Raw genomic sequence first — 112,081 nt, forward strand, 5'->3', positions numbered from 1 at the left:
GGTGGAATACTCCGGCATGACCTTCGCCCTGTTCTTCCTGGGCGAATACGCCAACATGATCCTGCTGTCGGCGCTGGCCTCGATCATGTTCCTGGGAGGCTGGCTGCCTCCGGTCGACGTGGCCCCGCTGACCTGGGTGCCGGGCTGGATCTGGCTGGCGCTCAAGACTTTCTTCGTGGTCTCGTTGTTCATCTGGTTCCGTGCGTCTTTCCCGCGCTACCGCTACGACCAGATCATGCGCCTGGGCTGGAAGGTCTTCATCCCGCTGACGCTGGTCTGGCTGCTCGTGGTGGCGGTCTGGATGCAGACGCCCTGGAACATCTGGAAGTAACGCCCGCCCTGTGCGAGCCCAAGAATAGGCAGGACTGAATCATGCAAGCGATCAAGGAATTCTTCGGCAGCCTGATGCTGACCGAACTCCTCAAGGGATTGCGCCTGACGGGGCGGTACATGTTCGCCCGCAAGATCACGGTGCAGTACCCCGAGGAAAAAACCCCGATGTCCCCGCGCTTCCGCGGCCTGCATGCCTTGCGCCGTTACCCCAACGGGGAAGAGCGGTGCATCGCTTGCAAGCTGTGCGAGGCGGTCTGTCCGGCGGTGGCGATCACGATCGAATCCGAGGTGCGCGAGGACGGCACGCGCCGCACCAACCGCTACGACATCGACCTGACCAAGTGCATCTTCTGCGGCTTCTGCGAGGAGAGCTGCCCGGTTGACTCCATCGTCGAGACGCACATCCACGAATATCACGGCGAACAGCGGGGCGACCTGTATTTCACCAAGGAAATGCTGCTGGCGGTCGGCGACCGCTATGAAGCCGAGATCGCGCAGAACCGTGCGCAGGACGCGAAATACCGGTAAACGAAACCCACACCATGACCGCCATACTGTTCTATATATTCGCCGCGATCCTTGTCGTGGCCGCCTGCCGGGTCATCGTCGCGCGCAGCCCCGTCACCGCCGTCATGCACCTGGTGCTGTCGTTCTTCACGGCCTCCATGATCTGGATGCTGCTGAAGGCGGAGTTCCTCGCCATCCTGCTGGTGCTCGTGTACGTGGGTGCGGTGATGGTGCTGTTCCTGTTCGTCGTGATGATGCTGGACATCGACAGCGCCAAGCTGCGCCAGGGCTTCAAGACCTACCTGCCGCTGGGCATCGTGGTGGGAGCCATCATGGTCGGGGAAATGGCCTTCGTGCTGGCCAACGCCTACTGGGACCCCAGCGTGCCGCAGGCGCCGGCCGACTTCAACAACACGCGCGCCATCGGCGTGGCGATGTATACGGAATACATCTACGCCGTCGAGATCGCCGCCGTGATCCTGCTGGTGGGCATGATCGCCGCCATCGCGCTCACGCTGCGCCGCCGCTCCGACGTCAAGGTGAACCGGCCGTCCGAGCAGATCCGCGTGCGGCGCCAGGACCGCGTCCGCCTGGTATCGATTCCGTCGCAAACCGAAAATTCCCGGGAAGGCGAGGGCGCCCAGGCGCCTGCCGCCACCGAACCCAAGGGAAGCCAACCATGACCCTGACCCTAGGCCACTTCCTCGTGCTGGGCGCGATCCTGTTCGCGATCAGCATCGTCGGCATCTTCCTCAACCGCAAGAACATCATCGTGCTGCTGATGGCGATCGAACTGATGCTGCTGGCGGTGAACATGAATTTCGTCGCCTTCTCCAGCTGGATGGGCGATCTGAGCGGGCAGGTGTTCGTGTTCTTCATCCTGACCGTGGCGGCCGCCGAGTCCGCCATCGGGCTGGCGATCCTGGTTGTATTGTTCCGCAACCTGAACACGATCAATGTTGATGAACTTGACCGGCTGAAGGGCTGACGGTCCGGGCTACGAGAAAATCAAGACATGTCGGTACCTAAGCTCTATCTCCTCATCGCTTTCGCCCCGCTGGTCGGGTCCGCCATCGCCGGCCTGTTCGGCACCGGCTTCCTGGGACGCTGGGTCGGCCGCGCCGGCGCGCACTGGGTCACGATCCTGGGCGTGCTGGTCTCGGCCATCGGCTCGGCATTCGTGCTGCAGGATGTCCTGGCGGGCAACACCTTCAACGGCACGCTCTACACCTGGAGCGCGATCGGCGGCATCAAGCTGGAAATCGGCTTCATGATCGACACGCTGTCGGCCATGATGATGGTGGTGGTCACCTCGGTGTCGCTGATGGTGCACATCTACACCATCGGCTACATGAAGGACGATCCCGGCTACCAGCGGTTCTTCGCCTACATCTCGCTGTTTACCTTCTCGATGCTGATGCTGGTCATGTCCAACAACATGCTCCAGCTCTTCTTCGGCTGGGAGGCCGTGGGCCTGGTGTCCTACCTGCTGATCGGCTTCTGGTACACCCGTCCCACCGCGATCTTCGCCAACATGAAGGCCTTCCTGGTCAACCGGGTCGGGGACTTCGGCTTCGTGCTGGGCATCGGCCTGCTGTTCGCCTACGCCGGTTCGATGAACTACACCGAGGTGTTCTCGCAGTCGGACAAGCTGGCCGGCCTGACCTTCCCGGGCACCGACTGGATGCTGCTGAGCGTGGCCTGCATCGCGCTGTTCGTGGGCGCCATGGGCAAGTCGGCGCAGTTCCCGCTGCACGTCTGGCTGCCCGACTCGATGGAAGGCCCGACCCCGATCTCCGCGCTGATCCACGCCGCCACCATGGTGACGGCGGGCATCTTCATGGTGGCGCGTTTCTCGCCGCTGTTCGAGCTGTCGCCCACCGCGCTGTCGTTCATCATCGTCATCGGCGCGATCACCGCGCTGTTCATGGGTTTCCTGGGCATCATCCAGAACGACATCAAGCGCGTGGTGGCCTATTCCACGCTGTCGCAGCTGGGCTACATGACCGTGGCGCTGGGCGCCTCGGCCTACTCGGTGGCGATCTTCCACCTGATGACCCACGCCTTCTTCAAGGCGCTGCTGTTCCTGGCGGCGGGTTCGGTCATCATCGGCATGCACCATGACCAGGACATCCGCAACATGGGCGGCCTGCGCAAGTACATGCCCATTACCTGGATCACCTTCCTGCTGGGTTCGCTGGCGCTGATCGGCACGCCGTTCTTCGCCGGCTTCTACTCGAAGGAAAACATCATCGAGGCAGCCAAGCTGTCCCACGTCTGGGGCTCGGGCTTCGCCTACTTCGCGGTGCTGGCCGGCGTGTTCGTGACGGCGTTCTACTCGTTCCGCCTGTACTTCCTGGTCTTCCACGGCAAGGAGCGCTTCGACACCTCGGGCGCGCACGGGCATGGACACGACGACCACGCCCACGACAGCCACGGCCATGACGACCACGGCCACGACGACCACCACCATGGCGGCGTGCCGCACGAGTCGCCCGCGGTAGTGACGGTGCCGCTGGTGCTGCTGGCGATCCCGTCCGTGATCATCGGCGCGATCGCGGTCGGCCCCATGCTGTTCGGCGATTTCTTCAAGGGCGTGATCTTCAATTCGCCCGACCGTCCGGTCATGGAGCACCTGGCCGAGGACTTCCACGGCTGGGTGGCCTACGGGCTGCATGCCTTCAGCACCGTGCCGTTCTGGCTGATGCTGGCCGGCGTGGTCCTGGCGTGGTTCTTCTACATGGTCAAGCCGTCCATTCCCGCCGCCATCAAGGCTCGCGCAGGCTGGCTGTACAACCTGCTCGACAACAAGTACTACATGGACAAGATCAACGAAGCCGTGTTCGCGCGCGGTGCCCGCGCACTGGGCGGCGGCTTCTGGAGGGTGGGCGACAAGTCCCTGATCGACGGCCTCCTGGTCAACGGCAGCGCCCGTCTGGTCGGCTGGTTCGCCGGGGTGGTCCGCCACCTGCAGTCGGGCTACATCTATCACTACGCCTTCGCCATGATCATCGGCATCATGGCCCTGGTGACCTTCTTCGTCCTGCTGAACAATTGATGGCAAGCGATATGGCTCAAACTTCTTTTCCGTGGCTCTCGCTTGCGATCTTCACCCCGATCGTGTTCGGCATCCTGGTGCTGGCGGTGGGGCGTGACAGCAATCCCACCGTCGCCCGCGTGCTGGCGCTGATCGGCGCGATCGCCGGCCTCCTGGTCACGCTGCCCCTGTACACCGGCTTCGACGCCTCGACGGCGCAGATGCAGTTCGTCGAGAAAGCCACCTGGATCGCCGAGTACGGCGTCTCCTATTCCCTGGGCGTGGATGGCATCTCGCTGTGGTTCGTCCTGCTGACGGCCTTCATCACCATCATCGTGGTGCTGGCCGGCTGGGAAGTCATCACCAGCCGCGTCGCCCAGTACATGGGCGCCTTCCTGATCCTGTCGGGCCTGATGATAGGTGTGTTCGCGGCGCTGGACGGCCTTTTGTTCTATGTGTTCTTCGAGGCCACGCTGATCCCGATGTACATCATCATCGGCGTGTGGGGTGGCCCCAACCGGGTCTACGCGGCGTTCAAGTTCTTCCTGTATACGCTGCTGGGCTCGCTGCTGACGCTGGTCGCCTTCATCTACCTGTGGCATTCGGCCGGCGGCACGTTCGACATCCTGACCTGGCACAAGCTGCCGCTGGGCCAGACCGAGCAGATCCTGATCTTCCTGGCCTTCCTGATGGCTTTCGCCGTGAAGGTGCCGATGTGGCCGGTCCACACCTGGCTGCCCGACGCCCACGTCGAGGCGCCCACGGGTGGTTCGGTGGTGCTGGCCGCCATCATGCTGAAGCTGGGCGCCTACGGCTTCCTGCGGCTGTCGCTGCCCATCGTGCCCGATGCCGCGCATAGCCTGTCGGGCCTGATGATCGCGCTGTCGCTGATCGCCGTCATCTACATCGGCCTGGTGGCGCTGGTGCAGGACGACATGAAGAAGCTGGTCGCGTATTCGTCCGTGGCGCACATGGGCTTCGTGACCCTGGGCTTCTTCATCTTCAACACCGCCGGCGTCGAAGGCGCCATCGTGCAGATGATCTCGCACGGCTTCGTGTCGGGCGCGATGTTCTTCTGCATAGGCGTGCTGTACGACCGCGTGCATTCGCGCCGCATCGCCGACTACGGCGGCGTGGTCAACACCATGCCCAAGTTCGCCACGTTCTTCGTGCTGTTCTCGATGGCCAACAGCGGCCTGCCGGCCACCAGCGGCTTCGTGGGCGAGTTCTTCGTCATCATGGGCTCGGTCGAGTACAACTTCTGGATCGGCCTCCTGGCCGCCACCGCCCTGATCCTGGGCGCCGCGTACTCGCTGTGGATGGTCAAGCGCGTCGTGTTCGGCGACATCACCCACCAGCACGTGCGCGAGCTGACCGACGTCAATGCCCGCGAGTTCTTCATCCTGGGCGTGATGGCCATCGCCGTGCTGTACATGGGCGTCCATCCCGCGCCCTTCACCGACGTGATGCACGTCTCGGTCGACGCGCTGCTCAAGCATGTCGCCATTTCGAAACTGTAAGACGCCGGACGTTACGCAATGGAATTCGCCAATCTGAACCTGTCTCTCGTCGCGCCGGAGATCACGCTGCTGGTGTTGACGTCCGTCATCCTGCTGATCGACCTGTTCGTCAAGGATGAAGGCCGCGCGGTGACGCACATCCTGTCCCTGGCCACGCTGGTGGTGCTGACCTGGATGAGCCTGTCGGACCTGGCCTCGGGCGTGCAGGGCGCGGCCTTCGACGGCATGTACGTGACCGACAGCCTGGCCCACGTGCTCAAGGTGTTCTCGTACATCGCGGTGGGCGTGACGCTGATCTACGGCAAGGGTTACGCCAAGGACCGCGGCATGCTGCGCGGCGGCGAGCTGTATGTGCTGTCGCTGCTGGCGCTGCTGGGCCAGATGGTCATGATCTCGGCCGGCAACATGCTGACGATCTACCTCGGCCTGGAGCTGATGTCGCTGTCGTTCTACGCGCTGGTCGCGCTGCGCCGCGAGCACACCGTGTCCACCGAGGCGGCCATGAAGTATTTCGTGCTGGGCGCGCTGGCCTCGGGCCTGCTGCTGTACGGCATGTCCATGATCTACGGCGCCACCGGCACGCTGAACCTGGCCGGCATCGCCCGCGCCACCTCCGGCGCCACCGACAACCACATGATCCTGGTCTTCGGGCTGGTGTTCCTGGTAGCGGGCCTGGCCTTCAAGCTCGGCGTCGTGCCGTTCCACATGTGGGTGCCCGACGTCTACCAGGGCGCGCCCACGGCCGTGACGCTGCTGCTGGGCGGCGCGCCCAAGCTGGCCGCCTTCGCCATCGTGCTGCGCCTGCTGGTCGACGGCCTGTTCGGCCTGGCGGCCGACTGGCAGCCCATGCTGGCCATCATGGCCGTGCTGTCGCTGGCCATCGGCAACCTGGCCGCCATCATGCAGTCCAACATCAAGCGCATGCTGGCTTATTCGACCATCTCGCACATGGGCTTCGTGCTGCTGGGCCTGATGTCCGGCGTGGTCGAGGGCAGCGCCTTCAACGCCCAGAACGCCTACACGTCGGCCATGTTCTACGTGGTCGTCTACGTGCTGACCACGCTCAGCTCGTTCGGCGTGCTGATGCTGCTGTCGCGCTCGGGCTTCGAGTGCGAGAACGTCGACGACCTGAAGGGCCTGAACCGCCGCAACCCGTGGTTCGCCGGCGTGATGCTGGTGCAGATGTTCTCGCTCACGGGCATTCCGCCCACGGTCGGTTTCTACGCCAAGCTGGCGGTGCTGCAGTCGCTGATCCAGACCAACCACGTCGTGCTGGCCGTGGTCGCCGTGCTGTTCTCGCTGATCGGCGCCTTCTACTACCTGCGGGTGGTGAAGGTCGTGTACTTCGACGATCCGGTCGACCAGGCCCCGCTGCAGGGTTCGGCGGGCTTCCGTACCGTGCTGTCGGTCAACGGCGTGCTGCTGCTGGTCCTGGGCGTGTTCCCCGCGCCGCTGGTCGCCCTGTGTGCCCAGGCCATCTCCAGCTCGCTCGCGCTCTGAGCCTCTCTTCCGGCAGCGGCGTGATCGCGCCGCTGCCGTTCCGACCGGGTTTGTCGTGACAGGAACCCCGCCTTGAAACAGACCCTCGCCATCTACGTCCTGATCCTGCTGGCCCTGGTGACCGCCAACCTGCCGTTCCTGTCGGAACGCGTGTTCGGCGCCGTGACCTTCCGCCGGGACGGCGCGCCCGCCCGCAAGCCGTTCTGGCTGCGGCTGGCCGAGGTGCTGGTGCTGTATCTGGTGGTCGGCGCCATCGGCCTGGGATTCGAGGCGAGCCTGGGCAACGTGTTTCCCCAGGGCTGGCAGTTCTACGCCATTACCCTGACGCTGTACCTCGTGTTGGCCTACCCGGGTTTCGTGTACCGTTATCTTTTCAAACGGACTGCCCGATGAGCGACGATCGAGCCCTGGAAGAACTGGCGCGCAGCTCGGACCGGCTGCGCGAGGAACCGCTGACCAGCGAGCCGGTGTTCCGCGGCAAGCTGCTGGACGTGCGCCGCGATACCGTCCGGCTGCCGGGCGGGGCCACGGCCACGCGCGAATACATCATGCATCCGGGCGCGTCCATGATCGTGCCCCTGCTGCCGGACGGGCAGGTGGTGCTGGTGCGGCAGTATCGCTATCCCATGCACCGGGCCTTCATCGAGTTTCCCGCCGGCAAGATCGACCCCGGCGAGGCGCCGCTGGCCACCGCCCAGCGGGAGCTGCTGGAGGAAACGGGCTACCGGGCCAGCAAGTGGACCGAGCTCACCACCATCCACAACGCCATTGCCTACGCCAACGAGCGCATCGTGCTGTTCCTGGCCGAGGGCCTGGAGCGGGGCGAGCAGAAGCTGGACGAGCACGAATTCCTGGAAGTATTCACCGCCCCGCTGGAGGACCTGATGACCTGGATCCGCCAGGGCGAGGTCACCGACGTCAAGACGGTGATCGGCGCGTTCTTCGTCTCTTCTTCTACGCGCTGACGTCCGGATAGAGGCCGTGCGCCCGGCCGTACAGGCGGGCCAGGCCGAACAGGGCATCGATGCTGGGCGTGGGAACGCCTACTTTCTGCCCCAGTTCGCGCACCACGGCCACGATGGCGTCCAACTCCAGCGGACGGCCGGCTTGCGCATCCTGCAGCATGGAACTCTTGAAGGCGCCCAGCTTGCGCGTGACGGCGTGGCGGTCCTCGGCGCTCTGGTCGATGGCGCAGCCCAGCTCGCGGCCGATGCGCGCCGCTTCGTCCATGGCATCGGAGCAGAACCGGCGCACCAGCGGGTCGTCCAGGATGCGGTCGACCGTGGCGCCGGTGATGGCCGAGACCGGGTTCATGGTCATGTTGCCCCACAGCTTGTACCAGATGTCATGGCGGATGGTCCGCGAGGCCGTGGCGTCGAAGCCCGCCTGCGCGAGCAGGGCGACGATGCGCTCGACCCGATCCGAGGCCGAGCCGTCCGGTTCGCCGATGATCAGCCCGCCGCCCATGTGATGCTGGACGACTCCCGGTTCCGGCGTCGAGGTGCTGGCGTGGACCACGCACCCGATCACGCGCGCCAGGGGAATGCCGCGCGCGATCCGGCCATCGGGGTCGATGGTCGACAGGCGGGCCTGTTCCGGCGGCAGGAGGCCTTGCGCGAACCACCAGGGCACGCCGTTCATGGCCGGCAGCACGGCGGTGTCCGGGCCCAGCAGCGGCGCGAGGCAGTCCGCCACGGCGGCCAGGGCGGGGCCCTTGACCGCGACGACGACCAGGTCCTGCGGACCGAGGGCCTCGGTGCGGTCGCTGGCCGTGGCCGGGACCTGGACGAGTCCGCCTTTCTGCCGCAGCCGCCAGCCGTGCGATTGCAGCGCCTCGAGCGTGGCGCCGCGGGCCAGGGCGCTGACCGAGCAGGCGCCGGTGGCCGCCAGACGGGCGCCGATGAAGCCGCCGATGGCGCCGGCGCCCACGATGCAGACCTTCATGCTCGTTCCCCGGGTCATTCCAGCGTGACGTTGGCCTTCTGGATCAGCCCCTGGTAGGTCTTGGACTTGGCCGCGACCTGGCGGTGGATTTCGTCGGGCGACCAACTGATGGTCTGGAAGGCGAAGGTATCCAGGCGCTTCTTGATCTCGGGGTCGGCCACGACCTTGGCGACGTCGGCGTTGATCTTGTCGCGGATGGTCGCCGGCAGGCCCTTGGGCGCCAGCAGCACGACGAAGGAATTGACGTCCAGGCTGGCGGGGCCACCGCTTTCGGCCACCGTGGGCACGTCGGGCATCTGCGGGATGCGCTTGGGGGCCGCGACGGCGATGTAGCGCAGCTTGCCGGCCTGGTAGGGGCCCTGGCTGGAGGCAATGGTGGCCATGCTCCAGTTCACTTCCTGGGTGCTGACGGCCGCGTACAGTTGCCCGACTTCCTTGTAGGGCACGTGCTGCATACTGACGTTCGCTTCGTTTTCCAGGGCGATGCCGCCCAGGTGGCCGGGGCTGCCTATGCCCCAGGATCCATAGGTGACCTGGCCGGGCTTGGCCTTGGCGGCCGCGACGAGGTCGGAGACCGATTTCCAGGGCGATTGGGCCGAGACGGAAACCAGGAAGGGCGTGATGAACAGCGTGGCGACCGGGTCGAAGACCTTGTCGGGATCGTACTGGCGGCTTTTGTACAGATGGGGCAGGGCGGCGAGCTGTTCGCTGTCGAGCTGCAGCAGCGAGTAGCCGTCGGGCGCCGAGCGCTTGAAGGAATCGATGGCGATGAAGCCCGCGCCGCCCGGCCGGTTCTCGACCACGACGCGCTGGCCCCAGGCCTTGCCCAGGCGGTCGGCCACCAGGCGCAGCACGGTGTCGGGGCCGCTGCCTACCGAGAAGGAGGTGACCAGGGTGACCGGTTTGGAGGGGTAGGCGTCGGCGGCGTGGGCCATGGGCTGGAGCGCGACGCCGGCGAGCGTTGCGGCGGCCGCACATTGTGCGAGGAAGGCGCGGCGCGCGCAGGGGGCGCGGAGGCGGTGGGGCATGGTGGGTCTCCTCATGGGTTTCTTGTTGCCCGCTAAGAATAGTGCCCGTCCCGCAGCGCGTCAAAACAGCGTGGGCACGGCACTTGCCGCGCGCCATCCTGGCTTGATAGGAGGTGCATCATGACGGTGAAGCTCGAAGCGGGGCAGGTGCTGCCCGACTATGTCCTGCCCGACCATACGAAGACGGCCCGCGCGCTGTCGGCGCTGCAGGGCGACGACCCCATGCTGCTGGTGCTGATCCGCGGGTTCTTCTGCCCCAAGGACCGCGAGCAGTTGAAGGCCTTGACCCGGTTCCATCCGCAACTGGTGGTGGGCAACTGCCGGTTGGTGGTGGTGACCACGGACGACTGGCACACGACCAACAATCTGCGCCAGCAACTGGGGGCGCACTATCCCTTTCTGTACGACGAGCAGAAGCGGGTGCGGGATGAGCTGGACATCCTGGAGTACACGGACACGCAGCATGAACCGATGATTCCGCACACCTTGCTGCTGGCGCCCGGACTGGAGATACGCAAGGTCTGGAACGGCTATTACTACTGGGGCCGCCCGTCGGTGGCCGAGCTGCATGGCGAGTTGCGGGCGCTGACGCGGGAGATACGGCCGGATTGGGACTTGCGGGACCCGCAGGTGCGGGAGCGGTGGAAGCGGGGCGAGAAGAAGGCTTTCTATCCCTACGGGGTGAAGTCCATGGAGCAGGTGCTTAGGGAGATGGCGGGGGCCGTGGACCAGTATGCGGGAGATGCCTCCAGGATGGGGGCTTGAGGCGGGCGCATCCGGCTCCGGGCGGCTGCCCCCGCGCGGGCCGGACATGAGCCGCGCGGGGTGGGCATGATGAGCGGCTAGCGGGCCTGCGCCTTCTTCTTCGCGCGGTAGGCGTGCAGCAGCGGTTCGGTGTAGCCGTTGGGCTGGCTGCGGCCTTCGAAGACCAGGGCGGAGGCGGCCTGGAAGGCCAGGGAGGTTTCTTCGTTGCCGGACATGGGTTCGTACAGCGGATCGCCGGCGTTCTGCTGGTCGACCACCTTGGCCATGCGCTTGAGCACATCGCGGACCTGGGCTTCGTTGGTGATGCCGTGGCGCAGCCAGTTGGCGATGTGCTGGCTGGAGATGCGCAGGGTGGCGCGGTCTTCCATCAGGCCGACGTTGTGGATGTCGGGCACCTTGGAGCAGCCCACGCCCTGGTCGATCCAGCGGACCACGTAGCCCAGGATGCCTTGCGCGTTGTTCTCGAGTTCCTGCTGGATGTCGGCGGGCGACCAGGCGGCGGGGTCGCCGACGGGGACGGTCAGGAGGCCTTGCAGGAGTTCCTGGCTGACCGTTCCGAGCCGGGTCTTTTCCAGTTCCTGCTGGACGGCCTGCACGTCCACCTGGTGGTAGTGCATGGCGTGCAGGGTGGCGGCGGTGGGCGAAGGGACCCAGGCGGTGTTGGCGCCCGCCTTGGGATGGGCGATCTTCTGTTCCAGCATGGCGGCCATCAGGTCCGGCATGGCCCACATGCCCTTGCCGATCTGGGCGCGGCCGCGCAGGCCGGCGTCCAGGCCGATCAGCACATTGCTGCGCTCGTAGGCGGCGATCCAGGCCGAGGCCTTCATGTCGCCCTTGCGCAGCATGGGACCGGCTTCCATGGCGGTGTGGATTTCGTCGCCGGTGCGGTCCAGGAAGCCGGTGTTGATGAAGGCCACGCGGGGGCTGGCGGCCGCGATGCAGGCCTTGAGGTTGACGCTGGTGCGGCGTTCCTCGTCCATGATGCCCATCTTCATCGCGTGGCGCGGCAGGCCCAGCAGGTCCTCGACGCGGTCGAACAGTTCGCTGGCGAAGGCGACTTCGGCGGGGCCGTGCATCTTGGGCTTGACCACGTAGAACGAGCCCTTGCGCGAGTTGCGGCGGATCTTCAGGTCGGGCAGCGAGGCCAGCGTGGCCACGACGGCGTCCAGGATGCCTTCCGGGATCTCGTTGCCGTCCTTGTCGAGCACGGCGGGGTTGGTCATCAGGTGGCCGACGTGGCGCACGAACATCAGCGAGCGCCCGTGCAGGGTCAGCGTCGAGCCGTCGGCGGCGGTGTATTGGCGGTCGGGGTTCAGGCGGCGGGTGAAGGTCTTGCCGTTCTTGGTGACTTCCTCGGTCAGGTCGCCCCTGTTCAGGCCCAGCCAGTTGCGGTAGATCTTGACCTTGTCCTCGGTGTCGACCGCGGCGACGGAGTCTTCGCAGTCCATGATGGTGGTGATGGCCGCTTCCAGCACGACGTCCTTGACGCCGGCGGCGTCGGTGGCGCCGATCTGGCTGGTGCGGTCGACCTGGATCTCGAAGTGCAGGCCGTTGTTCTTGAGCAGGACGGCCGAGGGGGCCTGGGCCTGGCCCTGGTGGCCGATGAATTGTTCCGGCCGGCGCAGGCCGGTCTCGCCCTGCTTGAGCGCGACCACGAGCCTGCCGTCGCGCACCGAGTAGTCGGTGGCGTCTGCATGTGAGCCCTGGGCCAGCGGCGCGGCCTGGTCGAGGAAGGCACGGGCGCGGGCGATGACGGCCTGGCCGCGCGCCGGGTTGTAGCCGGAGCCGCGTTCGGCGCCGCCGGTCTCGGGCAGGGCGTCGGTGCCGTAGAGGGCATCGTACAGGCTGCCCCAGCGCGCGTTGGCCGCGTTCAGGGCATAGCGCTGGTTGGAGACCGGCACCACGAGTTGCGGGCCGGCCTGTTCGGCGATCTCGGTATCGACGTTGTCGGTGGTGACGCGTACCTGCTCGGGCTGGGGCTGCAGGTAGCCGATGCGTTCCAGGAAGGCGCGATAGGCAGCCTGGTCGGTGACGGGGCCGGGGTGGGCGCGGTGCCAGTTGTCGATCTCGGCCTGCAGGCGGTCGCGCTCGGCCAGCAGCGCGCGGTTCCGGGGCGCGAGATCGTGCACGATCTGCGAGAAGCCTTGCCAGAAGCGATCGCCGTCGAGGCCCGTGCCGGGCAGGGCTTCCTGTTCGATGAAGCGATCGAGTTCGTTCGCCACTTGCAGGCCGTGGCGATGGGTGCGTTCCGTCATGGAGATTCTCCTGGCTATGCCTGATGGTGCTGGCGGCCCCGCGGGCCGCGCCAATGGATGTATCGATGATAAACGTAGGAGCCGGGCGCAGGGCCCCGAATACCGTGTGCCGGAGTCACAATTGCTTTGCGTGGGAAGAGGGAATGCGGGGGAAGGGGACGCGCGGGACGAGACAGACGCCGGCCGAGCAGGCATAATTCGATGTAATTGAGATCGATTCTCCTTTGCATTTCCGTCCGAGGTATCCATCCATGTCGCTCCAAAGCGCCTCTCCGTCGTCGCTGGCCCTTCGCCTGAAAACCGAAACCGCTCCCTTGCACGAGAAACTCGACAAGCTCGTGATGTCGCTCAAGCCATTCGACAACCGGGAGAACTACGGCCGCTTCGTCGCCGCCCAGTATCTTTTCCAGCGCGACATCGAGCCGCTGTACGACGACAGCGCCTACGCGGCGCTGATCCCGGACCTGGCGACGCGGCCGCGGCTCGCGGCGGCCCAGGCCGATCTGCGGGACCTGGGCCAGGCCGTGCCCGAGGCCGCCGAGGCGCCGCAAGGCCAGGGCATGGCATTGCCCGAGGGCCTGGGCTGGCTGTACGTGTCCGAGGGCTCCAAGCTGGGCGCGGCCTTCCTGCTCAAGGAGGCGGGCCAGCGGCTGGGGCTGGACGAGAACTTCGGCGCCCGCAACCTCGCGGCGCCGTCCGACGGACGCGGGGCGGCGTGGAAGCGCTTCGTCCAGGCGCTGGACGGCAGCGGCCTGTCCGCGGGCGAGCAGGACCGGGTGGTGGCCGGGGCCGGCGCGGCCTTCGAGCGCTTCGCGGTGCTGCTGGCGCGCAGCTATGATCTGAAGGGCGAGCCGTCGCTCGCGTGAGGGAATGATGTCGATGTCCACAATGACGCAGCGCCGCCGGTCTTTGCTGGCGGCGCTGCCGGCCGGTCTCCTGCTGGGAGCCCTGGCTCCGGCGCGCGCCGCCCAGCCGCGGGCCCAGGGGCCGCGCGTGGTGTCGGTGGGAGCCGGCGTGACCGAGATCGTCTACGCGCTGGGTGGCCAACCCCAATTGTTGGCGGTCGATACCAGCAGCCTCTATCCGCCCCAGGCCCTGGCGCTGCCCAAGGTCGGCTACCAGCGCACGCTGTCGGCCGAGGGCGTGCTGTCACTGGGGCCGCAGGTGCTGCTGGCAGGGCAGGAAGCGGGGCCGCCTGCCGTGCTCAGGCAGATCGAGTCGGCGGGGGTCAGGGTGGTGCACGTCGACGGCGACTACACCTTCGAAGGCGTGCTGGGACGCATCGGTACCGTGGCGGCCGCGCTGGGCCGGCAGGCCGAGGGCAAGGCGCTGGCCGACAGGCTGGCGCTGCGCTGGCAGGCATTGCAGGCGCGCATCGCGGCCGCCCCGCTGCGCGGGCCGGGCGGCCGGCCGCTGCGCGTGGCGTGCCTGATGCGGCATGGCGCCAATACCATGGCGGCCGGCCGGGACACGGGCGCCGACGCGATGCTCAGGCTGGTGGGCGCGGTCAACGTGTTCGGCGGCGACTTCGCCAACTACAAGCCGCTGTCGGCCGAGTCGCTGGCCGGCGCGGCGCCCGATGCCATCGTCGGCACCTTCGACGGCACCCAGGAGCCGGATGCCCGGGCGCGGCTGCTGGCCACGCCGGGCCTGGCGATGACGCCCGCCGGCAGGAACCAGCGCGCGGTCCTGATCGATATCGTGCTGCTGCTGGGATTCGGTCCGCGCCTGCCGCAGGCGGTCGAGGACCTGTATGGCGCGCTGCGCGCATGAGGGCGGTGCGGCAATGACTGTTTCCCGCGTGGAGACCGCCGCGCCGCCGTCGGGCTGGGCCCGCGCGCGTGCGGGCCGCATGCCGGCCGCCTGGCTGTTCCCGGTCCTGGCCGCGCTGCTGGTGGCGCTGGTGGTGGTGGCCGCCGGCCGTGGCGCCTATCCCATCTCGGCGTCCAACGTGCTGGCCATCCTGCTGCACAAGGCGGGCCTGGCCCAGGGCGGGTTCGAGCCCCAGCAGATGGGCGTGCTGTGGACCATACGCCTGCCGCGCGTGATGCTGGGCGTGGCGGTGGGCGCGCTGTTGGGCATGGCGGGGGCGACGCTGCAAGGCCTGTTCCGCAATCCGCTGGCCGACCCGGGCCTGATCGGGGTATCCAGCGGCGCGGCGCTGGCGGTCGCGCTGGCCATCGTGTTCGGCAACCTGTGGTGGCCCGCGCTGGCCCAGGCGATGGGACTGGCGCTGTTGCCGGTCGCCGCCTTCGCCGGGGGCGTGCTGACCACCTTGCTGGTCTACCGGATCGGCCGCACGTCGCTGGGCGTATCCGTGGCCGCCATGCTGCTGGCGGGGATCGCCATGAACGCCATTGCCATGGCGCTCATCGGGCTGGCCAGCTACATGGCGACCGACGAGCAACTGCGCAACCTGACCTTCTGGAACCTCGGCAGCCTGGCGCCCGCCACCTGGCCCATCGTGGGCGTGGTGTCGCTGGTCGGCGCCGTGGCGCTGGCGGGCATGTGGCGGCTGCGCCTCGGACTCAACGCGATGGCGCTGGGCGAGGCCGAGGCCCGCCACCTGGGCGTGGCCGTGGAAAGCCTGAAGGCGCTGGCGGTGGTGTTCAGCGCGCTGGCGGTGGGCATGGCGGTGGCCTTCTGCGGCATCATCGGCTTCCTGGGCCTGGTCGCGCCCCACTGCATACGCCTGATGGCGGGCCCGGACGCGCGCGTCGTGCTGCCCGGCGCCGCGCTGCTGGGCGCCGCGTTGACGGTGGCCGCCGACCTGGTCGCCCGCCTGATCATCGCGCCGGCCGAACTGCCCATAGGCGTGCTGACCGCGCTGATCGGGGCGCCGTTCTTCCTGTTCCTGCTGCTGCGGGCCAAGGGCAGGATGTTCGAAGGATGACGAACATGCTGGAAGTGCGTTCATTGACGGTCGCGCGTCGCCAGGCCGGCCAGCCGCATCCGCGCGTGGTGCTCGACGGCATCGATTGCGCCGTGGGCGAAGGCGAGATCGTGATGCTGATCGGCCCGAACGGGGCAGGGAAGTCCACGCTGCTGTCGACCATGGCGGGCGACCTGGGGCCGGCAGCGGGCGAGGTGTTGTTCAAGGGACGGCCGCTGCGGCAGTGGGCGGCCGGCGAGCTGGCCCGGCAGCGGGCGGTGCTGCCCCAGCGGGCCGGGCTGAGCCTGCCGTTTACGGTCGACGAGGTCGTGCACCTGGGATGCCTGGCGCGCACCGAGCCGCGCAGGCGGCTCGAAAGCATCGTCCGCGCGGCGCTGGAGGCGGCCGGGGTGACGCACCTGGCCCAGCGGCCCATGCCGGCGCTGTCGGGCGGAGAGCAGGCGCGCGTGCACCTGGCCCGGGTCCTGGCGCAGATCTGGCCCGGCGAAACCGGCTCGGGCACCGGAAGGCTATTGCTGCTGGACGAGCCGTGCGCCAGCCTGGATCCGCATCACCAGCACTCGGTGTGCACGGCGATCCGCGATTTCGCGCATCGCACCGGCGCGGCGGTGATCGTGACCATGCACGACATGAACCTGGCGGCGCAGTATGCCGACCGCATCGTGGCGCTGTGGGAAGGGCGGGTGCTGGCCGACGGCGAGCCGCGCGCGGTGCTGACGCGCGACTTCGTGCGCCGGTGCTTCGCCGTCGACGCGGCGCACTGGCTGGCGGACGAGGACTTCCTGGTGGCGACCCGGCCGCTGCACGGCCCGGCCTGAGGCCGCCGCCATCACATCTCGTTGTAGACCGGCCCTTCGCCCCCCTGCGGCGTCACCCACACGATGTTCTGCGTGGGGTCCTTGATGTCGCAGGTCTTGCAGTGGACGCAGTTCTGGGCGTTGATCTGCAGGCGTTCGATGCCGGCGTCGTCCTTCACGAATTCGTAGACGCCGGCCGGGCAGTAGCGGCTTTCCGGGCCGGCATAGCGCGCGAGGTTGACGTCGACCGGAACCGAGGGGTCCTTGAGCGTCAGGTGGATGGGCTCGTTTTCCTCATGGTTGGTGTTCGAGATGAACACCGAACCCAGCCGGTCGAAGGTCAGCTTGCCATCGGGCTTGGGATATTCGATGCGCGGGCATTCCGCGGCGGGCTTCAGGTAGACGTGGTCGGGCTTGTCGCGATGCAGCGTCCAGGGAAAGTTGCCGCGCAGCAGCCATTGTTCGATGCCGGTCATCAGCGTGCCGACCGTGCGGCCCTTCTTGAACCACTGCTTGAAGTTGCGCGACTTGTTCAGTTCCTCGTGCAGCCAGGAGGCCTCGAAGGCGGCCGGATAGCTGGCCAGCTCGTCGTGGCTGCGGCCCGCCTCGATGGCCTCGAACGCGGCCTCGGCCGCCAGCATGCCGCTCTTGATGGCCGCGTGGCTGCCCTTGATGCGCGAGGCGTTCAGGAAACCGGCCTCGCAGCCGACCAGCGCGCCGCCCGGGAAGGCCAGGCGGGGCAGGGACAGCAGGCCGCCGGCGGTGATGGAGCGCGCGCCGTAGGCGATGCGCTTGCCGCCTTCCAGGAAGCCGCGGATGGCGGGATGGGTCTTGAAGCGCTGGAACTCCTCGAAGGGCGACAGCCACGGGTTGCTGTAGTCCAGGCCCACGATCAGGCCGATGGCGACCTTGTTGTCCTCGAGGTGGTACAGGAACGAGCCGCCGTAGGTATCGGCGTCCAGCGGCCAGCCGGCGGTATGGATGACCAGCCCGGGCTGGTGCCTGGCGGGGTCGATCTCCCAGAGTTCCTTGATGCCGATGCCGTAGCTTTGCGGGTCCTTGCCGGCATCGAGCTTGAGCTTCTCGTTCAGCTGGCGGCCCAGGTGGCCGCGCGAGCCTTCGGCGAAGACCGTGTAGCGGGCATGCAGCTCCATGCCCGGCTGGTACTGGTCGGTGGGCTGGCCGTCCCGACCCACGCCCATGTCGCCCGTGGCCACGCCCTTGACCGAGCCGTCCTCGTTGTAGAGGATCTCGGCGGCGGCAAAGCCGGGGAAGAGGTCCACGCCCAGGGCCTCGGCCTGCTCGCCCAGCCAGCGGGCCACCTTGCCCAGGCTGACCACGTAGTTGCCTTCGTTGTGGAAACAGGCAGGCAGCAGCCAGCCCGGCGTGGCGCGGGCGCCGGTCTCGGACAGGAACAGGAAGCGGTCTTCGCTGACCGGGGTGTTCAGCGGCGCGCCCTTGGCCTTCCAGTCGGGGATCAGCTCGGTCAGCGCGCGCGGGTCCATGACGGCCCCGGACAGGATGTGGGCGCCGATCTCGCTGCCTTTCTCCAGTATGCAGACTCCGATTTCGCGGCCTTTCTCGGCAGCAAGCTGCTTGAGGCGGATCGCGGTGGCCAGGCCGGCCGGCCCGCCCCCGACGATGACCACGTCGTATTCCATCGACTCGCGTTCGTTGCCTTGCATGTACAGGGTTCCTCCGGGTGGGGTGGGGGTGCGGAACCGGCGGTGTCGCCGCTAAGCTAAGATAGTTGGAAGTATCATCCCCGATTGTATTTCAAGCGATCACGGCCGTTGGCCACCACGTTAGCGAGGAAGACGATGAACAAGGTCTATGCCAGCGCCCGGGAAGCGCTAGCGGACATCGTGCGGGACGGGCAGACCCTGGCGGTCGGCGGTTTCGGCCTGTGCGGCATACCCGAAGCCCTGATCGCGGCGCTGCGCGACACCGGTGTCAAGAACCTGACCTGCATCAGCAACAACGCGGGCATCGATGGCGCCGGACTCGGCCTGCTGCTGGAAACGCGGCAGATCCGCAAGATGATTTCCTCGTACGTCGGCGAAAACAAGGAGTTCGAGCGCCAGTACCTGGCGGGCGAACTGGAAGTGGAGTTCACGCCGCAGGGCACGCTGGCCGAGAAGCTGCGCACCGGCGGCGCCGGCATCCCGGCCTTCTTCACCGCCACGGGCGTGGGCACCCAGGTGGCCGAAGGCAAGGAAATCCGCGAGTTCGACGGCAAGAAATACGTCATGGAACGCTCGCTGGTGCCCGACGTGGCGCTGGTCAAGGCCCTGGTGGCCGACAAGAGCGGCAACCTGATCTTCAACAAGACCGCCCGCAACTTCAACCCCAACGCCGCGATGGCCGGCAAGGTCACGGTGGCCGAGGTCGAGCGCATCGTCGAGAACGGCGAACTGGATCCGGACCACATCCACCTGCCCGGTATCTATGTGCACCGCCTGGTCCTGAACGCGACCCCGGAAAAGCGCATAGAACAACGGACGGTAAGGTAGCCGGATCCACGGCGCTCTGGGTCGACGGATATCAAGGAGAGATGACATGGCATGGACTCGCGATGAGATGGCCGCGCGGGCGGCGCGTGAGTTGCAGGATGGTTTCTACGTGAACCTGGGCATCGGACTGCCGACGCTGGTGGCCAATCACGTGCCCGAGGGGCTGGAGGTCTGGCTGCAGTCCGAGAACGGGCTGCTGGGCATCGGGCCGTTTCCCACCGAGGACGAGGTCGATCCCGACCTGATCAACGCCGGCAAGCAGACGGTGACCACATTGCCGGGTTCGTCCATCTTCTCGTCGTCGGACTCGTTCGGCATGATCCGCGGCGGCAAGATCAACCTGGCCATCCTGGGGGCGATGCAGGTGTCCGAGCAGGGCGACCTGGCCAACTGGATGATCCCGGGCAAGATGATCAAGGGCATGGGCGGCGCCATGGACCTCGTGGCCGGCGTCGGGCGGGTGGTGATCCTGATGGAGCACGTGGCCCGCAAGAAGGACGGCACGGTGGACCTGAAGATCCTGCCGGCGTGCACGCTGCCGCTGACCGGCGTGGGCGTGGTGGACCGCATCATCACCGACCTGGCGGTGCTGGACGTCACGCCGCAGGGGCTCAGGCTGGTCGAACTGGCGCCCGGCGTCACGGTGCAGGAAGTGGTCGAGAAGACCGCGGCCAAGCTGGATACCTCCGCCGTTGCCGCGTCGGTCTGAGTGGGGCGGGACGGCCCGGCGGGCCGTCCTGAGCGTGGTGTTGTCGGCCCTGGCCGCTTCCGCGCACGCCGAGGCTGGCGGGCCTTACATCCCGGCGGCGCTGGCCATTCCCGCCGTCGCCTCGCGGCCCGAGGCCTTCGTTCCGGACGGATTCACGCTCGAGCGCGAAGTGCAAGGGGACCTCGGCCTGGACGGGCAGGGCGTCGCGCAGGTCTACCGCAACGCCGAAGGGCGGCGGGCGCTGCTGATCGGGGCTAGAAGCCCCCAGGGTTTCCAGGCCACGGGCTGGGGCTTCGTCCTGCCGTGCGCCACCTGCGGCGTGGACCTGCCCGCCGACCGCAATCTGGAGCTGGCCATACGCCAGCAGCGCGTCGTCGTCACGGACCGCAGCGTCTCCAAGGCGGAAGAGATATCCACCTCGGCCGAACTGACCCTGTCCTACGACCGCGCCGCGCGCCGCTGGTGGCTGCAATCGCTGCGCCAACTGACCCTGTTCGCCCGCACCGGCCGCGCCGAAGAGTCGCGCGTGGACTACGAAACCGGCACCACCCGCGACGCCGTCGGCCGCTACGACGGCCAGGTCTTCTTCGCCGAAACCTCCCAGACCGGCACCCTCGAAGGCGACCGCCCCGCCCTGGATACGCTCGTGTTGTATTAGGGGTAGACCCAGGGCGCCGCGGATCCGGCTCCGCCGGTCCGCCAGCGCCGCCCCCTGGGGGGCGCGCGTAAGCGCGTAGGGGGGGCTCTATGTCTTTTTGTCGCCAAAGGTTACCCGTGTCCGGATCGCGGGCTTTCGCAACTCCCGCTATAATTCCAATTTCCCGCAAGCGCTCGGCAAAAACCGGGCGCCATTGGCAATGACCAAGTACGTATTCGTTACCGGTGGCGTGGTGTCTTCCCTGGGGAAAGGCATTGCCGCCGCGTCTCTGGCCGCTATCCTCGAATCGCGCGGCCTCAAAGTCACCCTCCTCAAGCTCGATCCCTACATCAACGTTGATCCCGGCACGATGAGCCCGTTCCAGCACGGCGAGGTCTTCGTCACGGAAGACGGCGCCGAGACCGACCTGGACCTGGGCCACTACGAGCGCTTCATCTCGGCGCGCATGCGCAAGGTGAACAACTTCACCACCGGCCAGATCTACGAATCGGTGCTGCGCAAGGAACGCCGGGGCGACTACCTGGGCAAGACCGTGCAGGTCATCCCCCACATCACCAACGAGATCCAGGATTTCATCGCGCGCGGCGCGTCGGCGGCCTGGGATGGCGAGACCGACGTCGCCATCGTCGAGATCGGCGGCACGGTGGGCGACATCGAGTCGCTGCCCTTCCTGGAAGCCGCCCGCCAGATGAGCCTGCGCCTGGGGCGCGGCGGCGCGGCCTTCGTGCACCTGACGCTGGTGCCCTTCATCGCCTCGGCCGGCGAACTCAAGACCAAGCCCACGCAGCATTCGGTGCAGAAGCTGCGCGAGATCGGCATCTACCCGCATGCGCTGCTGTGCCGTGCCGACCGCCCCATCCCGGACGACGAGCGCGCCAAGATCTCGATGTTCTCGAACGTGCCGCTGGACGCGGTCATCTCGGTCTGGGACGTCGACTCCATCTACAAGATCCCCGCCATGCTGCACAAGCAGGGGCTGGATGAGTTGGTCTGCGAAACGCTGGGGTTGCAGCCCGAGCCGGCCGACCTGTCCATGTGGGATCAACTGGTCCATGCCCGCGAGAACCCCGAGGGCGAGGTCCACATCGCGATGGTCGGCAAGTACGTCGACCTGACCGAGTCGTACAAGTCGTTGACCGAAGCGCTGGTGCACGCCGGCATCCATACCCGCTGCAAGGTGGTGGTCGACTACATCGACTCCGAGGAGATAGAGAGCGAAGGCGTGGGCAAGCTGAGCAAGTTCGATGCGATCCTGGTGCCCGGCGGCTTCGGCAAGCGCGGGACCGAGGGCAAGATCCAGGCGATCCGCTATGCCCGCGAGAACGGCGTGCCCTACCTGGGCATCTGCCTGGGCATGCAGCTTGCGGTCATCGAGTTCGCCCGCCACGTGGCCGGCCTGGTCGGCGCCAACAGCACGGAATTCGATCCGGACACCCTGCATCCCGTGGTCGCGCTGATCACCGAGTGGATGGACCGCGAGGGCCGCGTCGAGCGCCGTTCCAACACGTCCGACCTGGGCGGCACCATGCGCAAGGGTGCGCAGCGCTGCCCGGTCAAGGCCGGCACCATGGCGCACGACATCTACGGCGACGAGGTGAACGAGCGCCACCGCCACCGCTACGAGGTGAACAACGTGTACGTGCCCAAGCTGGAAGAGGCCGGCATGGTCATCAGCGCGCGCACGCCCACCGAGAGCCTGCCGGAAATGATGGAATTGCCCAATCATCCGTGGTTCATGGGCGTGCAGTTCCACCCCGAATTCACGTCCACGCCGCGCGACGGCCATCCGTTGTTCTCGGCCTACATCCGCGCGGCGCGCAAGCACAAGCTGCAGCGCGTGGCGGCGGAGCAGGGCTGAGCGCCTGGAGGTCACCATGAGCCAAGACCCGCACGCCTCGACCCGCAGCTACCCGATCTGCGGCTTCGAGATCGGCCTCGCCAGGCCGTTCTTCCTGATCGCCGGACCCTGCGTGATCGAATCGCAGCAAATGGCGATCGACACGGCCGGCGTCCTGAAGGAGCTGACCGGCAAGCTCGGCATCCCCTTCATCTACAAGAGTTCGTTCGACAAGGCCAACCGCAGCTCGAGCAAGTCGTTCCGCGGCATGGGCATGGATTTCGGGCTGAAGGTGCTGTCCGAGGTGAAGGCCCAGGTGGGCGTGCCGGTGCTGACCGACGTGCATGAAACCGAACAGGCCCGTCCCGTGGCCGACGTGGTGGACATGCTGCAGACGCCGGCTTTCCTGTGCCGGCAGACCGATTTCATCCGCGCCTGCGCCGCCACGCTCAAGCCCGTCAACATCAAGAAGGGCCAGTTCCTGGCGCCGCACGACATGGTCAATGTCGTGGCCAAGGCCCGCGAAGCCGCCATCGAGGCCGGCGGCGACGGCGGCAACATCCTGGTCTGCGAACGCGGTGCATCGTTTGGCTACAACAATCTCGTGTCGGACATGCGCTCGCTCGCTATCATGCGCGAGACGGATTGCCCCGTCGTGTTCGACGCCACGCATTCGGTGCAACTGCCCGGCGGGCAGGGCACGACGTCCGGCGGGCAGCGCGAATTCGTGCCGGTGCTGGCGCGGGCGGCGGTGGCCGTGGGCGTGTCGGGCCTGTTCATGGAAACGCACCCGGATCCGGCGCATGCCAAGTCCGACGGGCCCAACGCCGTGCCGCTGGCGCGCATGGGCGACCTGCTGGCATCGCTGATAGAACTCGACCGCGTGACCAAGCGTCACGGGTTCCTCGAAAACGATTTCCAATAACTTTTCTAGAGACTGGACTCCTATGAGCGCAATCGTAGACATCATCGGGCGCGAGATCATCGACTCCCGCGGCAATCCCACCGTGGAGTGCGACGTGCTGCTGGAATCGGGCGCGATGGGCCGCGCCGCCGTGCCGTCGGGCGCGTCCACCGGCGCGCGCGAAGCCATCGAGCTGCGCGACGGCGACAAGTCGCGCTACCTGGGCAAGGGCGTGCTCAAGGCCGTCGAGAACGTCAACACCGAGATCGCCGAAGCGCTGATGGGCCTGGATGCGCAGGAGCAGGCGTTCCTGGACCGCACGCTGATCGAACTGGACGGCACCGAGAACAAGGAGCGCCTGGGCGCCAACGCCATGCTGGCCGTCAGCATGGCCGTGGCCAAGGCCGCCGCCGAGGAATGCAGCCTGCCCCTGTACCGCTACTTCGGCGGCAGCGGCGCGATGAGCATGCCCGTCCCGATGATGAACGTCATCAACGGGGGCGCGCACGCCAACAACAACCTCGACATGCAGGAATTCATGATCCTGCCGGTGGGCGCCAGCAGCTTCCGCGAATCGCTGCGCATGGGCGCCGAGGTGTTCCACGCGCTGAAGAAACTCATCCATGACAAGGGCATGTCCACCGCGGTGGGCGACGAGGGCGGCTTCGCTCCCAACGTCGAGAACCACGAGGCGGCCATCCAGCTCGTGCTGCAGGCCATCGAGAAGGCCGGCTACGAGCCCGGCAGCCAGATCGCCCTGGGCCTGGACTGCGCCAGCTCGGAATTCTTCCGCGACGGCAAGTACCACCTGGAAGGCGAGGGCGTGACCCTGAGCGCCCAGGAACTGACCCACATGCTGGCCACCTGGTGCGACAAGTACCCCATCGTCTCGATCGAGGACGGCATGGCCGAGAACGACTGGGACGGCTGGAAGTACCTGACCGAGCAACTGGGCAAGAAGGTGCAACTGGTGGGCGACGACCTGTTCGTCACCAACACCAGCATCCTCAAGCGCGGCATCGAGCAGCGCATCGCCAACTCGATCCTGATCAAGATCAACCAGATCGGCACGTTGACGGAGACTTTCGCGGCGATCGAGATGGCCAAGCGTGCCGGCTACACGGCCGTGGTGTCGCATCGCTCGGGCGAGACCGAGGATACGACCATCGCCGACATCGCCGTCGCCACCAACGCGCTGCAGATCAAGACCGGCTCGATGTCGCGCTCGGACCGCATGGCCAAGTACAACCAGCTGCTGCGGATCGAGGAAGACCTGGGCGACGTCGCCCACTACCCCGGCCGCGAGGCTTTCTACAACCTGCGCTGATGCGCGCGGCCGCGCCGCCTTGTGCGGCGCGGTCCACGGAAGAGCCTCCATGCGCCTGCTCACGCTGATAATCGCCCTGTTGCTGGTGCTGATCCAGTATCCGCTCTGGCTGGGCAAGGGCGGTTGGTTGCGCACCTGGGAACTCGAGCGCCAGCTCGACGCCCAGCGCCATACCAATGACGAGCTGCGCACGCGCAACGTCGCGCTCGACGCCGAAGTGCGCGACCTGAAGAGCGGGACCGACGCCATCGAGGAGCGGGCCCGCTACGAGCTCGGCATGCTGCGCCAGAACGAGGCCTTCGTGCAGATCGTCGACACCCCGCCGGCCGGCACCGTGCCGGCCAGCGCCGCCCAGCCGGCCGCCCGGCCGGCGGCTTCCACACCCGACCGGCGCTGACGCCAGGGACCATTCACAGGGCCCATTCCCGGCCTGTGCGAGCGGCCTTTAGCGGGAACAGACCCTACGGCGCCAGGATGTCCCGGTTCCTGCCGTGCTCGCGTGCCGCCGACTGCATGGGCATGGCGATCTCGCGGCGTATCACCAGCAGCCCCGCGGCGCGGGCCCGCCTGACGTAATCATCGGTTTCCGAAGCGTTCGCCAGCGACCGCAGCAGCGCGCGCATGCCCGGCAGGTAGGGGGCGTGCAGGTAGGTCAGCCGGAGCACGAGCGTATTCGCGTCGAACAGCGTCTGGCCCGAGCGTGGGCCGATGCCGCCGCGGTAGCGCGAAAAGTAGACGGTGTCGTGGTGCAGGCGCTGATAGTCGTAGTCGAGTTCGCGCGGTCCCGCCGCGCGTCCGGCCGGGAAGTCCTGGAAGCTGGCGGCAGTCGGGCTGAGTTGTTCGATCCGCGCCATCGGCAGGCCATGATGGCGGGCCCAGCCCGCCATGCGTGCCCTTGCCGCGGCCGACTGGTCGCCCGGACTGGCCAGGGCGGGGGTGCCCAAGGCGGGGGACAGGGCGCGTTCGAAAGCCTGGGCCATGGCGGCCGGATCGGCATGCGCCGCCGTTCCGGCCCGGGCGGCCTCGAACAGGGCATAGCCGACGGCCTGGCGTGTCAGCAGCCAGCGGCCCGTTTCGAAGGCCCCCAGGCCCGTCAATAGCAGGGGGATGGCGACGACCGTGAATTCGGCCATGGCGGCGCCGCGCTGGGAAAGCAGGGAAGGCATGGGCGGAGGGTCATTGCGGGCCCTCCAGCGTGCCTGCGCGCGGCCGGCACGTCGATTGTGGGAACCACGGCGGACCGCCGCCGCCTGGTTCCGGCTCTAGTGCCGGGCCTCGCTCTGGTGCCGCACCTTGGCCGACGCGTTGGCGAACAGTTCCGCGCAGTCGACCGGATCGAACTCGAAGCTCTTCACGCAGTAGTCGCAGTTGATCTGGACGCGGCCCTGCTCGGCCAGGATGTCGTCGATTTCCTCCTTGCCCAGGCGCAGCAGCACGTCGGCCACTTTTTCGCGCGAGCAGGTGCAGCGGTACGACACGCCCGCCGGCTCGAAGGTGCGCAGGGTCTCCTGCCAGTACAGGCGCCGGATCAGCGCGTCGGGCGTCAGCGTCAGCAATTCCTCGGACTTGATCGTCTCGGCCAGGATCTGCGCGCGTTCCCAGGTGTCTTCCGCGACCGAGGCCGGCGCGGGGTCGGTCGTCGTCTTGCCGCCCTGGCGGGGCAACTGTTGCAGCAGCACGCCGGCGGCGCAGCCGGTGTCGGCGGCGAGCCAGATGCGCGTCTGCAACTGCTCGGAGGCCAGCATGTAGTGTTCCAGCGCCTGGGCCACCGATTCGCCCTGCAGGGCGACGATGCCCTGGTAGGGTTGTTGGCCGGGCAGGCGGTCCTGCGGATCCAGCACCACCGAGAAGCGGCCGCCGCCGTGGGGGTTCAGCAGGCTCTGGAACGTGCCGTCGTCAGGTACCGCGTGGCCTTCGCGCAGCTTGACGGTCGCCCGCATGCCCAGGTCGGCGTGGCATTCCACGACGACCAGGCCGATGGGGCCGTCGCCCTGCAATTGCAGCACCACGGTGCCGTTGAACTTGATGTTGGCGGCCAGCAGCGCGCTGGCCGCGACGAGTTCGCCGAGCAGCTTCTGGATGGCGGGCGGATAGTCGTGCCGTGCCTGGATTTCCCTCCAGGTATCGCGTATGGACACGACTTCGGCCCGGACCGTCTGGTCCTCGAACAGGTATTTCTTGAGTTGGTCGGACAAGACGGCTTCCTCGGAAAAAAATGGGGCAGCAGCGGGCGCCTGGACCGGCCATTCTACAATGCACCCCATGACTGCTGAATTGGAACTGCGGCAGGCCGCCTGCGCGCTGCTGGTCCTGGATGATCCCGCCGGGAAGGCCGCCGGCACCCGCGAATTGGCAGCCACGCCTGTATATGTGGACGCCGGCCGCGTCTTGCAAGAGCCCGTGGGAGTGCCCGGCCGGCCGGCGCGGCCGCCGCTGGTGTCGCCGCGCGACGTGCCGGGACGGGGAGTGGCCTCGGTCGAGGCGCGGGCGGCGCTGCTGCACGCACTGGCCCACATCGAGTTCAACGCGATCAACCTCGCGCTGGATGCGGTCTGGCGTTTCGCCGGCATGCCGGACGAGTACTACCTGGACTGGCTCAAGGTCGCCGGCGAGGAAGCCCTGCATTTCTCGCTGCTGGCCGACCACCTGCGCATCCTGGGCCACGCCTACGGCGATTTTCCGGCCCACGACGGGCTATGGCAGATGGCCGAGCGGACCCGGCTCGATCCGCTGGCCCGGATGGCGCTGGTGCCGCGCACGCTGGAAGCCCGGGGCCTGGACGTGAGCCCGGCGATACGGGCCAAGCTGGCGGGGGCCGGGGACGAGGCGGCGGCCGGCATCCTGGACATCATCCTGCGCGACGAGATCGGCCACGTGGCCATCGGCAATCGCTGGTACCGGTATCTGTGCGAGCGCGAGGGCGTCGATCCCGTGGACCATTACGCGGTGCTGGCCCGGCGCCATGACGCGCCGGGGCAGTTCGGGCCGTTCAATCTTCCCGCCCGCCGGGCGGCCGGCTTCACGGAAGCGGAGCTGCGCTCGCTGGAGCAGTCGGCCATTTCCGGCCGCGATCGTCCTCGATCTGCCTGAGCGCCTGGCGCCGGATCTTGCCGGACGGCGTCAGCGGCAGGGCTTCGACGAATTCGATGTCCTTGGGCGCGCCGTCCGTGCCCAACTGGCCGCAGGCATGCGCCAGCAGGGCCTCCCGCAGGGCTGCCTCGCGGGCGGCCTTGTCCTGTTCCGGCACAGCCTGGGCGACGACATAGGCCTTGATGCCGCTGCCATCCGGCGTCGGCACGACCACCGCCTCGGCCACGTCGGGGTGCCGGGTCAGACAGTCCTCGATCGGTCCCGGCGCGACCAGGCGGTTGCCCAGCTGGAACATCTCGTCCAGGCGTCCCACGTACCACAGGTAGCCGTCGGCATCCTGCCGGGCAAGGTCGCCCGTGCGGTGCCAGGTGCCGCTGACCGGGCGCCCGGTTTCCTCGCCCCGCCAGTAGCCGGCGAAGAAGGAAGGATCGGGATGGCCGTGGATGTCGTAGCGATTGACGGCGATCTCGCCGTGTTCTCCGGTGGCGACCGGCCGGCCCAGCGCGTCGACGATGGCGATCTGGTGGCCGGGGTAGGGCTTGCCCAGGCTGCCCGCCCGGGCGGGCCATTTCTGGCTGCTTTGGCCGATGATCGTGCCGATCTCGACCTGGCTGAAGGTTTCGTTGGGTTCGATCCCCAGCGCGGCCCTGCATTGTTCGAACAGCGCCGCGCCGAGCGAGGTATCGGTGGCCGTGATGGCGCGCAGGGCCAGCCGATGGCGTTCCGCGGGGCGCGGCACGGCCTTGAGCAGCCGCCGCAGGTCGCGGGTGGTAAGGGCGACGTTGGTGACGCGGTAGCGTTCCAGCAGGGCGAACGTGGCTTCGGGATCCGGCGGCCGGCGCATACCCACCATCGGCTGGCCGAAATACAGGCCCGGCAGGACCGCGCCGAACAGGCCGTGGGGGCTGCCCCATTCGGATGCCGTCCACAGGACGTCGGCAGGCTGGGGAAACCAGTTCTGGGCGGCCACGAAGCCGGGCAGGTTGCCTATCAGGGTGGCATGGGGCAGGACCACGCCCTTGGGCACGCTGCCCGCGCCCGCCGTATAAAGCAGCAGCGCGGGGTCCGAGGCCGAGGTGGGATGCATGTCGAAGGCGCTTTCCTGGCGAGCGAGCAGCGTGCGCCAGGAAAGGACCCGCTCGTCGTCCAGGTCGATGCCGACCGTCTGGCGCAGCAGGGGGCAATGCTCGGTGGCCGGCAGCAGTGCCGCGGCCGCGGCGCCGTCGACGATGGCGATCCGGGCTTCGCTGTCGCGCAGCCGCTGTTCGTAGGTCTGGGCGTTCAGCGCGACCGACAGCGGAACGGTGATGGCGCCCATCTGGTAGACGGCGATATGGGCGACGATGGCTTCGGGGCGCTGGGGCAGGGCGATGGCCACGCGGTCGCCGCGTTGCACGCCCATGCGGCGCAGGCCATTGGAGAAACGGTTGGCGTATTCGTGCAGGCGGCCGTAGGTCCAGACTTCGCGCCGTCCTTCGGCATCTTCCGCGTAGATCGCGATGCGGCGGGCATCGGCGCTGGTGACGGTCCAGCGGCGGCAGCAGACATCGGCGATGTTCAGGCGTTGCGGGACCCACCAACGGAACGTGGTGTAGAGTGCCTGGTACTGGTCTTCCATAACCCTCCGCTGGATTCAGGATCTGGTCCGGCCAGGTCGGCGGACGGGGTTTGCTGCGTTATATGGCAATCATTACTGACCTGACCGATAACCGCAATGGCTTTGGTGCTGCCGGCGCAGGAGCAGGGCACCACTCCGGCCCGCGTTTTTCGCGGGTTTTCCCTCAATTTCCCCTAATTGTCGATAAATGATCATGTACGAGCCGCTAGTCGCCCCGCGATCGGAGTATCTGGAAGTTCGGGGTTTGCGTCACCATTTTCGTCATTGGGGCGACAATGGCGCCCCGTTGCTGCTGGCCCTTCACGGCTGGATGGACTCGTCGGCTTCGTTCCAGTTCGTGGCCGACCGGCTGGCTCGCAGGTTCCATATCGTGGCGCCAGACTGGCGCGGCTTCGGCAGGACGCAATGGGGTGGGGGAGATTCCTACGAGGTGGGCGAATACCTGGGCGATCTCGACGCTTTTTGCCGTCATCTTTCGCCTTCCGGCCCGCTTTTGCTGCTGGGACACAGCATGGGCGGCAACATGGCGATGCTGTATGCCGGCGTGCGCCCCGACCGGGTGGCGGCAGTGGTCAACCTGGAAGGGCTGGGCCTGGCGGCGCAGCCGGCCGAGGCGGCGCCGGGCAGGCTGCGCCAGTGGTTGGACCAGATCGCGGCCGGCGCGCGGCTGGCGGACTACGACAGTCCGCAAACCTACGCCCAGCGCCTGATGCGGGACAATCCCGGGCTGGACGCCGGTAAAGCGCTTTTCCTGGCCCGCGAGAACGGCTGCCCCGACGGGGAACGGTGGCGGCTGCGCGCCGATCCCGCCCACAAGATCGTCAATCGCGTTCTTTATCGGCTGGAGGAGGTGCTGGCCTGCTGGCGCGGGATCGCGGCGCCGGTGCTGTGGGTCGAGGCGGCAGACAGCGCCGTCCGCGCCAGGGCTTGGGCCGAACCGGGCTACGAGGACAGGCTGGCCTGCGTTGCTTCGCTGCAACGGGCGCTGGTGGAGGATGCCGGCCACATGCTGCATCAGGAGCGTCCGGACGAGGTGGCGCAACTCGTAGCAGATTTCCTGGCGCGGGCGGCGACGGTGCCGGACGGCCGTCCTACAATGTGAACATGGAACCCGCCCTGAACGTCGATCTGCACTGCCACTCCCAGGTGTCGGACGGCATGCTGCCGCCGGCCGGCCTGGCGGCGCGTGCACGCCGCAACGGCGTCGACGTGCTGGCGCTGACAGACCACGACGAGGTCGGCGGACTGCACGAGGCCGCGGCGGCCTCGCGGGAACTGGGGATGCGCTTCGTCCCGGGGGTGGAAATCTCGGTCACCTGGGCCGGCGAAACGGTCCACATCGTGGGCCTGGGCGTCGATCCCGATGACGCGGTCCTGGTCGAGGGGCTGCGCGACACCCGTTCCGGCCGCGAGCGCCGCGCCCGCGAAATGGCGGCGCAACTGGCAGCGGTCGGCATCCCGGGCGCCTTCGAGGGGGCGCTGGTCCATGTCGGCAACCCGCAACTCATCAGCCGCACCCATTTCGCGCGTTTCCTGGTCGAGCGCGGCGTGTGCAAGGACGTGGGCGAGGTCTTCCAGAACTACCTGGTGGAAGGCAAGCCCGGCTACGTGCCCATGCGCTGGGCCACGCTGCCCGATGCCGTGGGGTGGATACGAGGCGCCGGCGGCGTGGCTGCCATCGCCCACCCGGGCCGCTATCCCTACACGCCGCTGCAGTTCCATGCGCTGTACGACGAATTCCTGCAACTGGGCGGAGTCGGCATCGAGGTCGTCACCGGCAGCCATACGCCCGACCAATACCGCGAGTACGCCGAGGTCGCCGTGCGCTACGGCTTCCTGGCTTCGCGCGGCTCGGATTTCCACGGTCCCGAGGAAAGCCGGGTAGACCTGGGCTGCCTGCCGCCCCTGCCCGCGCACCTGACGCCCATCTGGCACGACTGGTTTTGAGCTCCATGAACAAGGCTTTTGTCAAAGAATCCGAGGGCCAGGAGGACGACGACCTGCCCGAGCACCTGGCCCTGCCGGCCGGGGTACGCAATTACATGACGCCCGACGGCTACGCGCGCCTGCGCGGGGAACTGGTCCACCTGATGAACGTGGAGCGGCCGTCCGTGGTCCAGATCGTGTCGTGGGCCGCGTCCAATGGCGACCGATCCGAGAATGGGGACTATCTGTACGGCAAGAAGCGCCTGCGCGAGATCGATCGCCGCATGCGCTTCCTGACCCGCCGCCTGGACATCGCCGAAGTGGTGGACACCTCCGCGCAGCCCAATCGTGACCAGGTGTTCTTCGGCGCCACGGTCACCTACATGGACCGCGCCGGCGAGGAGCACACCGTGACCATCGTGGGCGTGGACGAGGCCGAACCGCTGCAAGGGCGGATCAGCTGGATCTCGCCCGTGGCGCGCGCCCTGATCAAGGCGCGCGAAGGCGACACGGTCGTGCTGCGCACGCCGTCGGGTGTGGATGAACTGGAAATCCTGGAAGTGCGCTATCCCGATCCGGCGCCGCAGTAGCGGGCCGGTCAGCCCTTGACGCGGATGATGCGCTGGACCTGCGGCACGCGCCGAAGGTGGCGGATGACCTGGGCCAGGTGCTGCCGGCTTTCCACCTGGATGGTGAAGTGCACCGCCACGGTGGACGACGCCTCGTCCTGCATGGAGACGTGGGTGATGTTGGCGTCCGAGGCCGAGATCTCGGCCGCCACGCGGCCCAGCACTCCGCGCTCCTGGCGCAGCACGACATCGATGCGGACGTTGAAGTGGCGCGAGGTCTGGTCGTCCCAGGCGACGTCCAGCCACCGTTCCGGTTCGCGGGCGCGCTGGCGCCGGGCATTGGGGCAGTCTTCGGTGTGGACCACCAGGCCGTGGCCCAGGCGCACGTAGGCGACGATGGCATCCCCGGGGATGGGCGTGCAGCAGGGCGCCAGCTGCACGGCCAGGCCTTCGTTGCCCTGGATGCGTATGGGCGAGGCGGTGCCCTGTTCCGTGTAGCGTTCCACCTGCTCGGCGGTGGTCGAGATGGGATCGCCCTCGGGCATGAAGCGGCGCGCAACCACCGCAGCGAGCCGTTTGCCCAGCCCGATGTCGGCCAGGATCTCGTCGCGCGAGCGCGCGCCGCTGCCGCGCGCCAGCTTGTCCCAGATCGGGTCGGTGCTGTCCGGCATCGGCATGTTCATGGATTTCAGCGCCTGGCCCAGCAGACGTTCGCCGAAGCTGACGGATTCCTCGTACTTGACCGTGCGCAGGTAGTGGCGGATTTCCGAGCGCGCCTTGCCGGTGCGCACGAAGTTCAGCCACTGGGCGTTGGGGCGGGAATGCTCGGCGGTGACGATCTCGACCGCATCGCCGCTCTTGAGCTCGGTGCGCAGCGGCACGAACTCGCCGTTGACCTTGGCGGCCACCGTCTGGTTGCCCACGTCGGTGTGGATGCTGTAGGCGAAATCGATGGGCGTGGCGCCGCGCGGCAGCGAAATGATCTTGCCGCGGGGCGTGAAGACGTAGACCGCATCGGGGAAGAGGTCCACCTTGACGTGTTCGAGGAACTCGCTGCTGTCCCCGGTCTGGCGCTGGATGTCCAGCAGCGATTGCAGCCACTGGTGAGTGCGCTTTTGCAGGTCGTTCAGGTCGACGTCGGAGGTCTTGTACAGCCAGTGCGCCGCCACGCCGCTCTCGGCCACCTGGTTCATGTCGCGCGTGCGGATCTGGAACTCGACCGGCGTCCCGTAGGGGCCCACCAGCGTCGTGTGCAGCGACTGGTAGCCGTTGACCTTGGGAATGGCGATGTAGTCCTTGAACTTGCCCGGCACCGGCCGGAACAGCTGGTGCAGCGTGCCCAGCGCCAGATAGCACTCGGGCTGCGAATTGACCACGATGCGAAAGCCGTAGATGTCCAGCACTTCCGAGAACGATTTCTTCTGCTCCAGCATCTTGGTGTAGATGCCGTACAGGTTCTTCTCGCGGCCGTTGACCTCGGCCTCGATACCGGCGGCGGGCAGCGCCGCGCGCACGGCTTCCTGGATCTTGCCCACCAGTTCGCGGCGGTTGCCGCGCGCGGCCAGCACCGCCTTGCGCAGCACCATGTAGCGGTGGTGATACATCGCCTCGAAGCAGAGTTCCTGCAGTTCGCGGTAGATGATGTTCAGCCCCAGGCGGTGGGCGATGGGCGAATAGATCTCCAGCGTTTCGCGCGCCACGCGGCGGCGTTTCTCGTGGCTGACGGCGCCCAGCGTGCGCATGTTGTGCAGCCGGTCGGCCAGCTTGATCAGGATGACGCGTACGTCGCGCGCCATGGCCAGCAGCATCTTGCGGAAGCTCTCGGCCTGCTGCTCGGCCTTGCTGGCGAACTCCAGCCGGTCCAGCTTGGACAGTCCGTCGACCAGGTCGGCGACCTCGGTGCCGAAGCGTTCGATCAGCTCCTGCTTGGTGACCCCCTGGTCTTCCATGACGTCGTGGAGCAGGGCGGCCATCAGCGCCGCCGCATCCAGCTTCCAGGCGGCGCAGATTTCGGTGACGGCGATGGGGTGCGAGATGTAGGGCTCGCCACTGGCGCGGAACTGGCCCAGGTGCGCTTCGTCGGAGAAACGGTAGGCTTCGCGCACCCGGCGGACGTCTTCCGGGCTCAGGTACTGCGAAATGGTTTCGGCCAGCGGGGCGAACGACACGCCGGCGGGGGCCGGCGCCGGACCGGCTGAGGCAAGCGCCTGTGCGCCGGCGGCGGCAGCAACTGCTGTCGGTGTCCCGGAATTGCTTCCGGGACGCGAGGAAGAGACTGGAAATCCCATGGTCGCCTCAGGAGGAGCGTCCCCGGGAGGACCGGGCCGCTCCGGGCATCGCCGGCATACGTGCCGGCGGCAAGACCATCATGGTCTTGTCAATCAGGTGGGGACCTTTTTCAGCATTTCCACTCCGGTCACCCCGGAAGCGACCTCTCGCAGCGCGGTCACGGTCGGCTTGTCCTTGCTATCGAGCTTGGGGGCGTGGCCCTGGGCCAATTGCCGGGCGCGATAGGTCGCCACGAGGGTCAGTTTGAACCGGTTCGGAATTTGCTTCAAGCAGTCTTCTACGGTGATACGTGCCATGAGGGTCCCTGAAAGCTGTGCGTACTGGACGCGAATCAAAGCGGTGCGGAAGTTTGCGGAATGCCCAGTTGCGAAAACAGGCTGGCATGCCGGGCTGCCTGAGAACGAAAACGCAGCCTGGCGGCGGTAACGATCGTCGTCATGTCGGCCAAGGCTGCGCTAAAGTCTTGATTAATAATAACATATTCGAATTCGGGGGCATGCGCGAACTCGCCCCCCGCCGCCAGCAGCCGCCGCGCGATCACGTGGGGCTCGTCCTGGCCGCGTTCGTGCAGCCGCGTTTCCAGGGCTTCGATGGACGGTGGAAGAATGAAGATGCCTATGGCTTCGGGGAACTTGGCGCGCACCTGGCGGGCTCCCTGCCAGTCGATTTCCAGCAGGACGTCGTTGCCCGCCTCGGTCTGGCGCTCGATCCAGCTGCGCGGCGTGCCGTAGAAATTCCCGTGTACCTCGGCCCATTCGAGCAGGTCGTCGTCGCGCTGCATCTTCTCGAAGGCGGGCACGTTGACGAAGTGGTATTCCTTGCCGTCGGTCTCGCCCGGCCGGGGCGGGCGGGTAGTGCAGGAAATGGACAAGCGGATTTCGGGTCTGGCCTTGAGCAGGGCGTTGACCAGGCTGGACTTGCCGGCGCCGCTGGGCGCGACGACCATGAAGACGTTACCGGCGCGTGGAGGCATGAATCGCTGCGGAATACAAAGGGACATTATACCCCCTACGCCCCTACGGGCGCCCCCCAGGGGGCGATGCGGGTGGACCGGCGGAGCCGGATCCACCGCATCCTGGGTCTTCAGGGTGTCTCGGTTGTTTTGATCCAGGGCACAGCGGATCCGGCTCCGCCGGTCCGCCAGTGCCGCCCCCCTGGGGGGGCGCGCGTTAGCGCGTAGGGGGGGTACTCATCTTCTGGTTGTTGGTCTGCAGCGCCTTGATGATGGCGTCCACGCCGCCCTGCGAGCCGATGGAGGCGAACTGGTCGCGATAGTTCTGGATGAACCAGACGCCCATGACGTTCAGGTCGTAGATCTTCCAGCCCTGGGCGCTTTTCTCCAGCCGGTAGTCGACCGGGATGGGGTCGCGCTGTCCGTCGGTGACCGTGGTGCGCACGACGACGTCGGTGGCGTTGGGCTCGGCGCGGAAGGGGCGCATGTCGACGCGGGCCTGCGGGGTGATGGCGGAGACCGACCCGCCGTAGGTGCGCACCAGCATGTTGCGGAATTCCTTCACGAGCGAGCTGCGCTGCTCGGGCGTGGCCTGGCGCCAATAGCGGCCCACCGCCAGCCGGGTGGTCTTCTCGAAGTCCACGTAGGGCAGGATCAGTTCGTCGATCGCCTGGTTGATCTTCTCGGGCGAGCCGGATTTCAGCTCCTGGTCCTTGCGGATGCGGTCCAGCACGTTGTTGGCAGCCTTCTGGATGATCACGTTGGGCGGGTCCTGCGGGTCGGGCGCCTGCGCGCGGGCCTGGCCGGCGGCGAAGAAGGCGAGGGCCAGCGCGGTGGCCCAGCAGGCGAGCCAGGCCAGGCGGTGGCGGATCGGGGCGAGGGCTTGGGGGGCGGGGCGCGAGTCGAGCATGGAATCTCCCTGGACGGACGGCGGCCGGAGGCCGTCGGTATGTATTGGAGGGTATATCACGTCCGGTGTTCCGGACGACTGAAACAGAATGCTGCGAAGGCCGGGGGCGGCGGATGGCGCCGTGTCGCTGTGCTATGTTTTCCGATCCTTTCCTTCCTTTCCCCGCGGACCGCGCCATGACCTCGACCTCCACTTCCGCCATACGGCTCGTCAAGCGCTACGACGTGCGCGATTTCTTCCGCAAACCGGAACGTTCCAGCTATCGCATCTCGCCCGACGGCCGGCACTTGGCCTTCCTGGCGCCTGCCCAGGGCCGCCAGAACGTCCACGTGCAGGCGCTGGACGAGCAGGGCGTCCCCACCGGCCCGGCGCGGGCGCTGACCGGGGAAGCCGAGCGGGACGTGGGCGGGTTCCTCTGGAAGGGGCCGGCCCATATCCTGTACGTCAAGGATTTCGGCGGCGACGAGAACTTCCACCTGTTGTCGGTGCCGCTGGACGGCGCGTCCGAACCGACCGACCTCACCCCCTACGACGGCGTGCGGGCCGACGTGGTGGACGACCTGATCGACGACGACGCGCACGTGCTGCTGTCGCACAACCGGCGGGACCCCCAGGTGTTCGACGTGTTCCGCGTCGAGGTGGCCACCGGGAAGGAAGAGCTGATCGCGCAGAACCCCGGCAACATCACCGGCTGGGCCACGGACCACGATGGCCGGCTGAGGCTGGCGGTGGCCACGGACGGGGTCAACAATACCTTGCTCTATCGCGATACCGAGGCCGAGGAGTTCCGCCCCATCCTGACCACGGATTTCAAGGAAAGCGTCGCGCCGCTATTCTTCACGTTCGACAACAAGCGCATCTACGTCAGCTCCAACCGCGGCCGGGACAAGGCCGCGCTGTTCGAATTCGATCCGCACACCGCGCGCGAAGGCGCGCTGATATTCGAGCATCCCGAGGTCGACGTCTCGGGGCTGGCCTACTCGCACCGGCGCAAGGTCCTGACCGAGATCGGCTATGTGACCTGGAAGGCCCAGCGCCAGGTGCTTGATCCGGCCACCGCCGAGATCTACGCCGACCTGGAAAGCCAACTGCGCGGCTACGAGGTCGCGCTGCAGAGCGAGACGCGCGACGAGACACGTTTCGTCGTGGCGGCCTACAACGACCGCACCCAGGGAGCGCGCTACCTGTACGACGCCGCCTCGCGCAAGCTGACCAAGCTGGGCGAGATCCAGCCGTGGCTGCTGGAACGCGACATGGCGCCGATGAAGCCCGTGCGCTATACCGCCCGCGATGGCTTGAAGATCGACGGCTATCTGACGCTGCCGGTGGGCGTGACGCCGCGCAACCTGCCGGTCGTCATCCATCCCCATGGCGGGCCGTGGGCGCGCGATACCTGGGGCTACAACCCCGAAGTCCAGTTCCTGGCCAACCGCGGCTATGCCGTACTGCAGATGAATTTCCGGGGCTCGACCGGCTACGGGCGCAAGTTCTGGGAGGCCTCGTTCAGGCAGTGGGGCCGGGCCATGCAGGACGACATCACCGACGGCGTCGAATGGCTCAAGCGCGAAGGCATCGCCGACCCCGGGCGCATCGCCATCTACGGCGGCAGCTACGGCGGCTACGCGACGCTGGCGGGCATCGCCTTCACGCCGGACCTGTACGCGGCGGCCGTGGACTACGTGGGAGTCTCGAACCTCTTCACGTTCATGAATACCATTCCGCCGTACTGGAAGCCTTTCCTGGATTCCATGCACGAGATGGTGGGCGATCCCGAGCGGGACAAGGACATGCTGCACGCGGCGTCGCCGGTGTTCTTCGTCGACCGCATCAAGGCGCCGCTGTTCGTGGCGCAGGGGGCGAAGGACCCGCGCGTCAACAAGGACGAGAGCGACCAGATCGTGGCCGCGTTGCGCGCGCGTGGCGTGGAAGTCGAATACATGGTCAAGGACAACGAAGGGCACGGCTTCCACAACGAGGAGAACCAGTTCGAGTTCTACGCCGCGATGGAAGCGTTCCTGGCCAAATACCTGTAGGCCCTAGTCGATCAGCCCGGCCAGCGCCGCGCGCCATTCGTCGACGCGGCCAAGGTAGCGGCCGGTATCCAGCAGCCGGTAGCGGCCATTGCGTTCCAGCGCGAAGGTCGGGAAGCCCTGGCCGCCGGCGTGGGCAAGCAGGGCGCGGCTTTCGGCGATGTGGTCGCGTGTCGGCTGGCCTTTGCGCGCCGCATAGGCGGCTTCGAAGGCCGGCCGATCCAGGCCGATGTCGGCCGCCATCTCGGTCAGCACCCCGGCGTCGGCGATGCGCCGGCCTTCCACGTAATGGGCGCGTTGCAGCCGGGCCAGCAGGTCCAGGTCGCGTCCTTCGCCGCCCGCGTCGAGTGCAGCCAGGATGGCGGTGATGGGCGGTTCGGAATCGAACACCGCATCGTGGTCGCGCAGCAGGCCATCGAAATAGGCCTGGCCGAAAGGCTGGCCGGTCATGGCCGCGATGCGCCGGTCGTGCGGCATGACGTAGTTGCGCAGGCGGTCGGTCACGGGCTGTCGGTTGCTGCCGGCCATCATGCCGCCGCCGTGCGCGGTCACGGGCAGCAGGTGGCGGGCCGCGGCCATCAAGGGGGCCGAGGCATAGCACCAGCCGCAGAAGGGATCGTAGATGTAGTGAAGCCTGGTCGTTTCCATGATGGGCTTGGGGGACGCATGCGTCCGGATTTTCGCCAGGTGCCAGGATAATTACAAAAAACGATAGTAAAAACCGTAGAATCAAGAATTATTTGTTGCCGGAACCGGTCAGGTATGGACAGACTCAGCGCGATGCGCGTATTCGTCGAAGTAGTCGACCGGGGCAGCCAGTCCGCGGCGGCCGAGGCGCTGGAATTGTCCCGGCCGGCCGTCTCGCGCTATCTGGCCGAACTGGAGGAATGGGTGGGGGCCCGGCTGCTGCACCGGACCACGCGCAGGCTGAGCCTGACGCCGCCCGGCGCCGAGGTGCTGGCCCGCTGCCGCCAGATGCTGGAACTGGAAGGGGACATGCGCGCCGCCGTGTCCAGCCCGGACAGCGCGCCGCGCGGCGTGCTGCGCGTGACGGCGAGCACGTCCTTCGGGCAGGCCCACCTGGCGCCGGCCATCGTCGACTACACCCGCCAATACCCCGACGTGGCCGTGGACATGGTCATGGCGGACCGCACCGTCAACCTGGTCGACGAACGCATCGACCTCGCGCTGCGCGTCACCAACGACCTCGATCCCAACCTGATCGCGCGCCGGCTGACGGCATGCCGCTCGGTGCTGTGCGCCTCGCCCGACTACCTGAGCCACCACGGCACGCCGGGCAGGCTGGAGGAACTCGGCCTGCACAATTGCCTGACCCATTCGTACACCGGCAAGAGCCTGTGGCACTTCGTTCGCGCCGGCGCGCCGGTGTCCGTCGCGGTGGGCGGGAACATCAGCTCCAACGAAGCGACCACGCTGGTCGAGGCGGCCGTGTGCGGGGCCGGCATCGCGATGCTGCCGACCTATGCGGTGGGCGGGCTGGTGCGCGCGGAACGCCTGCGGGTGCTGCTGCCCGATGCGCCGCCGCGCGACATGACCCTGTACGGCGTCTACACCTCGCGCAAGCACATGCCGCCCACGTTGCGCACGCTGCTCGATTTCCTGGCGCAGCGCTTTTCGGATCCGCCGGCCTGGGACGCCGAACTGCAGGACATCCTGGCCGCGCAGGCCGCGCGCGGCCGGCGCGGCGCAAGCCGTCACCAGTAGCCGGTCGTGACCGCGGGCGTGTCCGCGTCCTCCCGCCCCGGGCGGGCGGGACGGGCGCCGCGTCCTATGCCGTAGTAGGCCAGCCCGCAGCTTTCCACGTATTCGGGGTCGTACAGGTTGCGGCCGTCGAAGATCGCGCGGGACTTGAGCCGGCCCGCCAGCCCGCGGAAATCGGGCGACTTGAACTCGCGCCATTCGGTCACCACGGTCAGCACGTCGGCGCCTTCGCAGGCCGCCAGCGCGTTGGGGACGATGACCAGGCCGGGGTGGTCGATCGCGCGGCGCGCGTTGTCGGCGGCGACCGGATCGTACGCGCGCACGGTCGCGCCGTCGGCCAGCAGCTCGCGCACCAGCGCGAGGCTGGGCGCCTCGCGTATGTCATCGGTATTGGGCTTGAAGGCCAGGCCCCACAGCGCGACGCAGCGGCCGTGCAGCGACGGGCCCAGGTGCCGGCGTATCTTCGCCGCCATGACGCGCTTCTGTTCCTCGTTCACCCGCTGCACGCTGTCCAGCAACGGCGTCGATTCGCCATGGTCGGCCGCCAGCCGGGCCAGCGCCTGGATGTCTTTCGGAAAGCACGATCCGCCGTAGCCCACGCCTGCGTACAGGAAGTGGTGGCCGATGCGGGGATCGGCGCCGGCGCCGTGGCGCACCGCCTCGATGTCCGCGCCGACTTTCTCGGCGATCCTGGCCAACTCGTTCATCAGCGAGATGCGCGTGGCCAGCATGACGTTGGACGCGTATTTCGTGAATTCGGCCGAGCGCACGTCGGTGTGGATCAGCCGGTCGCGATTGCGGTTGTAGGGGGCGTACAGAGCCGCCATCAGCCGCAGCGCGCGGGCGTCCTCGGTGCCGATCACGATCCGGTCGGGACGTTGGAAGTCGTCGACCGCGCTGCCTTCCTTCAGGAACTCCGGGTTCGAGGCGACCGAGACGCGCCACGGGGCGCCGCGCTCGCGCAGGGTTTCCTCGATCAGTGCCTGCACGCGGTGGCAGGTGCCGACGGGCACGGTCGATTTCACGACGACGACCATGTCGCGCGGGATCGCCCGGCCCAGGGCCGCGCTGGCCTCGAGCACGTGGCCCAGGTCCGCCGAGCCGTCCTCGTCCGCCGGCGTGCCGACCGCGATGAAGACGATCTCGGCATCGCTCAGTGCCGAGGGCAGGTCATCGGTGAAGGCCAGGCGTCCTGCCTGCGCGTTGTGCGCGGCCATCTCGGCCAGCCCGGGTTCGAAGAAGGGGATGCCCCCGCCGCGCAGCACGCGCAGGCGCTCGGTATTGCGTTCGACGCAGACGACGCGGTTGCCCACGTCGGCCAGGCACGCACCGGTAACCAGGCCGACGTAGCCGGCCCCTATGATCGCGAGATTCATGTCCCGATTTATATCGGGCGCGCATTGCAATCTGCTGACAAAGGCCTGTCACGGCGGCGCAACGGAACGGTGCGCTAGCGGCTGCGCTGGAACCAGAGCATGGACAGCACGCAGGCCAGGGTCAGCAGGACGACCGCCGCCGCGCTCAGCAGGGCGCTGAGTTCGGTTTCCTTGCGTTCCATCGAGAACTTGGCGTTGAGATTGCGGTATACCGAACTCAGGTCGGCCTCGGAGCTGGCCAGGAAATACTCGCCTCCCGTCATCTGCGCGACCGTGCGCAGCGTGGGTTCGTCCAGTCTTGCGAAGAACGACCAGCCCTCGTCGCCGATGGGCGCGCCCTGCTGGGTGCCGAAACCCACGGTGTAGACGCGCACCCCCCGTTCGGCGGCCATGCGCGCGGCGTCCAGCGGGTCGGGGCCGGTGGTGCGCCGGCCGTCGCTGAGCAGGATGATGGTGCCCGAGGTGTACGAGCCCGGCAGCACCGGTTGCAAGGTCTTCTGTTTTTTCTTGGCCGCCTCGGCGGCGGCCGCCTGGTCGAGCGGTACGGCGCGGCGCCCGGCGCGGACGGACGGGGTTTCGAAGATGACCGATTCCAGGTCGATGCCGTCGTCGGGGAACAGCATGGACAGGGCCAGGATCAGCCCGCTTCCGGTGGCGGTGGCGCGCTGCAGCTGGAAACGATCGATGGCTTCGATCATGTCCTGCCGGTTGTCCGTGGGCGTCTGCACGACCGCGGCGGTACCGGCGAACGAGACGATGCCCAGCCGCACGTTGGACGGCAGCTCGGAGATGAAGCGCTTGGCCGCCATCTGCGCCGCCACCAGACGGTTGGGGGCGATGTCGGCGGCCTGCATGCTGCGCGAGACATCCACCGCCAGGACGACGGTGAGGGTGTCCGAGGGCAGGGTGACGGTCGCGGTGGGACGCGCGCACGCCAGCAGCGCCGCCGACATCGCCAGCAGGAACAGCAGCGGCGGGATGTGGCGCCGCAGCCGCTGGCCGGGACCGATGGCGGCCTTGGCCAGGCTCAGGCTGGCATACCGGATGGCCGCCTTCTTGCGGCGGGCCAGCGCGTACAGGTAGAGGGCTACGAGCAGGGGAACGAGGAGCTGCAGCCAGAGAAGATCGGGCCAGAGAAACCGCATGAGTGCTCCTTGGCGCGCGGGAGTGTGCAACGTTGTCTTTAGTATGCCCATGAACCCTTGCGGCGGTAAAGGTATCCGCCCATGGCCGTCGTTTAAGTGTTACCTTATTTTGGCCGGGCCCTCGTTCGATTGAACCGGGGGCGGTCCGGGCTGTCAGCCTTGAATACCCCAAGGGAATTCGGGCGCGCCCGGACGCGGGACCGCATTCCGTGAAGAACGCCAAGCTGGACGGTAGTGATGAAACGGGTTGCCCTATACAGCAGGACCGCCAGGCCCCCTTCGGTCGATGCCGCGCCGAAGGCCGAGGCCGATCAGGCGCGCCGGCCGGGATGGCCGGGCCGGCTCCGGAACTGGACGGCCAGGCACCGCACCGCTTTCTTCGGCCTGGCCTTGCTCGTCGTTGCGGGCGGCCTGGTTTTCGTTTTGTTGCAACCTAAACAAAGGCAGCTGACCCAGGACGACATCGATTCCGCGGTCCTGCACACCCTGCAGAACAAGACCCTGCCCTCGCGTCCGGCCAAGGCGGCCGAGGCCGTGCGCCAGTCGGTGGTGCAGATACGCGGTTACGGCGACGAGGAAGAAGCGCAGGACGGCGGCGCGAAGAAGGCCAAGCCGGCCGCGCCTCCGGGCGCCAAGCCCAAGGCGGGCGGCAAGTCCAGGGGCAAGGACAGGCAGACGGCCAGGAACGAGGAAGGCAACGCACCCAGGCATGAAGGCAGCATCGGTTCGGGCGTGGTCATCGTCGACAGCGGCGTGATCCTGACCAACTTCCACGTCATCTCGGGTTCCAGGCGCCTGAAGGTCACCTTCTTCGACGGCTACGAGGCCGATGCCGACGTGGTCGCCATCCAGCCGGACAAGGACCTGGCCGTCATCCGCGCCAAGTCCGTGCCCGACGACCTGCCCGCCGCCACGCTGGGGTCCAGCCTGGATCTCGCGCCGGGAGACGAGGTCGTGGCGGTGGGCTTTCCGTTCGGCATCGGGCCGTCGGTGTCGTCCGGCGTGGTCTCGGGCCTGAACCGCGAATTCGTCTCGGCCGAGGGGCGGCACGTCCTGACGCGGCTGATCCAGTTCGATGCGGCGGCCAACCCGGGCAACTCCGGCGGACCGCTGGTCAACATGAACGGCGAGGTGGTCGGCATCGTCACCGCCATCCTCAACCCGACCAACGCCGGGACCTTCGTCGGCATCGGCTTCGCCACCACGATAGAAAGCGCCGGCAGCGCGGTCGGCATGCCCCCCTTCTGACTCTCCACGACAGGACGCCTATGAACGACAAGCCCATGAGTGCCGTAGACAGCGCCAACCTGATGGAACGGCTGCTGTACGAGGTCAAGCGCGTGGTGGTGGGGCAGGACCACTTCCTGGAGCGGGTGCTGGTGGCCATCCTGGCCCAGGGGCATTTGCTGGTGGAAGGCGTGCCGGGCCTGGCCAAGACGCTGACCGTCAACACGCTGGCCAAGACCATACGAGGCTCGTTCAAGCGCATCCAGTTCACCCCGGACCTGCTGCCGGCGGACCTGGTGGGTACGCGCATGTACAACCAGCGCACCGGGGATTTCTCCACGGTGCTGGGTCCGGTCTTCGCCAACCTGCTGCTGGCCGACGAGATCAACCGCGCGCCGGCCAAGGTGCAGAGCGCGCTGCTGGAGGTCATGCAGGAGCGGCAGGTCACCATCGCGGGCGAAACCCACAAGGTGCCGTCGCCGTTCCTCGTGATGGCCACCCAGAACCCGATCGAGACCGAGGGCACGTATCCCTTGCCCGAGGCGCAGGTCGACCGCTTCATGATGAAGGTCATCGTCGGCTATCCGAGCGAGGAAGAGGAGTTCGTGATCGTCGACCGGGTCACGGGGCCGCCGGTGCAGGTGCAGCCGGTCGCGGTCACCGAGCAGCTCACGCAATTGCAGGCGGAGTGCCGCAAGGTGTACGTCGATCCCGGCCTCGTGCAGTACGCGGTGAAGGTAGTGGCCGCCACGCGCCGGCCCGAGGCCTACGGGCTGTCCGACCTGTCGCGCTACCTGACCTTCGGCGCGAGCCCGCGGGCCACCATCAACCTGGTCGAAGGGGCGCGCGCGCTCGCTTTCCTGCGCGGACGGCACTATGCGCTGCCCGAGGACCTGGTCGACCTGATTCCCGACGTGCTGCGGCACCGGCTGGTGCTGTCATACGAGGCGCTGTCCGACGGGCTCGGGTCCGACCAGATCATCACGCGCATCCTCCAGACCTTGCCGGCCCCGGAGCGGCCATTGGATTCGCATGTTCGGGTTGCGGCGGTTCAGTAAGCGGCCGGCCGAGCCGGCCAACGACGCGGCGGTCGCGTCGGTTCCTGCCAAGGGCGAGGCCGAGGAGCTGCTGCGCCGCCTGGAGTGGACGGTCATCCGCCGCCTGGACGGCGCACTGCAGGGCGACTATCGCACCTTGTTCCGGGGCTTCGGCCTGGACCTGGCTGACCTGCGCGAATACCAGGCGGGCGACGACGTGCGCCACATCGACTGGAACGTCACGGCGCGGCTGCAATCGCCGCACGTGCGCGAATTCCAGGAGGACCGCGAGGTATCGGCATGGTTCCTGCTGGATCTGTCGGGCTCGGTCGATTTCGGCTCGGCCGGCGTGCGCAAGCGGGCGGTGCTGACCAGCTTCGTGGCCGTGCTGGCGCGGCTGCTGACGCGTTATGGCAACCGCGTCGGCGCGGTCCTGTACGGTGGCCAGGGCGAGGGCTCGATTCCCGCACGCACCGGCCGGCGCCACGTGCTGCACGTGCTGGACCGCATCGGCGCGCTGCGGGCCGACGGCAAGTCGGGCGAGACACGGCTGGGCGACCTGCTGGAGCGTTCGCTGTCGGCCATAGGCAGGCGCTCGGTGGTGTTCGTGGTCTCGGACTTCATCAGCGCGCCGGGCTGGGAGCAGACGCTGGGCGTGCTGGCCCAGCGCCACGAGGTCGTCGCGGTGCGTCTGTACGACCCGCTGGAGCAGGCCTTGCCCGATCTGGGCCTGGTGGTGCTGCAGGATGCCGAGACCGGCGAACAGCTTTTCGTCGATACCCACGATCCCGGCTTCCGACGGCGCTTCGCCGCCGCTGCCACGGAGCGCGAGACGGCGCTGCGCAAGGCCCTGGCCGAGGCGGGCGTGGATTGCCTGGAACTGGCCACCGACGAGCGGCTGGACCGGGCACTGCTGCATTTCATGCGGCTGCGCCGCCGGCGCAGCCAGCTCGTGGGTGGACTGAACGGGCCCTGGGCCCGAGACATCTGAACCGGGAAGCATCTGCATGGAGAACCTGCCCGCCCTGACTTTCCTGTGGCCCAAGATGCTGTGGCTGCTGGTGCTGGTCCCGCCGCTGGCGTTCTGCTATTGGCGGCTGGACCGCCTGCGCCGCGGCATGGCCCTGCGCTATCCCGCACTGGACGTCGTGGGCGCCAGCGTCCGGCCGTCCCGGCTGCGGCGCGTCCTGCCGCCGCTGTTGCTGCTGCTCGGGCTGTGCTCGCTCATCGTCGCGATGGCCCGGCCGCAGGCACTGATGATGCTGCCCTCGCGGCTGGAGACCGTGGTGCTGGCCATGGACATGTCGGGCAGCATGCGGGCCGACGACATCAAGCCCACCCGCATCTTCGCGGCCCAGCGGGCGGCCAAGGAGTTCGTCGACGGCCAGCCGGCCAACGTCAGCGTGTCGGTGGTCGCGGTAGCCGGCGCGGCGGCCGTGGTGCAGTCGCCCACGCGCAAGCGCGAGGACGTGATCGCCGCCATCGAGCGCTTGGAGCCCCAGCGCGGCACCGCGCTCGGCAGCGGCCTGATCATCGCGCTGGCAACGGTGTTGCCCAATGCGGGTATCGACGTCGAGCGCTTCCTGGACGGCGGCAGCGCCCGGGGGCCGACATCGCCGGACCTGTCAGCCGCGGGGCGGGGCGACGCGGCGGTTCCGGGTTCGTACCCGTCCGGGGCCATCGTGCTGCTGTCCGACGGCCAGAACAACACCGGGCCCGATGCGCTGAAGGCGGCCGAGGTCGCCGCCGGATATGGCGTGCGGATATTCACAGTGGGCATCGGGACGCCCGAGGGCACGACGCTGTCGGCCGACGGCTGGTCCATGCGCGTGCGGCTGGACGAGGACGTGCTGAAGAAGGTGGCCGACATGACCGGCGCGCAGTATTTCCAGGCCCAGGACGCGGGCGAGCTCAGGAAGGTATATCGCTCGCTCAGTGCGCGGCTGGCGTTCGACAAGCGCGACGTGGTCGAGGTCACGGCATTGTTCACCGCGCTGGGCGCCTTGCTGGCAGTGCTGTCGGGCCTGCTGTCGCTGTGGTGGTTCGGCCGCGTGCAATAGGGAGGCTCGGCCGCGGTGTCATGACCATGTCATGTCCGTGTAGCAAAAAGAGGCGTTGGCCCGACCTTTCCAAGCGCCCCATGAGCTACCAGCCGATTTCCGACCACCACGAAGAACTGATGCAGCGCATCCACCGCGACCTGATCGACAGCTACGACGAAGAGCTGGAGATCGAATTCGAGGACCGCGAGTGGGACGCCGACGGCCAGCCCGCCCGGGTGGAAGAGGACCGCGACGCACGCCGCCGATATTTCCGCGAACTGTTCCGGCTCCAGGCCGAACTGGTCAAGCTGCAGGACTGGGTCGTGCACACCCGGCACAAGGTTGTCATCATTTTCGAGGGCCGCGACGCGGCGGGAAAAGGGGGCGTGATCAAGCGCATCACCCAGCGCCTGAATCCCCGGGTGTGCCGGGTGGCCGCGCTGCCCGCGCCCAACGACCGCGAACGCACGCAGTGGTATTTCCAGCGCTACGTATCGCACCTGCCCGCAGCGGGCGAAATCGTGCTGTTCGACCGCAGCTGGTACAACCGCGCCGGCGTCGAGCGGGTGATGGGCTTCTGCAACGACGACGAGTACGAGGAGTTCTTCCGCTCGGTGCCCGAGTTCGAGCGCATGCTGGTTCGGTCGGGCATACAGCTGGTCAAGTACTGGTTCTCGATCACCGACGACGAGCAGCACCTGCGCTTCCTGGGCCGTATCCACGATCCCCTGAAGCAGTGGAAGCTCAGCCCCATGGACCTGGAGTCCCGCCGGCGCTGGGAGGACTACACCCGGGCGAAGGAAATCATGCTCGAGCGCACGCACATCGACGAGGCGCCGTGGTGGGTGGTGCAGGCCGTGGACAAGAAGAAGGCCAGGCTCAACTGCATCGACCATTTGCTGAGCCTGGTTCCCTATCACGATATTCCCCATCCCCACATCGACCTGCCCCATCGCGTGCGCCACGAGGACTACATCCGGCGGCCGGTGCCCGACAGCATGATGGTGCCCGAGCGCTACTGAGCGGCGGCGCGCCGTTCGCGTTATCCTGCCCATGGCGGCCCCTCGGGGCCGATGGACGCAAGGCCATGGACAAGAACAATTTCCTGAAGATGATCGCCGCCGGCCGCGACAATGCGCTGCTGCGGTTCACGCTGGGCAATCTCTACCTGGAAGAGGACGATGCCGCCTCGGCCGCCGAACACCTGCGGCGCGCGGTCGACCTGGATGCCGGCTATGCCGCCGCGTGGAAGCAGCTCGGCAAGGCCCTGCTGGCACTGGGCCGCGAGGACGAGGCCCGCGCGGCCTGGGCCGACGGCATCGCGGCAGCCTCCGCCAAGGGCAGCGTGCAGGCGGTCAAGGAAATGCAGGTGCAGTTGCGGCGGCTGGACAAGAAGCGGCAGCAGCCCTTTTGAGGCGTCTTTCGGCAGGAAGGCGATCTAGGCGGGCGCGTCGACGAGCCGCGCCAGTTGCCATAGGGACTCCGCGGTCGGCGCCATGTCCACGTGCTGCCTGTACAGGCGGATCTCGGCGGCGACATGCCACGAGGCATCGCCGGCTTCCACCAGCCGCCCTTGGGCCAGCGCCGGCGCCGCCAGGCTGCGAGGCAGCCAGGCCACGCCCCGGCCTTCCAGGGCCAGGGCTTCCAGCAGCAGCGCATGCGGCGCGGTGAATACCGGATGCAGCCGCGGGTCGCGCGCCGCGGCGCCCAGGCCGGTGCGCAGGATGCGCCCCAGGCCCGAGGCTTCGCCGTAGGCCAGCAGCGGGATGGGGGCGTCCTGGCGCAGGTCGTGGCGGGGGGAGCCCGAGGGCGTGGGGGCGCACACGGGGACCAGCGTATCGTCCGCCAGCCGCACCACGGGACAGGCGGCCTCGTCCAGCCGGCCGGGAAGCGCGGGGTGGGCGTGGCACAGCAGGAACTGGACCTTGCGCTGGAGCATCAGTTCTTCGCAGGCGGCCGTGCCGTCGGCCATCATCTCGACCGCACCCAGTTGCAGGCTGCCTTCCAGGCGCGCCAGCCACCCGGGCAGGAAGGACAGCGACAGGGCGTGCGTGACCGCGATGCGCAGGCTGGCCACGCTCTGGTCATGTGCCATGCGGGCCTTGATGCGGGCGGCCACCAGCCTGGCCAGCACGTCTTCCACCAGGGGCAGGAAGCGCCTGCCGGCGGCGGTGAGCGTGGCCGGGTGCGCGCCGCGGTCGACCAGGTCGGCGCCCACCCATTCCTCCAGCGCGCGTATGTGCCGGCTGAACGCAGGCTGCGCGATGGCGCGGGCTTCGGCCGCGCGCGAGAAGTTGCCGCTGTCGGCCAGCGCGACGAAATCTTCCAGCCATTCCAGGTCCAGGGGGCGATTGTCCGGTCCCATCGTGGGGTGTCGTCTCCGCGATAGTTGTATGCATTTCGAGTATTGGACGCCGCGCGGGCGGCCGGCAATGATGGATTCTACCCACCGCAGCCTCATGGAGACCCACTTGCCTGCCATCGCCAACTACCGCGGCATCATTCCCGCGATCGCCTGCCCCTTCACCCCGGATCACCGCATCGACGAGCCCGCGCTGCGCAGGCTGGCCTCCTGGCTGGCCGGCCACGAGGGCGTCGTCGCGGTCATGACCAACGGCCATACCGGCGAGGTCTTTTCGCTGACGCCGGCGGAGCGCGCCACCGTCACCCGCATCGTCGCCGACGAACTGCGCGGCCGGCTGCCGGTGATCTCGTCCATCGTCTGCGAAGGCCTGTCGGAAGCGGCCGAACATGCGCGCGCCGCCGTCGAGGCCGGTGCGGCCGGGCTGGACGTGATGCCGCCGCATCACTGGTTGCGCTTCGGCTTCACGTCCGGCCATGCCTTGCAGTACTTCGACGCCATCCACCGCGCGGCGCCGGGCGCCGACCTGGTCTGCCACGTGTATCCCGCCTGGACGCGCGCGGCCTACTCCTCGGCCCTGCTGGCCGACCTGGCCCGGCTGCCGTACGTGCAGGCCTTCAAGGTCGGGCAGCGCGACATGAACAAGTACGCGCGCGACATCCAGGCCATCCGCGACGCCGACGCCGGCAAGGCCATCCTGACCTGCCACGACGAATACCTGCTGGCGTCCATGGTGCAGGGCGTGGACGGCGCGCTGGTAGGCTTCGCCACCTTCATTCCGCAGCTGATCGGCGACTTGTGGCGGGCGGTGCAGGAAGGCGACCTCAAGCGCGCGCAGCGTATCCAGGCGCTCATCACGCCGCTCAAGGACGCCGTGTACGGCGGCGGCGAACCCACCGGCGAGGCCCATGCCCGCATGAAGGCCGGCATGTACCTGGCCGGCGTGCTGGACGAGGCCACCGTCCGTCCGCCCACCGAAGTGCCCGACGCCAGGGAAATGGCGGCATTGCGGGCAGCGGTGGAACAGGCCGGACTGCTGCGGCGCTGACCCCGGACGCGACGCGATTCAAAACAAGACGGAGACAAACATGCAACGCAGACCCTTTCTTGCCGCCGGGCTGGCGGCCGCGGCCCTGTGCGTGGCCGGTGCCGTATCGGCGCAGCCGTATCCCGCCCGCGAGGTGCGCATCATCATCCCGTTCCCGCCCGGCGGGACGCTGGACACGGTGGGACGGCAACTGGCGCAGCGCCTGAGCGAGCAGACCGGCCAGTCCTTCGTCGTGGAGAACCGGGCCGGCGGCAACGGCATGATCGGGGCCGCCGCCGTGGCCAAGGCGTCGCCCGACGGCTACACGCTGATGTTCAACGCGTCGACGGTGACCACCACGCCGATGACCATGAAGTCCGCGCCCTTCGACATGGAAAAGGATTTCCAGCCCATCTCGCTGGTGGCCCAGGCGCCCTTGTCGGTGGCCGTGAACAAGTCGCTGCCGTTCAACGACATCAAGGGCCTGCTGGACTACGCGCGGCAGAACCCGGGCCAGCTCAGTTTCGCGGTGGGCTCCACCGGCTCGGCGGGACAGCTCGCCACCGAGCTGCTGCGCCGGGCGGGGCAGATGAACTACCTGATCGTGCCGTACAAGGGGTCCGCGCCCGCCTACCAGGATCTGGTCGGGGGGCAGATCTCCGGCTTCATCGATCCCATCCTGGGGGCCATGTCCTACTACAAGGGCGGCATGCTCAAGATCCTGGCCGTCACGTCGCGGTCGCGCGTGCCCACGCTGCCCGAAGTGCCCACCGTGGGCGAGACCGTGCCGGGCTACGAGTTCTACAGCTGGTACGGCCTGTGGGGTCCGGCCAAGCTGCCGATGGACATCGCCCGCAAGCTCAACGCCGAGGTCAACAAGGCACTGGAGGCCGGCATGCGCGAGAAGCTGGAGCAGCAGGGGCTGGTGCTGAAGGCTGGCTCCATCGAGGACTTCGCACGCTTCCAGCAGGAAGACATGGCGCGGTCGAAGAAGATCATCGTCGAGGGCAACATCCGTGCGGAATGAGCGCCGCGCGGCGGTGACGGGCAGCAGCGCCGGCATCGGCCGGGCGGTGGCGCAGGCGCTGCTGGGGCAGGGCTGGCACGTGGTCGGGCTGGACCGCGCGGCGGCGACCCTGGATCATCCTCGCTTCGAAGGCCGGCCGGCCGACCTCGCGGACGCCGGGGCCATCGCCGGCATCCTGCCCGGCTTGCAGGACTGCGATGCGCTGGTCCACGCGGCGGGCATCATGCGGACCGCGCCGCTGGGCAGCCTGGACGGCGCCGCCTTCGAGCAGATGTGGCGGTTGCACGTGGCCGCGGCCAGCCAGCTCGCCGACGGGATGGTGCCTGCCATGGCCGCGCGCGGCCATGGCAGGGTGGTGCTGATCGGCAGCCGCGTGTCCCGCGGCATGGCCGGACGCAGCCAGTACGCCGCGGTCAAGGCGGCGCTGGTGGCCATGGGACGCAGTTGGGCGGCCGAGGTGGCGGCGCGGGGCGTGACGGTGAACGTGGTGTCGCCCGCGGCCACGCGCACGGCCATGCTGGAGGATCCCGGCCGCGCCGCCAGCGCGCCGCGCCTGCCGCCGCTGGGCCGCCTGATCGAGCCGGCCGAAGTGGCGGCGCTGGTGGGTTTCCTGCTGTCGGACGCCGCCGCGGCCATTACCGGGCAGGATGTGCAGGTTTGCGGCGGCGCGTCGCTGACGGGCTGACCGACGGCCGCGTTCAGCCCAGCCGCTCGATCAGGGCCATGGCGGCGGCCGGCGCCTTGGGCTTGAAGCCGTTGATCATGTAGACGAACACCTCGCGTCCCCGCGCGGCCTTGGCCGGCGAGCCGGCCAGGCAGGGCAGGTCGGCAGGCGCTTTGCCGCCGGCCCATGCCCGCGCGCGTTCCGCCCAGGCATCGAGATCGGCCGGCGCATAGCCCAGCTTGCGGTCTTCCCGCGCGCTTTGCAGCCGGACGTAGACGAACGGCGCCGTCACGTCGTGCAGGTGCGGCACGCCGTCCTTGTCCGCCACGACCGCCGCCACCTCGTGACGTCGCAGCAGATCGACGAAGGCCGGCACGGCGAAGCTCTCGTGCCGGACCTCCACCGCGTGGCGCAGCCGCCGGCCTTCGTATTCCGGAGGCAGCAGCGCCAGGAAGGCGGCGAAGTCGTCGGGATCGAACTTCTTCGTGGGCGGGAACTGCCAGTTGATGGGGCCCAGCTTGTCCTTCAGTTCCACGAGCCCGCTGGCCAGGAACTTGTCGATGGAGGGGCCGGCCTCGGCCAGCACGCGGCGGTTGGTGGCGAAGCGCGGGCCCTTGAGCGCGAAGACGAAGTCCTCGGGCGTCTCGTCGTGCCAGCGGGCGAAGCTGGCCGGCTTCTGCGTGCCATAGAACGTGCCGTTGATCTCGATGGAGGTCACGTGGCGGCTGGCGTACTCCAGTTCCCGGCTTTGCACCAGGCCTTCGGGATAGAAACTGCCGCGCCAGGGCTCGAACACCCAGCCGCCTATGCCCACGCGTACGGAAGACACGCTTTTCGCCTTGCTCATGCGCTGCTTCTCCATCGCCCCGGCCGACCCTACAATGCCGTTCCGGTTCTAGTTTCACCCCGCCATGCCCCTGGACGCCGAACAACTCGCCGCCTTCCGCCGCCTGGCCGCGGGCCTCGATCGCATCGATGCCGAGGCCTATGCCGCCGCCGGCCGCGATCCGCTCGTTCCTATTCTAGGTCTGGGGCCCGTCGATGCGCCATTGTGTTTCTTCGGCCGCGACCCGGGGGCGGACGAAGTCCGGCACGGGCAACCCTTCGTGGGCAGTTCCGGCCAGTTGCTGCGCGCCGAACTGCACCGCCATCTGGCGCCGGACGTGCCGTATTCGTTCGACGAAGGCCTGCGCGTCGGCGCGGGCTTCTTCTGGATCAGCACCGTGCCCTACAAGCCCTTGCACAACAAGGCGTGGTCGCCCGCGGTGCGGCAGCGTTTCCAGCCGTTGATCCAGCACATCCTGGCGGCGCGGTGGCGCGGCGGCGATGTCATCACCCTGGGCAACGAAGCTTTCGAATGGTTCAGCATCGGCCTGGCGGGCGACGAACTGGCTGCGGTGCGTGAATTCTGGCGGCGCGAGGACAAGTACGAGTCCAGCGTTGCCGTACCCCTGCGTGCGCAAGGCAGCGAACGGATCTTGCGCCTGCATCCCTTGCCGCATCCGTCGCCCGCCAATGCCCGCTGGCGGCCGCATTTTCCCCGGCTGCTGAAAGCCCGGCTGGATGCGCTGCTGCCGTCCACCTGATGGAGGCCTTGCCATGAACGGACCCGCCATTTCGATCACCTATTGCACGCAGTGCCTGTGGCTGCTGCGCGCGGCCTGGATGGCGCAGGAACTGCTGTCCACCTTCGGCACGGACCTGGGGCAGGTCGCGCTGGTGCCGGGCACGGGCGGCGCCTTCCAGATCCGCTACGACGGCGAACTGATCTGGGACCGGAAGACCGATGGCGGCTTTCCGGATGCGAAGGTACTCAAGCAGCGGGTGCGCGACCGGCTGGACCCGAGGCGCGATCTGGGGCACGTCGACCGGTCCTAGCTAGCGCAGGCGTTTCGGGAAGCAGCGCCCGTATTCCTCGCAGCCCGGACAGCCAGGCGCGGGCTGCGGCGTTTCGCCCCGCGTGACGGCCATGTCGTACGCCAGGAATTTCTTCCAGCGCATGTCGCCGGTATTGCGTTCGGGCAGCCCCGGGAAGTAGCGATGCAGCGCACGCGTGACGTCGTCGCGCCCGGCCAGCCCCAGGTCGCGCCACAGGTGGTCGGGCCGCAGACAGGCGTGGGCGATGATCGTCGCCAGGCAGGCGACGTCGGCGGCGGGAAGCGCGGGGTTGCGCCAGGCCAGCATGTGGGCGCGCAGGTTGGCCGTGAACGGGGTGTCGGCCTCTGGCTGCGCCGGCAGCGAGGGAAGGAGAGCGCCCGGAAACCAGCGGGCGTACAGCTCCCGCAGCGCTTCCTGCGACAGCCCCAGCAGGGGCAGTTCGCGCCGGACTTCGCGGGCGGCCAGCAGGCGGGCGAAGAGGCGCGCGTCGAATGCGTCCGGATGCGCGGAGAAGGAAGCGAGCAGCGCGGTGCGGGCGGCGGGGTCAGCGTGCCCGGGCTGGGTGTGGGGCCGGTCGAGCAAGGCATTTGCTCCGATGGAAAGGCACAGAGCCAGGTCTGATGTCGTCTTTCTGACGCGTTACTCGATATTCTGCGCCTGTTCCCGCATCTGCTCGATCAGCAGCTTCAGATCCATCGCCGCCCGCGTCACTTCCAGCCCGCCGGCCTTGGATCCCAGCGTGTTGGCCTCGCGGTTCATTTCCTGGAACAGGAAATCCAGCCGCTTGCCGGCGCTGCCCTTGTCGGCCTTCTTGCCCGCGCCGCCCATGCCGATCAGCTGCTTGAGCTCGGCCAGGTGCGAATGCAGGCGCGAGAGTTCCTCGGCCACGTCGATGCGCAGGCCGAACAGGGTGGCTTCATGGGCCAGGCGTTCGGACAGTTCCTCGCCGCGGATGTTCTGGAAGCCGCCGGGGAAGGCGGCCTCGACCGTGTCGCGCAGCTTGCGCGCGAGCCGTTCGCGGTATTCGTGCACGAGCTGGGGCATGCGCTGTTCGACCTCGCCCACGATGGCGGCGACCGAGTCGGCGCGGTCGGCGATCATGGCGGCCAGGCGTTCGCCTTCGCGGTCGCGCGCTTCCTGCATCTGGGTCAGCGCCTCGCCGGCGGCGCGCAGGGCGGCTTCGCGCCAGGTGTCCTCCGATTCCTCGGCCGCCTGCACGCCGGGCCAGGACAGGAGTTCGGACAGGCGCGGCGGCTGGACGTCCGGGAGCACGGCCTGGACCTTGCGGAACAGCGTGGCGGCCTGTTCCAGCGCGGCGACGTTGATGGAGTCGGGGTCGGTGATGAGGCGGCGCTGGATGGAGGCGCGCACCTCGATCTTGCCGCGCGCCACGGACTTGGTCAGCAGTTCGCGCAGCGGCGATTCCAGCGCGCGCAGTTCGTCCGGCATGCGGAAGTGGAGGTCGAGGAAGCGGCTGTTGACGCTGCGCAGTTCGATGGACACCGAACCGTGGTCGGTGTCGGCGCGCGCGGCGCCGAAGGCGGTCATGCTACGGATCATGGCGAAGGCCTGTCAGGACGTGGGCAAGGCCGACGAGCACGGCGACAGGGCCGGTGCGTTTGTCGGCATGAGTCAGCATGATAAATCGCACGGGAAAGTTCGTGGGGCCTTGCCCGTACAATGTCCGCATCCGGCCGCCGCGGCGCGGCCCATGCGTCCTGGGCGCCGGTGCGCCGGCCCGCCCGCCGATCTGGAGTCTTTTTCATGAGCATTGCCCCTTCCGCAATCGCCCGGCCGTCCGGCCGCGGCCTCGCCTCGCTGCGCCCCGTGTCCCTGCAACGCGGCTACACCCGCTATGCCGAAGGCTCGGTGCTGGTGAGCTTCGGCGACACGCAGGTGATCTGTACCGCCAGCGTCGAGGACAAGGTGCCGCCGTTCCTGAAGGGCATGGGGCAGGGCTGGGTCACGGCCGAGTACGGCATGCTGCCGCGCGCCACGCACACGCGCGGCGGCCGCGAGGCGGCCAAGGGCAAGCAGACCGGCCGCACGCAGGAAATCCAGCGCCTGATCGGCCGCAGCCTGCGCGCGGTGTTCGACCTGGAGAAGCTGGGCGAGCGCACGCTGCACCTGGATTGCGACGTGATCCAGGCCGACGGCGGGACGCGCACGGCCAGCATCACGGGGGCTTTCGTCGCGGCCAGCGACGCCATCGCGCTGTTGATGGCGCGCGGCGCCCTGGCGGCCTCGCCCATCCGCGACCACGTGGCCGCGGTATCGGTGGGCATCTATCAAGGGCAGCCGGTGCTGGACCTGGACTACGCCGAGGATTCGCAGTGCGAGACCGACATGAACGTCGTGATGACGGGCAGCGGCGCGTATGTGGAAGTGCAGGGCACGGCCGAGGGCGTGCCGTTCTCGCGCCAGGAAATGGATGCGCTGCTGGGGCTGGCCGAGGCCGGCATCGCCGATCTCGTGCGCCTGCAGCGCGAGGCGCTGGCGCAGCCGTATCCGGGCCGCTGATGCCCGCGCGACCGGAGCGAACGACGATGGCAAGAAAACTGGTCCTGGCTTCCAACAACGCGGGCAAGCTGCGCGAGTTCTCGTCGTTGCTGGCGCCGCGCGGTTTCGAGCTCGTGCCCCAGGGCAGCCTGGGCGTGCCCGAGGCGGACGAGCCCCACGTCACGTTCATCGAGAACGCGCTGGCCAAGGCCCGGCACGCCAGCCAGCTGACCGGCCTGCCCGCGCTGGCCGACGATTCCGGTGTGTGCGTGACGGCGCTGGGCGGCGAGCCCGGGGTCTATTCGGCGCGCTACGCGGCGCGCAATGGCGGCGAGAAGTCCGATGCCGCCAACAACGCGCTGGTGGTCGAGCGCCTGCGCGGCGCGCAGGACCGCCGGGCCTATTACTATGCCGCGCTGGTGCTGGTGCGTTCGGCCGACGACCCCCAGCCCCTGATCGGCGAGGGGCTGTGGTGGGGCGAGATCATCGAGCACCCGCGCGGCAGCGGCGGCTTCGGCTACGACCCGCATTTCCTGCTGCCCGGCCTGGGCCGCACGGCGGCCGAGCTGTCCGCCGACGAGAAGAACCGCATCAGTCACCGCGCCCAGGCGCTGGCGGTGCTGATGGGCAAGCTGGATACGTTCTGATGGCCCGCTCCATCGCGATCCGGCCGGCGGGGCAGGGGGCGCCCGCACCGCGCGCGGCCATGCCGTTCGCGCCCGGGCCCAGCCTGCTGACCAGCCTGCCGCCCCTGTCGGTATACGTGCACGTGCCGTGGTGCGTGCGCAAGTGCCCGTATTGCGACTTCAATTCGCACGCGGCGCCGGACGAGCTGCCGGAGGATCGCTACCTGCAGGCGCTGACCGCCGATCTGGACCAGAGCCTGCCGCAGGTCTGGGGGCGCAAGGTGGTGTCGGTCTTCATCGGCGGCGGAACCCCGAGCCTGCTGTCGGCCGCCACGATGGACGCCATGCTGGCGCTGCTGCGCTCGCGGCTGCCGCTGCTGCCCGACGCCGAGATCACGATGGAGGCCAACCCCGGCACGGTCGAGGCGTCGCGCTTCGCCGACTTCGCTGCCAGCGGCATCAACCGCATCTCGCTGGGCATACAGAGCTTCGACGATGACCGGCTGCGCGCGCTGGGCCGCATCCACGACGGCCGGGCCGCGCGCGAGGCGATCGCCATCGCGCAACGCCATGTCGAACGGGTCAACCTGGACCTGATGTTCGCGCTGCCTGGCCAGACCCTGGACGGCTGCCTGGCCGACGTCGAGACCGCGTTGTCCTTCGGGACGGAGCACCTGTCCCTGTACCACCTGACATTGGAACCGAACACGGTCTTCGCCAAGTATCCGCCCGAGCTGCCCGACGACGACACGGCCTTCGAGATGCAGGACCGCATCGAGGCGCGCCTGGCCGAGGCGGGGTACGACCATTACGAAATATCGGCCTATGCCCGGCCGGGCGCCAGCTGCCGCCACAACCTGAACTACTGGGAGTTCGGCGACTACCTGGGCATCGGCCCGGGCGCCCACGGGAAGCTGTCCTTCCATGACCGCATCCTGCGTGAGGCGCGTGTGCGCAATCCTCAGTCCTGGATGGACGCGCTGCTGGACCCCGCGGCCGGCGCGACGCACCTGGCCGAATCGCGGCTGGTGGGGGCGGAGGAACTGCCGTTCGAGTTCATGCTGAACGCGCTGCGGCTGACCGACGGCGTGCCGGCGGCGAGTTTCGCCGAACGTACCGGCCTGAACCTGGCCACCATCGCAAGGCCGCTTGCCCGCGCCGTCGAACGGGGACTGCTGGACGAGGACCCGACCCGCATCCGGCCCACGCCGCTGGGCCGGCGCTTCCTGAACGACCTCCAGGGCCTGTTCCTGTAGCGCGCCGGGGACCGGCGCTGCGCCCGCAAACGTGCACGCCGCGCCATCGCGCAGCACTTAAGCACTATTTTGGTGCAAAATACCTCGAATATTCCCGTTTGCACCATTATTGGGAATTCCTGGTCGGGATTTGCGTCATGATGGTGCGAGGCCTGACATCTCCGCCGTCCCGCCAATATGCGAGAATGCCGCGCCGTCCTGCGCAAGCGGGCCGGGAAAGCGGTCCGGGCCGATGCTGGCACGGAAGCTGCTTAATTTGATGCGCAACGGTTCAGCCCAGATCGCTTCCGGTCGCGCTGTGTGCACTATCGAGAACGCTTGAGCCTCCGGGAGCCGGAGGCGGTTACGAGACTATCAGGAGCCCTAATGGCAACGCCCAAAGACGTCCTCAAGATGATTGCGGACAACGAGGTCAAGTTCGTTGACTACCGTTTCACCGATACGCGTGGAAAGGAACAGCACGTGTCGGTGCCGTCCCACACCGTGGACGAAGACAAGTTCGAAACGGGCCACGCTTTCGACGGCTCCTCGATCGCCGGCTGGAAGGGCATCGAAGCCTCGGACATGCTGCTGATCCCCGAGCCCTCGACCGCCCGCATGGACCCGTTCCGCGAGGAATCGACCCTGATCCTGACCTGCGACGTGGTCGAGCCTTCCGACATGAAGGGCTATGACCGCGATCCCCGTTCGCTGGCCAAGCGCGCCGAAGCCTACCTGAAGTCCTCGGGCCTGGGCGACACCGCCTACTTCGGTCCCGAGCCCGAGTTCTTCGTGTTCGACGGCGTGACCTGGAACGTCGACATGTCGGGCTGCTTCGTCAAGATCAAGTCGGAAGAGGCCTCGTGGTCCACCGGCATCGACTACGACGGCGGCAACCTGGCCCACCGTCCGTCGGTCAAGGGCGGCTATTTCCCCGTCCCGCCCACCGATTCCTTCCAGGACCTGCGTTCGGAAATGTGCCTGCTGCTGGAACAGCAGGGCGTGCCGGTCGAAGTGCACCACCACGAAGTGGCGGGCCCCGGCCAGCTGGAAATCGGCACCAAGTTCTCGACCCTGGTGCAGCGCGCCGACTGGAACCAGATCATGAAGTACACGATCTGGAACGTGGCCGCCGCCTACGGCAAGACCGCCACCTTCATGCCCAAGCCCGTCGTCGGCGACAACGGCTCCGGCATGCACGTCCACCAGTCCATCTGGAAGGACGGCCAGAACCTGTTCGCGGGCAACGGCTACGCCGGCCTGTCCGAATTCGCGCTGTACTACATCGGCGGCATCATCAAGCACGCCCGCGCGCTGAACGCCATCACCAACCCCGGCACGAACTCGTACAAGCGCCTGGTTCCGCACTTCGAAGCCCCGGTCAAGCTGGCCTACTCGGCCCGCAACCGCTCGGCCTCGATCCGCATCCCGTACGTCGCCAACCCGAAGGGCCGCCGTATCGAGACGCGCTTCCCGGATCCGCTGGCCAACCCGTACCTGGCTTTCTCGGCCCTGATGATGGCCGGCCTGGACGGCGTGATGAACAAGATCCACCCCGGCGACCCGGCCGACAAGAACCTGTACGACCTGCCGCCCGAGGAAGATGCGAAGATCCCGACCGTGTGCTCGTCGCTCGACCAGGCCCTGGAAGCGCTCGACAAGGATCGCGAGTTCCTGACCCGTGGCGGCGTGTTCAGCAACGCCATGCTCGACGCCTACATCACCCTGAAGATGGAAGAAGTCACGCGTTTCCGCGCCACGACCCACCCCGTCGAGTTCGACATGTACTACGGCCTCTGATCAGGACCTGATCAGTCGTCGGCAACGAAAAACGGGGCGTTCGAACGCCCCGTTTTTATTGGCCATGACCCATTTGCAGCCAGATCCTTCCCCTTATCCGGCCGACGCCTTTGCCGCGTTCGAGCTGCTGTCCAGCGCCATCCTCGTCATCGACGACGACGGCCTGATCCGCTATGCCAACGCGCCGGCCGAGGACTTGTTCGAGGTCTCGGTGCGGCAGTTGTACGCGGTCCAGGCCGGCGACCTGTTCCGCGACGGCGAGCAGCTGCGCCAGTCGCTGGAAGAGGCCCGCCGGCACCTGTTCGCCGACAAGCGGCAGATACTGGAGATCGATCGCCTGGGGCGCGAACCGACCCAGGTGTCGGTGACCGTGGTCGCGCTGGACGGCCAGCCGTGGCCGGCGCTGATCGAGTTGCGCGAGATCGAGCAGCAGCTGAAGGTGGACCGCGAGGAGCGCCTGCTCGAGCAGGCGCAGGCCAATCGCGAGCTGCTGCGCAACCTGGCGCACGAGATCAAGAATCCGCTGGGCGGGCTGCGCGGAGCGGCGCAATTGCTGGAAGCCGAGCTGTCCGACCCCGCGCTGATCGAATACACCCAGGTCATCATCCAGGAGGCCGACCGCCTCCAGACCCTGGTGGATCGCCTGCTGGTGCCGCACCGCGCGCCGCGTATCGTCGGCGACGTCAACATCCACGAGGTGTGCGAACGCGTGCGGTCGCTGGTGCTGGCCGAGTATCCGAACGGGCTGCGCATCGTGCGCGACTACGACGCGGCGATTCCCGAGTTCCGGGGCGACAAGGCGCAGTTGATCCAGGCTGTCCTGAACGTGGTGCGCAACGCCGCCGAGGCGCTGTCGGCGCGTATCGCGGCCGGCGATGCCGAGATCACCCTGCGCACCCGTGTGGCGCGTCAGGTCACGCTGGCCAAGCAGCGGTTCAGGCTGGCATTGGAATTGCATGTGATGGACAACGGTCCGGGGATTCCCCCTGAATTGCTGGACCGGATCTTCCACCCGCTGGTGTCCGGACGTGAAGGCGGCAGCGGGCTGGGGTTGACCTTGACTCAGACTTTCGTGCAGCAGCACGAGGGTGTGATCGAATGCGACAGCCGGCCGGGACTGACTGATTTCCGCCTGCTGTTGCCCCTACCTTGACCGAAGAGTTGGATGGATTTTTTTTCCCGAGCGTACCTAGGAAGGCAGCGATGAAACCGATCTGGATCGTAGATGATGACCGTTCGATCCGCTGGGTGCTCGAAAAAGCCTTGGCCCGCGAGAACCTGCCCAGCCGCAGCTTCGGTACGGCGCGCGAGGCCCTGGACGCCCTGAACGACGACGTGCCGCAGGTGCTGGTGACCGACGTCCGGATGCCCGGCGCCGGCGGCATCGAACTGCTGCAGGCGGTCAAGCGGCGTTTCCCGGCGCTGCCCGTCATCGTCATGACGGCGTATTCGGATCTCGAGAGCGCGGTGTCGGCTTTCCAGGGCGGCGCCTTCGAATACCTGCCCAAGCCCTTCGACGTGGATACCGCGACCGAACTGATCCGGCGCGCCGTCGAGGAAAGCCTGCGCGAGGAGGCCTCGGCCGACGAGACCCTGGTCGGCACGCCCGAGATCCTGGGCCAGGCGCCGGCCATGCAGGAAGTGTTCCGCGCCATCGGCCGCCTGTCGCAGTCGCAGGTCACGGTCATGATCACCGGCGAGTCGGGCAGCGGCAAGGAACTGGTGGCGCGCGCACTGCATCGGCACAGTGCCCGGGCCTCCGGCCCCTTCGTGGCGATCAATACCGCCGCGATTCCGCGCGACCTGCTGGAGTCCGAGCTGTTCGGCCATGAGCGCGGCGCCTTCACCGGCGCGCAGAGCATGCGCCGCGGCCGCTTCGAGCAGGCCGATGGCGGCACGCTGTTCCTGGACGAGATCGGCGACATGCCCGCCGAATTGCAGACGCGCCTGCTGCGCGTGCTGTCGGACGGCAGTTTCTATCGCGTGGGTGGGCACAGCCCGGTGCATGCCAACGTGCGCGTCATCGCGGCCACGCACCAGCCGCTGGAAGAACGCGTCAAGCAGGGCCTGTTCCGCGAGGACCTGTTCCACCGGCTCAATGTGATCCGGCTGCGCCTGCCGCCGCTGCGCGAGCGGGCCGAGGACATCCCGTTGCTGGCCCGCCATTTCCTGGCGCGCAGCGCGCGCGACCTGGGCGTCGAACCCAAGCGCTTCACGCCCGCCGCGCTGGCGGCCTTGTCGCGCTTTCCGTTTCCCGGCAACGTGCGGCAGCTCGAGAACGGCTGCCACTGGCTGACCGTGATGGCGCCGGCGCAGACGGTGGACGTGCAGGACCTGCCGCCCGAGCTCCTGGAGAAGATGCCGGCCGACGGCCATGCCGCGCCGGCGCCGGGGGCCGCCGCCACGGTGCAGGCGCTGACGCCGGAGCGTGGCGTGCTGGCCGCGCCGGGCGCCGAGGCGGCGCGCACCGCCGGTGGCGTTGCCGTGGCCGAACGCCCGAACCCGTGGCTGAGCGGCCTGCAAAGCGACGTCGAGCAACGGCTGCAACGGGGCGAGCCCGACATCATGCAGACCCTGACCCGCCAGTTCGAAAGCATGCTGATCGCGACCGCGCTGCGCGCTACCCGAGGCCGCCGGATCGAGGCGGCGCTCAAGCTGGGCATCGGACGCAACACCATCACGCGCAAGATCCAGGACCTGGGGCTGGACGACGACGATTGAGCCGGCGGCGCTGGCGGCGGCCGGCCGTGCCGTCAGCCCAGCGCCGTGTCCAGCAGCATCATGATGACGAAGCCCACCATCAGTCCGCAGGTGGCATAGACCTCGTGCCCCTTGCGGTGCGACTCGGGGATGATCTCGTGGCTGATCACGAACAGCATCGCCCCGGCCGCGAAGCCCAGTCCCCACGGCAGCAGCATCGCGGAGTAGGAGATGACCGAGGCGCCGATGACGGCCGCGATCGGCTCGACCAGCCCTGTCAGCGCACCCAGCACGAACGCGAAGCCCTTGCTGTAGCCAATGCCCAGCAGCGCGACGGCCACGACCAGCCCTTCGGGCACGTCCTGGATCGAGATGCCCGTGGTGAGCGCCGAGGCGCGCAGCGGATCGGTGCCGGCGAAGGCCACGCCTATGGCCAGGCCCTCGGGCAGGTTGTGCAGGGCGATGGCGAACACGAACATCCACGTGCGGCGCACGGCCAGGGGCGAGTGCTTGCCTTCCACGCCCTTGATGAAGTGCTCGTGGGGCAGGTAGCGTTCCATCGCCAGCAGCAGGGCGGCACCCAGCAGGATGGCCGCGCCCATCATCATCCCCGCGCCCCAGGGGCCGGCACCTTGCAGCCTTGCCGCTTCTATGCCCGGGACCACCAGCGAGAAGGCGCTGGCCGCCAGCATGACGCCCGCACCGAAGCCGAACAGGCTGTCCTGCACGCGGTCGGACAGGCGTTGGGAGAACAGCACGGGCACCGCCCCCAGCGCCGTTGCGCCGGCGGCCATCATGCCGCCTATCAAGGCTTCCAGCACCACCGGGTCGGTGGCCATCCGCACCCACAGTTGCCGCCCCAGCACGGCCAGGCCCAGCAGCGCGATGGCGGCGCCCACGGTCCTGCGCAGCACCTGTCCGGAGGAAGCGGTCCGGTTGGCCGTCGTCATGGAAGCCTCAGCTTTGGACCTGTTGGTAGCGCCGTTCGACTTCATCCCAGTCCACCACGTTGTAGAAGGCGGCGATGTATTCGGGACGCCGGCTCTGGTAGCGCAAGTAGTATGCATGCTCCCACACGTCCAGACCCAGTATCGGGGTGTTACCAGCCATGAGCGGCTGTTCGGGTTGCCCGTGCTTTCCACGGCCACCTTGCCTTGTGGCTTCACGCTCATCCATGCCCAGTCGCTGCCGAAGCGTGCCAGCGCGGCCGGCGTGGCCGCCGACATTGTTGCGGATGGCCGTGCGCAGGGGCTCGGGTGCCAGGCCGATACCGGCCACCAAGGCTTCCACGGAAGAGGCGGCATCCGTCCCATTAACGCTGAGACGTGAGCCGACGCAGGACGTCCAGAAGCTTCACCGCAGGCTGGGGCAATAGCCCGTGGCTTCGCCGATAGACCTGCAATTGGCGGCGCTTGACCACGCCGGCCACCGGTAGCCGGTCTATCCAGCCAGCCTGCCGTTCCGGCTCGTACAGCGGTTCAGCCAGCCATCCGAGGAAGCCGCCGTGCGAAATCAGGCTCTTGTTCGTGATGTTCGAGCGGGTCTTGACGATTACCTCCGGCATGGGCAATCCGGCCTTGGCGAACTCTTTGGACAAGTCCTCGTAGGGGGCGGTCCCTTCGGGCGAGAGTACCCACTTGTAGTCCAGGGTGTCTGCCAGGGTGATGACGTTGTTGGCGCGGAGGGGATGTGACGGGGCCGCGACGATGTAGCTCGCGTCTTCCCAATGGCAATCCGGGATTGCGCAGATATCGGGGCTGGCCGGCATGGAAGCGCCCACGGTAAGGTCGACCTCCCGGTTGACGAGCGCATCGACGAGCACGTCGGCGATTCCTTCGACGATATGCACCTGCAGCTTGGGCCATTGTTCCAGTACCTGGGCGATGGCTTGAGGCAGGATTTGTCCGACCGCGCTGGCGATCGCACCGACGCGGATCGTACCGCGCGCCAGGCCGCGCAGTTCGTCGATTTCTTCGGTAGCGGCCTCGGCTTCTTTCTGGATCAACGCGGCGCGGGGCAGCAGGGTCTCGCCCGCGGCGGTCAGCTTCATGCCGGTCAGGTAGCGCTCGAACAGCGGCATGCCGATCTGCTCTTCCAGCTTGCGTATGGTCCGGCTCAGGGCCGGCTGGGTGATGTTGAGTTTCTGGGCTGCGCGCCCCAGAGTGCCGTACTGGGCAACCGCAAGAAAGGCATCGAGGGGGCGGATGTGGATGGTCATGCCGAAACTTAATGGCGCCCACCGGAAAAAGCAATATTCAGTGCCGCTCTGCCTTACGCATACTTCGCGCATCGTAAACGAGGAGCCAGGAGCGCAAGCAGTGAGGAGCATCATCGTTACAGGAGCCGCCAGAGGCATAGGGCTGGCGTTCGCACGACGTTTCGCGGCCGACGGGTTCGACGTCGCCATTCTCGATAGCACGGGCGCCGAGCAAGCCGCGGCATCTATGGCGCGCGAGGGACTGAGCGCTACCGGCTATTCCGGCGACGTGACGGAGGAGGCGGATTGGATGCGCATCGTCGAAGACCTGTCCGCGAAAGGGAATGCGCTCTACGGACTGGTCAACAACGCGGCGATGTTCGCGAGCCTGCCCATGCAGCCGTTCACGCAGATTTCCAAGGAAGACTGGATGCAGGTCATGGCGGTCAATACCGCGGGTCCGTTCCTGGGCATCAAGGCATGTTCGCCAGCCATGCGAGCGGGCGGCGGTGGGCGTGTGGTGAACATCGCGTCCACCTCGCCCTTGAAGGGCGTGACCGGGATGCCTCACTACGTGGCCAGCAAGGGCGCGGTGATCGCGCTTACGCGAAGCCTGGCCAGGGAACTGGGCCCAGCGGGCATCACGGTCAATGCGATCGCCCCGGGATTCACGCTGTCGGACGGCATCCTCACGAACAAGGAGCATGTCGATCAGTTCCGCGACGTGGGCAAGAGCGCGCGGGCGTTGAAGCGGGACCAAATGCCGGAAGACCTGGTCGGCGCGGCTTCGTTCCTGCTGGGGCCCGATGCGGCATTCATGACGGGTCAGACGCTCGTCGTCGATGGTGGAGCCATTTTCGTCTGATCACAAAAACCATCAGAAACCTGGAGTCGAGACCATGAAAAAAACAATCACGGCCGCTGCCGCGGCATTCATGCTAGCGAACACGCCGGCCTTTGGCCAGGCGTCGAAATATCCTGCCAAGCCGGTCCGCATCGTGTCGGCGTTTTCCACCGGATCGGGGGCCGACGCGATGTTGCGCATCGTGGCCGATCGCCTGTCCAAGGCATGGGGCCAGGCCGTCGTCGTCGAGAACAAGCCAGGGGGCACGGGTTTCATCGCGGCCGCCGACGTCATGCGCTCGCCAGCCGACGGCTATACGCTCTTCCACGCGGATGGCCTCAACTTCACCGCGGTGCCGCATCTCTACAAGAAGATACCCTACGACGCCCAGAAGGATTTCGTGCCGGTGATTCCTTTGCATCACAGCAACTTTTTCATCGCCGTGTCGTCGCAGTCGAAATGGAACAGCGCCGGCGATCTGCTGGCAGCGGCGAAGGCAGCCCCCGGCAGGGTGACATACGGCTCCTGGCAAATCGGGAGTGTGGCGCATTTGGCGGGTGCGGCATTGGAGACCGCCTCGGGCACCCATATGACGCATGTTCCGTTCAAGGACGTAGGCCAGCTGTATGCCTCGGTAGCCAACGGCGACGTCGATTGGGCGTTCGGGACGCCGGGCAGTGCCGGTCCTTTGCAGCAGGCAGGCAAGCTCAAGTTCATCGGCTGGGCCGGCACGGAGCGTCTTGCCACCTATCCGGACGTGCCGCTGGTTGGTGAAAGCGGCGGGCCGGCGGGGTTCCAGGTGTCGGGATGGGTGGGGCTGTTTGCGCCGGCAGGTACGCCCAAGACGCTGGTCGATCAGGTCAACAAGGATGTGACCGCCCTCTACAGCCAGGCGGACATTCCGCCGAAGATGATCCAGTTCGGCTACATGCCGCTGCTGATCAAACCTCAGGAAGTCTCGGCGCTGATCCGCAAGGAGTCCGAGGCTTACGCGAAGATCGTGAAGGAAAACAACCTGACGCTGGACCAGTAGGCGCGGTCGTGTCCGGACCGACCGTCGGGAAATCTTTGAGGATGGAATCTTGAAACTGGGAAATACCGATACATACCGGCAGCCGGAACTGCTGATCGGGGGCGATCCCCGGGGGCTCGATGGCCGGGATGCCATGCCGGTCGTGAATCCGGCGACCGGCGGTGCGCTGTGTCTGCTTCCGCTGGCAAGCCGGCAGGACCTGGACGATGCGCTTGAAGCCGCGCAAAGGAGCTTCACGGAATGGAGGCGGGTGGCGCCGGTCGATCGGGGGCGGATCCTGCGCCGGGCGGCCGACCTGATGCGCGGCAGCGTCGAGCGGATTGCCCGGCTGATCACCCTGGAGGTCGGCAAACCCATTGCCGAGTCCCGCCAGGAGGCGGCGCTGGCCGCGGAGACGCTCGACTGGTTCGCGGAAGAGGGGCGCCGCGCGTATGGGCGGATACTGCCATCGGGACTGGGCAAGACCCAGTTCATGGTGGTCAAGGAGCCGGTGGGGCCCGTGGCGGCATTCGCGCCCTGGAATTTTCCAACGGTCAACGCGGCCCGCAAGATAGGTTCGGCGCTGGCGGCTGGGTGCCCCTGCATTCTGAAGCCAGCGGAAGAGGCACCCGCGGCGGCGCTGGAAGTGGCCAGGGCACTGCTGGAGGCCGGCCTGCCGCGCGGAGTCCTGTCTGTCGTGTTCGGCGTGCCAGCGGAGGTTTCCGAGCATCTTCTGGCATCGCCGATCATACGGAAGGTGTCCTTCACCGGATCCATTCCCGTCGGGCAACATCTGATGAAACTCGCCGCGGCCTCCGGCAAGCGGACCACCATGGAGCTGGGCGGACATGCGCCGGTGCTTGTGTTCGGCGATGCCGATGTCGAGCAAGCGCTGGATTTGGCCGTTGCCTCGAAATACCGGAATGCCGGCCAGGTGTGTGTAAGTCCGACACGTTTTTATATCCACGAAAGCATCCATGAACGCTTTGTCCAGGGTTTCGAGCAGCGGGTGCGGACCATTTCGGTAGGCGACGGGCTGGCCGAAAGTACCCGCATGGGGCCGCTAGCGCACGATAGGCGCAGGGCTCCCCTGGAAAGCCTGATCGAAAATGCGCTGGGCGGCGGCGGCCGCCTCGTCAGCGGTGGCAAGGCCATCGAGTCGGGTGGTTATTTCTTCGAGCCGACGGTACTCGCCGACGTGCCGGAGTCCGCCAGGGTGATGAACGAAGAGCCTTTCGGCCCCCTGGCGCTGTTGAACGCCTTCACGTCGACGGACGAGGCGATCGCACGGGCGAACCGGCTGCCATTCGGCCTGGCAGCATACGCCTTCACCCGCTCGACGGACGTGGTGAGGCGGGTATCCCAGGAGGTCGAGGCCGGCATGCTGGGTATCAATTCCTTCATGATCTCGGTTCCCGATGCGCCATTTCTGGGAATCAAGGAAAGCGGCCATGGTGCTGAGAATGGCATCGAGGGGCTCGAAGCCTGCCTGGTGACCAAGCTGGTTTCCGTGGCTTGATCAGGATGCGGGTGCGTGCATGCCCCGCACGATGCCCACCACCGCGGCGACCAGGAAATCCAGGTCGTCCCGGCCTATGGTGAAGGCCGGCGTCAGGTAGACGATGTTGCCGAAGGGCCGTACCCAGACGCCGGCGTCGACCAGCCTGGCACGCAGGGCGTCGCGGTCGAACGGTCCGGCCAGCTCGACCGCGGCGATGGCGCCCAGCACGCGGACGTCGCGCACCCACGGCAGGTCGCGGCAGGGAGCGAGGCCGGCTTCCAGCGCGCGGGACAGGGCCGCCACCTGTTCCAGCCGCGGTTCGCGTTCGAACAGGTCCAGCGAGGCGTTGGCGGCGGCGCAGGCCAGGGCGTTGCCCATGAAGGTGGGGCCGTGCATCAGGGCGTGGCCGGGATCGTCGGACCAGAAGCCGTCGAACACGCGTTGGCTGGCCACGGTGGCGGCAAGCGGCAGGGTGCCGCCGGTCAGGGCCTTGGACAGCGTGATGATGTCGGGCCGCGCATCGGCCTGCTCGAACGCGAACATCGTGCCGGTGCGGCCGAAGCCGGTGAAGATCTCGTCGTAGATCAGCAGCAGGCCGTGGCGGTCCGCCAGCGCGCGCAGGCGGGCCAGCACTTGCGGCGGGTGCATCAGCATGCCGCCTGCGCCCTGGACCAGCGGTTCGACCAGGATGCCGGCCAGTTCGTGGGCGTGCCGGCGCAGCAGCGCGTCCAGCTCGGCTTCCGAGGCGTCGTCGCGCGGCAGCGGGGCGATCACGTGTTGGGTCAGGAGGCCGTGGAACAGGCTGTGCATGCCGTCTTCCGGATCGCAGACCGCCATCGTGCCGAAGGTGTCGCCGTGGTAGCCGCCGCGGAAGGCCAGGAAGCGCGAGCGCTGGCGCTCACCCTGGTTGAGCCAGAACTGCACGGCCATCTTCATCGCCACCTCGACCGCCACGGAGCCCGAGTCGGTGTAGAACACGCGGTCGAAACCCGGGCCCAGCAGCGCGCACAGGCGCTGCGCCAGCCGCGCGGCGGGCTCGTGCGTCAGCCCGCCGAACATCACGTGGGGCATCGCATCGAGCTGGCCGCGCACGGCCCGGGCGATGGCGGGATGGTTGTAGCCATGGCAGGCGGTCCACCACGAGGCCACGCCATCCACCAGGCTGCGGCCGTCGGCCAGTTCGATGCGGCTGCCGTGGGTACGGACCACGGGCAGCGGCGGCGCGGCGGTCTTCATCTGGGCATAGGGCAGCCAGACGTGGCGGGCGCCGTCGGCGACCCAGGCGGATGGGGGTGTGCGCATGTTCGTCCTGCGCCGGCCGCGGCGCCAGGCCGGGCCGGTCGTTCCTCTACAATGACATGCATTCTACGGTGCGGGCGTCCCCAGGCGCATCGCCGGACCATGTCTATATTCGATTCCCTGTTCGCCCAAGAGCTCGACCGCGCGGTCCAGCGCCAGACGCGGCGCCGTTTGCGCACCACCGCCGCGCCGCGCGGCGGGCGCGTGACGTTCGAAGGCCGCGACGTCGTCGATTTCTCCAGCAACGATTATCTGGGCCTGGCCGGCCACCCCTTGCTGGCCGAACGCGTGGCCGAATGGACCGCGCGCCATGGCGCAGGCGCGCGCGCCTCGCGCCTGGTGTCGGGCAACCTCGACCTGCACCTGGCCGTCGAGGCCAAGCTGGCCCGTTTCAAGGGCACCGAGGCGGCGCTGCTGTTCGCCTCGGGCTGGCAGGCCAACGCCGCCGTGCTGCCGGCCTTGCTGCGCCTGCCGGGCCAGGGCGACCCGCTGGTGTTCTGCGACCGGCTGAACCATGCCAGCCTGCACCACGGCTGCCAGGCCGCCGGCGTGCGGCAGATACGTTTCCGGCACAACGATCTCGATCACCTCGATGCACTGCTGGCCGAGCGGGCCGGCCAGCCCGGCCCGCGCCTGATCGTGACGGAAAGCGTGTTCAGCATGGATGGCGACCGTACCGACGTGGCGGCGCTGTGTCGGGTGGCCGAACGCCACGGCGCCTTCGTCTACCTGGACGAGGCCCACGCGACCGGCGTGCTGGGGCCGCGGGGGGCCGGGCTGGCAAGCCTGGGCGACGGCAGGGTCGATCTGGCCATGGGCACCTTCAGCAAGGCCATGGGCGGTTTCGGGGCCTACGTGGCGGGATCGCGGCAATTGTGCGACTACCTCGTGAACACCTGCTCGGGGTTCATCTACACCACCGCCTTGCCGCCGCCCGTGCTGGCCGCCATCGATGCCGCGCTCGATCTGGTGCCCGGCATGGAAAGGGAAAGGCAGCGGTTGGCGGGGCTGGGCGACGGACTGCGGCGGGCGCTGGCGGACCAGGGCCTGGAGACGGGCGCTTCGTCGACGCAGATCGTGCCCGCCGTCGTGGGTGAAGCGGGCGCGGCGCTGGCCCTGAGCGACGGCCTGCGCGAGCGCGGCCTGCTGGCGGTGGCGATCCGTCCGCCCACGGTGCCGGCGGGCACGAGCCGGCTGCGGATCGCGCTCAGCGCCGCGCATGATGAAGAGGACGTGGGGCGGCTGGTCCGCGCCATCGCCGACCTGCGCACGCAAGCCGCGAGCGCGAGCGGAGGCCGGTCATGACCGGCGGCGCGCGCCTGCCGCTGGTGTTCCTGCATGGCTGGGGATTCGATGCCTCGACCTGGGCGCCCATGCGCGCCCACCTGGACGGCTGGGAGGTCCATGCCGACGACGCAGGCTATTTCGGGCCAGCCGTGGCCGCCGAACGCCCGGCCGCCTACGTGGCCGTGGGGCATTCGCTGGGCGCCATGCGCGGCCTGGAAGACGAGGGCGGTGGTTGCCGCGGCTTCGTCCTGATCAACGGCTTTGCGCGTTTCGCGGCCTCCGACGATTTTCCCGCGGGAGTCGCCCCCAGGGTGCTGGACCGCATGCTGGCCCGTCTGGCGGCCGATCCCGTCGCCGTGGTGGGCGAGTTCCGCCGGCGCTGCGGTGCCGATGGCGCCGTCGATGCGGCTAAGCTGGACGAGGCCGCCCTGGCCGCCGGCCTGCGCTACCTGCGTGAAGGCGATGCGCGCGCGGCCTGGGCCGGCCGGCGCGTCCCGGCCTGCGTCCTGGCGGGCGACGCCGATGCGGTCGTCACGCCGGCGCTCACGGCCGCCTCGTTCGGGGACCGGGTCTCGTGGTGCGCCGGCGGCGGGCATTTGCTGCCCCTGACGCATCCCGAGTGGTGTGCCGGCCAGGTCCGCGCGTTCGCGAGTGAACTGGCAAGCGCCGTGGACCACGCATGACGGGGCCGGTCCATGGGCGAGCGGTGGCGCGCCGCTTCGGCGATGCGGCGGGACGCTACGAACGGCACGCGGGCTTGCAGCGCGACGTGGCCGAAGAACTGGCCGCGCGCATCGCCCGCCTGCCGCTGCCGGAGCGCCCGCGCATCCTGGAGATAGGTTGCGGCACGGGATTCCTGGCCCAGGCCCTGGCGCGCCGGCTGGGGCCGGCATGCTGGACGCTGACGGACGTCTCGCCCGCCATGCTGGAGACCGCACGGCGGCGCCTGGCACTGCCCGGCACATGCCGTTTCGCGGTCATGGACGGCGAGCATCCCGATACGGGACTGGGCGAATTCGACCTGATCTGCTCCAGCATGGCGGTGCAATGGTTCGGCGACCTGGACGCGGGGCTGGCGCGGCTGGGCGGCCTGCTGGCCCAGGGCGGCTGGATGGCGGTGGCCACGCTGGCCGACGGTACCTTCGCCGAGTGGCGCGCGGCGCATGCGGACCATGGGATGGATGCCGCGGTCCGCGACTATCCCCGTCCGGCGGACATCGGCGCCGCGCTGCCCGGCCTGCGCCGTTTCATGCAGGCCGAAAGACGGGTGCAGCCGCATCGCGACGGCATGGCGTTCCTGCGCGGGCTCAAGGCGATAGGCGCGGATGCGCCCGCGCCGGGCCGCCGTCCGCTGCCGCCCGCGATGTTCAAGCAGATACTGCGCAGTTTCGACACACGGGGGGCAAGCGTGACCTACCATCTGGCCTACGGCACCTGGAACAAGAGCGACGCGCCGCGCGGCGTATTCGTGACCGGCACCGACACCGGCATCGGCAAGACGCTGGTGTCGGCGGTGCTGGCGCACGCCTGGCAGGCCGACTACTGGAAGCCTCTGCAAACCGGCGTGGCGACGGAGCCCGACGACACCGGCACGGTGGCACGGCTGGCCGATCTTCCGCCCGAGCGCATCCACGCGCCCCACGCGGTGCTGCAGGCGCCGCTGTCGCCCTGGGCGGCCGCGCGCGAGGAAGGCGTGACCCTGGACATGGCCGGCATCGAGCTGCCCGACACGCGCGCGCCGCTGGTCGTGGAGGGCGCCGGCGGGCTGCTGGTTCCCATCGACGACCGCGCCACCATGATCGACCTGATCGTCCGCCTGGGGCTGCCGGTGGTGCTCGTGGCGCGCAGCACGCTGGGCACGCTCAATCACACGCTGCTGTCGCTGGAGGCGCTGCGCGCGCGCGGTATCCCGGTGGCGGGCGTGGTGATGAGCGGAGAGCCCTCGGCCGGCAACCGGCTCGGCATCGAGCAGTTCGGCAAGGTGCGCGTGTTGGCCGAAATCCCGCATCTGCCCAGGGTCGATGCCGACGCGGTGGTGGCCCTGGCGCGCGGCATCGAGCCGCTGGACCGGGTGCTGCGGGCGGCCGGAACCGCGCGCGCCTGAAACCGGCCCTCAGCGCCTGCCGGCGTCCTGGCCGTACAGCATGCGCACGTGCTTGCGCATGTGCTGGAGATAGGCGCTGACCGCCTGCGGCAGGCGCCGGCGGCCCAGCACGCAGACGTCCACGCAGGTCTTGCCCAGGATGGGATGCGACAGCGGGATGCTGACCAGGTCGCCCGCATCCAGTTCATGATGGATGGACATGTGCGACAGGATGGTGATGCCGCCCTGGTTGCGCGCGTAATTCTTCATGGCGGCGATGGAGTTGGTCACCATGGCGGGTGCCACCCGCAGGCGTTCGCCCGCGCAGATGGAGTCGATCAGCCGGCGTATGCCGAAGTCCGAGGCAGGCAGCGCCGTGCGGTGGTTCATCATCTCGCGCAGCGAGATCGCCTTGCGGCGCGCCAGTTCGTGCGTGGGCGCCATCACCGCCTCCAGCGGCGCCGAAATGCGCAGCGCGCATTCGATGGCGTCGTGCGGCGTGGGGGTGAACGCCAGGCCAAGGTCGGCGTCGCCGCTGGTGACCGCGGCCAGCGTGGTCTCGGTGCCGGCCACGACGATCTCGAAGGTCACGCCGGGATAGCGCTGCTGGAACCCGGCCACGGTCTGGGTCACGAACTCGATCTGGCCTTCGGTGGAATACAGCTTCACGTGGCCGTTGCGCAATCCCTTCAGCGCCTCGAGCTCGGCCAGCATGCGCCGCTGGCCGTGCAGCACTTCCTCGGCATAGTGCAGGCAGACCTCGCCCGCGGGCGTCAGCACGACGCCGCGGCTGGACCGGTCCAGCAGCTTGATGCCCAGTTCGCCTTCCAGGCGCTTGATGTGCTTGCTCAGGGCCGATGGCGCGATGTCGAGCCGCTCCGACGCTCGCCGTATGCCCTTGCATACCGCGACTTCATAGAAGCTGGCCAGGTCAGCCGGATTCATGCAGGTTCCCCATGTCGGTGCCGTGCACCGGCCTCGTGCGACCGGTGTCCAAGGATGTAGCGTCGCATGCCCTGGTCTCGTGCGGGTGTTCTCGTATCGAGAACATGGTGTGCGTGTCCCTTGTCTTGTTGGGGGGAAGGGATCTCCCGATAATTTTTTTGCCGCCGAGCCGCCCGGCAAGACCGGCGCCAACGTGGCGCAGCAGCCGGGCGGTTCGTCCGTTTCCCGCCAGTCATTATCGAGGCCCCTCATGTCCACAAGCAAGATTTTCATGTCCGACGCCGTCGCCAAACCCAAGGCGCCGCTCTCGCACGCGGTCGTCGCCGGAGACTTCGTCTTCGTCTCGGGCACCACGCCCTTCGACGCCAATCGCGAGCTGGCGCCGACCTTCTCCGAGCAGATGCACCAGGTGATGAAGAACCTCAGGCAGATCCTGGGCGAATGCGACAGCTCGCTCGACAAGGTGGTCAAGGCCAACGTGATCCTGACCGACATCAGCCGCTTCAACGAGATGAACGAGATTTATCGCGGCTATTTCCAGGAAGGCAAGTTTCCCGCCCGCACCACCATCGAGGCACCCCTGGCGATCGCCGGGATGATGCTGGAGATCGAGGTCGTGGCGACCCGCTAGGCCGGCTGGCGGCGCACGGCTCCCGCGCGCCGCCGATGCTTCTTTCCCTTTTTCGCTCAAGGTATCGAACATGAAGATGTCGTTGAGTTCGTCGCTTTTCGCGCGGCGCGCCACCGGTGCCGTGCTTGCCTGCGCCGCCGCGGTCTGTGCCGCCACTGCCACGGCGGCCGACACCTATCCCAGCCGTCCCATCAAGATCATCGTGCCTTTCGCCGCCGGCGGCGGCAGCGACGTGACTGCGCGGCTGATCGGCAGGAAGCTGCAGGAGGCCTATGGCCAGGCCGTCGTCGTCGAGAACCAGCCGGGCGCCAGCACCCAGATCGCGACCCGCAACGTGATCCGGTCGGCGCCCGACGGCTACACGCTGCTGCTGGCGACCACCTCGGTCGTCAACAACACGCACCTGTATCCCAAGCTCGACTACGACGCCATGAAAGAGCTGGTGCCGGTGGTGGGCATCGTCGACGTGCCGCCGTTCCTGGCCGTGGGGCCCGGCATCAAGGCGACCAACGTCAAGGACTTCATCGCCGAGATCAAGGCCAAGGCCGCCACCGAGAAAGGCGTGACCTTCGGCTCGGCCGGCCCCGGCAGCACGCTGCACCTGGCTTCCGAATGGCTGGTCAAGCAGCTCGGCATCAAGGCCGTGCATTCGCCCTACAAGGGCAGCGGCCCGGCATCGGTGGCGCTGGCCCAGGGCGACATCGACTTCAGCTTCGACAACATCCCGCCGCTGCGTCCCATGGTGGATGCGGGCAAGGTGCGACTGTTGATGGTGGGCGCGCGCAACCGCTTCCCGAGCACGCCGGCGCTGCCGACCCTGAAGGAATCGGGACTGCCCGACGAGGAACTGTCGAGCTGGTTCATCCTGATGGCCCCGGCGCAGACCCCGCCCGCCGTGGTGGCGTCCATCAACAGCGAAGTGAACAAGATCCTGAAGAAGCCGGACGTGCGCAGTTCGCTGATCGACCTGGGGCTTGCGCCCATGGACACCTCGGTGGACGATCTGAAGAAGCGCATGCGCAATGACTTCAACATGTGGGGCGGCATCATCAAGGATGCCAAGGTGACGCTGGAGTGAGCATGGGGGAAAGCAAGGTCGACGGTGGCTACGCCCATATCGGGCGGCCGCTGGTCCGGGTGGAGGACGCCCGCCACCTAGCCGGCGGCGGCGCCTTCGTGGCGGACATCCAGGCGCCGGGATGCCTGGAAGTGGCGTTCTGCCGCAGCCTGGTGGCCCATGGCCGCCTGAAGGGCGTGACACTGCCGCCGGAACTGCCGGCCGGCACGTTCTGGACCGCGGCCGACATCGCCGGCCTGGCCTTGCCCATCTACTGCGCGTTGCTGCGCCCGGAGTTCAACGGCGCGCCGTATCCGCTGCTGGCCGACGGCAAGGTGCGTTTCGCCGGCGAGCCCGTGGTCCTGGCGCTGGGCGCGACCCGGGCCGAGGCCGAGGAACGCGCCGAGCAGGTGCAACTGGACATCGAGCCGCTGGCCGCGGTGGTCGATGCCTGGGACGAGGTCGAACATCCGGGCGTGCCGCTGCACGACCACCTGGACTCCAACCTGGTCATGCGCATCGGCCGCGCGCTGGGCGATGCGCAGGCCATCATCGACGACCCCGCCGCGCGAGGCCTGCGCCAGGTCACGCGCCGCCTGTCCATGGGGCGGGTGCTGGCCAGCCCGCTGGAATGCCGGGGCTGCCTGGCCTATCCGGATCCGGCCGGCGGCGTGGTCGTGCACGTGTCCAGCCAACGCCCGCACTTGATCCGCACCTTCCTGGCCGAACAGATTCCGGGCCTGACCGAAGCCGACATCCGCGTGGTCGTGCCGGACGTGGGCGGCGGCTTCGGCTCCAAGAGCAATCTGTATCCCGAGGAAGTCCTGGTGACGGCGCTGGCCTGGAAGCTGCGGCGGCCGGTGCGCTGGATCGAGGACCGCTACGAGCATTTCGTCGCCAGCAACCACAGCCGCCAGCACGAGCAGCGCATCACCGCCTATTTCGACGACACGGGCAGGATCCACGCGCTGGACGCGCTGGTGGTGGTGGATGCCGGCGCCTATTCGGCCAAGACCTCCACCGGCGCGATCGAGGCCAACATGGCCACCAACGTCATGCTCGGGCCCTACGACATCCGCAACTATCGTTTCGAGGCCGTCAGCATCCATACCAACAAGAGCCCCCTGGGGCCTTATCGCGGCGTGGGCCGGCCGGGCGGCTGCTTCGCGATGGAGCGCATCATCGAGGAGGTTGCCCGCGAACTGGGCGCCGACCCGCTGGACGTGCGCCGGGCCAACCTGATCTCGCCGGCGCAGATGCCCTACGTGTCGGCCACCGGGCTGGCCTACGACTCGGGCAACTACCGAGAGGTCGTCGATGCCGCCGGGCGCTTCGTGGCCGAGAACTGGTCCGCCGCACGGCAGGCCGATGACGGCGGCCGGGTGGGCGTGGGCTATGCGATGCTGGTCGAGCAGGCCGCGCACGGCGCCGAGGAATGGCGCCGCCGGGGCTCGCCGCTGATCTACGGCCACGAGTCGGCGCGGGCCACGCTGAACATGGACGGCACGCTGGTCATCGAGGTCGGCACGCTGTCGCACGGGCAGGGGCATTTCACCAGCCTGGCGCAGATCGCGGCCGAGATCACCACGCTGCCGGTCTCGGCGATACGCATACGCCAGGGCGATACGTCGGCGGCGCCCTACGGTCTGGGCTCGGTCGCCTCGCGGTCCATCGTGATGGCGGGCGGGGCGGTGGCCATGGCCTGCCGCGACATCGTCGGCAAGGCGCGCGCCATCCACGCCGTGCTGCACGAGACGGACGACGCGCAGATCGAGGTGCGCGACGGCGCCTGCGTTTCGCCGCAAGGCACGACGTCCTTCGGAGATCTGGCGCGCGTCGCCTACGTGGGCGTGAGCAAGCTGCCGCGCTCCATTTCCCCCGGCTTCTCGTTCCAGGCCGATTATCGGCCCAGCGTTGAGACCGGAACGTTTTCCTACACGCTGCACGCCGCGCGCGTCAGCGTCGACCCGGACACCGGTTTCGTCAGGATCCTGGACTACCTGGTGGTGGAAGACTGCGGCACGGTCGTCAATCCCCTGATCCTGGACGGCCAGATACGCGGCGGCGTCGCGCAAGGCATCGGCCAGGCCCTGTATGAAGAAATGATCTATGACAGCAACGGCCAGCCGCAGACCGTGACCTTCGGCGACTACGCCGTGCCCAGCGCGGTCGAGGTCCCGCCCATCTCCATCCTGCACTTCAGCACGCCGTCGCCCCATTCCGAGTTCGGCATGAAGGGCATGGGAGAAGGGGGGGCCGTGGCGCCGCCGGCGGCCATCGCCAATGCCGTGCGCGACGCGCTGGCGGACCTGGGCGTGGACGTGTGCCGCACGCCCATCACGCCCGACTACCTGCTGCGCCAACTGCACGAAGCCGGGCGGGGAGGCACGCGATGAAGCTGCCGCCTTTCGCGCTGCATGTGCCGCGCACGCTGGACGAAGCGCTGGCGCTGCGCGCCGCCCTGGGCAGCGATGCCAAGGTCCTGGCCGGCGGGCAGAGCCTGCTGCCCATGATGCGCTACCGCATGCTGCGCCCCTACGCGCTGATCGACATCACCCGGGTGGCGTCGCTGGCGAACCTGGACACCGCGCCGGCCGTGCGCATGGGCGCGGCCGTCACCCATGCCGACGTCGAACGGTGTACGCAGGCCGGGGCGCTGTTCGACCTGCTGCGCGCGCATGCCGCCGAGATCGCCTTCCTGCCGGTGCGTGGCCGGGGCACCGTGGTCGGCAGCCTGGTCCACGCCGATCCGGCGGGGGACTGGCCGCTGCTGCTGACCGCGCTCGATGCCTCGGTGGAACTGGCCAGCCTGCGGGGGCGGCGTGTCGTCGCCCTGCGCGATTTCATCCGCGGCGCCATGGACAGCGACGTGCAGGTGGACGAGATCGCGCTGGCGGCCACGCTGCCCGAGCGGGCATCGGGCCTGGTCCGATGGGGCCGGTGCAAGCTCATGCACCGGGCGGGCGAATTCGCCTCGGCCAGCGCACTGGCCCTGCAAGGCGCCGATGGCCAGTGGGCATGCTGGCTGGGCGCGATCGATCCTGGTCCGCTGGCCCTGCCGGCCACGGCGGCGCGCCTGGCGGCAGCCGGAGGCCCGACACCCGCCAGGCGCGACGTCGCGGCCTCGGCCCTGGACGAAATCCTGGCCGCCCGGCCGCACATCGATCCGCTGGCGGCATCCCGTCACGCGCAGGCGATGGCCCGGGCGGTCGAACAGGCATGGCAAGGAGTCGCCGCATGAAGATCACATTGACCGTGAACGGCCGCGAAACCGGACTCGACGTCGAACCCTCCGCGATACTGGCCGACGTGCTGCGCGAGCAGTGCCGGCAGACCTCCGTGCACCTGGGCTGCGAGCATGGCGTGTGCGGCGCCTGCAACGTCATCGTCGATGGCCAGGTGGTGCGTGCCTGCCTGACGCTGGCGGGTTCGGTGGACGGCTGCTCGGTGACCACGCTGGAAGGCCTGTGCGATGCCACGGCCGACCGGCTGCGCCGGGCCTTCGGCGAACACCACGCCCTGCAATGCGGCTTCTGCACGCCGGGCATGGTCGTGAGCGGATACGACATCGTGCGCCGTGGCCAGTTGCGCGACGAACCGGCGATCCGCCAGTGCCTGTCCGGCAACATCTGCCGCTGCACGGGCTACCACGGCATCGTCGCGGCCGTCGTCGAAGTCGCCAACGAAGAACGACCCATCACCGAGGTGCAAGCGTGAAATCCTTCAATCCCTACGGCATCGTCGGCGCGGCCATCGTGCCGCACGCGCCGCAATTCCTGTCCCTGCCCGAGACCGAGGACCTTGAACAGGTCGCCCGCGTGCGCCGCTCGCTGGAAACCATAGGCGAGCGGCTGCGGGCGCTCGCGCCCGATTGCATCGTCATGGTGTCCAACGACCATGGCGACCACTTCGTCACCCATGGCGTGCCGCCGTTCTGCGTGCACGTGGCCGACCAGGCCGACGGCATGCACAAGCATCGCGGCATGTGGGCCATCGACGGCGCCACCGGCTACGCCCTGGTCCCCGAAATGGAGCGGGCCGGCTTCGACCTGGCCTTCACCATGAACGCCAAGCTGCAGACGGCCTTCACCATACCCTACGAGTTCATGGGCTTCGGGCGCGACGTGCCGCTGGTGGCCCTGTTCGTCAACGCCTACGTGCCGCCCCAGCCCAGCGGGCGCCGCTGCTACGCCTTCGGCGCCGCCCTGCAGACCGCCTTGCAGCGCCTGGGCAAGCGGGCGCTGCTGATCGCCAGCGGCGGACTGTCCCACTATCCGGGCACGGTGCACTATCCGCATCCCGACCTGGAGACGGACCAGCGCATCTTCGCCGAAATCCAGGCGGGACATCTGACGCACCTGCTCAGCTACGACGACTGGGAGCTGGACCGCACCGGCAACGTCGAGCTGCGCGCGCCGCTGATCCTGGCCGGGGCGCTGGGCGAGAACCGGCCGCCGTTCACGGCGCTGCTGGAGCCGTCGTGGCACCACATCTATGCCTCGGCCGGCTGGGACCTGACCGAGCCGGCGCCGGCGCGCGATCCGCTGCGCTATCCGGCCATGCCGCCGGAACGGGCCAGGCTGGCCGAGGCGGTGCTGGCCCTGCGCACGCGGGCCGAGGCGGCGGAACGCTTCCTGGACGACCCCGCGGCCTTCTGCCGGCCCTTCCTCCTGGCGGACGACGAACGCCAGGCGCTGTGCGCCATGCAATGGGATGTCCTGCGGGACCGCTTCGGCATCCACGCCTTGCTGACCTCCGGCGCGGCCATGCAGATCGGCCTGGCCGCCAAGCGCCGACAGGCCGGATAGAGATTCTTCGCTTCAACATTTTCTTCGGGTATCGGGTATGAAACGCAAAGTAGAAATCGCCGGGGGCGGCATCGCCGGCCTGAGCGCCGGCGCGCTGTTCGCGCGCCGCGGCTGGGAAGTCAACGTCCACGAGCAGGGATCCGAGATCCGCGAAGTGGGGGCGGGCATCTATATCAAGAACAACAGCCTGGAGGTGCTGGAGAAGCTGGGCGTGCTGGACCGCATCCGCGGCCAGGGCACGGTACTCGAGCGGGCGCAGATCCAGTTCGCCGACGGCACGGTCAAGCAGGAGCGGCCGTTGCGGGACAAGTCCCGCGTCCATACCTTCGCCCGGCAGGTGCTGATCGAGGGACTGCGCGACGCCGCGCTCGAGGCCGGCGTGAACATCGTGACCGGCTCGCGGGTAACCGGCGCGCTGCCCGGCAAGGGCCTGCTGACCGCCGACGGCGGGCTGCACGAGGCCGACCTGGTCATCGCGGCCGACGGCGTGCATTCGGCGGTGCGCAATTCGCTGAAGATGGGCGGGGGCTTCACCGAGCTGCCGACCATCATCAACCGCTATCTGATCGAAGGCCGCGCCTTCACGCCCCAGCCCAAGACCGTGGAGCACTGGTCGGGCAACCGGCGCATAGGCGTGACGCCCTCGGGACCGGACCATACCTACGTCTACATGGTCGCCCCGGCCTGGGACGCCACGGCGGCGCGCTTTCCCATCGACGTCGGGGACTGGAGCCGGCGCTTTCCCAGGATCGCCGACCTGATGCCCGTGCTGCACCGGGCCGAGGGCACGCAATACCATTACGGCCTGGTCAAGTGTCCGAGGTGGAGCGCCGGCAACATCGCCATCCTGGGCGACGCCGCCCATGGCCTGCCGCCGACGCTGGGGCAGGGGGCGGGCCTGACGCTGATGAACGCCTACGCGCTGGCGCACCTGGTGGCCGACGCCGACGACGTCGCCGCCGCGGTGTCGGCCTGGGAGCAGCGCGTGCGCTTCATCAGCGATCGCACGCAGGCCTGGGCCGTGCGCTACGATTGGTTCACGCGCCAGTGGCCGACCTCGCTGGATTTCGCGCGGCCGCTGGTGGCCTGGAGCTTCGGCCAGTTCAAGTGCCTGAACGAACGCATGCGCGTGGCCGATCGCGGCCTGGCGCAGGCCGGCATAGACATGATGGGGGAAGCACGGCCATGATCATAGACGGCACCAAGACGCTGGCGGCGCCGCGCGCCCGGGTCTGGGAGGCGCTGGACGACCTGGACTTCCTGCGCCGGACGATTCCCGACTGCCGCGCCATCAGCCGCACCGACGACGGCGGCTACCGGGCCACGATCTCGGCGGGCGTGGGGCCCATACGCGCCAACTTCGAGGTGGCCTTCGCCCGCGCGGTGCAGGCGCAGCAGGAGCGCTTCACGCTGACGGGCCAGGGCTCGGCCGGCGTGGCCGGCGCCGCCGCCGGCAGCGTGGCCGTGACGCTGGAGGACATCGCCGGCGGTACCTTGCTGGCCTATCGCGCCGAGACCGAGGTGACCGGCAAGGTCGCCCAGCTGGGCGCGCGGATGATAGACGGCGCCGCACGCAAGTTCTCGGAGCAGTTCTTCGCGAACGTGCAGCGCGAATTGTCGGGCGGCGGGGCGCGGACGGCCGCGCCGGCAACCGGGGTCGCGGCCAGCGTCCATGCCGCGCCCGCGCCAGCCGCCGCTTCGCCGGCAGCGGGACGCTGGCAAGGCTGGTGGCTGCCCATCGCCTGCGGGGTGGGTTGCTTCGTCGGCACCTTCTGCGCCAACCTGCTGCGGTGACCGGATGACCAGGCCCGTTCCCCGTGCGGCCGTGTTCGGCCGGCGCCGCGCCATCGTCACCGGCCATCACCTGGCCAGCCAGAGCGCGCTGGATACCTTGCAGGCAGGCGGCTCGCTGGTCGATGCCATGATCTCGGCATCGGCCGTCCTGGCCGTCGCCTTGCCACATGCGACCTCGCTGGGCGGCTGCGGCATGATGCTGTATCACGACGCGGCCTCGGGCACGGTCCAGGCCCTGAACGGCACGGGCCGGGCGCCCGGACTGGCCAGTCCGGGTGTCTTCGCCGACGGCGTCATCGGTCCGCGCGGACCATCGACCTGGGTGGCGCCCGGACTCGTGCGCCTGTGGGACGAGGCGCACCGGCGCCATGGGCGATTGCCCTGGGCCTCGCTGCTGGCGGACGCCGTGCGCCACGCCGCGGACGGCATCGGGTGCTCCAGCGAGATTCATCGCAACCTCAGGAGCGCCAGGCCGGCCGTGGTCCGCCAGCCCGGCTTCGGCTCCCTGTTCGTGCCCGACGGCCGGCCGCTGGCGCCAGGGGACCTCCTGCGCCAGCCCGCCCTGGCCGATACCTTGAAACGCATCGCGCGCGATGGCGCCGACGCTTTCTACCAGGGACCCATCGCCCGCAGCCTGGACGCCTTTTCGCGCGCGCAAGGAGGCCTGCTGCGCATGGATGACATGCTGGCGCAGCGGGCCGGCTGGGCGCCACCGGTCAGCCTGTCCGTGCGGGACAGGCACATCCATGTCATGCCGCCGAATTCCCTGGGGGTGTTGATGCTGGCCCAGCTCGATGCGCTGGCGCCGTACCTGGACGAGCCCGAAGGCCAGCGCGCCTATGCGCAGATCCAGATCGCGCGGCTATGCCTGGAAACCTTCCAGCGCAAGGTGGCCGACCCGGCCGCGCCGTGGCCCGCCACCCTGGACCCTGGGCAGGTCGCGCGGCGCCTGGCCAGCGTGGCGGGCGGGACGCCATCGGGCGCGCGCGATCCCGGCGACACCGCCGGCATCGTGCTGGCGGACGGGCAGGGCAACGCGCTGGCCATGCTGCAAAGCGTGTTCCAGCCCTTCGGCAGCGGCTGCGTGGATCCGGAAACGGGCATCCTGTTGAATAACCGCCTGATCGAATTCGATCTCGATCCGGCCAGCCCCAACGTGCTGGGCCCGGGCAAGCGGCCGGTCCATACGCTGAACCCCTACATCGTGATGGAAGGCGGCAGGCCGGCCATGCTGGGCGTGTCGCCGGGCGGCGTGAGCCAGACCACGACCGGCGTGCAGGTCATCGCCCATGCCTGCTTCGAGAACCTGCCGCTGGCCCAGGTCATCGATGCGCCGCGCTGGAGCATCACGCGCGGCGGCGACATCCTGCTCGAACCCGGTTTCGAGCCGGGCGTGGCGCAGCGGCTGCGCGAGGCCGGCGTGCCGGTGGAAGAGGATTCCCTGCACGAGTTCTACTTCGGGTCGGCCAAGGCCATCCGCATGCGCCACGATGGAACACTGGAGGCGGCGGCCGACCTGCGCCGCCAGGCCTGCGCGCTGGCGGAGTGACAGGCCCTAGATTTCCAGCGTCGCCACCACCGGCGCGTGGTCCGACGGCTGTTCGTTCTTGCGGATCTCGCGCTCGATCACGCACTCGCTGCACACGGCCTTCAGGGTGTCGGACAGCAGGATGTGGTCGATGCGCAGGCCGGCATTGCGGCGGAAGCCGAGTTGCCGGTAGTCCCACCAACTGAAGGACTTGGGCGGCTGCTCGAACAGCCGGAAGGCATCGTGCAGGCCCACGTCCAGCAGCGAGCGGAACGCGGCGCGCTCGGGTTCGGACACCAGCACGCTGCCTTCCCACTTGACCGGATCATGCACGTCGCGATCATCCGGCGCGACGTTGTAGTCGCCCAGCACCGCCAGGCGCGGGTAGCGGGCCAGTTCCTTCTGCAGTCCTTCGCGGAAGGCGGCGAACCATTTCAGCTTGTATTCGTATTTGTCGCTTCCCACCGACTGGCCGTTGGGGCAATAGGCGCTGACGACGCGCAGTTCGCCGGCCGGGGTATCCAGCGTGGCGGCGATGACGCGCTGCTGGGTGTCCTCGAACCCGTCGATGTTCTTGGCCACGTCCTTGACCGGCTGGCGGGTCAGGATGGCAACCCCGTTGTAGGTCTTCTGGCCGGTGAAGACGGCGTGATAGCCGATTTCCTCCAGGGCCGCGACGGGGAACTTGTCGTCGGGAAGCTTGAGCTCCTGCAGGCACAGGGCATCGACCGGATTGGCCTGCAGATAGGCGATGACCTGCGGCAGGCGCACGTTGAGGGAGTTGATGTTCCAGGTGGCGAGCTTCATCGGGCGAGGCGATTTCTAGTATGGATGCGGGCTAACGGGGGATTCATCGCCCCATCCGCTGGGCTGGCTGCAAAGCCGAGGCGCGCTTGGCGGCCGGATGGATGTCCGCCGCCTTGCGCATGATAGCAGCCTCGATTCGTGCGGACCGAATCGCTCGTCTACCCCGCCCGGCCTCGACCCCGGATGCTCCCGGCCTCGACCCGGCAGCCGGCGGACCCATGGCCGGGAACGTTCAGTCCCACTGTATGCCCAGCTCCTTCACCAGGCCGCCCCATTTGTCGCTTTCCTTCTTCAGGAAGGCCCCGAATTCGGCGGAGCTGCTGGCCACGATTTCCGCGCCTTCCGAATCGATGCGATCCTTGACTTCGGGCAGGGCCATGGCCTTCGCGATGCCGTGGTGCAACCCGTCCAGCAGGGCCGGGGGCAGGCCAGCCGGCGCCACCAGGCCGTGCCAGTTGGAAACCTGCATGGCCGGCACGCCAGCCTCGGCGGTGGTCGGCAAATTGGGTAGCTGGTCGACACGGCGCGGACCCGCCACGGCCAGGCCGGTAAGGCGGCCGGCTTCGATGTGCGAGCGTACCAGCGTGATGTCCGACACCATGACCTGGACCTGGCCGGCCAACAGATCGTTGAGCGCCGGACCCGAGCCGCGGTAGGGCACGTGCACCATCTCGACCCCGGCCACGCGCTTGAACAGTTCGCCGGCCAGGTGGGGAATGGTGGCGTTGCCGGCAGACCCGAAGTTGAGCTTGCCAGGATTGGCCTTGGCGTAGGACACCAGTTCGCCCAGGGTCTTGATGCCGGTTCGGGGGTTGACGACGATGATCTCGGGTACGCCGATGACCTGCGACACCGGGACCAGGTCCTTGAACGGATCGTAGGGCATCTTGCGCGCGATATGCGGCGCCACGGTCAGCGCGCCGGCCAGCGAATAGCCCAGGGTGTAGCCGTCGGGCGCCGACCGGGCGACTTCGGACAGCCCGGTCAGGCCGCCCGCGCCCGGGCGATTCTCGACGATCACCGGCTGGCCCAGGATCTTGGTCAGGCCGTTCCCAAGCAGGCGGCATACCGTGTCCGCGGAGCCGCCCGGCGCCAACGGCACGATGATGCGGATGGGGCGCGAGGGGAACTTGTCGGCCGCGCGCACCGGAAACATGGCCGTGGCCAGGGGGAGCGCCATGGCGCCAAGCGTGAGGACGCGTCGTCGTTGATCGATCACGTGGGGTTCCTTGTCTCGTGTCCGGCGGGCTTCGGAAGCGCCCGGTGGCCGGTTATCGTTGATCTGGTGCCCGCGCGTGGCGCGGGCACCGTGTACGCGCACTGTAGGCAATGCGATGCGCGCGGGCTATCCGCGCTCGCGTCAAAGCTGATATGCCTGAATTTGCAGGGGGAGGCCCGCATGAACCCCCGGCGCCTATTTCGTCACCGCCACCGTGCCCTTCATCAGCGCCGCATGCCCCGGGAACGAGCAGAAGAACGCGTAGTTTTCCCCCGCCTTGAGCTTGCTCGTATCGAAGGTGACGGAGTCGGATTCGCCGCCGCCCACCACCTTCGTATGCGCGATCACGCGCGGATCGCCCGGCTTGAGGTAGTTCTTGTCCAGCCCCGCGGGAATGCCGTCGGCCGCGATGCCCTGCACGTCCGCGGCCTTGCTCAGCACCCAGTTGTGGCCCATGGAGTTCCGGGGCAGCTTGCCGGTATGCGTGAGCTTGACCGTGAACTGCTTGCAGCTCTGCGGCACGTCGATGCTGGTCTTGTCGAACTTCATGGCGTCGTTGCCCGCGATGTCCACGTTGCAGGTGGCGGCGAAGGCGGGGCTGGCCAGCGTGGCGGCCAGCAGCAGCGCCGGGGCGGTGTGCAGGATCTTCATCAGGTTCTCCTTCAGGAATGTGGATCGAAACGCGGACGGATCAGCAGCGGGAAGAAGCGCCACACATACAGCGCGAACCCCAGGATCCAGGCCACCGCCGATGCGTGCAGGATGCCCGTCGTCCAGACCGTGGGCAGCAGGGCGGCCAGGCGCAGCGCCGCCGCCGCGATCACCAGCACGTAGGCAGCCACCATGCTGCGGTCGGTGCGCAAGGGCAGGCCGAGGTGGCCCAGCGCCGTGCGGGTGACCATGCCGATGATCAGCACGGCAAAGCCCGCCGCGCCGATGACGTGCGCCGGCCAGGCCAGGCGCGGGACCCAGCCCGCCGCGTGCGCCGCGGCCACCAGCAGGCCGGTGCCCAGCGCGGCGTAGCCCGCGTACAGGATCCACAGCAGCGGCACGCGCCGCACCGCCCAGGGCCGCCACGCCAGCAGTTGCCAGCAGGTCAGCATGCCGGTGGCAGCAAGAGCCAGGCCCGCCCCCGGCATCCAGCCCGCCAGCAGGAGCGTGATCGCCAGCAGGCCGGCGCCGAGCTGCCACTGGCCGCTGCGTGTATGCATGGGAATGTCCAGGCCGGCCACGGCACGCATCGCGAAGAAGGGAATCACGCGCCGCGCCACCAGCAGCGCGATCACCGCCATGCACAGCAACCCGAGGTTGAAGCGTGCCAGCAGCAGGGCGTAGTCGCCCCGCAGGACCGTATGGAGGTAGAGGACGTTCGCCGCGCCCAGAGCAAGGACGAGCACCGGTATGCCGTAGTTGCGCCGGCTACGCGCCGGATAGATGGAGCGGCCCAGGGCCACGGCGGCGATGGCGAAGAACGCGGTCTCGCTGCACGCGGCAACCCAGAATCCCGCGCTGCCGGGCACCAGATAGCCGGCCCGCGCCAGCAGCCACAGGGTCGTCAGTCCGCCCAGGGCCTTGCCGCGCAGCGGATTGATGCCGGTCCAGTTGGCGCCGGCGGTGAACAGAAAGCCGACGGCGATGGTGGCGATGAAGCCCCAGAGCATCTCATGGGCATGCCAGGCCACGCCACCGAGCGGTCCGGCCAGCGTCCGCGGCGCAAATACCCAGAGCAGGATGGAAATGGCCGCCCACAGGCAACCCGCCAGATACAGGGGCCGGAAACCGAGCTCCAGGAAAGCCAGCCACTGCGGGGGCGGTGGAGGGGAGGGTACGGGTTCTTCGACTTCCAGCAGGATGGCCATGGGCCGGCTCCGTAGGTGGGCGTCCGGTTTGAAGATATATGCTAAATGAATCTTATGGAGGGTAATCCCAATACCGCTGACGACAGCGGGGATTTCTCAGCGGGAATCCTGCGAGCGCGGGCGGGCCGTGGGACCGGGGGCCGGACTCGTCCACGTCCGGTGGTGCCATTCGGAGGGCAGCAGGCCGAAGCGCAACCGGAACAGCTTGCTGAACGCCGATTGGTCCGCGAAGCCGCAGCGCCACGACAGCGAGCCGATGTGCAGCCTGGGGCTGCGCTCGATCAAGGCCTTGGCGCGTTGCAGGCGGATTTCGCGCAGCGTCCCCATCACGGTCTCTCCCCGTGAGGCGAAGGCCGCGTAAAGCCGGGTACGCGAGCAGCCGGCGCCGCGGGCGATCGCCGCGACGTCGAGCTCGTGGCGGTGGGCCTCGCGTTCCATGAAGCGCAGCGCCGCCGCATGGCGGCCCGCGTTCAGGTCGTCTTCCTGGTCGGACGGAGCCTCGCGCGAGCCCTGGCGTCCCAGGTTGCGCAGCATCAGCAGCGCCAGCGAACGCGTGCCCTCCAGCAGGCTCGCGTATTCCGCGCCGTCAAGCTTCTGCGGCTGGCGTGTCAGCAGGGCCAGATGGTTCAACTGGCTGGCCAGGGCGGGGGCCAGCGTGCAGTGCTCCAGCGGGATGGGCACGTTGCCCGGCTCGCGTCCCAGCGCGGCGCGTACCTCTTCGCGGGGCAGGGCCAGGAAGACCTCGCGCGAGCCCTGGCTCCAGCGGTAGGTCCCGATGCGCCAGGGGTCGTACAGGCCCAGGGTGCCCGGGCCGACACGCTGCGGTTCGCCCGGCGCGGCGTCGCGCACCAGCTCGCCCGCCTGGATCAGCGTGACCACCACCATGTCGGGCGCATGGGCCAGGCGGCGGGATGCGGCCCGCATCTCGTAGGCGGACGAGCGCATGGTGCCGAAGACGCAAGCGCTGCTGCGCAGCGTGAGCAGTTCGGCATCCAGCTCGGTCCCGGGCGGCGGCGGCAGCATTTCCACCCATTGGTGGGCGCGCTCGCGCCAGGCGTCGAAACGCAGTCCCGGCTCCACGTCGTGGGAGGACAAGTGCTCCGGTGTACAGGTGGGCGGCTGCGTGGACGGCATGACACAAAATGATACAGGCGGGACGAATTTCCTGCACCCGGGACGCCAATACCAAACTTGGTTTCCCGGCCGATACGCCCTTTATCTAACATTTCATTACCTTATTCCAGCGAATGACGCGACCTTATGACTATCGCGCACAAGGGTTTTCCAGGAGCGGCGGCATGACACTCAAACGTTTTTTCCTGCCGATGCTTGCACTGGTTTCCGGAGCGGTCCTTGCCGGCTGCGGTGGCGATGGCGCGACCAGTGGCGGGAGTGGCGGCCCCGCCGCGTCCTATTCGCCCCGGACCTACATGCTGACGGCGCCGTCGGGGCAGCTTTCGACCGCCGCCGCGGACGGCTCGGGCGACATCACGGGCACGCTGACCCTGAAGAATGTCGAGTCGCAGGTGCTGTGGTACGTAGACCAGCCCAGCCTGGAGGTGGGAACGACCGCGACCAAGGACTACGTGAGTGCGATCTGGAGCGATGCCTATCGCGGCCTGGCTCCCAACGCGACGGTCCAGTTCCAGTTGTCGGGAGGCGGCGGGGCCCTGGAAGGGGTCTACGTCTCGTTGTCGCAGCCGGCCTATGACGAGAAATCCGGCACGGCCACGTTCCGGGTGCGCGTGCAGAACGACACCCTGGATCATTCGGTGGCCGGCAGCCTTGCGTTCACCAACGTCACCGTCAAGGTCCTCAACAACCTCGCCGACGACAAGGAGGTGGCCGCCTATACGCAATACGCCGACCAGGCGAAGCTGCAACCGACCGCCACGCCCAACCAATACAAGATGGTGCTGAGCAACGTCGGACCCGACATGTTCTGGGTGGACAACGCGCCCGGCGCGTATTCCGATGCGCGGCCGCTTTCCTATTTCCTGCCGCAGTGGTCGTTCGTGTTCGGCAGCAATACACCGTCGGCCACGCTGTTCGGCACCACCGCCACGGGCGAGGCCAAGCTGTATTCCGTCAAGCTGGCCGATCCGGTCTATGACGAGGAAACCGAAGAGCTGGCCTATACGGCAACGCTGCAAGGCCGGAACGCCGGGGCGCCGGCGGCCGTCCTGAACGAGGCCGTGCTGAGCATCGCCTCGGGCCGTTTCACCCGTTTCCCCATTCCCGGCAAGGGCACCGCCTACCAGGCCTTCGGGCAAGGCTACAACCCGTCCACGGCGAACACCAGCTACATCTACTTCGGCAGCGACATCGCCCGCAAGCAGGCGGGATCGCTCTGGGGTACGCAGTCCTATCTCAAGCAAAGCTGCGCGCCGAGTTGCCGCAACGACCTGAAGACGATCAAGGACATGGGGATCAACCTGATCCGGCTCTACGACTGGGATACCCGCAACGACCACAGCCAGTTCCTGGACTATGCGAACAGCCTGAACATCAAGGTGATCGTGCCGCTCAGCAACTGGATCTCCACGCAGGGCGACGCGGTCTGGAACACGGCGCTGGCCGCGTATTTCTCGAACCGGAACTTCGGCAACAAGGCGGGTACCGACTGGCATCCCGCGATCGCCGGGGTGATCATCTCCAACGAACTCGATTCCGAGGGCTATCCCGGCAACTACAGCACGGCCATCGGCCTGGTCGCCCGCTTCATCGAAGAGGCCGACAAGCGCAAGTTCAGCAAGAGCGTTCCGGTCGGCATGCCGGTCACCTTCGTGCCGCGCGGCGAACCCTATCTGCTCGGCAGGAACATGCCCGGCTGGAACCAGTTCAACCGCCTGCTGACCGACCCGAGGACCGCGAAGTACAAGGATCGCCTCATGCTGGCGCCGCAAACCTACAACGACGAGACCTATCTGCTCAAGAACGCGGAAAGCACGGGCCAGGGCTGGATACCCGCCACCTACAAGCAGTTCGGCGTTCCCATCCTGTTCACGGAAATCGGCTATAGCCGGGCGAAACCCGACTACACCCCGAGCTACGTGAACCGGCAGTTGAAGGGCGTGCTGGACTACCAGAAGAACAATCCGGGCCAGATACTCGGCATCGCCCACTTCCAGTTCGACGACAAGGTCTGGAAGCAGACCGACCACGACACCGATACGGAAGGGGCGTTCGGGACGTTCCACCACGGCAGCATCGTCAAGCAGATCCAGACCGTGCAGGCCGATTATGATTTCTATGATAACGACGCCAAGACCAACTACGGCGTGCTGACCATCGACCAACTGGTCAAGACCAATCTGTACGACGCGGTGGTCGACGCCTACAAGTAGCCCGGGCGTGGAACCGGCCGGCGGCGCCGCACCATGCGGCCGCCGCCGGACTGGCGTATAAAGACAGGTACGACAAGGCAACGCGCTCGGAGACTGGAGCGCCCATCGGTTCAGTCGGTGCGATCATGGCCCTCAGACACGCAAGTCCGCTCGAAGCGATCGACCTGCATGCCAGCGACGAACAGCGCGGCACGCATGCAAGCAGCAGCCTGCTCCGCACGGACGGTCTGCAGCTCATGCAGCTGGTGCTTCCCGCGGGGCACGAATTGCCGGAGCATCACGTGCCCGGCGAACTGACCATCCAATGCCTGGCCGGCGAAGCCCTCGTCACCACGCCGCACGGCAGCTGTGGGCTGCGCCCCGGCCAGCTGGTCGCGCTGCTCGGCCAGGAGCCGCACGCGGTGCGGGCGCTGGCCGACACCACGCTGCTGGTCACGCTGGTCCGCAAGCCCGGCGACGCGGGCCCCGGCGCCGCCTGACCGACCATCCTGGAGAAATCAATGCAGCCCGAATCCGACCGCGCATCGCCGGTGTGCTATGCCGAGCAGGCCGACGCCGCGTACATGGGCCAGCTCTCGCGCGAGGAATTGCTGGCGGCGCTGGACGAATTGCTGGAGGCCGAGCGGGCCGGGGCCCGCGTGGCCGAGGAAACCGTGGCGCAATTGCGCGATCCGGCCGAGCGCGCGCTGATGGAAACCATCCGGCAGGACGAAGTGAAGTGGTGCGGCATGCTGATCGCCGCCATCAAGTCGCTGGACGCCAAGCCCGGCTCGCGCACGGGGGCCTTCCATGGCAAGGCCATGGCCATCGCCGACCTGCCCGCGCGGATGGCGTTCCTGAATCGCGGGCAGGCCTGGGTGGTCAGGAAGCTGGAGGCCCTGGTGCCCAAGGTCAAGGAGGCCGGCATCCAGGACGATCTGCTGGCGATGCTGGCCGCGCATCGCGAGAACATCGATCGTGTCGAGGTCCAGCTGGCCGCGGCGGGCAAGTCCTGAAGATCGCCGTCTACGCCATCTGCCGCGACGAGGCGGCCCATGCCGAACGCTTCATGGCGTCCTGCGCGCAGGCCGACGCGGTGGTGGTCGCGGACACGGGGTCGGCCGATGGCGGCATCGAGCGCCTGGAAGCCCTGGGCGCATGCGTGCATCGCTTGTCCATCGAGCCCTGGCGCTTCGACGATGCCCGCAACGCCGCGCTGGCGCTGGTGCCAGGGGATGTGGACGTGTGCGTGTCGCTGGACCTGGACGAGATCCTGTGCCCGGGCTGGCGACGGGCCCTGGAGGCCGCCTGGGCGCCGGGCACCACGCGCGCGCACTACGAATTCGTGGCCGCCTTCCATGCGGACGGCAGCCCGGCGATACGCTTCCTGAACAACCGCATCCATGCCCGCCACGGCTACCGGTGGCGCCACGCCTGCCACGAAGGTATCTATCCGGACCGCATCGTCGAACGGGGCGTGCTGGCGCCCGGCGTGCGCGTGGAGCACCATCCCGGCCGGGCCAAGCCGCGCGCCTCCTATCTGCCGCTGCTGGCCGCGGCGGCGGCCGAGGAGCCCCACGATCCGCGCATGGCGCACTATCATGCGCGCGAGCTGTTCCACGCCGGACGCTGCGAGGAGGCCGCGCGCGAGTTCGAGCGCTACCTTGCCCTGCCGGGCAATCCTTTCCGGCCGGAGCGGTCGGCCGGCATGTTGTACCTGGCCAAGTGCGACATGCTGCAGGGACGCGACGGCCTGGCCTGGGCCTTGCGTGCGGCGGCCGAGTGCCCGGAGCGCCGCGAACCGTGGGTCACGCTGGCCGACATCCGCTACCGGCGCGGCGAATGGGCCGAGTGCCGCGCGGCGGCGATCCGGGCGCTGTCGCTGTCCGGCGAGCCCGACGGCTACATGAGCGATCCGATATGCCATGGCGCGCTGCCGCACGATCTCGCGGCCATCGCCTGTTGGCGGTTGGGGCGCGGCAGCGAGGCGTTGGCCCACGCCGAGGAGGCCGCGCGGATGGCGCCCGGCGACGAGCGGCTGCGCATGAACGCGGCGCTGATCCGCCAGGCCATGCGGGATGGCGGCGTCAGCGCCAATACAGGCGGTCGGGATTGTCCGCCAGGACCGCCTGCCGCAATTCGGGGCTCGGCAGCCACCGCGCCAGATCATCCAGCAAGCGGTCGGGACCGATCGGGCGGTAGGGGCTGACCTCGTGCGCCGCCTTGCCGGGCGCGCGGGCGGTATGCGGCCAGTCGCTGCCCCATAGCAGGGCCGATGGGACCTCCCGGCACAGCGCTTGGGCCCAGCGGGCGGCATCGTCGGGGTCCGCCAGCCGATAGGGCGCCGACAGCTTCAGGTGCACGCGTCCCGAGCGCAGCAGGTCGACCAGGGGCGCGGCGGCCTCGGGAGACCAGGGCGCCATGGCGAAGTGGTCCAGGACCACGGGGCAGGGCAGCGCGGCCAGCCGGGATGCCAGCGCCGCGATCACGCCATGGGCGGCATACAGCTGCACATGCCAGCCCAGGCCGGCCACCTGCGCGGCGACGCCGGCAAGCGCCCGTTCCGCCGCGCCGATGTCGTGCAGGCCGGCGCTTTCCAGGTTGACGCGCACGCCCCGCACGCCGCCGTCGTGCAGCGAACGCAACTGTCCGGGCGTGGATCCGGCATCGATCACCGCGATGCCGCGCGCCCGTCCGTCCATGTCCGCCAGCGCGTCGAGCAGGCAGCGGTTGTCGGTGCCGTAGACGCTGGGCTGCACGATGACCACGCGCGCCATCCCGGTCTGTTCCAGGTGGTGGCGCAATCGGGCGGTCGGGGCCGGGCCCGGCGTGTAGTGGCGGTCGGCGGCCATGGGATAGGACGCGGCGGCGCCGATCACGTGCGTATGGCAATCGCACGCCAGGGCCGGCAGGGCGGCCCGGATATCGGCTGCGGTGGCGGCCATGCCTAGGCCTCCAGCAGCCGCTTGGCGAAGGCGCGGCCGGTCGCGGCGGTGCCGAGGTTGCCGCCCACGTCGCGCGTGGATTCGCCGGCCTCGACGACGGTGGCGGCGGTGCGCGCGATGGCGTCGGCAGCGGCCACGTAGGCGGGCTGGCCGGTGCGGCGGCCATGCCAGTCCAGCAACTGGCCGGCCGACAGGATCAGCGAGAACGGATTGGCGATGTCCTGGCCCGCGATGTCGGGCGCCGAACCATGGGCCGCCTGGCCCATCGCGTAGCGCGCGCCCATGTTGAGCGAGCCGCCCAGCCCCAGGCTGCCGGACAGTTCGGCGGTCAGGTCCGACAGGATGTCGCCGAACATGTTGGTGGTGACGATCACGTCGAAGCGCTGCGGGGCGCGGACCACGTGCGCCATCATCGCATCGACGATGAAATCGTCCACGGTCACGTCGGGGAAGTCCCGGGCGACCTTGTGGCATTCGTCGATGAACATGCCATCGCCGATCTTGAGCACGTTGGCCTTGTGGACGATGCTGACGTGCTTGCGCCGCGCGCGCGCCAGCTCGAAGGCGGCGCGGGCGATGCGGGCGCAGCACGGGCGCGTGATGCGGCGCAGGGACACGACCACGTCCTCGGTGATCAGCATCTCGCTGCCGCCCGAGGCGATGTTGCGGTCGGCGTAGAAGCCCTCGGTGTTCTCGCGCACGACCACGAGGTCGAAGGCGTCGACCTTGTGCGGCACGCCTTGCCAGGTGCGCGAGGGCCGGATGTTGGCATACAGGTCGAGTTCCTTGCGGAAGAACATCGACGGGTTGATCTCGCCCTTGCTTTCGTCCTTGAAGTCGAAGGTCGCCATCGGGCCCAGCATCAGGCCGTCGGCGGCGCGGACCTTGTCCAGCAGCGCCGGGGTGACCGTGGCGCCATGGCGCCGCAGGCTGTCGTGGCCCGCGACGTCGTGTTCCAGGGAAAGCTCGAAACCGAAGCGCTGCGACGCTGCGCGCAGCACCTCGACGGTAGCGGCCATGGTCTCGGGGCCGATGCCGTCGCCGGGAAGTACGATGATTTTCATAATGATCCAGCCGGGAAGGAAAGGGTGGGGTGCGTGGGTCAGTCGATGCGTGCCCGGGTACTCTTGACCAGGGCCGCGTACTTGTCCATTTCCGCGCGCACGAACTTGCCGAAGCGCTCGGGTGTCATGGGATCGACGGCGCTGCCTTCCGCTTCGAAGCGGCCGCGCAGTTCGGGTTTCTGGGCGATGCGGTTGATGTGCCCGGCCAGCAGCTCGATGATCGCGGGCTTTGTTGCGGCCGGCGCGAAATAGCCGCCCCACAGGCTGAATTCGAAGCCGGGCAGGGTCTGCGCGACGGTCGGCACGCCCGCCAGCGCCGCGACCGGTTCCAGCGACGAGACGGCCAGCGCGCGCACGCGTCCGCCCTTGATGTGCGGCATGATCGACGAGGCGCTGGCGAAGAAGCACTGCACCTGTCCGCCGATGAGGTCCGAGATCGCCTGGCCCGCGCCCTTGTACGGAATATGGGTCATGTCGACCTTCGAGCGGGCGGCCATCGCGGCTGCCGCCAGGTGGCCCGGCGTGGCGGTGCCCGAGGACGCATAGGCGACGCTGCCGGGCTTCTCGCGCGCGGCCTGCAGCAGCGCCTCGACGCTGCCGTAGGGCGAATTCTGCGGAACGGCGAGCACCAGCGGGGCGTTGCCGACCAGGGCGATCGCGCGCAAGTCCTTGAGCGCGTCGTAGCCCGGGTTCTTCATGGCGAAGCCGTTGATGGCGATTTCGCCGGTCTGGCCCAGCAGCAGCGTATGGCCGTCGGGCTCGGCGCGCACGACCTGCCGGGTGCCCAGCGCGCCGCTCGCGCCGGGCCGGTTCTCGACGATGACCGATTGGCCCAGGGCTTGCCCGAGGTCCTGGGACAACAGCCGCGCGAACACGTCGCCCTGGCCGCCCGGGGCGTAGGGGACGATGACCGTGACGGGCTTGGTCGGATAGGTTCCGGCGGCGCGGCCGGCGCCGCTGGCCGCCAGCATGGCGCCGGCCGCGCCGAGCCGCACGAATTCGCGGCGGGACAGGGAGGAGAAAGCGGTCATGGATGATGTCTCGTAATGATTGTGTTGGCCGGTCCGGTCATTGCAACTGCATGCCGGGCTTGGCGACGACGCCGCGCCACAGCGCCAGTTCCTTGCGCAGTTCCTCGCCGAAGGCCGCGGGGCTGAGCGCCAGCGGCGTCGCGCCTTCGTGGCGCAGCCGCTCCTGCACGGGCGCGGCCGCGGCCGCGGCGATCACCGCCTTGTTCAGCGCCCGCACCACGGCGGGCTTTGTTCCGGCCGGGGCCAGGACGCCCCACCAGGTGGTCACGTCATAGCCTTTTACCCCCGCCTCGGCCAGGGTGGGAACCTCGGGAAACAGGGCCGAGCGCTTGTCGCTGGTCACGGCCAGCAGGTTCAGTTTGTTTTCCTTGACGTGGGGCAGGATGGTCGGCACCGTCGCGAAGAACACGTCCACGCGTCCGGCCAGCAGTTCCATGCTGGCGGGGGCGCTGCCCTTGAACGGCACGTGGGTCATGGCCGCTCCGGTCTGCTGGCGGAACAGTTCGCCGGCCAGGTGGTTGATGCTGCCGGGACCGGCCGAGCAGAAGTTCAGGCCTTCGGCGCGGCCACGCGCGGCGGCCAGCAGTTGCGGCACGGTGGCGGCGCCGAGCTGCTTGCTGGTCACCAGCAGCAGCGGGCCGCGGCCGATCATGGCGACCGGGGCGAAGTCGCGCTCCGGATCGTACGGCAGCCTGGGCTCGAAGGCCGCGTTGGTGGCGAAGGTCGAGGTCGCGAACAGCACGGTATAGCCGTCGGGCCGCGCCTTGGCGACCGCGTTGGCGCCCATGGAGCCGCCGCCGCCACCACGGTTTTCCACGACCACGGGCTGGCGCAACTGATCGCTCATCTGCCTGGCGATGTCGCGGGCGATGCTGTCGGTGCCGCCGCCGGCTGCGAAGGGGACCACGAGCGTGATCGGGCGCTGGGGCCAGGCATCGTCGGCCCGGGCCGAGGTGGATGCCAGCGCGCCGGCCGTCGCGGCTGCGCCGGCCAGGAGTATGAAGCGTCGCTTCATGGGTAATGCCTCCGGAAATGTTCTGCAAGGCACTCATCGGTGCCTTGCCGGCATCCTCATCCATCCCGCTCTTGCTGTAAATTGCAAAAATCCTTTCAATTGATACGGTAATCGTATGAATTTCGATCTGTCGGACCTGCGGGCCTTCGTGACGGTGGCGCAACTGGCCAGCTTCCGCGCCGCGGCGCAGGCCCTGCACGTGTCCCAGCCGGCGCTGTCGCGGCGGGTCGACAAGCTGGAGCAAGCGCTGGGCATGCGGCTGTTCGAGCGCAGCACCCGCAAGGTCGAGCTCAACGCCATGGGGCGGTCGTTCCTGCCGCGCGCCCAGCACGTGCTGTCCGAACTCGAGGGCGCGCTGCTGGGCATGACCGAGCTGTCCGAACGCATCCGCGGGCTGGTCACCGTGGCCTGCATCCCGTCGGCCGTGGACAACTTCGTCGCCCGGGCCGCCAGCATTTTCCACGCCCGTTTCCCGCGCATCCGGCTGCGGGTACTGGACCAGCCGGCACCCGACGTCCTGCTGTCGGTCTCGCGTTCGGACGCCGATTTCGGCATCAGCTACCTCGGTACGCGCGAACCCGACCTGGAGTTCGAGGAACTGGCGAGCGAGCCTTTCGTGCTGGCCTGCCGGCCGGATCATCCGCTGGCCCGGCGCCGGCGCATGCGCTGGGAAGAACTGGCCGACGTCGAGTGCATCGGCCTGGCCGCCGGCGGCGGCAACCGCCTGTTGATCGACCAGGGGCTGGCCCATCTGGCCACGCGTCCCAAATGGATAGGCGAGGTGCTGCACGTGCCGGCGCTGCTGAGCCTGATCCAGGCCGGGGTGGGCGTGGGCGCGGTCCCCAAGCACGCGCTGTCCGGGTCGGCGGGCCGGGGCCTGGCCAGCGTGGACCTGGTCGAGCCCGTGCTGGGGCGGCAGGTCGGCCTCATCTGGCGCCGCGGGCAGCCGGCCGCGCCGGCGGTGCAGGCCTTTCGCGACGTGATCGTCGCCGAGGCGCGGGTACGCAAGGAAGATCGTACCGGAGGAGTATGCTTGGCGGCAGCCGATCGACACAGGGAGGGGACGCCATGAAGTGGCCGAGCCAGCAGGAGCCGAAGAAATCCGCGAACACCCCGGCCAGGGGCGGACTGCCCGATGGCCGCAACGCGGGCAATCAGATGTCCATGCCGCCGCGCCGGATGTGGCTGATCTTCCTGGCCGTGCTGCTGGTCAACTACTTCCTGGCGCGCTACCTGTCGGGCGGCGGCGCCGACGCGCCCATCACCGTGCCCTACACGGTCTTCAAGGAAGAGGTCGCCAAGGGCAACGTCACCGCCATCTACAGCCAGGGCGAGCGCATCGAGGGCCGCTTCGTCAAGGCCGTCACCTGGCCGACCGCCGCCACCGAGGCCCCCGCCAAGGCCGGCGCGCGGGCCCAGCAGCCACGCACGTCCACCACCTTCGAAAGCACGCTGCCCGTGTTCGTGGGGCCGGGCTTCGAGCAGTTCCTGATCGACCACAAGGTCGAGATCAGCGCCGAGCCCATCCAGAGCGGCAACTGGCTGACGACGCTGATCTTCGGCTTCGGGCCGGCCATCTTCATCATCGCCTTCTACGTCTGGCTGTACCGGCGCGCCGCGCGGCAGGGCGGCATGGGCGGCAGCATGTTCGGGCTGGGCAAGAGCAAGGCGCGCCGCTATGACCTAGAAGGGGGAGAGAAGGTCACCTTCGAGGACGTGGCCGGCATCGACGAAGCCGAGAACGAACTGGTCGAGGTGGTCGATTTCCTGAAGAACCCCGCCAAGTACACGCGCCTGGGCGGTTCCGCCCCCAAGGGCGTGCTGCTGGTGGGCGCGCCGGGCACCGGCAAGACCCTGCTGGCCAAGGCCGTGGCGGGCGAGGCCGGCGTGCCGTTCTTCTCCATGAGCGCGGCCGAGTTCGTCGAGATGATCGTGGGCGTGGGCGCCGCCCGGGTGCGCGACCTGTTCAAGCAGGCCCGCGAGCAGGCGCCATCCATCATCTTCATCGACGAGATAGACTCCATCGGCCGCGCGCGCGGCCAGGTCGCGATAGGCGGGTCCAGCGAGCAGGAACAGACCCTGAACCAGATCCTGACCGAGATGGACGGGTTTTCGGGACGCGAGGGCGTCATCGTGCTGGCAGCCACCAACCAGCCCGACGTGCTGGACAAGGCCTTGCTGCGGCCGGGCCGCTTCGACCGGCGCGTGGTGGTCAACCTGCCGGACAAGAACGGCCGCGAGGCCATCCTGAAGGTCCATACGCGCAAGACGCCGCTGGCGGCCGACGTGGATCTGCCGGAACTGGCTTCGACCACGCCCGGCCTGTCGGGCGCCGACCTGAAGAACCTGGTGAACGAGGCGGCCCTGCTGGCGGCCCGCCGCGACCAGGAGCAGGTGCACCAGAAGGACTTCAACGACGCGCTCGAGAAGATCGTGCTGGGCCCCGAGCGGCCGCTGATCCTGAGCCATGCCGACCGCGAGCGGATCGCCTACCACGAGGGCGGCCACGCCATCCTGGGGCTGCTGGTGCCGGGCGCCGATCCGGTGCACCGGGTCACCATCGTGCCGCGCGGCCAGGCCCTGGGCGTGACCTACCAGCGCCCGCAGACCGACCGCTACAACTATCCCGAAGCCTATCTGCTGGCTCGCATCGTGGGCATGCTGGGCGGCCGGGCGGCCGAGGAGGTCGTCTACGGCACCCGCACCACCGGCGCCGAAAGCGACATCGAGCAGGCGTCGAACCTGGCGCGCAACATGGTCATGCGCTGGGGCATGAGCGACCGGCTCGGCATGGTGCAACTGGCGCCGCGCCAGAATCCCTACCTGGGCGCCGCGGGCGGCAGCCTGCCGTACAGCGAGGAAACGGCCCGGACCGTGGACGACGAGGTCCAGAAGATCATCCACGGCTGCCACGACCGCGCCCTGGGCCTCCTGCGCGAGCATCGCGGCCAGCTGGATGCGCTGGTGCGGGCGCTGCTGGAGCGGGAAACGCTGGACGAAAAGGAGATCCTGGAAGTGACGGGCCTGCCGCCCGCGCCGCGGCTCAACGAACTGCCCGAAGGGATCCGGCCGCGGGACGACGAGGACAAGCTGCCGCTGCTGTAAGGCGGCAGCCTGGTCCGAGGCGCGCGTGCATCACTCTTTCTGGATGCCCGCCTTGGCGATGATCTGCGCCCATTTCTGCGATTCGGCTGCCTGGAAGCGGCGCAGCTCGTCGGGCGTGCTGGTCACCAGTTCGGTGCCGGTCGGTCCGTAGAACTTCGCCGCTGTCGGCGTCCTGGCCGCGGTCACCAGCAACTGGTTCAGGCGGTTCACGATCGCGTCGGAGGTGCCGGCCGGCACGTAGGCCGCGAACCAGTAGGTCGATTCATACCCGGGCACGCCCGATTCCGCGATGGTCGGCACGTCGGGCGCGAGCGGGCTGCGCGTGGAGGTGGTGACGCCCAGCGCCTTCAGGTTGCCGCTCTTGGCCTGGGGCAGTCCGGTCGTCATGTCGGTCCACATGACCTGGATCTGGCCGCCGAGCAGGTCGGTGACGCCCATGGGATTGCTGCGGTAGGGCACCGATACGATTTCCGTCCCCGTCGATTGCTTGAAGAGCTCTCCGGCCACCCGGCTGGACGAGCTTCCGTAGCCGAACGACAGCTTGCCGGCCTGGGCCTTCGCCAGCGCGATGAATTCCTTCACGTTGTTGACCGGCAGGCTGGGCGGCACGACCATGATCTGCCCGCCCTTGCCGAGCAGGGTTACCGGCTCGAAGTCCTTGACGGGGTCGTAGGGCAGCTTCTTGAACAAGTGTTCGTTGGCGGCATGGGTGGTGTTGGTGGTGATGAGCACCGTGTAGCCGTCGTTCTTGGCGCGGGCCACGGCCTGGGCGCCGATGAAGGAGTTGGCGCCCGGTTTGTTCTCGATCACCACCGGCTGCCCGGTCGCCTCGGAGACGGCCTGGCCCAGCGCCCGCGCGATCTGGTCGGTGGCGCTGGCGGCGGCGAAGGGCACGACGAAGGTGATGGGCCTGTCGGGAAAGCTCTGGGCGCTGGCGGCGGATGCGCCAAGCAAGGCCAGGCCGAGCACGGCAAGCTGCCGGCGACGATGGGTGTTCATGATGTCTCCTCCTTGTTGTTGATGGAAATGGGAAGCGTCAGTAGCAGGCTGGAAAGCGTCTTCCCGTGCGTGTCGAGGTTCAGCGAGTCGTTGACGCCGCCGTCCAGCACGTCGTCCAGCACGAAGTTCATCGCCGCCAGGCGCGGCAGCAGGTAGCGCCTGACCCGGGTCGGCGCGCGCGAAGCAAAGAGGCCGGCCACGCGGGCCTCGGTGACCTGCTCGACCAGCAGCGGCCAGTCGGCGGGGTCGTAGGCGATGACGCTGATGGAGGCGCGATTGCCTTTGTCGCCGGTGCGGGCGTGGGCCAGTCTGTGCAGGAGCACGGTGCGGGAGTTCATGGCGTCTTTCATGCGGCGAACTCCCAGGTCGGCGCCAGCCATTCGCGCGGCACCAGGCACGAGCCGCTGCCCAGCCGGGGCGTGACGGTCGTGCGCACGCCGCCGCCGCCGGCCGGCCCGCAGGTATACAGGGCCAGCACCTCGCGCGCGACCCGTTCGGCGTCCTGGCGGGTGGCGGCCGCCGCCGCGATGCGCAGCCGCAGGTCCTCCACCGGCGAGGCCGGGACGCCCGCCGCGGCCGTCCAGCGGCCCTCGTCGTCGCCGAACACGCTGGCGACGCCGATGAAGTCGGCACGGACCCTCAGGCCGCCCAGGCCGAGCGCATGCAGGCGCTTGCGCACGACGTCGGCCGCCAGCGCCGCGCGCGCGGCCGCATTGGGGCCGGCATACGAGATTTCCCCTTCCGCCAGCCACGGACCCTCGTGGCAAAGCGTGGCCTTGAGGGTGGCGGGCCGGGGGTGGCCCCGCACGCCGGTGATCTCCACCCGGTCGATGCCGACCTCGCGCACTTCGGCCTCGGTGATGTCGGCCACCACGTCGGGCGTCAGGTAGGCGCCGGGGTCGTGGATCTCGTACAGCAATTGCTCGACGACGGTCCGGCGATCCACGCAGCCGCCGGTGTTCGCGGCCTTCGTGACGACGAAGCGCCCGTCCTCGTGCATCTCGATGATGGGAAAGCCGAGTCCGGCCAGGTCGGGCACGTCCTTGAAGCCGGGATCGGCGAAATAGCCGCCGCATACCTGGCCGCCGCATTCAAGGATGTGTCCGGCCATGGTCCCCGCGGCCAGGCGATCCCAGTCGTCCTCGGGCCAGCCGAAATGGGCGAGCATGGGGCCGAGCGCCAGGGCGGGATCCGCGACCCGGCCGGTGACCACCACCTGGGCGCCGGCCCGCAGCGCCGCGGCGATTTCACGGGCGCCCAGGTAGGCGTTCGCGCTGACCAGGGGACGCTCGATCGACGATTGGTCGAGCAGTGCGCGCATCTGGTCGGGGGTAAGCGCGGTCAGCAGGTCGTCGCCGTTGACGATGGCCACGCGCAGCGCCGGCAGTCCGAGGGAAGCGGCCAGCCGTTGCAGTTGCCGCGCCGCGCCGCGGGGGTTGGCCGCGCCGAAGTTGCCGATGATGGGGATGGCGCCATGCACGCAATCGGCCAGGACGGGGGCGACGAAGTGCTCCAGGGACGGTTCCCAGCCCGAGTCGGGGTTCTGCCTGCGCTGCAATTGCGCCAGCGCCAGGGTGCGTTCGGCCAGGGTTTCGAAGATCAGGGCGCGAGGGCCGTCGTGCGCCAGCAGGGTACGTACCACGGGGACGGCGGCATCCCAGCGGTCTCCGGAAAAGCCCGCGCCGGCGCCGATGTGCAGGCTGGACGCAGCGGACGTAGAAGATGAATGCATGCACACCCGGTCATGGTGGTGGAAGCGGATCCGGATCCGGGACCCGCGGATGAGCGAGACGATAAAGGCGCGTGCAATATTCCGGGAAATGGATTATTTGGGATGACTGATTGAAGAAACCGATTACCGGCCCCGGGTCCGCGCAAGAGCGGTTCCGCGCCGGCTCGCGCGCCGTTCCCCCGGCTGCGGCCGGCGCTGCATCATGAAGGCGAGCAGCGCCTGCGCGCCTATGGACAGGCTGCGGTCGCGGCGCCGGATGACGAATACCTCCCGCGTCAGTCCCGGGGTCTCGACCGGCAGCGCGGTCAGGTCGTCGCTGTCGAAGTGGAACAGCGTCAATGCCGGCACGACGGTGATGCCCAGGCCGGCCCGCACCATGCCGGCCACGGTGCTCAACTGGTCCAGTTCCATCATGCCGTTCATCCTGGCCGGATGGATGGCCGCCTCGATATGCTGGCGCACGCTGCTGTCCTGGGCGAGGTGGATGAAGGGTTCGCCGCTGAGCGCCGCGAGCGTCAGCCGGCGCCGGCGTGACAGGGGGTGGTCCTTGCGGCAGACAAGGTAGAAGCCATCGCGGCAGAACGGGTCCGCCTGCAGGTCCGGCCCGACGGAACGCATCGAGGCCAGCGCGAAGTCGGCCCGGCCGCCGCGCACGAACTCTATGCAGCTTTCGGACAGGACGTCCGCGACGTCCACCTGGATGCCGGGATATTCCTGGTGGAACGCCGCCAGCACGCCAGGCATCCAGCCTGCCGCCAGCGAAGGCAGCGCGGCGACGCCGGCACGGCCGCGCCGGCCGGCGGCGTGCTCGCCCAGGTCCTCGAGCGCATCGCGCAGGCTGGCCAGCACGCGCGTGGCGCCTCCCAGGAACAGCCGGCCTTCGGGCGTCAGCTCGACGCGGCGCGTGTCCCGATCGAACAGGCGCACGCCCAGCGAGTCTTCCAGCGTGCGGATCAGGCTGCTGAACGCCGATTGGGACAGATGGCATTGCTCGGCGGCGCGGGTGAAGTTCCTGTGCTCGGCCAGGGCCGTGAATGCGCGGACCTGGCGCGTGGAGAGATTCAGATCGGTTATCTGCATATTCGATCACTCCATCAAAAAAAAGCGATGCCCTCGATGATTGACAAATCTTACTATCCGGTCGCTGTGGGTGACACGACAACGCTAACGATGATGAGGAGACTTCAATGAAAAGGGCATCATTCACGCTGACCGGCCTGTCGCTGGCAGTGCTGCTGGCGGGCTGCGGCGGCGGGGACGGAGGAACGTCCGGCGATGGGGAACCGCCGGCCCCGGGCGCAGCGAGCCTGCGAATATCGGTGCTGGGGAACCGGGCCGACCTGGTGTCCGGCGGACAGGCACTGGTCGAAGTCAAGGTTCCCGAGGGATCCACCACGCGTTTCGAGCAGATCCGCATGCTGCTCAACGGCAAGGACGTGACCGGCGCGTTCGCGGTGCGCGGGAACGGCCGCTACATGGGGCGGGTGGAAGGGCTGGCCAACGGCGACAATATGCTGGTCGCGCGGACGGACGACGGCGCCACCGCCCATCTGGGGATCAGGAACCATCCGAATGGCGGCCCCGTCATTTCCGGCGCGCAGGTCGGCTATTGGGAGTGCACGACCAAGGTCGCGGCGCCGACGCCGACCAATCCCGATCTGGGCAATCCGCTCGACGACCAGTGCAATATCGCCGCGCCGGTGTTCCGCTACCAGTACCGGACCAAGGCCGGACAGTTCGCCGTCTATGATCCCGCCAACCCGCCGGCATCGGCGCAGATCGCCAGCGTGACGACCGATGAAGGCAAGACCGTGCCGTATATCGTCCGCATCGAGCGCGGTGTGATCAATCGCGGCAAGTACGACATCGCCTACCTGGCCAACCCTGCCGATCCGACCAAGGGCTGGACGCCGTATGCCCGGCCCGACTCGTGGAACGGCAAGCTGCACTGGAAGTTCGGATCGGGCTGCGAGTACAGCCGCACCCAGGGCAATCCGGGCAGCGTGCTGGACGACGTGGCCCTGAGCCGGGGGTTCATGGTCGCGTCGTCCGAGATGACGCAGTACGGCACGCATTGCAACGACGTCACGTCGGCCGAGACGGTGATGATGCTCAAGGAATACATCACCGAGAACTACGGCGAGATCCGCTACACCATGGCCGACGGCAGCTCGGGCGGCGCGCACCAGCAGCACCTGCATGCTTCGAACTATCCCGGCCTGCTGCAGGGACTGCTGCCGGCGGACGGATGGCAGGACACCTGGACCACCGGCCGGGAATTCGCCGACTGCGGACTGCTCAAGCGGTTCTACGATGCACGCAAGGCTGCCGGGTTCCCGTTCACCATCATGGAGAAGGCCCATGTCAACGGCCACGTCTACGATCAGGTGTGCGAAGGGCCGGCCAACACCAACATGGCTTCGCGCACGCCGTTCTATCTCGATCCCACCGTGGGCGGAGCGGGTTGCGGAACGCACTGGAACGTCTGGTCGCCCGGCAATACCACGGGCATCCGCTGCACGCTGCAGGATTTCAATATCGCGGTATTCGGGCCGCGGGACGCGACCGGCTACGCCAAGTCCCCGATCGACAACATCGGCATTCTTTACGGCTTCCGGGCGGTCAACAGCGGCAAGATCTCGCCCGAGCAGTTCGTGATGCTGAACGAACAGGTGGGCGGCTACGACATCAATGGCCAGTGGCAGCCCGCGCGGATGGCGGCCGACCCCGGCGCGGCGGAAATCGCGCACCGGTCGGGCAGGGTCGCGCACGGCCAGCGCCTGGGCGAGGTGGCCATCATCCAGTCCATCAGCTTCAACGTGCGGGAGGAGCACTACGATTTCCGCGGCTACGTGATCCGCAACCGCATCCTGCGCGAACACGGGGACTACGCGAACCACGTCATCTGGCGCTATAAGTCCACGCCGCCCGACTACAACGCGCGCCGCTTCGACGCGATGAACGAATGGCTGGGCAAGGTCGAGGCCGATACCTCGGGCAAGACGCTGCGCGAGAAGATCATCGCCAACAAGCCGGCCATCGCGGTGGATGCGTGCTGGCGGGCCGACGTGGCCGCGTGGAGCACCGATTCCGACTACTGCAACACCGGCGCCGATCCGACCTCCGCCTCGAGCGTGTCGGGGGCGGGCGCGGCAGAAGTCTACAGCCCGGGCGTGGACGAGTGGCCGGTGTTCCGCGATACCCGCGTCGCGGCGGGAGAGGGGTTGGCCAGCGACATCATGAAGTGCGCGCTCAAACCGCTGGCGCGGGCCGATTTCGCGGTGGCCTTCAGCAGCGGACAGTGGGCGCGCTTGCAGGCGGTATTCCCGCACGGCGTATGCGACTACGGCAAGCCCGGGGCCGGCCAGGCCGCTCCCGAGCCCTGGCAGAGCTTCATGGACGGGCCTGGCGGCAAGCCCCTGGGCCAGGCACCGTCGTCGGCGCCGGGCGAAGGGGCCTGAACCGACCCGGTTGCCGGCCCCGGATCCGGCGCTTGACTTTGCCATCATGGGAAGCTTGATACTGCGAAGCATCACCCCAGTATCGCGAGGAAACCATGAGTGGACAGTCAACGCCGGCAGTGGCCGGCCCGGGCGATGCCCCTGTGAACTGGACCCTGCCCATCGAGGGCATGACCTGCGCCTCGTGCGTCGGCCGGGTCGAGCGTGCCTTGTCGCAGGTGCCCGGCGTGCGGCGCGCGAGCGTCAACCTGGCCACCGAGACGGCCGAGGTCGAGGCCGATGCCCCGGTGCAGGCCGCCACGCTGCGCGCGGCGGTCGAGAAGGCCGGTTATGAGATCCCGGCCGGATCGGTGGACCTGAGCATAGGCGGGATGACCTGCGCCTCGTGCGTATCGCGGGTGGAAAAGGCCCTGGCCCGGGTGCCGGGCGTGGCGGGTGCCGAGGTCAATCTCGCCACCGAGACCGCCCGGGTTTCGCTCGTCTCCAAGGTCGATCCGGCGGTGCTGATCGCCGCGGTGGAGCAGGCCGGATACGAGGCGCGCCTGTCCGCGCAGTCCGCGCCCGCTACCGAGGCGGCCGCCGCGGGCCTGCCGACGTGGTGGCCGATCGCCCTGGCGGGAGCGCTTTCGCTGCCGCTGGTCGTGCCCATGCTGCTGATGCCCTTCGGCATCCATTGGATGCCCAACGGCTGGGTGCAATGGGCGCTGGCGACGCCGGTGCAGTTCTGGCTGGGCGCGCGTTTCTACCGCGGTGCCTGGAAGGCCTTGAGGGCGCGCACCGGCAACATGGACCTGCTGGTGGCGCTGGGTACCAGCGCCGCCTACGGCCTGAGCGTCTATCAACTGCTGCGCCATGGCACCCATGGGGCCACGCATCTGTATTTCGAGGCCTCGGCGGTGGTGATCACGCTGGTCCTGCTGGGCAAGTGGCTGGAAACCCGCGCCAAGCGGCAGACCACCGAGGCCATCCGCGCCCTGAACGCCCTGCGGCCCGAGGTGGCGCGGGTACGGCGCGACGGCGGCGAGGTCGAGGTGCCGGTCGCCTCCGTGCACCCCGGCGATCTCGTCGTGGTGCGTCCGGGCGAGCGCGTGCCGGTGGACGGCGAAGTGGTCGAAGGCGCCAGCCAGGTCGACGAGTCGCTGATCACCGGTGAAAGCCTGCCGGTGGACAAGCAGCACGGCGACCGCGTCACCGGCGGCTCGGTCAACGCCGAAGGCCTGCTGGTGGTCCGCACCACCGCCGTCGGCGCGGAGTCCATGCTGGCCCGCATCGTCCGGCTGGTCGAATCGGCGCAGGCCAAGAAGGCGCCCATCCAGCGCCTGGTGGACCGGGTGAGCGAAGTATTCGTGCCGGTGATCGTCGCCATCGCCGCCGTGACCCTGCTGGCCTGGGGCGGCGCGACCGGCGATTGGGAGCTGGCCATCCTCAATGCGGTGGCGGTCCTGGTCATCGCCTGCCCATGCGCGCTGGGACTGGCCACGCCCACGGCCATCATGGCCGGGACCGGCGTGGCGGCGCGCCACGGCATCCTGATCAAGGACGCGGAGGCGCTGGAAGTGGCGCACAACGTCAAGGTCGTCGCGTTCGACAAGACCGGCACGCTGACCGAAGGCAAGCCCGAACTGGTTGCCGCCGAACCGGCGCAGGGCGAGCGCCGCGACCTGCTGGCCGCCAGCGCGGCCCTGCAGGCGGGCAGCGAACATCCGCTGGCGCGCGCCGTCATGGCCGAGGCCCAGCGCGAGGGTATCGTGGTGCCGGCCGCCACCCAGGCGCGGGCGGTGGCGGGGCGCGGCATGGCAGCGTCGGTCGAGGGGCGCGAGCTGCGCCTGGGCAGCGGCCGCTACATGCAGGAGCTGGGGGTCGAGACCGGGCCGCTGGCGCAGCGCGCCGCGGCGCTCCAGGGCGAAGGCCGCACCGTGTCCTGGGTGGCGAGCGTGAGCGGCCAGCCCGTGCTGCTGGGTCTGCTGGCCTTCGGCGACACGCTGAAACCGACCTCGGATGCGGCGCTGCGATCGCTGCGCGAACAAGGCATACGCAGCGTGCTGCTGACCGGCGACAACGCCGGCGCGGCGCGCGCCATCGGCCAGGCGCTGGGCGTGGACGACGTGCGCGCGGAAGTGCTGCCCGAGCACAAGGCCGAAGCTATTGCCGCCCTGCGGGCCGACGGCCACGTGGTGGCGATGGTGGGCGACGGCATCAACGACGCGCCGGCGTTGGCCGCCGCCGACGTGGGGATCGCGATGTCGACCGGCACCGACGTGGCCATGCATGCAGCGGGCGTCACGCTGATGCGCGGCGATCCCGCGCTGGTCGGCGACGCGATCGACATTTCCCGCCGCACCTACGCCAAGATCCGCCAGAACCTGTTCTGGGCCTTCGTCTACAACGTGGTCGGCGTGCCGCTGGCGGCACTGGGCCTGCTCAGTCCGGTTCTGGCCGGCGCGGCGATGGCGCTGAGCAGCGTCAGCGTGGTCTCCAACGCCTTGCTGCTGCGGCGCTGGAAGGGCCGCGCCTGAAGGCCCGGCGCCAACATTACACAAACGTAATCTTCGGGTCAGGCTGGGGTGGGGGGCCGCTGGCTAGAGTGGCGGCCTGACCGGATTCATCGGATATCGCATGCACATCAAGACTTCAAGGCGGACTTTCGTCACCGCCCTGGCCGCGGGCGGCGCGCTGGGCGCGCTGGGCCTCTGGCGCAAGCCCGTGTGGGCGGCCATCGGGCCGGGCGACCCCCACGTGCTGACCGGCACCGAATTCGATCTTCAGATCGGCCAGACGCCGGTGAACTTCACCAGCAGCCCGCGCACCGCGATGACCGTGAACGGCGGCATACCCGGGCCGTTGCTGCGCTGGCGCGAAGGCGACACCGTCACCCTGCGCGTGCGCAACAAACTGAAGGAGTCCACCTCCATCCACTGGCACGGCATCCTGCTGCCCGCCAACATGGACGGGGTGCCCGGGATGAGCTTCGAAGGCATCGCGCCCGACGGCATGTACGTCTACACCTTCAAGGTGCGCCAGAACGGCACCTACTGGTACCACAGCCATTCGGGATTCCAGGAGCAGTCGGGCGTCTACGGGCCGTTGATCATCGATGCCCGGGAACCGGAGCCGTTCGCCTACGACCGCGAATACGTCGTGATGCTGTCGGACTGGACCGACGAGGACCCGGCGCGGATCATGCGCACGCTGAAGAAGCAGTCCGACTACTACAACTTCCACAAGCGCACCGTCGGCGATTTCTTCCGGGACGTGCGGGAGAAGGGCTGGTCGGCGACGATCGCGGACCGGAAAATGTGGGCCGAGATGCGGATGAATCCGACCGACATCGCCGACGTCAGCGGGTACACCTACACCTATCTCTTGAACGGACAAGCCCCGGACGGCGGTTGGACGGGGCTGTTCAAGCCGGGCGAACGCCTGCGCCTGCGCTTCATCAACGGCTCGGCCATGACCTATTTCGACGTGCGCATTCCCGGCCTGAAGATGACCGTGGTGGCTGCCGACGGACAGCATGTCAAGCCGGTCGCGGTGGACGAGTTCCGTATCGCCGTGGCCGAAACCTACGACGTGATCGTCGAGCCTGCCGCGGAGGAGGCCTACACCATCTTCGCGCAGTCCATGGACCGCACGGGGTACGCGCGCGGCACGCTGGCCGTGCGCGAGGGCGTGCGCGCGCCGGTGCCGGCCCTGGATCCTCGGCCCATCCTGGCCATGGAGGACATGGGCATGGACCATGGCGGCATGGCGGGCATGGATCATGGGCAGATGCAAGGCATGGATCACGGGCATGGTGCCATGGGCGGCATGCAGTCCCACCCCGCCTCGGAGGCGGGCAACCCCCTGGTGGACATGCAGACGATGATTCCCACGCCCAAGCTGGACGACCCCGGCATGGGCCTGCGCGACAACGGCCGCCGCGTGCTGGCCTATGCCGACCTGCGCAGCGCGTTCCAGGATCCGGACGGGCGGATGCCGAGCCGGACGATAGAGCTGCACCTGACCGGACACATGGAGAAATTCGCCTGGTCGTTCGACGGCATCAAGTTCTCGGACTCCCAGCCCGTGGTGCTGAAGTACGGCGAGCGGGTCAGGATCGTACTGGTGAACGACACGATGATGACCCATCCCATCCACCTGCACGGACTGTGGAGCGACCTGGAGGACGAGCACGGCAACTTCATGGTCCGCAAGCACACCATCGACATGCCGCCGGGCTCGCGGCGCAGCTACCGCGTGACCGCCGATGCCCTCGGCCGCTGGGCCTATCACTGCCACCTCCTGTACCACATGGAAGCCGGCATGTTCCGTGAAGTGCGGGTGCAAGAGTAAGGGGCCGGCCATGATCTTTTCCAATCATCGCAACGCGGCGGCGCTGGCCTCCGCGCTCATCGGCCTGGCGCTGGGTGGCACATCGACCGCGCGGGCCCAGATGCAAGGGATGGACCATTCGCACATGGACCACTCCCAGATGCGGGGCATGGACCATTCCAGCATGCCGGGCATGGATCACTCGACCTTGCAGAACATGGACCTCGCGCCCATGCAAAGCATGGACCAGGCGCCGATGCAGGGCATGGATGCCGCCCCCGCGGAAAGCCGCACGCCCATTCCCCAACTGACCGATGCCGACCGCCAGGCCGCCGCCTTCGATACGGCGGGCCACGCCGTGCACGACAAGAGCATCAATTCCCTGTTCCTGGTGGATCGGCTGGAATGGCAGGATGCGCGCGGCGGCAACGCGCTGAACTGGGATTTCAAGGGCTGGATAGGCGGCGACATCGATCGCCTGTGGCTCAGTTCGGAAGGCGAGCGCGCGGGCGGCAAGCTCCACGAGGCCGAGGTCCAGGCACTGTGGGGGCGTGCCATCAGCCCCTGGTGGGACGTCGTGGGCGGGGTGCGCCACGACTTCAAGCCGGGTTCGTCGCAAACCTGGGCCGCGATCGGCCTGCAGGGAATGGCGCTCTACAACTTCGAGGCCTCCGCCATGGTCTTTGCCGGCGAGAACGGGCAGACCGCCGCGCGCCTGAAGGGCGAGTACGACATCCTCTTCACGAACCGGCTCATCCTGCAGCCCGCTGCCGAGATTAACTTCTTCGGGAAGAACGACCATGGGCGGGGCATAGGTTCCGGCCTGTCGAGTACCGAGGTGGGCGTCCGCCTGCGATACGAAATCCGCCGCGAGTTCGCCCCTTACATCGGTGTGACCTGGAACCGGACCTACGGAACCACCGCGGACTATGCCCGGGCGCACGGAGAACGCCGCAGCGACACCCGATTCGTGGTCGGCGTGCGCATGTGGTTCTGAATCGCCTCCATTCTTCTTTCCTATCCGTTTCAAGGTCCATCATGTCCAATGCTCGTACCGTCCTGAACGCCGCTGTCCTGACTGCCGGGCTGCTTGCCGCCGCCGCGGCCCAGGCCCATCCCGAACTCCTGTCCTCGACTCCCAAGGACAAGGCCGAGACCACGGCGCCAGCGAGGATAGAACTGCGTTTCTCCGAAGCGCTGGTCACCCAGTTCTCGGGCGCCAGGCTGCTCATGACGGGCATGGCCGGCATGACCCACGCGCCCATGCCGGTGGAAGCCCGGGTCTCGGGCGATGCCGATCCCAAGACGATGCTGATCACGCCGGCCAAGCCCCTGGCGGCCGGCACCTATCGCGTGGAGTGGCGGGCCGTCTCGTCGGATACCCACCCCATCACCGGCAATTTCTCGTTCAGCGTGAAGTAGGCGATGGCCGACGGGCGCGGCGACCCGCTATCCTGTTGTTGGCGGCGTGGCGGGGAACGCTCGGCCCGCCCACCGGATCTTGAAGGAAACCATGCATGATGCACAAATACGCAAGCCGGTCGCGCCGTACGCTCCTGATCGGGGCGGCCTTGCTTCCACTGGGCGCCTGGGCGCAGAAGACGAACACCGTGGAGGTCTGGAAGACGCCGACCTGCGGATGCTGCAAGGATTGGATCAAGCACTTGCGGGACAATGGATTCCAGGTGGTCGCCCATGACGTCGACGATCCTTCCGTGGAGCGGCGCCGCCTCGGTATCCCGGACGACAAGGGCTCGTGCCACACGGCCGTGGTGGACGGCTATGCGCTGGAGGGGCACGTGCCCGCGAAGGAAGTCAAGCGGTTGCTGCGCGAGCGCCCCTCGGCGATCGGCCTGGCCGTACCCGGTATGCCCCTGGGATCGCCCGGCATGGACGGACCCGAGTACGGCGGCCGGAAATCCGCCTACGATGTCCTGCTGGTG

Annotated in this window: 106 protein-coding genes (2 of these 106 running past the window's edge); 70 read left to right on the forward strand and 36 right to left on the reverse strand. The window is 68.3% G+C overall.

Translation table 11 applies throughout. The features are described 5' to 3' along the window. The 9 genes from nuoH to CDO46_RS15800 all read left to right on the forward strand — a co-directional run. Positions 1-331, forward strand: the end of a protein-coding gene (gene nuoH, locus CDO46_RS15760; RefSeq protein WP_087839414.1) for an NADH-quinone oxidoreductase subunit NuoH. The gene continues 743 nt to the left of window position 1, outside the view; the window shows 331 of its 1,074 coding nt (coding positions 744-1,074); the start codon falls outside the window, past its left edge; the stop codon is at positions 329-331. A gap of 41 nt (positions 332-372) precedes the next feature. Further along, positions 373-861 (forward strand): NADH-quinone oxidoreductase subunit NuoI, encoded by a 489-nt coding sequence (nuoI, locus tag CDO46_RS15765; protein WP_087779241.1) that lies wholly within the window; start codon positions 373-375, stop codon positions 859-861. A gap of 14 nt (positions 862-875) precedes the next feature. Further along, positions 876-1,523 (forward strand): NADH-quinone oxidoreductase subunit J, encoded by a 648-nt coding sequence (locus CDO46_RS15770; protein WP_087839415.1) that lies wholly within the window; start codon positions 876-878, stop codon positions 1,521-1,523. Continuing rightward, positions 1,520-1,828, forward strand: a complete 309-nt coding sequence (gene nuoK, locus CDO46_RS15775) for an NADH-quinone oxidoreductase subunit NuoK (protein WP_087779243.1) — start codon at positions 1,520-1,522, stop codon at positions 1,826-1,828. The genes CDO46_RS15770 and nuoK overlap by 4 nt, the downstream gene beginning before the upstream one ends. 27 nt (positions 1,829-1,855) lie before the next feature. After that, positions 1,856-3,898: an NADH-quinone oxidoreductase subunit L gene (gene nuoL, locus CDO46_RS15780; RefSeq protein WP_087839416.1), complete on the forward strand. Its 2,043-nt coding sequence runs from the start codon at positions 1,856-1,858 to the stop codon at positions 3,896-3,898. Positions 3,899-3,909: 11 nt separating this feature from the next. Then, positions 3,910-5,397 carry an NADH-quinone oxidoreductase subunit M gene (locus CDO46_RS15785; RefSeq protein ID WP_176400768.1) on the forward strand — a complete coding sequence of 496 codons (1,488 nt, stop codon included), beginning with the start codon at positions 3,910-3,912 and terminating at the stop codon, positions 5,395-5,397. Between the two features lie 18 nt (positions 5,398-5,415). Beyond that, positions 5,416-6,897 carry an NADH-quinone oxidoreductase subunit NuoN gene (nuoN, locus tag CDO46_RS15790; RefSeq protein ID WP_087839418.1) on the forward strand — a complete coding sequence of 494 codons (1,482 nt, stop codon included), beginning with the start codon at positions 5,416-5,418 and terminating at the stop codon, positions 6,895-6,897. A 72-nt stretch (positions 6,898-6,969) separates the two neighbouring features. Then, complete coding sequence (locus tag CDO46_RS15795; protein ID WP_087839419.1) at positions 6,970-7,290, forward strand: DUF2818 family protein; 321 nt, start codon at positions 6,970-6,972, stop codon at positions 7,288-7,290. Next, positions 7,287-7,862 carry an NUDIX domain-containing protein gene (locus tag CDO46_RS15800; RefSeq protein ID WP_087839420.1) on the forward strand — a complete coding sequence of 192 codons (576 nt, stop codon included), beginning with the start codon at positions 7,287-7,289 and terminating at the stop codon, positions 7,860-7,862. Before CDO46_RS15795 ends, CDO46_RS15800 begins: the two co-directional genes overlap by 4 nt. Here CDO46_RS15800 and CDO46_RS15805 read toward each other — a convergent pair. Then, on the reverse strand, positions 7,852-8,841 hold the full coding sequence (locus CDO46_RS15805) for a 2-dehydropantoate 2-reductase (protein ID WP_087839421.1): 990 nt from the start codon (positions 8,839-8,841) through the stop codon (positions 7,852-7,854). The genes CDO46_RS15800 and CDO46_RS15805 overlap by 11 nt on opposite strands. A 14-nt stretch (positions 8,842-8,855) precedes the next feature. Then, complete coding sequence (locus CDO46_RS15810) at positions 8,856-9,869, reverse strand: tripartite tricarboxylate transporter substrate binding protein (protein ID WP_087839422.1); 1,014 nt, start codon at positions 9,867-9,869, stop codon at positions 8,856-8,858. Between the two features lie 120 nt (positions 9,870-9,989). On the opposite strand from CDO46_RS15810, the gene CDO46_RS15815 reads away from it, so the two are divergent. Further along, entirely contained in the window at positions 9,990-10,634 is a 645-nt protein-coding gene (locus tag CDO46_RS15815) for a peroxiredoxin-like family protein (RefSeq protein ID WP_087839423.1), read from the forward strand. Positions 10,635-10,711: 77 nt separating this feature from the next. Here the strand turns inward: CDO46_RS15815 and CDO46_RS15820 are convergent, their stop codons facing one another. Continuing rightward, positions 10,712-12,889 (reverse strand): malate synthase G, encoded by a 2,178-nt coding sequence (locus CDO46_RS15820; protein WP_087839424.1) that lies wholly within the window; start codon positions 12,887-12,889, stop codon positions 10,712-10,714. 251 nt (positions 12,890-13,140) lie between these two features. Here CDO46_RS15820 and CDO46_RS15825 point away from each other — a divergent pair, with 251 nt between their 5' ends. From CDO46_RS15825 to CDO46_RS15840, 4 genes are read left to right on the forward strand one after another with little or no spacing between them, the layout of a single operon-like run. Then, positions 13,141-13,755: a biliverdin-producing heme oxygenase gene (locus CDO46_RS15825; RefSeq protein WP_087839425.1), complete on the forward strand. Its 615-nt coding sequence runs from the start codon at positions 13,141-13,143 to the stop codon at positions 13,753-13,755. Between the two features lie 13 nt (positions 13,756-13,768). Next, positions 13,769-14,662 (forward strand): hemin ABC transporter substrate-binding protein, encoded by an 894-nt coding sequence (locus tag CDO46_RS15830; RefSeq protein WP_243724560.1) that lies wholly within the window; start codon positions 13,769-13,771, stop codon positions 14,660-14,662. A 13-nt stretch (positions 14,663-14,675) separates the two neighbouring features. Beyond that, positions 14,676-15,782 (forward strand): iron ABC transporter permease, encoded by a 1,107-nt coding sequence (locus CDO46_RS15835; RefSeq protein ID WP_087839427.1) that lies wholly within the window; start codon positions 14,676-14,678, stop codon positions 15,780-15,782. Then, complete coding sequence (locus CDO46_RS15840) at positions 15,779-16,600, forward strand: heme ABC transporter ATP-binding protein (protein WP_217896317.1); 822 nt, start codon at positions 15,779-15,781, stop codon at positions 16,598-16,600. Before CDO46_RS15835 ends, CDO46_RS15840 begins: the two co-directional genes overlap by 4 nt. Before the next feature lie 11 nt (positions 16,601-16,611). Here the strand turns inward: CDO46_RS15840 and CDO46_RS15845 are convergent, their stop codons facing one another. After that, the gene (locus CDO46_RS15845) at positions 16,612-18,240 is read right to left on the reverse strand and encodes an electron transfer flavoprotein-ubiquinone oxidoreductase (RefSeq protein ID WP_087839546.1); all 1,629 of its coding nucleotides are present in this window, start codon (positions 18,238-18,240) and stop codon (positions 16,612-16,614) included. Between the two features lie 159 nt (positions 18,241-18,399). Between CDO46_RS15845 and CDO46_RS15850 the strand changes: the two genes are divergently transcribed. The 7 genes from CDO46_RS15850 to ftsB all read left to right on the forward strand — a co-directional run bounded on the left by CDO46_RS15850 (position 18,400) and on the right by ftsB (position 24,924). After that, the gene (locus tag CDO46_RS15850; RefSeq protein ID WP_087839428.1) at positions 18,400-19,092 is read left to right on the forward strand and encodes a CoA transferase subunit A; all 693 of its coding nucleotides are present in this window, start codon (positions 18,400-18,402) and stop codon (positions 19,090-19,092) included. 46 nt (positions 19,093-19,138) lie between these two features. Beyond that, a complete protein-coding gene (locus CDO46_RS15855) occupies positions 19,139-19,801 on the forward strand; it encodes a 3-oxoacid CoA-transferase subunit B (protein WP_087839429.1) in 663 nt (220 codons plus the stop codon). Continuing rightward, positions 19,785-20,459 carry a hypothetical protein gene (locus CDO46_RS15860; protein WP_132980019.1) on the forward strand — a complete coding sequence of 225 codons (675 nt, stop codon included), beginning with the start codon at positions 19,785-19,787 and terminating at the stop codon, positions 20,457-20,459. The genes CDO46_RS15855 and CDO46_RS15860 overlap by 17 nt, the downstream gene beginning before the upstream one ends. A gap of 199 nt (positions 20,460-20,658) precedes the next feature. Next, a complete protein-coding gene (locus CDO46_RS15865; protein ID WP_087839431.1) occupies positions 20,659-22,317 on the forward strand; it encodes a CTP synthase in 1,659 nt (552 codons plus the stop codon). A gap of 16 nt (positions 22,318-22,333) precedes the next feature. Beyond that, positions 22,334-23,221 (forward strand): 3-deoxy-8-phosphooctulonate synthase, encoded by an 888-nt coding sequence (kdsA, locus tag CDO46_RS15870; RefSeq protein ID WP_087839432.1) that lies wholly within the window; start codon positions 22,334-22,336, stop codon positions 23,219-23,221. A 22-nt stretch (positions 23,222-23,243) separates the two neighbouring features. After that, a complete protein-coding gene (gene eno, locus CDO46_RS15875) occupies positions 23,244-24,527 on the forward strand; it encodes a phosphopyruvate hydratase (RefSeq protein ID WP_087839433.1) in 1,284 nt (427 codons plus the stop codon). Between the two features lie 49 nt (positions 24,528-24,576). Continuing rightward, the gene (gene ftsB, locus CDO46_RS15880; RefSeq protein WP_087839434.1) at positions 24,577-24,924 is read left to right on the forward strand and encodes a cell division protein FtsB; all 348 of its coding nucleotides are present in this window, start codon (positions 24,577-24,579) and stop codon (positions 24,922-24,924) included. A 64-nt stretch (positions 24,925-24,988) separates the two neighbouring features. Here ftsB and CDO46_RS15885 read toward each other — a convergent pair whose 3' ends face one another. Beyond that, complete coding sequence (locus CDO46_RS15885) at positions 24,989-25,693, reverse strand: TadE/TadG family type IV pilus assembly protein (RefSeq protein ID WP_087839435.1); 705 nt, start codon at positions 25,691-25,693, stop codon at positions 24,989-24,991. Positions 25,694-25,789: 96 nt separating this feature from the next. After that, complete coding sequence (gene hslO, locus CDO46_RS15890) at positions 25,790-26,722, reverse strand: Hsp33 family molecular chaperone HslO (RefSeq protein WP_087839436.1); 933 nt, start codon at positions 26,720-26,722, stop codon at positions 25,790-25,792. 67 nt (positions 26,723-26,789) lie between these two features. Between hslO and CDO46_RS15895 the strand changes: the two genes are divergently transcribed. After that, entirely contained in the window at positions 26,790-27,617 is an 828-nt protein-coding gene (locus CDO46_RS15895; protein ID WP_087839437.1) for a ferritin-like domain-containing protein, read from the forward strand. Here CDO46_RS15895 and CDO46_RS15900 read toward each other — a convergent pair. Then, entirely contained in the window at positions 27,547-29,235 is a 1,689-nt protein-coding gene (locus tag CDO46_RS15900; RefSeq protein WP_087839438.1) for an acyl-CoA synthetase, read from the reverse strand. The two genes, CDO46_RS15895 and CDO46_RS15900, sit on opposite strands and share 71 nt — an antisense overlap. Before the next feature lie 286 nt (positions 29,236-29,521). Here CDO46_RS15900 and CDO46_RS15905 point away from each other — a divergent pair, with 286 nt between their 5' ends. From CDO46_RS15905 to greB, 3 genes are read left to right on the forward strand one after another with little or no spacing between them, the layout of a single operon-like run. Further along, entirely contained in the window at positions 29,522-30,337 is an 816-nt protein-coding gene (locus CDO46_RS15905; protein WP_254914617.1) for an alpha/beta fold hydrolase, read from the forward strand. Then, positions 30,334-31,182, forward strand: a complete 849-nt coding sequence (locus CDO46_RS15910; RefSeq protein ID WP_165963207.1) for a 3',5'-nucleoside bisphosphate phosphatase — start codon at positions 30,334-30,336, stop codon at positions 31,180-31,182. The genes CDO46_RS15905 and CDO46_RS15910 overlap by 4 nt, the downstream gene beginning before the upstream one ends. A gap of 5 nt (positions 31,183-31,187) precedes the next feature. After that, positions 31,188-31,751: a transcription elongation factor GreB gene (greB, locus tag CDO46_RS15915; RefSeq protein ID WP_087839441.1), complete on the forward strand. Its 564-nt coding sequence runs from the start codon at positions 31,188-31,190 to the stop codon at positions 31,749-31,751. Positions 31,752-31,759: 8 nt separating this feature from the next. Here greB and CDO46_RS15920 read toward each other — a convergent pair whose 3' ends face one another. The 4 genes from CDO46_RS15920 to CDO46_RS15935 all read right to left on the reverse strand — a co-directional run bounded on the left by CDO46_RS15920 (position 31,760) and on the right by CDO46_RS15935 (position 35,881). Then, positions 31,760-33,898 carry a bifunctional (p)ppGpp synthetase/guanosine-3',5'-bis(diphosphate) 3'-pyrophosphohydrolase gene (locus CDO46_RS15920; protein WP_243724562.1) on the reverse strand — a complete coding sequence of 713 codons (2,139 nt, stop codon included), beginning with the start codon at positions 33,896-33,898 and terminating at the stop codon, positions 31,760-31,762. A 213-nt stretch (positions 33,899-34,111) separates the two neighbouring features. After that, on the reverse strand, positions 34,112-34,315 hold the full coding sequence (gene rpoZ, locus CDO46_RS15925; protein ID WP_087839443.1) for a DNA-directed RNA polymerase subunit omega: 204 nt from the start codon (positions 34,313-34,315) through the stop codon (positions 34,112-34,114). Positions 34,316-34,350: 35 nt separating this feature from the next. Continuing rightward, positions 34,351-34,992 (reverse strand): guanylate kinase, encoded by a 642-nt coding sequence (gmk, locus tag CDO46_RS15930; protein WP_087839444.1) that lies wholly within the window; start codon positions 34,990-34,992, stop codon positions 34,351-34,353. 196 nt (positions 34,993-35,188) lie between these two features. Continuing rightward, a complete protein-coding gene (locus CDO46_RS15935) occupies positions 35,189-35,881 on the reverse strand; it encodes a phospholipid-binding protein MlaC (RefSeq protein WP_087839445.1) in 693 nt (230 codons plus the stop codon). Between the two features lie 176 nt (positions 35,882-36,057). Here CDO46_RS15935 and CDO46_RS15940 point away from each other — a divergent pair, with 176 nt between their 5' ends. Continuing rightward, on the forward strand, positions 36,058-37,914 hold the full coding sequence (locus CDO46_RS15940; protein ID WP_243724563.1) for a S9 family peptidase: 1,857 nt from the start codon (positions 36,058-36,060) through the stop codon (positions 37,912-37,914). Positions 37,915-37,917: 3 nt separating this feature from the next. On the opposite strand, the gene CDO46_RS15945 is transcribed toward CDO46_RS15940, so the two are convergent. Further along, on the reverse strand, positions 37,918-38,559 hold the full coding sequence (locus tag CDO46_RS15945; protein WP_087839447.1) for a DsbA family protein: 642 nt from the start codon (positions 38,557-38,559) through the stop codon (positions 37,918-37,920). Positions 38,560-38,673: 114 nt separating this feature from the next. Between CDO46_RS15945 and CDO46_RS15950 the strand changes: the two genes are divergently transcribed. Next, positions 38,674-39,636 (forward strand): LysR family transcriptional regulator, encoded by a 963-nt coding sequence (locus CDO46_RS15950; protein ID WP_087839448.1) that lies wholly within the window; start codon positions 38,674-38,676, stop codon positions 39,634-39,636. Here the strand turns inward: CDO46_RS15950 and CDO46_RS15955 are convergent. Next, on the reverse strand, positions 39,627-41,009 hold the full coding sequence (locus CDO46_RS15955) for a UDP-glucose/GDP-mannose dehydrogenase family protein (protein ID WP_087839449.1): 1,383 nt from the start codon (positions 41,007-41,009) through the stop codon (positions 39,627-39,629). The two genes, CDO46_RS15950 and CDO46_RS15955, sit on opposite strands and share 10 nt — an antisense overlap. Positions 41,010-41,083: 74 nt before the next feature. Continuing rightward, entirely contained in the window at positions 41,084-42,154 is a 1,071-nt protein-coding gene (locus tag CDO46_RS15960; protein ID WP_087839450.1) for a VWA domain-containing protein, read from the reverse strand. A 237-nt stretch (positions 42,155-42,391) separates the two neighbouring features. Here CDO46_RS15960 and CDO46_RS15965 point away from each other — a divergent pair, with 237 nt between their 5' ends. The 6 genes from CDO46_RS15965 (at position 42,392) to CDO46_RS15990 (ending at position 47,874) form a co-directional block, all read left to right on the forward strand. Further along, positions 42,392-43,402: a S1C family serine protease gene (locus CDO46_RS15965; protein WP_087839451.1), complete on the forward strand. Its 1,011-nt coding sequence runs from the start codon at positions 42,392-42,394 to the stop codon at positions 43,400-43,402. Between the two features lie 20 nt (positions 43,403-43,422). Next, positions 43,423-44,439 (forward strand): MoxR family ATPase, encoded by a 1,017-nt coding sequence (locus CDO46_RS15970; protein ID WP_087839452.1) that lies wholly within the window; start codon positions 43,423-43,425, stop codon positions 44,437-44,439. Beyond that, complete coding sequence (locus CDO46_RS15975; protein WP_087839453.1) at positions 44,414-45,409, forward strand: DUF58 domain-containing protein; 996 nt, start codon at positions 44,414-44,416, stop codon at positions 45,407-45,409. The genes CDO46_RS15970 and CDO46_RS15975 overlap by 26 nt, the downstream gene beginning before the upstream one ends. 16 nt (positions 45,410-45,425) lie before the next feature. Beyond that, positions 45,426-46,478 carry a VWA domain-containing protein gene (locus CDO46_RS15980; RefSeq protein WP_087839454.1) on the forward strand — a complete coding sequence of 351 codons (1,053 nt, stop codon included), beginning with the start codon at positions 45,426-45,428 and terminating at the stop codon, positions 46,476-46,478. Between the two features lie 80 nt (positions 46,479-46,558). Beyond that, positions 46,559-47,482, forward strand: coding sequence for a polyphosphate kinase 2 (gene ppk2, locus CDO46_RS15985; protein WP_087839455.1), 924 nt, complete (start codon positions 46,559-46,561; stop codon positions 47,480-47,482). A gap of 65 nt (positions 47,483-47,547) precedes the next feature. Continuing rightward, entirely contained in the window at positions 47,548-47,874 is a 327-nt protein-coding gene (locus CDO46_RS15990; protein WP_087839456.1) for a tetratricopeptide repeat protein, read from the forward strand. Positions 47,875-47,898: 24 nt separating this feature from the next. Here the strand turns inward: CDO46_RS15990 and CDO46_RS15995 are convergent, their stop codons facing one another. Continuing rightward, positions 47,899-48,825: a LysR family transcriptional regulator gene (locus CDO46_RS15995; RefSeq protein ID WP_087839457.1), complete on the reverse strand. Its 927-nt coding sequence runs from the start codon at positions 48,823-48,825 to the stop codon at positions 47,899-47,901. Positions 48,826-48,931: 106 nt separating this feature from the next. Between CDO46_RS15995 and CDO46_RS16000 the strand changes: the two genes are divergently transcribed. From CDO46_RS16000 to CDO46_RS16010, 3 genes are read left to right on the forward strand one after another with little or no spacing between them, the layout of a single operon-like run. Next, positions 48,932-49,870, forward strand: a complete 939-nt coding sequence (locus CDO46_RS16000; RefSeq protein WP_087839458.1) for a dihydrodipicolinate synthase family protein — start codon at positions 48,932-48,934, stop codon at positions 49,868-49,870. A 40-nt stretch (positions 49,871-49,910) separates the two neighbouring features. Continuing rightward, positions 49,911-50,876, forward strand: coding sequence for a tripartite tricarboxylate transporter substrate binding protein (locus tag CDO46_RS16005; protein WP_087839459.1), 966 nt, complete (start codon positions 49,911-49,913; stop codon positions 50,874-50,876). After that, a complete protein-coding gene (locus CDO46_RS16010; protein WP_087839460.1) occupies positions 50,866-51,561 on the forward strand; it encodes an SDR family NAD(P)-dependent oxidoreductase in 696 nt (231 codons plus the stop codon). Before CDO46_RS16005 ends, CDO46_RS16010 begins: the two co-directional genes overlap by 11 nt. Before the next feature lie 13 nt (positions 51,562-51,574). On the opposite strand, the gene CDO46_RS16015 is transcribed toward CDO46_RS16010, so the two are convergent. Continuing rightward, positions 51,575-52,387 (reverse strand): DUF72 domain-containing protein, encoded by an 813-nt coding sequence (locus CDO46_RS16015; RefSeq protein WP_087839547.1) that lies wholly within the window; start codon positions 52,385-52,387, stop codon positions 51,575-51,577. A gap of 64 nt (positions 52,388-52,451) precedes the next feature. On the opposite strand from CDO46_RS16015, the gene CDO46_RS16020 reads away from it, so the two are divergent. Continuing rightward, a complete protein-coding gene (locus CDO46_RS16020) occupies positions 52,452-53,126 on the forward strand; it encodes a uracil-DNA glycosylase family protein (RefSeq protein ID WP_087839461.1) in 675 nt (224 codons plus the stop codon). Positions 53,127-53,139: 13 nt separating this feature from the next. Beyond that, the gene (locus tag CDO46_RS16025) at positions 53,140-53,418 is read left to right on the forward strand and encodes a SelT/SelW/SelH family protein (protein WP_087839462.1); all 279 of its coding nucleotides are present in this window, start codon (positions 53,140-53,142) and stop codon (positions 53,416-53,418) included. On the opposite strand, the gene CDO46_RS16030 is transcribed toward CDO46_RS16025, so the two are convergent. After that, positions 53,419-54,000, reverse strand: coding sequence for a nitrogen fixation protein NifQ (locus CDO46_RS16030; RefSeq protein WP_087839463.1), 582 nt, complete (start codon positions 53,998-54,000; stop codon positions 53,419-53,421). Between the two features lie 57 nt (positions 54,001-54,057). Next, complete coding sequence (locus CDO46_RS16035) at positions 54,058-54,978, reverse strand: YicC/YloC family endoribonuclease (protein WP_087839464.1); 921 nt, start codon at positions 54,976-54,978, stop codon at positions 54,058-54,060. A 204-nt stretch (positions 54,979-55,182) separates the two neighbouring features. On the opposite strand from CDO46_RS16035, the gene rph reads away from it, so the two are divergent. The 6 genes from rph to ntrC all read left to right on the forward strand — a co-directional run bounded on the left by rph (position 55,183) and on the right by ntrC (position 62,299). After that, the gene (gene rph, locus CDO46_RS16040; RefSeq protein WP_087839465.1) at positions 55,183-55,938 is read left to right on the forward strand and encodes a ribonuclease PH; all 756 of its coding nucleotides are present in this window, start codon (positions 55,183-55,185) and stop codon (positions 55,936-55,938) included. Between the two features lie 26 nt (positions 55,939-55,964). After that, on the forward strand, positions 55,965-56,564 hold the full coding sequence (rdgB, locus tag CDO46_RS16045) for an RdgB/HAM1 family non-canonical purine NTP pyrophosphatase (protein WP_087839466.1): 600 nt from the start codon (positions 55,965-55,967) through the stop codon (positions 56,562-56,564). Continuing rightward, positions 56,564-57,799, forward strand: a complete 1,236-nt coding sequence (hemW, locus tag CDO46_RS16050; protein ID WP_087839467.1) for a radical SAM family heme chaperone HemW — start codon at positions 56,564-56,566, stop codon at positions 57,797-57,799. Before rdgB ends, hemW begins: the two co-directional genes overlap by 1 nt. A 366-nt stretch (positions 57,800-58,165) precedes the next feature. Further along, positions 58,166-59,578: a type I glutamate--ammonia ligase gene (gene glnA, locus CDO46_RS16055; protein WP_087839468.1), complete on the forward strand. Its 1,413-nt coding sequence runs from the start codon at positions 58,166-58,168 to the stop codon at positions 59,576-59,578. Positions 59,579-59,642: 64 nt separating this feature from the next. Continuing rightward, positions 59,643-60,731, forward strand: coding sequence for a nitrogen regulation protein NR(II) (gene glnL / locus CDO46_RS16060; RefSeq protein WP_087839469.1), 1,089 nt, complete (start codon positions 59,643-59,645; stop codon positions 60,729-60,731). Positions 60,732-60,781: 50 nt separating this feature from the next. Further along, positions 60,782-62,299, forward strand: coding sequence for a nitrogen regulation protein NR(I) (gene ntrC / locus CDO46_RS16065; protein WP_087839470.1), 1,518 nt, complete (start codon positions 60,782-60,784; stop codon positions 62,297-62,299). A gap of 32 nt (positions 62,300-62,331) precedes the next feature. Here ntrC and CDO46_RS16070 read toward each other — a convergent pair whose 3' ends face one another. The 3 genes from CDO46_RS16070 to CDO46_RS16080 are packed head-to-tail and all read right to left on the reverse strand — an operon-like array spanning position 62,332 to position 64,496. Then, entirely contained in the window at positions 62,332-63,228 is an 897-nt protein-coding gene (locus tag CDO46_RS16070; protein WP_087839471.1) for a ZIP family metal transporter, read from the reverse strand. Between the two features lie 7 nt (positions 63,229-63,235). After that, positions 63,236-63,568, reverse strand: a complete 333-nt coding sequence (locus tag CDO46_RS28675; protein WP_338618665.1) for a Fe-Mn family superoxide dismutase — start codon at positions 63,566-63,568, stop codon at positions 63,236-63,238. Positions 63,569-63,590: 22 nt separating this feature from the next. Continuing rightward, a complete protein-coding gene (locus CDO46_RS16080) occupies positions 63,591-64,496 on the reverse strand; it encodes a LysR family transcriptional regulator (RefSeq protein WP_087839472.1) in 906 nt (301 codons plus the stop codon). Here CDO46_RS16080 and CDO46_RS16085 point away from each other — a divergent pair. From CDO46_RS16085 to CDO46_RS16095, 3 genes are read left to right on the forward strand one after another with little or no spacing between them, the layout of a single operon-like run. After that, the gene (locus tag CDO46_RS16085; RefSeq protein ID WP_087839473.1) at positions 64,495-65,340 is read left to right on the forward strand and encodes an SDR family NAD(P)-dependent oxidoreductase; all 846 of its coding nucleotides are present in this window, start codon (positions 64,495-64,497) and stop codon (positions 65,338-65,340) included. The genes CDO46_RS16080 and CDO46_RS16085 overlap by 2 nt on opposite strands. Before the next feature lie 34 nt (positions 65,341-65,374). After that, positions 65,375-66,352 (forward strand): tripartite tricarboxylate transporter substrate binding protein, encoded by a 978-nt coding sequence (locus tag CDO46_RS16090; RefSeq protein ID WP_165963208.1) that lies wholly within the window; start codon positions 65,375-65,377, stop codon positions 66,350-66,352. Positions 66,353-66,401: 49 nt separating this feature from the next. Continuing rightward, positions 66,402-67,850 (forward strand): NAD-dependent succinate-semialdehyde dehydrogenase, encoded by a 1,449-nt coding sequence (locus CDO46_RS16095; RefSeq protein ID WP_243724565.1) that lies wholly within the window; start codon positions 66,402-66,404, stop codon positions 67,848-67,850. On the opposite strand, the gene CDO46_RS16100 is transcribed toward CDO46_RS16095, so the two are convergent. Further along, positions 67,851-69,134 (reverse strand): adenosylmethionine--8-amino-7-oxononanoate transaminase, encoded by a 1,284-nt coding sequence (locus CDO46_RS16100; RefSeq protein WP_087839475.1) that lies wholly within the window; start codon positions 69,132-69,134, stop codon positions 67,851-67,853. Between the two features lie 99 nt (positions 69,135-69,233). On the opposite strand from CDO46_RS16100, the gene CDO46_RS16105 reads away from it, so the two are divergent. The 3 genes from CDO46_RS16105 to bioD are packed head-to-tail and all read left to right on the forward strand — an operon-like array spanning position 69,234 to position 72,522. Beyond that, a complete protein-coding gene (locus CDO46_RS16105) occupies positions 69,234-70,436 on the forward strand; it encodes an aminotransferase class I/II-fold pyridoxal phosphate-dependent enzyme (RefSeq protein WP_087839476.1) in 1,203 nt (400 codons plus the stop codon). Next, positions 70,433-71,101 (forward strand): alpha/beta fold hydrolase, encoded by a 669-nt coding sequence (locus CDO46_RS16110; protein WP_087839477.1) that lies wholly within the window; start codon positions 70,433-70,435, stop codon positions 71,099-71,101. Before CDO46_RS16105 ends, CDO46_RS16110 begins: the two co-directional genes overlap by 4 nt. After that, positions 71,098-72,522, forward strand: coding sequence for a dethiobiotin synthase (gene bioD / locus CDO46_RS16115; RefSeq protein ID WP_087839478.1), 1,425 nt, complete (start codon positions 71,098-71,100; stop codon positions 72,520-72,522). The genes CDO46_RS16110 and bioD overlap by 4 nt, the downstream gene beginning before the upstream one ends. A 9-nt stretch (positions 72,523-72,531) precedes the next feature. On the opposite strand, the gene CDO46_RS16120 is transcribed toward bioD, so the two are convergent. After that, positions 72,532-73,446 carry a LysR family transcriptional regulator gene (locus tag CDO46_RS16120; RefSeq protein ID WP_165963209.1) on the reverse strand — a complete coding sequence of 305 codons (915 nt, stop codon included), beginning with the start codon at positions 73,444-73,446 and terminating at the stop codon, positions 72,532-72,534. 250 nt (positions 73,447-73,696) lie between these two features. On the opposite strand from CDO46_RS16120, the gene CDO46_RS28390 reads away from it, so the two are divergent. From CDO46_RS28390 to CDO46_RS16160, 9 genes are all read left to right on the forward strand, one after another. Next, positions 73,697-74,077, forward strand: a complete 381-nt coding sequence (locus CDO46_RS28390; protein WP_165963210.1) for a RidA family protein — start codon at positions 73,697-73,699, stop codon at positions 74,075-74,077. A 70-nt stretch (positions 74,078-74,147) separates the two neighbouring features. Continuing rightward, entirely contained in the window at positions 74,148-75,155 is a 1,008-nt protein-coding gene (locus tag CDO46_RS16125) for a tripartite tricarboxylate transporter substrate binding protein (protein ID WP_087839480.1), read from the forward strand. 2 nt (positions 75,156-75,157) lie between these two features. Then, the gene (locus CDO46_RS16130; protein ID WP_087839481.1) at positions 75,158-77,530 is read left to right on the forward strand and encodes a xanthine dehydrogenase family protein molybdopterin-binding subunit; all 2,373 of its coding nucleotides are present in this window, start codon (positions 75,158-75,160) and stop codon (positions 77,528-77,530) included. Continuing rightward, positions 77,527-78,375: a xanthine dehydrogenase family protein subunit M gene (locus CDO46_RS16135; protein ID WP_087839482.1), complete on the forward strand. Its 849-nt coding sequence runs from the start codon at positions 77,527-77,529 to the stop codon at positions 78,373-78,375. The genes CDO46_RS16130 and CDO46_RS16135 overlap by 4 nt, the downstream gene beginning before the upstream one ends. Then, entirely contained in the window at positions 78,372-78,851 is a 480-nt protein-coding gene (locus CDO46_RS28055; RefSeq protein WP_165963211.1) for a (2Fe-2S)-binding protein, read from the forward strand. The genes CDO46_RS16135 and CDO46_RS28055 overlap by 4 nt, the downstream gene beginning before the upstream one ends. After that, the gene (locus CDO46_RS16145) at positions 78,848-79,942 is read left to right on the forward strand and encodes a hypothetical protein (protein WP_165963212.1); all 1,095 of its coding nucleotides are present in this window, start codon (positions 78,848-78,850) and stop codon (positions 79,940-79,942) included. Before CDO46_RS28055 ends, CDO46_RS16145 begins: the two co-directional genes overlap by 4 nt. Positions 79,943-79,979: 37 nt before the next feature. Beyond that, on the forward strand, positions 79,980-81,131 hold the full coding sequence (locus CDO46_RS16150; RefSeq protein ID WP_087839484.1) for an NAD(P)/FAD-dependent oxidoreductase: 1,152 nt from the start codon (positions 79,980-79,982) through the stop codon (positions 81,129-81,131). Continuing rightward, positions 81,128-81,736 (forward strand): CoxG family protein, encoded by a 609-nt coding sequence (locus CDO46_RS16155; RefSeq protein WP_087839485.1) that lies wholly within the window; start codon positions 81,128-81,130, stop codon positions 81,734-81,736. The genes CDO46_RS16150 and CDO46_RS16155 overlap by 4 nt, the downstream gene beginning before the upstream one ends. A gap of 4 nt (positions 81,737-81,740) precedes the next feature. Beyond that, positions 81,741-83,285, forward strand: coding sequence for a gamma-glutamyltransferase family protein (locus tag CDO46_RS16160; protein ID WP_165963213.1), 1,545 nt, complete (start codon positions 81,741-81,743; stop codon positions 83,283-83,285). A 6-nt stretch (positions 83,286-83,291) separates the two neighbouring features. On the opposite strand, the gene xth is transcribed toward CDO46_RS16160, so the two are convergent. The 5 genes from xth to CDO46_RS16185 form a co-directional block, all read right to left on the reverse strand. After that, positions 83,292-84,071 (reverse strand): exodeoxyribonuclease III, encoded by a 780-nt coding sequence (xth, locus tag CDO46_RS16165; protein ID WP_087839487.1) that lies wholly within the window; start codon positions 84,069-84,071, stop codon positions 83,292-83,294. Positions 84,072-84,303: 232 nt separating this feature from the next. Further along, entirely contained in the window at positions 84,304-85,290 is a 987-nt protein-coding gene (locus tag CDO46_RS16170; RefSeq protein WP_132980037.1) for a tripartite tricarboxylate transporter substrate binding protein, read from the reverse strand. A gap of 195 nt (positions 85,291-85,485) precedes the next feature. Next, a complete protein-coding gene (gene azu / locus CDO46_RS16175) occupies positions 85,486-85,941 on the reverse strand; it encodes an azurin (protein WP_087839489.1) in 456 nt (151 codons plus the stop codon). 11 nt (positions 85,942-85,952) lie between these two features. Beyond that, positions 85,953-87,149 carry an NnrS family protein gene (locus CDO46_RS16180; RefSeq protein WP_087839490.1) on the reverse strand — a complete coding sequence of 399 codons (1,197 nt, stop codon included), beginning with the start codon at positions 87,147-87,149 and terminating at the stop codon, positions 85,953-85,955. A gap of 96 nt (positions 87,150-87,245) precedes the next feature. Beyond that, positions 87,246-88,244 (reverse strand): AraC family transcriptional regulator, encoded by a 999-nt coding sequence (locus tag CDO46_RS16185; RefSeq protein WP_243724566.1) that lies wholly within the window; start codon positions 88,242-88,244, stop codon positions 87,246-87,248. A gap of 203 nt (positions 88,245-88,447) precedes the next feature. On the opposite strand from CDO46_RS16185, the gene CDO46_RS16190 reads away from it, so the two are divergent. The 3 genes from CDO46_RS16190 (at position 88,448) to CDO46_RS16200 (ending at position 91,491) form a co-directional block, all read left to right on the forward strand. Then, positions 88,448-90,496 (forward strand): hypothetical protein, encoded by a 2,049-nt coding sequence (locus CDO46_RS16190; protein ID WP_087839492.1) that lies wholly within the window; start codon positions 88,448-88,450, stop codon positions 90,494-90,496. A gap of 125 nt (positions 90,497-90,621) precedes the next feature. After that, a complete protein-coding gene (locus tag CDO46_RS16195; RefSeq protein ID WP_087839493.1) occupies positions 90,622-90,975 on the forward strand; it encodes a cupin in 354 nt (117 codons plus the stop codon). 21 nt (positions 90,976-90,996) lie between these two features. Continuing rightward, entirely contained in the window at positions 90,997-91,491 is a 495-nt protein-coding gene (locus CDO46_RS16200; protein WP_087839494.1) for a DUF6306 domain-containing protein, read from the forward strand. 1,071 nt (positions 91,492-92,562) lie between these two features. Here CDO46_RS16200 and CDO46_RS16205 read toward each other — a convergent pair. From CDO46_RS16205 to CDO46_RS16220, 4 genes are read right to left on the reverse strand one after another with little or no spacing between them, the layout of a single operon-like run. Next, positions 92,563-93,420, reverse strand: a complete 858-nt coding sequence (locus CDO46_RS16205; protein WP_243724567.1) for an amidohydrolase — start codon at positions 93,418-93,420, stop codon at positions 92,563-92,565. 2 nt (positions 93,421-93,422) lie between these two features. Further along, complete coding sequence (locus CDO46_RS16210) at positions 93,423-94,484, reverse strand: isocitrate/isopropylmalate dehydrogenase family protein (protein ID WP_087839495.1); 1,062 nt, start codon at positions 94,482-94,484, stop codon at positions 93,423-93,425. Positions 94,485-94,522: 38 nt separating this feature from the next. After that, positions 94,523-95,515, reverse strand: coding sequence for a tripartite tricarboxylate transporter substrate binding protein (locus CDO46_RS16215; protein WP_087839496.1), 993 nt, complete (start codon positions 95,513-95,515; stop codon positions 94,523-94,525). Between the two features lie 37 nt (positions 95,516-95,552). After that, positions 95,553-96,530 carry a tripartite tricarboxylate transporter substrate binding protein gene (locus CDO46_RS16220; protein ID WP_087839497.1) on the reverse strand — a complete coding sequence of 326 codons (978 nt, stop codon included), beginning with the start codon at positions 96,528-96,530 and terminating at the stop codon, positions 95,553-95,555. 115 nt (positions 96,531-96,645) lie between these two features. Here CDO46_RS16220 and CDO46_RS16225 point away from each other — a divergent pair, with 115 nt between their 5' ends. Both CDO46_RS16225 and ftsH read left to right on the forward strand, forming a co-directional pair. Continuing rightward, the gene (locus CDO46_RS16225; RefSeq protein WP_087839498.1) at positions 96,646-97,602 is read left to right on the forward strand and encodes a LysR family transcriptional regulator; all 957 of its coding nucleotides are present in this window, start codon (positions 96,646-96,648) and stop codon (positions 97,600-97,602) included. Then, positions 97,599-99,635 carry an ATP-dependent zinc metalloprotease FtsH gene (ftsH, locus tag CDO46_RS16230; protein ID WP_243724568.1) on the forward strand — a complete coding sequence of 679 codons (2,037 nt, stop codon included), beginning with the start codon at positions 97,599-97,601 and terminating at the stop codon, positions 99,633-99,635. The genes CDO46_RS16225 and ftsH overlap by 4 nt, the downstream gene beginning before the upstream one ends. Before the next feature lie 30 nt (positions 99,636-99,665). Here the strand turns inward: ftsH and CDO46_RS16235 are convergent, their stop codons facing one another. From CDO46_RS16235 to CDO46_RS16250, 4 genes are all read right to left on the reverse strand, one after another. Then, positions 99,666-100,634: a tripartite tricarboxylate transporter substrate binding protein gene (locus tag CDO46_RS16235; RefSeq protein WP_087839500.1), complete on the reverse strand. Its 969-nt coding sequence runs from the start codon at positions 100,632-100,634 to the stop codon at positions 99,666-99,668. Next, positions 100,631-100,972, reverse strand: a complete 342-nt coding sequence (locus tag CDO46_RS16240) for a hypothetical protein (protein ID WP_087839501.1) — start codon at positions 100,970-100,972, stop codon at positions 100,631-100,633. Before CDO46_RS16240 ends, CDO46_RS16235 begins: the two co-directional genes overlap by 4 nt. Positions 100,973-100,980: 8 nt before the next feature. Further along, a complete protein-coding gene (locus CDO46_RS16245; RefSeq protein ID WP_087839502.1) occupies positions 100,981-102,366 on the reverse strand; it encodes an acyclic terpene utilization AtuA family protein in 1,386 nt (461 codons plus the stop codon). A 123-nt stretch (positions 102,367-102,489) separates the two neighbouring features. Then, entirely contained in the window at positions 102,490-103,446 is a 957-nt protein-coding gene (locus CDO46_RS16250) for a LysR family transcriptional regulator (RefSeq protein ID WP_243724616.1), read from the reverse strand. A 107-nt stretch (positions 103,447-103,553) separates the two neighbouring features. Here CDO46_RS16250 and CDO46_RS16255 point away from each other — a divergent pair, with 107 nt between their 5' ends. The 6 genes from CDO46_RS16255 to CDO46_RS16280 all read left to right on the forward strand — a co-directional run. Continuing rightward, complete coding sequence (locus tag CDO46_RS16255) at positions 103,554-105,827, forward strand: DUF6351 family protein (protein WP_087839503.1); 2,274 nt, start codon at positions 103,554-103,556, stop codon at positions 105,825-105,827. Positions 105,828-105,922: 95 nt separating this feature from the next. Next, positions 105,923-108,343 carry a heavy metal translocating P-type ATPase gene (locus CDO46_RS16260; protein WP_087839504.1) on the forward strand — a complete coding sequence of 807 codons (2,421 nt, stop codon included), beginning with the start codon at positions 105,923-105,925 and terminating at the stop codon, positions 108,341-108,343. A gap of 100 nt (positions 108,344-108,443) precedes the next feature. Next, the gene (locus CDO46_RS16265; protein WP_087839505.1) at positions 108,444-110,159 is read left to right on the forward strand and encodes a copper resistance system multicopper oxidase; all 1,716 of its coding nucleotides are present in this window, start codon (positions 108,444-108,446) and stop codon (positions 110,157-110,159) included. Positions 110,160-110,169: 10 nt separating this feature from the next. Next, positions 110,170-111,135, forward strand: coding sequence for a copper resistance protein B (locus tag CDO46_RS16270; protein ID WP_254914619.1), 966 nt, complete (start codon positions 110,170-110,172; stop codon positions 111,133-111,135). A gap of 41 nt (positions 111,136-111,176) precedes the next feature. Then, positions 111,177-111,560, forward strand: coding sequence for a copper homeostasis periplasmic binding protein CopC (copC, locus tag CDO46_RS16275; RefSeq protein ID WP_087839506.1), 384 nt, complete (start codon positions 111,177-111,179; stop codon positions 111,558-111,560). 98 nt (positions 111,561-111,658) lie between these two features. After that, positions 111,659-112,081, forward strand: partial view of a DUF411 domain-containing protein gene (locus tag CDO46_RS16280; protein ID WP_087839552.1) — the 5' portion only. 42 nt of this gene lie beyond the right edge of the window; the window shows 423 of its 465 coding nt (coding positions 1-423); the start codon lies at positions 111,659-111,661; its stop codon lies off the right edge, out of view.

The organism is Pigmentiphaga sp. NML030171 (assembly GCF_002188635.1).
GTDB classification, from domain to species: domain Bacteria; phylum Pseudomonadota; class Gammaproteobacteria; order Burkholderiales; family Burkholderiaceae_B; genus Pigmentiphaga; species Pigmentiphaga daeguensis.

Excerpts from the sequence above, each read along its gene's own strand:
- nuoI (WP_087779241.1), top strand. The coding sequence starts at position 373 with ATGCAAGCGATCAAGGAATTCTTCGGCAGCCTGATGCTGACCGAACTC.
- CDO46_RS15770 (WP_087839415.1), top strand. The coding sequence starts at position 876 with ATGACCGCCATACTGTTCTATATATTCGCCGCGATCCTTGTCGTGGCC.
- nuoK (WP_087779243.1), top strand. The coding sequence starts at position 1,520 with ATGACCCTGACCCTAGGCCACTTCCTCGTGCTGGGCGCGATCCTGTTC.
- nuoL (WP_087839416.1), top strand. The coding sequence starts at position 1,856 with ATGTCGGTACCTAAGCTCTATCTCCTCATCGCTTTCGCCCCGCTGGTC.
- CDO46_RS15785 (WP_176400768.1), top strand. The coding sequence starts at position 3,910 with ATGGCTCAAACTTCTTTTCCGTGGCTCTCGCTTGCGATCTTCACCCCG.
- nuoN (WP_087839418.1), top strand. The coding sequence starts at position 5,416 with ATGGAATTCGCCAATCTGAACCTGTCTCTCGTCGCGCCGGAGATCACG.
- CDO46_RS15800 (WP_087839420.1), top strand. The coding sequence starts at position 7,287 with ATGAGCGACGATCGAGCCCTGGAAGAACTGGCGCGCAGCTCGGACCGG.
- CDO46_RS15805 (WP_087839421.1), bottom strand. The coding sequence starts at position 8,841 with ATGAAGGTCTGCATCGTGGGCGCCGGCGCCATCGGCGGCTTCATCGGC.
- CDO46_RS15810 (WP_087839422.1), bottom strand. The coding sequence starts at position 9,869 with ATGCCCCACCGCCTCCGCGCCCCCTGCGCGCGCCGCGCCTTCCTCGCA.
- CDO46_RS15815 (WP_087839423.1), top strand. The coding sequence starts at position 9,990 with ATGACGGTGAAGCTCGAAGCGGGGCAGGTGCTGCCCGACTATGTCCTG.
- CDO46_RS15820 (WP_087839424.1), bottom strand. The coding sequence starts at position 12,889 with ATGACGGAACGCACCCATCGCCACGGCCTGCAAGTGGCGAACGAACTC.
- CDO46_RS15825 (WP_087839425.1), top strand. The coding sequence starts at position 13,141 with ATGTCGCTCCAAAGCGCCTCTCCGTCGTCGCTGGCCCTTCGCCTGAAA.
- CDO46_RS15830 (WP_243724560.1), top strand. The coding sequence starts at position 13,769 with ATGTCCACAATGACGCAGCGCCGCCGGTCTTTGCTGGCGGCGCTGCCG.
- CDO46_RS15835 (WP_087839427.1), top strand. The coding sequence starts at position 14,676 with ATGACTGTTTCCCGCGTGGAGACCGCCGCGCCGCCGTCGGGCTGGGCC.
- CDO46_RS15840 (WP_217896317.1), top strand. The coding sequence starts at position 15,779 with ATGACGAACATGCTGGAAGTGCGTTCATTGACGGTCGCGCGTCGCCAG.
- CDO46_RS15845 (WP_087839546.1), bottom strand. The coding sequence starts at position 18,240 with ATGGAATACGACGTGGTCATCGTCGGGGGCGGGCCGGCCGGCCTGGCC.
- CDO46_RS15850 (WP_087839428.1), top strand. The coding sequence starts at position 18,400 with ATGAACAAGGTCTATGCCAGCGCCCGGGAAGCGCTAGCGGACATCGTG.
- CDO46_RS15855 (WP_087839429.1), top strand. The coding sequence starts at position 19,139 with ATGGCATGGACTCGCGATGAGATGGCCGCGCGGGCGGCGCGTGAGTTG.
- CDO46_RS15865 (WP_087839431.1), top strand. The coding sequence starts at position 20,659 with ATGACCAAGTACGTATTCGTTACCGGTGGCGTGGTGTCTTCCCTGGGG.
- kdsA (WP_087839432.1), top strand. The coding sequence starts at position 22,334 with ATGAGCCAAGACCCGCACGCCTCGACCCGCAGCTACCCGATCTGCGGC.
- eno (WP_087839433.1), top strand. The coding sequence starts at position 23,244 with ATGAGCGCAATCGTAGACATCATCGGGCGCGAGATCATCGACTCCCGC.
- ftsB (WP_087839434.1), top strand. The coding sequence starts at position 24,577 with ATGCGCCTGCTCACGCTGATAATCGCCCTGTTGCTGGTGCTGATCCAG.
- CDO46_RS15885 (WP_087839435.1), bottom strand. The coding sequence starts at position 25,693 with ATGCCTTCCCTGCTTTCCCAGCGCGGCGCCGCCATGGCCGAATTCACG.
- CDO46_RS15895 (WP_087839437.1), top strand. The coding sequence starts at position 26,790 with ATGACTGCTGAATTGGAACTGCGGCAGGCCGCCTGCGCGCTGCTGGTC.
- CDO46_RS15900 (WP_087839438.1), bottom strand. The coding sequence starts at position 29,235 with ATGGAAGACCAGTACCAGGCACTCTACACCACGTTCCGTTGGTGGGTC.
- greB (WP_087839441.1), top strand. The coding sequence starts at position 31,188 with ATGAACAAGGCTTTTGTCAAAGAATCCGAGGGCCAGGAGGACGACGAC.
- rpoZ (WP_087839443.1), bottom strand. The coding sequence starts at position 34,315 with ATGGCACGTATCACCGTAGAAGACTGCTTGAAGCAAATTCCGAACCGG.
- gmk (WP_087839444.1), bottom strand. The coding sequence starts at position 34,992 with ATGCCTCCACGCGCCGGTAACGTCTTCATGGTCGTCGCGCCCAGCGGC.
- CDO46_RS15935 (WP_087839445.1), bottom strand. The coding sequence starts at position 35,881 with ATGCTCGACTCGCGCCCCGCCCCCCAAGCCCTCGCCCCGATCCGCCAC.
- CDO46_RS15940 (WP_243724563.1), top strand. The coding sequence starts at position 36,058 with ATGACCTCGACCTCCACTTCCGCCATACGGCTCGTCAAGCGCTACGAC.
- CDO46_RS15945 (WP_087839447.1), bottom strand. The coding sequence starts at position 38,559 with ATGGAAACGACCAGGCTTCACTACATCTACGATCCCTTCTGCGGCTGG.
- CDO46_RS15950 (WP_087839448.1), top strand. The coding sequence starts at position 38,674 with ATGGACAGACTCAGCGCGATGCGCGTATTCGTCGAAGTAGTCGACCGG.
- CDO46_RS15955 (WP_087839449.1), bottom strand. The coding sequence starts at position 41,009 with ATGAATCTCGCGATCATAGGGGCCGGCTACGTCGGCCTGGTTACCGGT.
- CDO46_RS15960 (WP_087839450.1), bottom strand. The coding sequence starts at position 42,154 with ATGCGGTTTCTCTGGCCCGATCTTCTCTGGCTGCAGCTCCTCGTTCCC.
- CDO46_RS15965 (WP_087839451.1), top strand. The coding sequence starts at position 42,392 with ATGAAACGGGTTGCCCTATACAGCAGGACCGCCAGGCCCCCTTCGGTC.
- CDO46_RS15970 (WP_087839452.1), top strand. The coding sequence starts at position 43,423 with ATGAACGACAAGCCCATGAGTGCCGTAGACAGCGCCAACCTGATGGAA.
- CDO46_RS15975 (WP_087839453.1), top strand. The coding sequence starts at position 44,414 with ATGTTCGGGTTGCGGCGGTTCAGTAAGCGGCCGGCCGAGCCGGCCAAC.
- CDO46_RS15980 (WP_087839454.1), top strand. The coding sequence starts at position 45,426 with ATGGAGAACCTGCCCGCCCTGACTTTCCTGTGGCCCAAGATGCTGTGG.
- ppk2 (WP_087839455.1), top strand. The coding sequence starts at position 46,559 with ATGAGCTACCAGCCGATTTCCGACCACCACGAAGAACTGATGCAGCGC.
- CDO46_RS15990 (WP_087839456.1), top strand. The coding sequence starts at position 47,548 with ATGGACAAGAACAATTTCCTGAAGATGATCGCCGCCGGCCGCGACAAT.
- CDO46_RS15995 (WP_087839457.1), bottom strand. The coding sequence starts at position 48,825 with ATGGGACCGGACAATCGCCCCCTGGACCTGGAATGGCTGGAAGATTTC.
- CDO46_RS16005 (WP_087839459.1), top strand. The coding sequence starts at position 49,911 with ATGCAACGCAGACCCTTTCTTGCCGCCGGGCTGGCGGCCGCGGCCCTG.
- CDO46_RS16015 (WP_087839547.1), bottom strand. The coding sequence starts at position 52,387 with ATGAGCAAGGCGAAAAGCGTGTCTTCCGTACGCGTGGGCATAGGCGGC.
- CDO46_RS16020 (WP_087839461.1), top strand. The coding sequence starts at position 52,452 with ATGCCCCTGGACGCCGAACAACTCGCCGCCTTCCGCCGCCTGGCCGCG.
- CDO46_RS16025 (WP_087839462.1), top strand. The coding sequence starts at position 53,140 with ATGAACGGACCCGCCATTTCGATCACCTATTGCACGCAGTGCCTGTGG.
- CDO46_RS16035 (WP_087839464.1), bottom strand. The coding sequence starts at position 54,978 with ATGATCCGTAGCATGACCGCCTTCGGCGCCGCGCGCGCCGACACCGAC.
- rph (WP_087839465.1), top strand. The coding sequence starts at position 55,183 with ATGAGCATTGCCCCTTCCGCAATCGCCCGGCCGTCCGGCCGCGGCCTC.
- rdgB (WP_087839466.1), top strand. The coding sequence starts at position 55,965 with ATGGCAAGAAAACTGGTCCTGGCTTCCAACAACGCGGGCAAGCTGCGC.
- hemW (WP_087839467.1), top strand. The coding sequence starts at position 56,564 with ATGGCCCGCTCCATCGCGATCCGGCCGGCGGGGCAGGGGGCGCCCGCA.
- glnA (WP_087839468.1), top strand. The coding sequence starts at position 58,166 with ATGGCAACGCCCAAAGACGTCCTCAAGATGATTGCGGACAACGAGGTC.
- glnL (WP_087839469.1), top strand. The coding sequence starts at position 59,643 with ATGACCCATTTGCAGCCAGATCCTTCCCCTTATCCGGCCGACGCCTTT.
- ntrC (WP_087839470.1), top strand. The coding sequence starts at position 60,782 with ATGAAACCGATCTGGATCGTAGATGATGACCGTTCGATCCGCTGGGTG.
- CDO46_RS16070 (WP_087839471.1), bottom strand. The coding sequence starts at position 63,228 with ATGACGACGGCCAACCGGACCGCTTCCTCCGGACAGGTGCTGCGCAGG.
- CDO46_RS16085 (WP_087839473.1), top strand. The coding sequence starts at position 64,495 with ATGCCGAAACTTAATGGCGCCCACCGGAAAAAGCAATATTCAGTGCCG.
- CDO46_RS16080 (WP_087839472.1), bottom strand. The coding sequence starts at position 64,496 with ATGACCATCCACATCCGCCCCCTCGATGCCTTTCTTGCGGTTGCCCAG.
- CDO46_RS16090 (WP_165963208.1), top strand. The coding sequence starts at position 65,375 with ATGAAAAAAACAATCACGGCCGCTGCCGCGGCATTCATGCTAGCGAAC.
- CDO46_RS16100 (WP_087839475.1), bottom strand. The coding sequence starts at position 69,134 with ATGCGCACACCCCCATCCGCCTGGGTCGCCGACGGCGCCCGCCACGTC.
- CDO46_RS16105 (WP_087839476.1), top strand. The coding sequence starts at position 69,234 with ATGTCTATATTCGATTCCCTGTTCGCCCAAGAGCTCGACCGCGCGGTC.
- CDO46_RS16110 (WP_087839477.1), top strand. The coding sequence starts at position 70,433 with ATGACCGGCGGCGCGCGCCTGCCGCTGGTGTTCCTGCATGGCTGGGGA.
- bioD (WP_087839478.1), top strand. The coding sequence starts at position 71,098 with ATGACGGGGCCGGTCCATGGGCGAGCGGTGGCGCGCCGCTTCGGCGAT.
- CDO46_RS16120 (WP_165963209.1), bottom strand. The coding sequence starts at position 73,446 with ATGAATCCGGCTGACCTGGCCAGCTTCTATGAAGTCGCGGTATGCAAG.
- CDO46_RS28390 (WP_165963210.1), top strand. The coding sequence starts at position 73,697 with ATGTCCACAAGCAAGATTTTCATGTCCGACGCCGTCGCCAAACCCAAG.
- CDO46_RS16125 (WP_087839480.1), top strand. The coding sequence starts at position 74,148 with ATGAAGATGTCGTTGAGTTCGTCGCTTTTCGCGCGGCGCGCCACCGGT.
- CDO46_RS16130 (WP_087839481.1), top strand. The coding sequence starts at position 75,158 with ATGGGGGAAAGCAAGGTCGACGGTGGCTACGCCCATATCGGGCGGCCG.
- CDO46_RS16135 (WP_087839482.1), top strand. The coding sequence starts at position 77,527 with ATGAAGCTGCCGCCTTTCGCGCTGCATGTGCCGCGCACGCTGGACGAA.
- CDO46_RS28055 (WP_165963211.1), top strand. The coding sequence starts at position 78,372 with ATGAAGATCACATTGACCGTGAACGGCCGCGAAACCGGACTCGACGTC.
- CDO46_RS16150 (WP_087839484.1), top strand. The coding sequence starts at position 79,980 with ATGAAACGCAAAGTAGAAATCGCCGGGGGCGGCATCGCCGGCCTGAGC.
- CDO46_RS16155 (WP_087839485.1), top strand. The coding sequence starts at position 81,128 with ATGATCATAGACGGCACCAAGACGCTGGCGGCGCCGCGCGCCCGGGTC.
- CDO46_RS16160 (WP_165963213.1), top strand. The coding sequence starts at position 81,741 with ATGACCAGGCCCGTTCCCCGTGCGGCCGTGTTCGGCCGGCGCCGCGCC.
- xth (WP_087839487.1), bottom strand. The coding sequence starts at position 84,071 with ATGAAGCTCGCCACCTGGAACATCAACTCCCTCAACGTGCGCCTGCCG.
- azu (WP_087839489.1), bottom strand. The coding sequence starts at position 85,941 with ATGAAGATCCTGCACACCGCCCCGGCGCTGCTGCTGGCCGCCACGCTG.
- CDO46_RS16180 (WP_087839490.1), bottom strand. The coding sequence starts at position 87,149 with ATGGCCATCCTGCTGGAAGTCGAAGAACCCGTACCCTCCCCTCCACCG.
- CDO46_RS16190 (WP_087839492.1), top strand. The coding sequence starts at position 88,448 with ATGACACTCAAACGTTTTTTCCTGCCGATGCTTGCACTGGTTTCCGGA.
- CDO46_RS16195 (WP_087839493.1), top strand. The coding sequence starts at position 90,622 with ATGGCCCTCAGACACGCAAGTCCGCTCGAAGCGATCGACCTGCATGCC.
- CDO46_RS16200 (WP_087839494.1), top strand. The coding sequence starts at position 90,997 with ATGCAGCCCGAATCCGACCGCGCATCGCCGGTGTGCTATGCCGAGCAG.
- CDO46_RS16205 (WP_243724567.1), bottom strand. The coding sequence starts at position 93,420 with ATGGCCGCCACCGCAGCCGATATCCGGGCCGCCCTGCCGGCCCTGGCG.
- CDO46_RS16210 (WP_087839495.1), bottom strand. The coding sequence starts at position 94,484 with ATGAAAATCATCGTACTTCCCGGCGACGGCATCGGCCCCGAGACCATG.
- CDO46_RS16215 (WP_087839496.1), bottom strand. The coding sequence starts at position 95,515 with ATGACCGCTTTCTCCTCCCTGTCCCGCCGCGAATTCGTGCGGCTCGGC.
- CDO46_RS16220 (WP_087839497.1), bottom strand. The coding sequence starts at position 96,530 with ATGAAGCGACGCTTCATACTCCTGGCCGGCGCAGCCGCGACGGCCGGC.
- CDO46_RS16225 (WP_087839498.1), top strand. The coding sequence starts at position 96,646 with ATGAATTTCGATCTGTCGGACCTGCGGGCCTTCGTGACGGTGGCGCAA.
- ftsH (WP_243724568.1), top strand. The coding sequence starts at position 97,599 with ATGAAGTGGCCGAGCCAGCAGGAGCCGAAGAAATCCGCGAACACCCCG.
- CDO46_RS16235 (WP_087839500.1), bottom strand. The coding sequence starts at position 100,634 with ATGAACACCCATCGTCGCCGGCAGCTTGCCGTGCTCGGCCTGGCCTTG.
- CDO46_RS16240 (WP_087839501.1), bottom strand. The coding sequence starts at position 100,972 with ATGAACTCCCGCACCGTGCTCCTGCACAGACTGGCCCACGCCCGCACC.
- CDO46_RS16245 (WP_087839502.1), bottom strand. The coding sequence starts at position 102,366 with ATGCATTCATCTTCTACGTCCGCTGCGTCCAGCCTGCACATCGGCGCC.
- CDO46_RS16250 (WP_243724616.1), bottom strand. The coding sequence starts at position 103,446 with ATGCAGATAACCGATCTGAATCTCTCCACGCGCCAGGTCCGCGCATTC.
- CDO46_RS16255 (WP_087839503.1), top strand. The coding sequence starts at position 103,554 with ATGAAAAGGGCATCATTCACGCTGACCGGCCTGTCGCTGGCAGTGCTG.
- CDO46_RS16260 (WP_087839504.1), top strand. The coding sequence starts at position 105,923 with ATGAGTGGACAGTCAACGCCGGCAGTGGCCGGCCCGGGCGATGCCCCT.
- CDO46_RS16265 (WP_087839505.1), top strand. The coding sequence starts at position 108,444 with ATGCACATCAAGACTTCAAGGCGGACTTTCGTCACCGCCCTGGCCGCG.
- CDO46_RS16270 (WP_254914619.1), top strand. The coding sequence starts at position 110,170 with ATGATCTTTTCCAATCATCGCAACGCGGCGGCGCTGGCCTCCGCGCTC.
- copC (WP_087839506.1), top strand. The coding sequence starts at position 111,177 with ATGTCCAATGCTCGTACCGTCCTGAACGCCGCTGTCCTGACTGCCGGG.